Source organism: Pseudomonas sp. NFPP12, assembly GCF_900103205.1.
In the GTDB taxonomy this organism is placed as follows: domain Bacteria; phylum Pseudomonadota; class Gammaproteobacteria; order Pseudomonadales; family Pseudomonadaceae; genus Aquipseudomonas; species Aquipseudomonas protegens.
In genome coordinates this window covers 336,359-448,081 of sequence record NZ_FMWW01000003.1, presented here as the reverse complement: position 1 = coordinate 448,081, position 111,723 = coordinate 336,359, and the positions used below count along the sequence as shown (strand labels likewise).

The 111,723-nt window shown below is 61.9% G+C and carries 109 protein-coding genes and 1 pseudogene (2 of these 110 only partly in view); 80 read left to right on the top strand and 30 right to left on the bottom strand.

What is annotated here, in order from left to right:
• Nucleotides 1-3,054, top strand: partial view of an efflux RND transporter permease subunit gene (locus BLS75_RS14885; protein WP_011059506.1) — the 3' portion only. 3 nt of this gene lie to the left of the window's left edge; only the last 3,054 of its 3,057 coding nucleotides appear in the window; the start codon falls outside the window, past its left edge; the stop codon is at nucleotides 3,052-3,054.
• A gap of 122 nt (nucleotides 3,055-3,176) precedes the next feature.
• Here the strand turns inward: BLS75_RS14885 and BLS75_RS14880 are convergent, their stop codons facing one another.
• Genes BLS75_RS14880 through plsB form a run of 3 tightly spaced genes read right to left on the bottom strand, consistent with a single transcriptional unit; the run spans nucleotide 3,177 to nucleotide 6,845 of the window.
• Complete coding sequence (locus BLS75_RS14880; protein ID WP_011059507.1) at nucleotides 3,177-3,866, bottom strand: DUF4197 domain-containing protein; 690 nt, start codon at nucleotides 3,864-3,866, stop codon at nucleotides 3,177-3,179.
• Nucleotides 3,867-3,890: 24 nt separating this feature from the next.
• Entirely contained in the window at nucleotides 3,891-4,289 is a 399-nt protein-coding gene (locus BLS75_RS14875) for a YbaY family lipoprotein (RefSeq protein ID WP_011059508.1), read from the bottom strand.
• Nucleotides 4,290-4,340: 51 nt separating this feature from the next.
• Nucleotides 4,341-6,845 (bottom strand): glycerol-3-phosphate 1-O-acyltransferase PlsB, encoded by a 2,505-nt coding sequence (gene plsB / locus BLS75_RS14870; RefSeq protein WP_011059509.1) that lies wholly within the window; start codon nucleotides 6,843-6,845, stop codon nucleotides 4,341-4,343.
• A 247-nt stretch (nucleotides 6,846-7,092) separates the two neighbouring features.
• On the opposite strand from plsB, the gene BLS75_RS14865 reads away from it, so the two are divergent.
• Complete coding sequence (locus BLS75_RS14865) at nucleotides 7,093-7,302, top strand: cold-shock protein (protein WP_011059510.1); 210 nt, start codon at nucleotides 7,093-7,095, stop codon at nucleotides 7,300-7,302.
• Nucleotides 7,303-7,405: 103 nt separating this feature from the next.
• On the opposite strand, the gene BLS75_RS14860 is transcribed toward BLS75_RS14865, so the two are convergent.
• From BLS75_RS14860 to BLS75_RS14845, 4 genes are all read right to left on the bottom strand, one after another.
• A complete protein-coding gene (locus BLS75_RS14860) occupies nucleotides 7,406-7,783 on the bottom strand; it encodes a hypothetical protein (protein WP_011059511.1) in 378 nt (125 codons plus the stop codon).
• An 85-nt stretch (nucleotides 7,784-7,868) separates the two neighbouring features.
• The gene (locus BLS75_RS14855; RefSeq protein WP_072451176.1) at nucleotides 7,869-8,678 is read right to left on the bottom strand and encodes a putative RNA methyltransferase; all 810 of its coding nucleotides are present in this window, start codon (nucleotides 8,676-8,678) and stop codon (nucleotides 7,869-7,871) included.
• On the bottom strand, nucleotides 8,678-9,829 hold the full coding sequence (gene dapE / locus BLS75_RS14850) for a succinyl-diaminopimelate desuccinylase (RefSeq protein WP_065364553.1): 1,152 nt from the start codon (nucleotides 9,827-9,829) through the stop codon (nucleotides 8,678-8,680). Before dapE ends, BLS75_RS14855 begins: the two co-directional genes overlap by 1 nt.
• A gap of 185 nt (nucleotides 9,830-10,014) precedes the next feature.
• Nucleotides 10,015-12,606 (bottom strand): glycosyltransferase, encoded by a 2,592-nt coding sequence (locus BLS75_RS14845; protein WP_072451175.1) that lies wholly within the window; start codon nucleotides 12,604-12,606, stop codon nucleotides 10,015-10,017.
• Nucleotides 12,607-12,823: 217 nt separating this feature from the next.
• On the opposite strand from BLS75_RS14845, the gene tcdA reads away from it, so the two are divergent.
• Entirely contained in the window at nucleotides 12,824-13,639 is an 816-nt protein-coding gene (gene tcdA / locus BLS75_RS14840) for a tRNA cyclic N6-threonylcarbamoyladenosine(37) synthase TcdA (protein WP_011059515.1), read from the top strand.
• A gap of 82 nt (nucleotides 13,640-13,721) precedes the next feature.
• Here the strand turns inward: tcdA and BLS75_RS14835 are convergent, their stop codons facing one another.
• The 4 genes from BLS75_RS14835 to BLS75_RS14820 all read right to left on the bottom strand — a co-directional run bounded on the left by BLS75_RS14835 (nucleotide 13,722) and on the right by BLS75_RS14820 (nucleotide 16,841).
• Complete coding sequence (locus BLS75_RS14835; protein WP_072451173.1) at nucleotides 13,722-14,132, bottom strand: SufE family protein; 411 nt, start codon at nucleotides 14,130-14,132, stop codon at nucleotides 13,722-13,724.
• Nucleotides 14,129-15,334, bottom strand: coding sequence for an aminotransferase class V-fold PLP-dependent enzyme (locus BLS75_RS14830; protein WP_072451172.1), 1,206 nt, complete (start codon nucleotides 15,332-15,334; stop codon nucleotides 14,129-14,131). Before BLS75_RS14830 ends, BLS75_RS14835 begins: the two co-directional genes overlap by 4 nt.
• Nucleotides 15,335-15,410: 76 nt before the next feature.
• On the bottom strand, nucleotides 15,411-16,445 hold the full coding sequence (gene dapD / locus BLS75_RS14825) for a 2,3,4,5-tetrahydropyridine-2,6-dicarboxylate N-succinyltransferase (protein WP_011059518.1): 1,035 nt from the start codon (nucleotides 16,443-16,445) through the stop codon (nucleotides 15,411-15,413).
• 33 nt (nucleotides 16,446-16,478) lie between these two features.
• Complete coding sequence (locus tag BLS75_RS14820) at nucleotides 16,479-16,841, bottom strand: ArsC family reductase (RefSeq protein ID WP_011059519.1); 363 nt, start codon at nucleotides 16,839-16,841, stop codon at nucleotides 16,479-16,481.
• A gap of 237 nt (nucleotides 16,842-17,078) precedes the next feature.
• On the opposite strand from BLS75_RS14820, the gene BLS75_RS14815 reads away from it, so the two are divergent.
• The gene (locus tag BLS75_RS14815; protein WP_015634329.1) at nucleotides 17,079-18,725 is read left to right on the top strand and encodes a Na+/H+ antiporter; all 1,647 of its coding nucleotides are present in this window, start codon (nucleotides 17,079-17,081) and stop codon (nucleotides 18,723-18,725) included.
• A 55-nt stretch (nucleotides 18,726-18,780) separates the two neighbouring features.
• Here the strand turns inward: BLS75_RS14815 and dapC are convergent, their stop codons facing one another.
• The 3 genes from dapC to map are packed head-to-tail and all read right to left on the bottom strand — an operon-like array spanning nucleotide 18,781 to nucleotide 23,552.
• A complete protein-coding gene (gene dapC, locus BLS75_RS14810) occupies nucleotides 18,781-19,980 on the bottom strand; it encodes a succinyldiaminopimelate transaminase (RefSeq protein ID WP_072451171.1) in 1,200 nt (399 codons plus the stop codon).
• A gap of 38 nt (nucleotides 19,981-20,018) precedes the next feature.
• Nucleotides 20,019-22,721, bottom strand: coding sequence for a [protein-PII] uridylyltransferase (locus BLS75_RS14805; RefSeq protein WP_011059522.1), 2,703 nt, complete (start codon nucleotides 22,719-22,721; stop codon nucleotides 20,019-20,021).
• A 48-nt stretch (nucleotides 22,722-22,769) separates the two neighbouring features.
• Nucleotides 22,770-23,552, bottom strand: a complete 783-nt coding sequence (gene map, locus BLS75_RS14800) for a type I methionyl aminopeptidase (protein WP_011059523.1) — start codon at nucleotides 23,550-23,552, stop codon at nucleotides 22,770-22,772.
• A gap of 407 nt (nucleotides 23,553-23,959) precedes the next feature.
• Between map and rpsB the strand changes: the two genes are divergently transcribed.
• From rpsB to ispD, 23 genes are all read left to right on the top strand, one after another.
• Entirely contained in the window at nucleotides 23,960-24,697 is a 738-nt protein-coding gene (gene rpsB, locus BLS75_RS14795; RefSeq protein ID WP_011059524.1) for a 30S ribosomal protein S2, read from the top strand.
• Nucleotides 24,698-24,900: 203 nt separating this feature from the next.
• Complete coding sequence (gene tsf, locus BLS75_RS14790) at nucleotides 24,901-25,767, top strand: translation elongation factor Ts (RefSeq protein ID WP_011059525.1); 867 nt, start codon at nucleotides 24,901-24,903, stop codon at nucleotides 25,765-25,767.
• A 209-nt stretch (nucleotides 25,768-25,976) separates the two neighbouring features.
• Complete coding sequence (pyrH, locus tag BLS75_RS14785; protein ID WP_011059526.1) at nucleotides 25,977-26,720, top strand: UMP kinase; 744 nt, start codon at nucleotides 25,977-25,979, stop codon at nucleotides 26,718-26,720.
• Complete coding sequence (frr, locus tag BLS75_RS14780) at nucleotides 26,717-27,274, top strand: ribosome recycling factor (protein ID WP_011059527.1); 558 nt, start codon at nucleotides 26,717-26,719, stop codon at nucleotides 27,272-27,274. Before pyrH ends, frr begins: the two co-directional genes overlap by 4 nt.
• A gap of 15 nt (nucleotides 27,275-27,289) precedes the next feature.
• Complete coding sequence (uppS, locus tag BLS75_RS14775) at nucleotides 27,290-28,045, top strand: polyprenyl diphosphate synthase (RefSeq protein WP_011059528.1); 756 nt, start codon at nucleotides 27,290-27,292, stop codon at nucleotides 28,043-28,045.
• Nucleotides 28,045-28,851: a phosphatidate cytidylyltransferase gene (locus tag BLS75_RS14770; RefSeq protein WP_011059529.1), complete on the top strand. Its 807-nt coding sequence runs from the start codon at nucleotides 28,045-28,047 to the stop codon at nucleotides 28,849-28,851. The genes uppS and BLS75_RS14770 overlap by 1 nt, the downstream gene beginning before the upstream one ends.
• A complete protein-coding gene (gene ispC, locus BLS75_RS14765; RefSeq protein ID WP_072451170.1) occupies nucleotides 28,848-30,038 on the top strand; it encodes a 1-deoxy-D-xylulose-5-phosphate reductoisomerase in 1,191 nt (396 codons plus the stop codon). The genes BLS75_RS14770 and ispC overlap by 4 nt, the downstream gene beginning before the upstream one ends.
• A 49-nt stretch (nucleotides 30,039-30,087) precedes the next feature.
• Entirely contained in the window at nucleotides 30,088-31,440 is a 1,353-nt protein-coding gene (gene rseP / locus BLS75_RS14760; RefSeq protein WP_072451169.1) for a sigma E protease regulator RseP, read from the top strand.
• Between the two features lie 74 nt (nucleotides 31,441-31,514).
• Nucleotides 31,515-33,905 (top strand): outer membrane protein assembly factor BamA, encoded by a 2,391-nt coding sequence (gene bamA / locus BLS75_RS14755; RefSeq protein ID WP_072451168.1) that lies wholly within the window; start codon nucleotides 31,515-31,517, stop codon nucleotides 33,903-33,905.
• 45 nt (nucleotides 33,906-33,950) lie between these two features.
• Nucleotides 33,951-34,454 carry an OmpH/Skp family outer membrane protein gene (locus tag BLS75_RS14750; protein ID WP_011059533.1) on the top strand — a complete coding sequence of 168 codons (504 nt, stop codon included), beginning with the start codon at nucleotides 33,951-33,953 and terminating at the stop codon, nucleotides 34,452-34,454.
• Nucleotides 34,455-34,457: 3 nt separating this feature from the next.
• Nucleotides 34,458-35,513, top strand: coding sequence for a UDP-3-O-(3-hydroxymyristoyl)glucosamine N-acyltransferase (gene lpxD, locus BLS75_RS14745; protein WP_072451167.1), 1,056 nt, complete (start codon nucleotides 34,458-34,460; stop codon nucleotides 35,511-35,513).
• A 109-nt stretch (nucleotides 35,514-35,622) separates the two neighbouring features.
• Nucleotides 35,623-36,063 (top strand): 3-hydroxyacyl-ACP dehydratase FabZ, encoded by a 441-nt coding sequence (gene fabZ / locus BLS75_RS14740; protein WP_007924058.1) that lies wholly within the window; start codon nucleotides 35,623-35,625, stop codon nucleotides 36,061-36,063.
• The gene (gene lpxA, locus BLS75_RS14735) at nucleotides 36,060-36,836 is read left to right on the top strand and encodes an acyl-ACP--UDP-N-acetylglucosamine O-acyltransferase (RefSeq protein ID WP_072451166.1); all 777 of its coding nucleotides are present in this window, start codon (nucleotides 36,060-36,062) and stop codon (nucleotides 36,834-36,836) included. The genes fabZ and lpxA overlap by 4 nt, the downstream gene beginning before the upstream one ends.
• Nucleotides 36,836-37,963 (top strand): lipid-A-disaccharide synthase, encoded by a 1,128-nt coding sequence (gene lpxB / locus BLS75_RS14730; protein ID WP_176876754.1) that lies wholly within the window; start codon nucleotides 36,836-36,838, stop codon nucleotides 37,961-37,963. The genes lpxA and lpxB overlap by 1 nt, the downstream gene beginning before the upstream one ends.
• Nucleotides 37,964-37,980: 17 nt before the next feature.
• Entirely contained in the window at nucleotides 37,981-38,613 is a 633-nt protein-coding gene (rnhB, locus tag BLS75_RS14725) for a ribonuclease HII (protein ID WP_072451164.1), read from the top strand.
• A 69-nt stretch (nucleotides 38,614-38,682) separates the two neighbouring features.
• Nucleotides 38,683-42,204 (top strand): DNA polymerase III subunit alpha, encoded by a 3,522-nt coding sequence (gene dnaE / locus BLS75_RS14720; RefSeq protein WP_053149264.1) that lies wholly within the window; start codon nucleotides 38,683-38,685, stop codon nucleotides 42,202-42,204.
• Nucleotides 42,205-42,343: 139 nt separating this feature from the next.
• Nucleotides 42,344-43,291: an acetyl-CoA carboxylase carboxyltransferase subunit alpha gene (locus BLS75_RS14715; protein ID WP_011059539.1), complete on the top strand. Its 948-nt coding sequence runs from the start codon at nucleotides 42,344-42,346 to the stop codon at nucleotides 43,289-43,291.
• A 133-nt stretch (nucleotides 43,292-43,424) separates the two neighbouring features.
• Nucleotides 43,425-44,741, top strand: coding sequence for a tRNA lysidine(34) synthetase TilS (gene tilS, locus BLS75_RS14710; protein ID WP_072451163.1), 1,317 nt, complete (start codon nucleotides 43,425-43,427; stop codon nucleotides 44,739-44,741).
• A 274-nt stretch (nucleotides 44,742-45,015) separates the two neighbouring features.
• Nucleotides 45,016-46,647 carry a CTP synthase gene (locus tag BLS75_RS14705; protein WP_011059541.1) on the top strand — a complete coding sequence of 544 codons (1,632 nt, stop codon included), beginning with the start codon at nucleotides 45,016-45,018 and terminating at the stop codon, nucleotides 46,645-46,647.
• A 5-nt stretch (nucleotides 46,648-46,652) separates the two neighbouring features.
• Nucleotides 46,653-47,498, top strand: a complete 846-nt coding sequence (gene kdsA / locus BLS75_RS14700; protein ID WP_011059542.1) for a 3-deoxy-8-phosphooctulonate synthase — start codon at nucleotides 46,653-46,655, stop codon at nucleotides 47,496-47,498.
• Between the two features lie 155 nt (nucleotides 47,499-47,653).
• Complete coding sequence (eno, locus tag BLS75_RS14695; protein WP_011059543.1) at nucleotides 47,654-48,943, top strand: phosphopyruvate hydratase; 1,290 nt, start codon at nucleotides 47,654-47,656, stop codon at nucleotides 48,941-48,943.
• Nucleotides 48,944-49,115: 172 nt separating this feature from the next.
• Nucleotides 49,116-49,394 (top strand): cell division protein FtsB, encoded by a 279-nt coding sequence (gene ftsB, locus BLS75_RS14690; RefSeq protein ID WP_011059544.1) that lies wholly within the window; start codon nucleotides 49,116-49,118, stop codon nucleotides 49,392-49,394.
• A complete protein-coding gene (gene ispD / locus BLS75_RS14685) occupies nucleotides 49,391-50,098 on the top strand; it encodes a 2-C-methyl-D-erythritol 4-phosphate cytidylyltransferase (RefSeq protein ID WP_019093200.1) in 708 nt (235 codons plus the stop codon). The genes ftsB and ispD overlap by 4 nt, the downstream gene beginning before the upstream one ends.
• A 117-nt stretch (nucleotides 50,099-50,215) precedes the next feature.
• On the opposite strand, the gene BLS75_RS14680 is transcribed toward ispD, so the two are convergent.
• A complete protein-coding gene (locus BLS75_RS14680) occupies nucleotides 50,216-51,115 on the bottom strand; it encodes a LysR substrate-binding domain-containing protein (protein ID WP_011059546.1) in 900 nt (299 codons plus the stop codon).
• A 104-nt stretch (nucleotides 51,116-51,219) separates the two neighbouring features.
• Here BLS75_RS14680 and BLS75_RS14675 point away from each other — a divergent pair, with 104 nt between their 5' ends.
• The 8 genes from BLS75_RS14675 to rpoS all read left to right on the top strand — a co-directional run bounded on the left by BLS75_RS14675 (nucleotide 51,220) and on the right by rpoS (nucleotide 58,446).
• Nucleotides 51,220-52,332, top strand: coding sequence for an S-(hydroxymethyl)glutathione dehydrogenase/class III alcohol dehydrogenase (locus BLS75_RS14675; protein WP_011059547.1), 1,113 nt, complete (start codon nucleotides 51,220-51,222; stop codon nucleotides 52,330-52,332).
• Nucleotides 52,333-52,418: 86 nt separating this feature from the next.
• Nucleotides 52,419-53,264, top strand: a complete 846-nt coding sequence (fghA, locus tag BLS75_RS14670) for an S-formylglutathione hydrolase (protein ID WP_041116226.1) — start codon at nucleotides 52,419-52,421, stop codon at nucleotides 53,262-53,264.
• A 52-nt stretch (nucleotides 53,265-53,316) separates the two neighbouring features.
• A complete protein-coding gene (ispF, locus tag BLS75_RS14665; protein ID WP_011059549.1) occupies nucleotides 53,317-53,790 on the top strand; it encodes a 2-C-methyl-D-erythritol 2,4-cyclodiphosphate synthase in 474 nt (157 codons plus the stop codon).
• A complete protein-coding gene (gene truD, locus BLS75_RS14660; protein WP_072451162.1) occupies nucleotides 53,787-54,845 on the top strand; it encodes a tRNA pseudouridine(13) synthase TruD in 1,059 nt (352 codons plus the stop codon). Before ispF ends, truD begins: the two co-directional genes overlap by 4 nt.
• Entirely contained in the window at nucleotides 54,833-55,582 is a 750-nt protein-coding gene (gene surE / locus BLS75_RS14655) for a 5'/3'-nucleotidase SurE (RefSeq protein WP_011059551.1), read from the top strand. Before truD ends, surE begins: the two co-directional genes overlap by 13 nt.
• Nucleotides 55,583-55,623: 41 nt before the next feature.
• On the top strand, nucleotides 55,624-56,259 hold the full coding sequence (locus tag BLS75_RS14650) for a protein-L-isoaspartate(D-aspartate) O-methyltransferase (RefSeq protein ID WP_169892832.1): 636 nt from the start codon (nucleotides 55,624-55,626) through the stop codon (nucleotides 56,257-56,259).
• Nucleotides 56,260-56,471: 212 nt separating this feature from the next.
• Nucleotides 56,472-57,332 carry a peptidoglycan DD-metalloendopeptidase family protein gene (locus tag BLS75_RS14645; RefSeq protein ID WP_072451161.1) on the top strand — a complete coding sequence of 287 codons (861 nt, stop codon included), beginning with the start codon at nucleotides 56,472-56,474 and terminating at the stop codon, nucleotides 57,330-57,332.
• Between the two features lie 106 nt (nucleotides 57,333-57,438).
• Nucleotides 57,439-58,446: an RNA polymerase sigma factor RpoS gene (gene rpoS, locus BLS75_RS14640; protein ID WP_072451160.1), complete on the top strand. Its 1,008-nt coding sequence runs from the start codon at nucleotides 57,439-57,441 to the stop codon at nucleotides 58,444-58,446.
• A gap of 511 nt (nucleotides 58,447-58,957) precedes the next feature.
• Here rpoS and fdxA read toward each other — a convergent pair.
• Both fdxA and mutS read right to left on the bottom strand, forming a co-directional pair.
• Complete coding sequence (gene fdxA, locus BLS75_RS14635; RefSeq protein WP_007908827.1) at nucleotides 58,958-59,281, bottom strand: ferredoxin FdxA; 324 nt, start codon at nucleotides 59,279-59,281, stop codon at nucleotides 58,958-58,960.
• Between the two features lie 143 nt (nucleotides 59,282-59,424).
• On the bottom strand, nucleotides 59,425-62,004 hold the full coding sequence (mutS, locus tag BLS75_RS14630; protein WP_072451159.1) for a DNA mismatch repair protein MutS: 2,580 nt from the start codon (nucleotides 62,002-62,004) through the stop codon (nucleotides 59,425-59,427).
• 23 nt (nucleotides 62,005-62,027) lie between these two features.
• On the opposite strand from mutS, the gene BLS75_RS32405 reads away from it, so the two are divergent.
• From BLS75_RS32405 to recX, 39 genes are all read left to right on the top strand, one after another.
• Nucleotides 62,028-62,249, top strand: a complete 222-nt coding sequence (locus BLS75_RS32405) for a hypothetical protein (protein WP_176707074.1) — start codon at nucleotides 62,028-62,030, stop codon at nucleotides 62,247-62,249.
• Nucleotides 62,191-62,937 (top strand): LexA family transcriptional regulator, encoded by a 747-nt coding sequence (locus BLS75_RS14625; protein ID WP_072451158.1) that lies wholly within the window; start codon nucleotides 62,191-62,193, stop codon nucleotides 62,935-62,937. The genes BLS75_RS32405 and BLS75_RS14625 overlap by 59 nt, the downstream gene beginning before the upstream one ends.
• A gap of 517 nt (nucleotides 62,938-63,454) precedes the next feature.
• Nucleotides 63,455-63,805 (top strand): phage holin family protein, encoded by a 351-nt coding sequence (locus BLS75_RS14620; RefSeq protein ID WP_011059558.1) that lies wholly within the window; start codon nucleotides 63,455-63,457, stop codon nucleotides 63,803-63,805.
• Between the two features lie 87 nt (nucleotides 63,806-63,892).
• On the top strand, nucleotides 63,893-64,414 hold the full coding sequence (locus BLS75_RS14615; RefSeq protein WP_072451157.1) for a hypothetical protein: 522 nt from the start codon (nucleotides 63,893-63,895) through the stop codon (nucleotides 64,412-64,414).
• Nucleotides 64,411-65,001: a phage baseplate assembly protein V gene (locus tag BLS75_RS14610; protein WP_041751979.1), complete on the top strand. Its 591-nt coding sequence runs from the start codon at nucleotides 64,411-64,413 to the stop codon at nucleotides 64,999-65,001. Before BLS75_RS14615 ends, BLS75_RS14610 begins: the two co-directional genes overlap by 4 nt.
• A gap of 92 nt (nucleotides 65,002-65,093) precedes the next feature.
• Entirely contained in the window at nucleotides 65,094-65,297 is a 204-nt protein-coding gene (locus BLS75_RS14605) for a hypothetical protein (RefSeq protein WP_072451156.1), read from the top strand.
• A 4-nt stretch (nucleotides 65,298-65,301) separates the two neighbouring features.
• On the top strand, nucleotides 65,302-65,628 hold the full coding sequence (locus BLS75_RS14600) for a GPW/gp25 family protein (RefSeq protein ID WP_015634349.1): 327 nt from the start codon (nucleotides 65,302-65,304) through the stop codon (nucleotides 65,626-65,628).
• Complete coding sequence (locus BLS75_RS14595; RefSeq protein ID WP_053156560.1) at nucleotides 65,625-66,506, top strand: baseplate assembly protein; 882 nt, start codon at nucleotides 65,625-65,627, stop codon at nucleotides 66,504-66,506. The genes BLS75_RS14600 and BLS75_RS14595 overlap by 4 nt, the downstream gene beginning before the upstream one ends.
• A 1-nt stretch (nucleotide 66,507) precedes the next feature.
• Nucleotides 66,508-67,113: a phage tail protein I gene (locus tag BLS75_RS14590; protein WP_019093190.1), complete on the top strand. Its 606-nt coding sequence runs from the start codon at nucleotides 66,508-66,510 to the stop codon at nucleotides 67,111-67,113.
• Nucleotides 67,110-69,056 carry a phage tail-collar fiber domain-containing protein gene (locus BLS75_RS14585; RefSeq protein ID WP_176876747.1) on the top strand — a complete coding sequence of 649 codons (1,947 nt, stop codon included), beginning with the start codon at nucleotides 67,110-67,112 and terminating at the stop codon, nucleotides 69,054-69,056. The genes BLS75_RS14590 and BLS75_RS14585 overlap by 4 nt, the downstream gene beginning before the upstream one ends.
• A 16-nt stretch (nucleotides 69,057-69,072) precedes the next feature.
• Nucleotides 69,073-69,501, top strand: coding sequence for a phage tail assembly chaperone (locus BLS75_RS14580; protein ID WP_072451155.1), 429 nt, complete (start codon nucleotides 69,073-69,075; stop codon nucleotides 69,499-69,501).
• 101 nt (nucleotides 69,502-69,602) lie between these two features.
• Nucleotides 69,603-70,769: a phage tail sheath subtilisin-like domain-containing protein gene (locus BLS75_RS14575; RefSeq protein ID WP_072451154.1), complete on the top strand. Its 1,167-nt coding sequence runs from the start codon at nucleotides 69,603-69,605 to the stop codon at nucleotides 70,767-70,769.
• A 12-nt stretch (nucleotides 70,770-70,781) separates the two neighbouring features.
• Nucleotides 70,782-71,291: a phage major tail tube protein gene (locus tag BLS75_RS14570; protein ID WP_015634355.1), complete on the top strand. Its 510-nt coding sequence runs from the start codon at nucleotides 70,782-70,784 to the stop codon at nucleotides 71,289-71,291.
• Between the two features lie 13 nt (nucleotides 71,292-71,304).
• On the top strand, nucleotides 71,305-71,610 hold the full coding sequence (locus tag BLS75_RS14565) for a phage tail assembly protein (protein ID WP_053156568.1): 306 nt from the start codon (nucleotides 71,305-71,307) through the stop codon (nucleotides 71,608-71,610).
• Nucleotides 71,611-71,751: 141 nt separating this feature from the next.
• Nucleotides 71,752-74,298 (top strand): phage tail tape measure protein, encoded by a 2,547-nt coding sequence (locus BLS75_RS14560; protein ID WP_072451153.1) that lies wholly within the window; start codon nucleotides 71,752-71,754, stop codon nucleotides 74,296-74,298.
• Nucleotides 74,299-74,307: 9 nt separating this feature from the next.
• Nucleotides 74,308-75,153, top strand: coding sequence for a phage tail protein (locus tag BLS75_RS14555; protein ID WP_072451152.1), 846 nt, complete (start codon nucleotides 74,308-74,310; stop codon nucleotides 75,151-75,153).
• Nucleotides 75,128-75,334 (top strand): tail protein X, encoded by a 207-nt coding sequence (locus BLS75_RS14550; protein WP_072451151.1) that lies wholly within the window; start codon nucleotides 75,128-75,130, stop codon nucleotides 75,332-75,334. The genes BLS75_RS14555 and BLS75_RS14550 overlap by 26 nt, the downstream gene beginning before the upstream one ends.
• Before the next feature lie 61 nt (nucleotides 75,335-75,395).
• Entirely contained in the window at nucleotides 75,396-76,433 is a 1,038-nt protein-coding gene (locus tag BLS75_RS14545; RefSeq protein ID WP_072451150.1) for a phage late control D family protein, read from the top strand.
• Between the two features lie 49 nt (nucleotides 76,434-76,482).
• A complete protein-coding gene (locus BLS75_RS14540; RefSeq protein ID WP_072451149.1) occupies nucleotides 76,483-77,619 on the top strand; it encodes a glycosyl hydrolase family 18 protein in 1,137 nt (378 codons plus the stop codon).
• Nucleotides 77,620-77,776: 157 nt separating this feature from the next.
• The gene (locus BLS75_RS14535; RefSeq protein ID WP_072451148.1) at nucleotides 77,777-78,358 is read left to right on the top strand and encodes a phage tail terminator protein; all 582 of its coding nucleotides are present in this window, start codon (nucleotides 77,777-77,779) and stop codon (nucleotides 78,356-78,358) included.
• Nucleotides 78,355-78,537, top strand: a complete 183-nt coding sequence (locus BLS75_RS14530) for a DUF2635 domain-containing protein (RefSeq protein WP_011059562.1) — start codon at nucleotides 78,355-78,357, stop codon at nucleotides 78,535-78,537. Before BLS75_RS14535 ends, BLS75_RS14530 begins: the two co-directional genes overlap by 4 nt.
• Nucleotides 78,537-80,033, top strand: coding sequence for a phage tail sheath subtilisin-like domain-containing protein (locus tag BLS75_RS14525; protein WP_072451147.1), 1,497 nt, complete (start codon nucleotides 78,537-78,539; stop codon nucleotides 80,031-80,033). Before BLS75_RS14530 ends, BLS75_RS14525 begins: the two co-directional genes overlap by 1 nt.
• Nucleotides 80,034-80,099: 66 nt before the next feature.
• The gene (locus tag BLS75_RS14520; protein ID WP_011059564.1) at nucleotides 80,100-80,447 is read left to right on the top strand and encodes a phage tail tube protein; all 348 of its coding nucleotides are present in this window, start codon (nucleotides 80,100-80,102) and stop codon (nucleotides 80,445-80,447) included.
• The gene (locus tag BLS75_RS14515; RefSeq protein WP_011059565.1) at nucleotides 80,444-80,740 is read left to right on the top strand and encodes a phage tail assembly protein; all 297 of its coding nucleotides are present in this window, start codon (nucleotides 80,444-80,446) and stop codon (nucleotides 80,738-80,740) included. The genes BLS75_RS14520 and BLS75_RS14515 overlap by 4 nt, the downstream gene beginning before the upstream one ends.
• A 130-nt stretch (nucleotides 80,741-80,870) precedes the next feature.
• Complete coding sequence (locus BLS75_RS14510) at nucleotides 80,871-82,406, top strand: phage tail tape measure protein (RefSeq protein WP_072451146.1); 1,536 nt, start codon at nucleotides 80,871-80,873, stop codon at nucleotides 82,404-82,406.
• Complete coding sequence (locus tag BLS75_RS14505; RefSeq protein WP_072451145.1) at nucleotides 82,396-83,640, top strand: DNA circularization protein; 1,245 nt, start codon at nucleotides 82,396-82,398, stop codon at nucleotides 83,638-83,640. Before BLS75_RS14510 ends, BLS75_RS14505 begins: the two co-directional genes overlap by 11 nt.
• Nucleotides 83,641-83,643: 3 nt before the next feature.
• A complete protein-coding gene (locus BLS75_RS14500) occupies nucleotides 83,644-84,684 on the top strand; it encodes a phage baseplate assembly protein (protein ID WP_072451144.1) in 1,041 nt (346 codons plus the stop codon).
• A gap of 109 nt (nucleotides 84,685-84,793) precedes the next feature.
• Complete coding sequence (locus BLS75_RS14495) at nucleotides 84,794-85,300, top strand: phage baseplate assembly protein V (RefSeq protein WP_011059569.1); 507 nt, start codon at nucleotides 84,794-84,796, stop codon at nucleotides 85,298-85,300.
• Between the two features lie 2 nt (nucleotides 85,301-85,302).
• The gene (locus BLS75_RS14490) at nucleotides 85,303-85,701 is read left to right on the top strand and encodes a phage GP46 family protein (RefSeq protein WP_011059570.1); all 399 of its coding nucleotides are present in this window, start codon (nucleotides 85,303-85,305) and stop codon (nucleotides 85,699-85,701) included.
• On the top strand, nucleotides 85,691-86,731 hold the full coding sequence (locus BLS75_RS14485; RefSeq protein WP_072451143.1) for a baseplate J/gp47 family protein: 1,041 nt from the start codon (nucleotides 85,691-85,693) through the stop codon (nucleotides 86,729-86,731). The genes BLS75_RS14490 and BLS75_RS14485 overlap by 11 nt, the downstream gene beginning before the upstream one ends.
• Nucleotides 86,719-87,318, top strand: a complete 600-nt coding sequence (locus tag BLS75_RS14480) for a YmfQ family protein (protein ID WP_072451142.1) — start codon at nucleotides 86,719-86,721, stop codon at nucleotides 87,316-87,318. Before BLS75_RS14485 ends, BLS75_RS14480 begins: the two co-directional genes overlap by 13 nt.
• A 15-nt stretch (nucleotides 87,319-87,333) precedes the next feature.
• Nucleotides 87,334-88,959 carry a phage tail protein gene (locus tag BLS75_RS14475; protein WP_072451358.1) on the top strand — a complete coding sequence of 542 codons (1,626 nt, stop codon included), beginning with the start codon at nucleotides 87,334-87,336 and terminating at the stop codon, nucleotides 88,957-88,959.
• Nucleotides 88,956-89,321 carry a phage tail assembly chaperone gene (locus BLS75_RS14470; RefSeq protein WP_083533707.1) on the top strand — a complete coding sequence of 122 codons (366 nt, stop codon included), beginning with the start codon at nucleotides 88,956-88,958 and terminating at the stop codon, nucleotides 89,319-89,321. The genes BLS75_RS14475 and BLS75_RS14470 overlap by 4 nt, the downstream gene beginning before the upstream one ends.
• Nucleotides 89,322-89,371: 50 nt before the next feature.
• Complete coding sequence (locus tag BLS75_RS14465; protein WP_072451141.1) at nucleotides 89,372-89,935, top strand: glycoside hydrolase family 19 protein; 564 nt, start codon at nucleotides 89,372-89,374, stop codon at nucleotides 89,933-89,935.
• 75 nt (nucleotides 89,936-90,010) lie between these two features.
• On the top strand, nucleotides 90,011-90,526 hold the full coding sequence (locus tag BLS75_RS14460; protein WP_072451140.1) for a hypothetical protein: 516 nt from the start codon (nucleotides 90,011-90,013) through the stop codon (nucleotides 90,524-90,526).
• Nucleotides 90,527-90,795: 269 nt separating this feature from the next.
• Nucleotides 90,796-91,437 (top strand): hypothetical protein, encoded by a 642-nt coding sequence (locus BLS75_RS14455; protein ID WP_072451139.1) that lies wholly within the window; start codon nucleotides 90,796-90,798, stop codon nucleotides 91,435-91,437.
• 169 nt (nucleotides 91,438-91,606) lie between these two features.
• Complete coding sequence (locus tag BLS75_RS14450; RefSeq protein ID WP_011059578.1) at nucleotides 91,607-92,107, top strand: CinA family protein; 501 nt, start codon at nucleotides 91,607-91,609, stop codon at nucleotides 92,105-92,107.
• Nucleotides 92,108-92,190: 83 nt separating this feature from the next.
• Nucleotides 92,191-93,243, top strand: a complete 1,053-nt coding sequence (gene recA, locus BLS75_RS14445) for a recombinase RecA (protein WP_011059579.1) — start codon at nucleotides 92,191-92,193, stop codon at nucleotides 93,241-93,243.
• Between the two features lie 8 nt (nucleotides 93,244-93,251).
• Complete coding sequence (recX, locus tag BLS75_RS14440; RefSeq protein ID WP_041116266.1) at nucleotides 93,252-93,719, top strand: recombination regulator RecX; 468 nt, start codon at nucleotides 93,252-93,254, stop codon at nucleotides 93,717-93,719.
• A 40-nt stretch (nucleotides 93,720-93,759) separates the two neighbouring features.
• Here the strand turns inward: recX and BLS75_RS14435 are convergent, their stop codons facing one another.
• Nucleotides 93,760-94,878: an LOG family protein gene (locus tag BLS75_RS14435; protein ID WP_072451138.1), complete on the bottom strand. Its 1,119-nt coding sequence runs from the start codon at nucleotides 94,876-94,878 to the stop codon at nucleotides 93,760-93,762.
• A 443-nt stretch (nucleotides 94,879-95,321) separates the two neighbouring features.
• On the opposite strand from BLS75_RS14435, the gene BLS75_RS14430 reads away from it, so the two are divergent.
• Nucleotides 95,322-95,516 (top strand): hypothetical protein, encoded by a 195-nt coding sequence (locus BLS75_RS14430; protein WP_011059582.1) that lies wholly within the window; start codon nucleotides 95,322-95,324, stop codon nucleotides 95,514-95,516.
• On the opposite strand, the gene BLS75_RS14425 is transcribed toward BLS75_RS14430, so the two are convergent.
• Nucleotides 95,517-95,942 (bottom strand): quorum-sensing-regulated virulence factor family protein, encoded by a 426-nt coding sequence (locus BLS75_RS14425; RefSeq protein ID WP_011059583.1) that lies wholly within the window; start codon nucleotides 95,940-95,942, stop codon nucleotides 95,517-95,519.
• Nucleotides 95,943-96,133: 191 nt separating this feature from the next.
• On the opposite strand from BLS75_RS14425, the gene BLS75_RS14420 reads away from it, so the two are divergent.
• Nucleotides 96,134-96,844 carry a tRNA-uridine aminocarboxypropyltransferase gene (locus tag BLS75_RS14420; RefSeq protein WP_072451137.1) on the top strand — a complete coding sequence of 237 codons (711 nt, stop codon included), beginning with the start codon at nucleotides 96,134-96,136 and terminating at the stop codon, nucleotides 96,842-96,844.
• Here BLS75_RS14420 and BLS75_RS14415 read toward each other — a convergent pair.
• Nucleotides 96,828-97,733: a DMT family transporter gene (locus BLS75_RS14415; RefSeq protein WP_072451136.1), complete on the bottom strand. Its 906-nt coding sequence runs from the start codon at nucleotides 97,731-97,733 to the stop codon at nucleotides 96,828-96,830. The two genes, BLS75_RS14420 and BLS75_RS14415, sit on opposite strands and share 17 nt — an antisense overlap.
• A 238-nt stretch (nucleotides 97,734-97,971) precedes the next feature.
• Here BLS75_RS14415 and erdR point away from each other — a divergent pair, with 238 nt between their 5' ends.
• Nucleotides 97,972-98,622 (top strand): response regulator transcription factor ErdR, encoded by a 651-nt coding sequence (gene erdR, locus BLS75_RS14410; RefSeq protein WP_011059586.1) that lies wholly within the window; start codon nucleotides 97,972-97,974, stop codon nucleotides 98,620-98,622.
• A 75-nt stretch (nucleotides 98,623-98,697) separates the two neighbouring features.
• Entirely contained in the window at nucleotides 98,698-99,060 is a 363-nt protein-coding gene (locus BLS75_RS14405; protein WP_011059587.1) for a diacylglycerol kinase, read from the top strand.
• A 1-nt stretch (nucleotide 99,061) separates the two neighbouring features.
• On the opposite strand, the gene BLS75_RS14400 is transcribed toward BLS75_RS14405, so the two are convergent.
• The gene (locus tag BLS75_RS14400) at nucleotides 99,062-99,988 is read right to left on the bottom strand and encodes a LysR family transcriptional regulator (protein ID WP_011059588.1); all 927 of its coding nucleotides are present in this window, start codon (nucleotides 99,986-99,988) and stop codon (nucleotides 99,062-99,064) included.
• Nucleotides 99,989-100,107: 119 nt separating this feature from the next.
• On the opposite strand from BLS75_RS14400, the gene fpr reads away from it, so the two are divergent.
• Nucleotides 100,108-100,887, top strand: a complete 780-nt coding sequence (gene fpr, locus BLS75_RS14395; protein WP_003198368.1) for a ferredoxin-NADP reductase — start codon at nucleotides 100,108-100,110, stop codon at nucleotides 100,885-100,887.
• Between the two features lie 122 nt (nucleotides 100,888-101,009).
• Here fpr and tsaA read toward each other — a convergent pair whose 3' ends face one another.
• The 6 genes from tsaA to rimO all read right to left on the bottom strand — a co-directional run bounded on the left by tsaA (nucleotide 101,010) and on the right by rimO (nucleotide 105,968).
• Complete coding sequence (tsaA, locus tag BLS75_RS14390) at nucleotides 101,010-101,705, bottom strand: tRNA (N6-threonylcarbamoyladenosine(37)-N6)-methyltransferase TrmO (protein WP_072451135.1); 696 nt, start codon at nucleotides 101,703-101,705, stop codon at nucleotides 101,010-101,012.
• A 118-nt stretch (nucleotides 101,706-101,823) separates the two neighbouring features.
• Nucleotides 101,824-102,594 (bottom strand): SDR family oxidoreductase, encoded by a 771-nt coding sequence (locus tag BLS75_RS14385; protein WP_072451134.1) that lies wholly within the window; start codon nucleotides 102,592-102,594, stop codon nucleotides 101,824-101,826.
• Nucleotides 102,595-102,721: 127 nt separating this feature from the next.
• Nucleotides 102,722-103,183 carry a YehS family protein gene (locus BLS75_RS14380; protein WP_072451133.1) on the bottom strand — a complete coding sequence of 154 codons (462 nt, stop codon included), beginning with the start codon at nucleotides 103,181-103,183 and terminating at the stop codon, nucleotides 102,722-102,724.
• Between the two features lie 66 nt (nucleotides 103,184-103,249).
• Entirely contained in the window at nucleotides 103,250-103,960 is a 711-nt protein-coding gene (locus tag BLS75_RS14375; protein WP_072451132.1) for an rRNA pseudouridine synthase, read from the bottom strand.
• 82 nt (nucleotides 103,961-104,042) lie between these two features.
• Complete coding sequence (locus BLS75_RS14370) at nucleotides 104,043-104,516, bottom strand: GNAT family N-acetyltransferase (RefSeq protein WP_015634381.1); 474 nt, start codon at nucleotides 104,514-104,516, stop codon at nucleotides 104,043-104,045.
• A 114-nt stretch (nucleotides 104,517-104,630) separates the two neighbouring features.
• Nucleotides 104,631-105,968: a 30S ribosomal protein S12 methylthiotransferase RimO gene (gene rimO / locus BLS75_RS14365; protein WP_047284184.1), complete on the bottom strand. Its 1,338-nt coding sequence runs from the start codon at nucleotides 105,966-105,968 to the stop codon at nucleotides 104,631-104,633.
• 321 nt (nucleotides 105,969-106,289) lie between these two features.
• Between rimO and BLS75_RS14360 the strand changes: the two genes are divergently transcribed.
• Nucleotides 106,290-108,191, top strand: a complete 1,902-nt coding sequence (locus tag BLS75_RS14360) for a potassium transporter Kup (protein WP_072451131.1) — start codon at nucleotides 106,290-106,292, stop codon at nucleotides 108,189-108,191.
• 167 nt (nucleotides 108,192-108,358) lie between these two features.
• Here BLS75_RS14360 and BLS75_RS14355 read toward each other — a convergent pair.
• The 3 genes and pseudogenes from BLS75_RS14355 to mprF form a co-directional block, all read right to left on the bottom strand.
• Nucleotides 108,359-108,505 (bottom strand): annotated as a pseudogene (locus tag BLS75_RS14355) (DUF3077 domain-containing protein); the annotation flags it as partial.
• 107 nt (nucleotides 108,506-108,612) lie between these two features.
• Nucleotides 108,613-109,911 (bottom strand): virulence factor family protein, encoded by a 1,299-nt coding sequence (locus BLS75_RS14350; protein WP_072451129.1) that lies wholly within the window; start codon nucleotides 109,909-109,911, stop codon nucleotides 108,613-108,615.
• Nucleotides 109,911-111,723, bottom strand: partial view of a bifunctional lysylphosphatidylglycerol flippase/synthetase MprF gene (mprF, locus tag BLS75_RS14345; RefSeq protein ID WP_239690668.1) — the 3' portion only. The gene runs 824 nt beyond the window's last position; only the last 1,813 of its 2,637 coding nucleotides appear in the window; its start codon lies beyond the right edge, outside the window; it ends in the stop codon at nucleotides 109,911-109,913. The genes BLS75_RS14350 and mprF overlap by 1 nt, the downstream gene beginning before the upstream one ends.

Sequence of the window (111,723 nt, the reverse complement as noted above, 5' to 3'; positions counted from 1 at the left end):
GGTTTCAACCTTTCCGCCTGGGCGTTGCGCAATCGCCAGATCGTTCTGTTCCTGATGCTGCTGCTGGCCATTGTCGGTGCGCTGTCCTACACCAAGCTGGGGCAGAGCGAGGATCCGCCTTTCACCTTCAAGGCCATGGTGATCCGCACCAACTGGCCCGGGGCCACGGCCCAGGAAGTCTCGCGCCAGGTCACCGAGCGCATTGAAAAGAAGCTGATGGAGACTGGCGAGTACGACCGCATCGTGTCCTTCTCGCGGCCGGGGGAGTCCCAGGTGACCTTCATCGCCCGGGACTCGATGCACTCCAACGAGGTTCCCGAGCTGTGGTACCAGGTACGCAAGAAGATCAGCGATATCCGGCAGACCCTGCCGCCCGGTATCCAGGGGCCGTTCTTCAACGATGAGTTCGGCACCACCTTCGGCAATATCTATGCGTTGACCGGGCAGGGCTTCGACTACGCGGTACTCAAGGACTACGCCGACCGCATCCAGATCCAGCTGCAACGGGTCAAGGACGTGGGCAAGGTCGACCTGCTGGGCCTGCAGGACGAGAAAATCTGGATCGAGCTGTCCAACGTCAAGCTGGCGACCCTGGGCCTGCCCCTGGCGGCGGTGCAACAGGCCCTGGAAGAACAGAACGCAGTGTCCACCGCTGGGTTCTTCGAGACCCCGAGCGAGCGGGTGCAACTACGGGTGTCGGGCAATTTCCAGACCGTTGAGCAGATCCGCAATTTCCCGATCCGCGTCGCCGGTCGTACCTTTCGCATCGGTGATGTGGCGGACGTGCGTCGTGGTTTCAACGATCCGCCCGCGCCGCGCATGCGCTTCATGGGTGAAGACGCCATCGGCCTGGCAGTGGCGATGAAGGAGGGGGGTGACATCCTGGTGCTGGGCAAGGCCCTGGAAGGCGAGTTCTCGCGCCTGCAGAAAAGCCTGCCGGCGGGGATGGAACTGCGCAAGGTATCCGACCAGCCGGCGGCGGTGAAGACTGGGGTTGGCGAGTTCGTCCGGGTGCTGGCCGAGGCCCTGATCATCGTGCTGCTGGTGAGTTTCTTCTCCCTGGGAGTGCGGACCGGGATGGTGGTGGCCCTGGCGATTCCCCTGGTGCTGGCGATGACCTTCGCCACCATGTACTACCTGGGGATCGGCCTGCACAAGATTTCCCTGGGGGCGCTGGTGCTGGCCCTGGGCTTGCTGGTGGACGACGCGATCATTGCGGTAGAGATGATGGCGATCAAGATGGAGCAGGGCTTCGACCGGATCAAGGCCGCCAGCTTCGCCTGGACCAGCACCGCCTTCCCCATGCTCACCGGCACCCTGATCACTGCGGCGGGCTTCCTGCCGATCGCCACGGCCCAGTCCGGCACGGGCGAATACACCCGTTCGATCTTCCAGGTGGTGACCATTGCCCTGGTGGCCTCGTGGATTGCAGCTGTGGTGTTCGTGCCGTACCTGGGGGAAAAACTGCTGCCGGACCTGGCGAAGATCCACGCCGCCAAGCACGGCGCCGAATCCAATCCCCACGGTACACCCTTCTACCAGCGGGTCCGGCGGGTAGTGGGCTGGTGCGTGGAGCGGCGCAAGACGGTGATCGTCCTGACCATCCTGCTGTTCGTCGGCTCGGTGATGCTGTTCCGTTTCGTTCCCCAGCAGTTCTTCCCGGCCTCGGGTCGCCTGGAGCTGATGGTCGACCTGAAGCTGGCGGAAGGCGCGTCCCTGAGCAACACCGCCGATGAGGTCAAGCGCCTGGAAGCCCTGCTCAAGGAGCATGCGGGCATCGACAACTACGTGGCCTACGTGGGCACCGGTTCGCCGCGGTTCTACCTGCCGCTGGACCAGCAACTGCCGGCCACCAGCTTTGCCCAGTTCGTGGTGCTGGCCAAGAGCATCGAGGAGCGTGAAGAGCTGCGCGGCTGGTTGATCGAAACCCTCAACGAGCAGTTCCCGGCGCTGCGCTCGCGGGTCACGCGCCTGGAGAATGGGCCGCCCGTGGGCTACCCGGTGCAGTTCCGGGTCACCGGCGAGCACATCGAGGAAGTCCGCGCCCTGGCGCGCAAGGTAGCGGCCAAGGTGCGAGAGAACCCCCATGTGGTCAACGTGCACCTGGACTGGGAAGAGCCCAGCAAGGTGGTCTACCTGAACATCGACCAGGACCGGGCCCGGGCCTTGGGAGTGAGCACCGCCAACCTGTCGAAATTCCTCCAGAGTTCGCTGATCGGCTCCACCGTCAGCCAGTACCGGGAAGACAACGAGCTGATCGAGATCCTGCTGCGGGGCACCCGCGAGGAACGCACCGAGCTGTCGTTGCTGCCGAGCCTGGCGGTGCCTACCGAGAATGGCCAGAGCGTGTCCCTGTCCCAGGTGGCAACCCTGGAGTACGGCTTCGAAGAAGGGGTGATCTGGCACCGCAACCGCCTGCCCAACGTCACCGTGCGCGCCGACATCTACGGCAAGGAGCAGCCGGCGACCCTGGTGCAGCAGATCCTGCCGACCCTGGAGCCGGTTCGCGCCGAGCTGCCCGACGGTTACCTGCTGGAAGTGGGTGGCACGGTCGAGGACTCGACCCGGGGCCAGAACTCGGTGAAGGCCGGCGTGCCGCTGTTCATCGTGGTGGTGCTGACCTTGCTGATGATCCAGCTGCGCAGTTTCTCGCGCACGGCCATGGTGTTCCTCACGGCGCCCCTGGGATTGATCGGGGTCACCTTGTTCCTGCTGGTGTTCCGCCAGCCCTTCGGCTTCGTGGCCATGCTCGGCACCATTGCCCTGTCGGGGATGATCATGCGCAACTCGGTGATCCTGGTGGACCAGATCGAGCAGGACATCAAGGCGGGGCACAAGCCCTGGGATGCGATCATCGAAGCCACGGTGCGGCGTTTCCGGCCCATCGTGCTGACCGCCCTGGCGGCAGTGCTGGCGATGATCCCTCTGTCGCGCAGTGTGTTCTTCGGGCCGATGGCAGTGGCCATCATGGGTGGGCTGATCGTGGCGACGGCGCTGACCCTGTTGTTCCTGCCGGCGCTGTATGCGGCCTGGTTCAGGGTCAAGAAAACCTAGGAACCGGTATGCGGGAATACATCCTGTAGGAGCCGGCTTGCCGGCGAAGAGGCCCTTGGGGCAGACGCTTGTCCTGGCGAGGTCTTCGCCAGCAAGCTGGCTCCTACAGGTAGCGGGGAGGCTTACAGGGTGCCGAAGACTTTCTTGGCCAGGCTGGTGGCGGCTGCCGCCGGGTTCTGGCGAATGGTTTCTTCCTGCTTGCCGATCATTTCGAACAGGCCATTGAGGGCTTGTTCGGTCACGTAACTCTCGATGTTGGCGCTCTTGGCATCCAGCACGCCGAGCGTCGCAGCCTGGCCGGCGAAGGAGTTGTACTGCTTGGCCAGGCCGACCTGGTCAGTGGCCTGCTTGACGATCGGCAGGAACTTGGCGCGGATCTGCTCGCGGCTGCTCTTGTCCAGGTATTGGGTGGCGGAGTCCTTGCCGCCGGCAAGAATGCCCTTGGCGTCAGCCACGGTCATCTTCTTCACGGCATCCACCAACAGGGCCTGGGCTTGCGGGACAGCGGCCTCGGCAGCCTTGTTCATGCTGGTTTCAAGCTGATCGACCTGGTCGCCCATGCCGAACTGTTTCATTTTTTTCGCGACCTTGCCCAGATTGCCCGGCAGCTCGATGCGCACCTCGGGGTTGTTGCTGAAACCACCTGGGGTGCCCAGCTGTTTGACAGCGATCTGCGCACCCTGGGTCAGGGCATCTTTCAGGCCACCGCTGGCGTCACCCTGGGACAGGTCGCTCAGGGACAGGGCCAGGGCGCTGGCGGAGATCAACAGGCCAGCGCACAGGCTGGTGAAACGAAGCGAAGTACGGAGCATGGCGGCTTCCTTGTGCAATAAGAATTAACGAACAGCGTCGACCCGCAGCTTCAAGGGCTGCGGGTCGCTGCCGTCGAGTTTAACGGCGTTGTTTTCGGTGGTGATGAAGACTAGCTGGCCAGCCACTTCAATCCGCGCGCTGACCGAATAGCGGTGGCCGGGCTTGACCTGGGCCGGGTCGTAGCTGAGGTGAAAGGGCAGCGGCACCTGGCCCTTGACCGGACCGCTCTGCTCGGCCAGGACCACGGCAGGGGCATCGGCCAGTGACACGTCCTGCAGGCTCACGCTCAGGGTGGCGGCCGGAGGCAGGGCGATGCGCTGCAAGTAGAAGACTTCGCCGTCGAGGCTGGCCTTGGCAGCGGGATTCATGGACTGGCAAGCGCCGAGCAGCGCGGTGGCGGCCAGCAGGCTGAGCTTTTTCATCGCGGATCTCCGTATCGAGGGCGCCGCAGCTGCTCCGGCGCTCGTAAGAATCTAGTCGTTTTGCGCAGGTGCCGCGAGCTGGTCGGCGGCGTCTTCGCTGCGGTGCAGGGCGACCTGGCGGATCGACAGGCGAATTTCTGCCGGCAGCACGCGCTTGGCGGCACCTTCGGCCAGCTCCCCCAGCGCTTCGTGGTAGCTCAGCTTGCCAGCTTCGTCGCGGCGCAGCACACCCTGGTCCAGCAGGGTCTGGATAAAGTGGCGGAACAGGCTCTTGTCGAAGAACTCCGGGGCATTGAGGCCATGCAGGATCGACAGGCGCTGGGCCATGACCGTGCACAGGTCTTCCAGCTCCTCGGCGCTGATGCTGTTCTGGCCGCTGTTGAGCAACAAGGAAATGGCCATGTAGAAGCGTTGCAGGGTCTGGGCAATGCTCTTGGACAGCAGGGTCAGCAGGACGAAATGCCGCGAGCTCGGGGCCGGACGCTGGTACAGGTCCTTCTCGAAGCGCAGCAGGCCCTGTTCGACAAAGGCCTCCAGCCACTGGTCCACCACCGCGTCCAGCTCATCCAGCGGCCAGCGGATGAACAGCTCCGATTGCAGGTAGGGATAGAGCGCGCGGGTATAGCGCAGGATCTGTTCGCGGCTCATGCGCGACGAGCTCTGGAAGAAGCTCGCCAGCAACGCCGGCAGGGCGAAGATGTGCAGCACGTTGTTGCGGTAGTAGGTCATCAGGACGGCGTTCTGCTCGTCCAGGTAGAGGATCTTGCCCAGGGCGTCGCTCTGTTCGGCCAGCAGGTCCATGTCCTTGACGTGCTGGATCAGAGCCCGGCCGTCGCCTTCGGGCAAGGTGGTGTGGGGCGAGTAGGGAACGCGACGCAGCAGTGCCAGGTACAGGTCCAGGACCCGCGCCATGGCGCGGTCGTCCAGGGCCAGGCGGGTGGTGGAAAGCAGGGCCAGGGCCACCAGGTTCACCGGGTTGATCGCCGCGGCTTCGTTGAGGTGCTGGGCCACCCGCTCGCCGAGACGGTTGGTGGTTTCATTGAGCCAGGCCGGGCGGTACTGCGGGCCCAGCTCCTGGGTCCGCCAGTCCGGCTGTTCCTGGTCGAGGAACTCCGCCAGCTTGATCGGTTCGCCGAAGTTCACTGCCACCTGGCCGAAGCGCTGCTTGAGGGCGCCGATGACCTTGAAGATGTCGAAGATCGACTCTTTCTTCTTGCTCGCGCCGCGCAGCTCGCCCAGGTAGGTCCGGCCTTCCAGCACCCTTTCATAGCCGATGTACACCGGCACGAAGACGATGGGCATGCGCGAGGAGCGCAGGAAGCTGCGCAGGGTGATTGCCAGCATCCCGGTCTTGGGTTGCAGCATGCGCCCGGTGCGCGAACGGCCGCCCTCGACGAAGTACTCCACCGGGAAACCCTTGGTGAACAAGGTGTGCAGGTATTCGTTGAACACCGAGGTGTAGAGCGGGTTGCCCTTGAAGGTGCGGCGCATGAAGAAGGCCCCGCCGCGACGCAGCAGGCCGCCGATCACCGGCATGTTGAGGTTGATCCCGGCGGCGATGTGCGGCGGGGTCAGGCCGTTGCGAAACAGCAGGTAGGACAGCAGCAGGTAGTCGATATGGCTGCGGTGGCAGGGCACGTAGATCACTTCGTGGCCCTGGGCGATCTTCTGCACGCCTTCGAGGTGGTTGACCTTGATCCCGTCGTAGATCTTGTTCCAGAACCAGCTCAGCACCACTTCCAGGAAGCGGATCGCGGTGTAGGTGTAGTCCGAGGCGATCTCGTTGCCGTAGCGCAGGGCCTGGGCCTTGGCTTTTTCCGGGGAAATCTTTTCGCGCTCGGCCTCGTCGAGGATCGCCTGTTTCACCAGGGGCTGGTTGAGCAGGCCCTTGACCAGGTTGCGCCGGTGGGAAATGTCCGGGCCGATGACCGCAGCCTTGAGGTTGCGAAAGTGCACCCGCAGGATGCGCTGGGCCATGCGCACGGTGCGCTCGTGGCCCTTGTTGTGCTCGATCAGCTCGCGCAGGTTGATCGGTGCGGAGAACTGCACCCGGGTCTTGCGTCCCAGGATCATGATGCTCAGCAGCCGGCGCAGGCGCCCGGTGACCGCCCAGCTGTCGGCGAACAGCAGCTTCCACGGGCTCGATTCGCTGTCCGGCGACTGGCCCCAGAACACGCTGACCGGAATGATCTGTGCATCTTCGGCGGCATTCTGGGTCAGGGCGCTGACCAGCCGGGTCAGGGTCGGTGGCGCGCCGCGCTTGTCCTGGCGGCCAAGCCAGTCGGGCTCCGGGGTCAGGTAGAAGAAGGCCGCCGGTTCCAGCAGGTTGCCCACCGACACCGGCAGTACCGGACGTGGCAGCCCGGCCTTGGTGCATTCGGTATCGACCACGGCGAGATCGGTCAGGGACGGGTTTTGCAGGACGTAGAACACCGGTCGGCTGCGGTCGAGGTCGAGGGTGAAGGACGACTGGTTGATGGTTTCCGAGCGGACCCAGAGGTACAGCAGTCGGCGCAAGGTGCCAAACACAAGACGGCGGATCGGGGAGCGGGTCATACGGCTTCTGCGTGAGTGAGTAGAAAACCGAGCAACTGCTCGGGGCCGGTAGTGTGCCGGATTCGCCGAAAATCGGCAAAAAAGCGCCGAAACAAGATTGAGTTGAGAGTTTTTACGCCTGTCATATACTCGGCCGACTCTCCCGCGGTCGTATCGCTTCCACTCATAGAGAGGCTGGCTGGGGGAAAGTTCTCAGGGTTTGGTTGCAGTGCGCCAATCCAATAATAAAAAAATGAGGTATGGATTCATGACTACTCGTGAGACAGGCAACGTTAAGTGGTTCAACGACGCCAAGGGCTACGGTTTTATCCAGCGTGAAGGCGGGGCGGACGTATTTGTCCACTACCGGGCAATCCGTGGCGAAGGCCACCGCTCCCTGACCGAAGGCCAGCAGGTGGAATACGCTGTGGTCGAAGGCCAGAAAGGTCTGCAAGCCGAAGACGTCGTCGGCCTGTAACCCACCCTGTAGGAGCTGGCTTGCCAGCGAAGGCGCCCGTCTATCGAACGCAAGTCTTGAAGGCCTCTTCGCCGGCAAGCCGGCTCCTACGGGTATGCACTGTTCAGGCAGTGCGCCAGGTAATCTCTTCTTCACCGTCGGCGCTGATGCGAATCCAGCGATCGGCGGACTCTTCACCCTCTTCCTCGACCCAGCTGCCCGGTGCGCAGCGCACCTCCACATTCAGCGCGGCAAAGGCGGCGCGGGCGCAGGCGATGTCGTCATCCCACGGGGTCTGGTCGCTTTCCAGGTACAGGCTGTTCCACTTGCCCACGGCCTTGGGCAGCCAGGTCACGGGCACCTGGCCTGCGGTGCATTTGTAGGTCTGGCCTTTTTGTACCCAGTCGCTGCACGGGCCAAGCACGGCGCCCAGCCAGGCGGCGATGGCCTTGTAGTCGACGTCGGCGTCTTTCAGGTAAATCTCGATATCGGGCTGGCGCATGGATGTCCTCATTGCCGGTCTGAAAAATCCATTCGCGGATTTCTTCGGCCGCGAGCACAGGCTCGGGGCCTTGGGTTTTAGTGGGTTATTGCAGCACGAAGTAATCGTAGCGCATCGATACGCTGACCTCGAAAGGCTCGGCCTGCTCGATCACCGCGGCACGGCGCTCGGCGCTGGCGCGCCAGCCATGTGGCGTCATGGCCAGCAGGTTGGCGCGGTCTTGCGGGCGTTCCAGGTGCAGCTTGAACTCCAGGGTTTCGCTGTGGGCCAGGGCCATGCCTTCGGGTACCAGGGCCAGGTGCTTGTCGTCGGTGTATTCGCGCACTTCGTCGTACAGGCGTTCGCGCAGTTCCATCAGGTGGCCGCTGGTGGGACCTACCTTCATCAGGCCGCCGCCGGGGCTGAGCAGGCGCTTGGCCTCCCGCCAGTCGAGGGGGCTGAAGACGCTGGCCAGGAACTGGCAGCTAGCGTCCGCCAGGGGGATGCGCGCCATGCTGGCGACCATCCAGGTCAGTTGCGGGGCACGACGGCAGGCGCGCTTCACCGCCTCCCGGGAAATATCCAGGGCGTAGCCATCGGCAGCGGGCAGGGCCTGGGCCAGTTGCGCGGTGTAGTAACCCTCGCCACAGCCGATGTCGACCCAGCGCTGGGGCGCGCGTTCTGCCGCCAGCTCCGCCAGGCGCCGGGCCACCGGGGCGTAGTGCCCGGCGTTGAGAAAGTCGCGGCGGGCCTCGACCATGGCCTGGTTGTCGCCCGGGTCACGGCTGTTCTTGTGCTGCACCGGCAGCAGGTTCAGGTAGCCCTGGCGTGCCCGGTCGAAACGATGCCCGGCCGGGCAGACCACGCCGTTGTCCACGGCGTTCAGCGGGGCACTGCAGAGAGGACAGGCAAGCATCAGGCTAGCAACTTGATCAGGGTCTGGTAGTAGATTTCGGTCAGCACATCGAGGTCGCTGGCCAGTACCCGCTCGTTGACCTGATGGATGGTGGCGTTGACCGGGCCCAGCTCCACTACCTGGGTGCCCAGGGTGGCGATGAAGCGCCCGTCGGAGGTGCCGCCACTGGTGGAGGCCTTGGTGTCGCGCCCGGTGACCTGCTTGATGCTGGCCGATACCGCGTCCAGCAGGGCGCCGGGTTCGGTGAGGAACGGCAGGCCGGACAGGGCCCACTCCACATGCCAGTCCAGGCCGTGCTTGTCGAGGATGGCCGCGACCCGCTGCTGCAGGCCTTCCACCGTGGATTCGGTGGAGAAGCGGAAGTTGAACAGCGCGGTCAGTTCACCGGGAATCACGTTGGTGGCGCCGGTCCCGGAATTGAGGTTGGAGATCTGGAAACTGGTGGGTGGGAAGAAGGCGTTGCCGTCGTCCCAGTGCTCCGCCGCCAGCTCCGCCAGGGCCGCGGCCGCCAGGTGGATCGGGTTCTTCGCCAGGTGCGGATAGGCCACGTGGCCCTGCACCCCGCGCACGGTGAGCTTGGCGCCGAGGGAGCCGCGGCGGCCGTTCTTGACCACGTCGCCCACCAGGCTGGTGCTCGAAGGCTCACCGACGATGCACCAGTCCAGGCGCTCCTTGCGTGCCGCCAGGCGCTCCACCACGGCCTTGGTGCCATGGTGCGCTGGGCCTTCTTCGTCGCTGGTGATGAGGAAGGCTACCGAGCCCTTGTGGTCCGGGTAGTCGGTGACGAAACGCTCAGCGGCCACCAGCATGGCCGCCAGGCTGCCCTTCATGTCCGCTGCGCCACGGCCGCAGAGCATGCCGTGCTCGTCGATCAGAGCGTCGAACGGGTCGTTCTGCCAGGCCTGGACCGGGCCGGTAGGCACCACGTCGGTGTGGCCGGCAAAACACAGCACCGGGCCTTCATGCTGGCCATGGCTGGCCCAGAAGTTGTCCACGTCCTCGATGCGCATCGGTTCCAGCTTGAAGCCGGCATCCCCCAGGCGCTGCATCATCAGCTTCTGGCAGTCGGCGTCGATCGGCGTCACCGAGGGGCGACGGATCAGATCACAGGCAAGTTGCAGGGTCGGCGAAAGCTCGGCATGGGCCGTCATGGGTAACTCCGGTGCAAGGCATTGTGCAGGAGCCGGCGGGGCGGCGAGGGCGGTTTAATCGATACACCGCGTTGCTTGGTTCGCTGGCAAGCCAGCTCCTGCAGGGTTGGGCGAGGCGCGCAAAATGGCGGATATCTTAAAGCAAAACGGCGGCCAGAGGCCGCCGTTTAGTGCTTTGGATCGATTTAGGCTGTTGGAGCCGGCTGGCTTTCTTCCGCCGGTTTTGGCAGCGACGAAAGGAAGGCCATGACCAGCGCTGCCACGTAAGGCAAAGACTGCACCAGGAGCATGGTCACCCAGAAGCGCATGTCGTTGCTCGGCAGGCCCTGCACCAGGAAGATCCCCAGCGCCGCGCCCCACAACAGCAGCATGATGAACAGCTCTTCCCGGGCTTCCGAGATCGCCACCCAGAAGCCGTGATTGTCGGCGTTCTTCGGGGTGCGGAAGAACGGAATGCTGCTGGTGAAGAAGCCGTACAGCACCGCCTTGGCGATGGTGTGGGACAAGGCCAGGCCCGCCAGGGCCGCGCAGAACGCGTCCTTGAGGTTGACCCCCACCGCACGGCGGTAGAGGAAGATGATCTTGCCCACCTTGAACACGAACAGCGCCAACGGCGGGATGGCGAAGATCAGCAGCGGCGGGTCGACCCGTTGCGGCACGATGATCATCGCCGCCGACCACAGCAGGGCGCCGACGGTGAAGAAGATGTTCATGCCGTCCGCTACCCACGGCAGCCAGCCCGCGAGGAAGTGGTAGCGCTGGCCACGGGTCAGCTCGGTGTTCTTGCCGCGCAGCAGGCTGGCGGTGTGGCGCTTGATGATCTGGATCGCGCCATAGGCCCAGCGGAAACGCTGCTTCTTGAAGTCGATGAAGGTGTCGGGCATCAGGCCCTTGCCGTAGCTTTCGTGGTGGTACGCCGCCGACAGGCCTTTCTCGAACACCCGCAGGCCCAGCTCGGCGTCTTCGCAGATGCACCAGTCTGCCCAGCCCAGCTCTTCGAGCACTGTGCGCCGGGTCATGGTCATGGTGCCGTGCTGGATGATCGCGTCACGGTCGTTGCGGGTGACCATGCCGATATGGAAGAAGCCTTTGTATTCCGCGTAGCAGAGCTTCTTGAAGGTGCTTTCGTTCTGGTCGCGATAGTCCTGGGGCGACTGCACGATGGCGATCTTCGGATCGGCGAAGTGCGGCACCATGTGCTTGAGCCAGTTGCGGTCGACGCAGTAGTCGGAGTCGATCACCGCGATCACTTCGGCATCCTTGGCGGTGTGCGGCAACAGATAGTTCAGCGCACCGCCCTTGAAGCCGGCCAGGGGCGCGACGTGGAAGAACTTGAAGCGCGGGCCGAGGGTCTCGCAATAGGCCTGCACCGGTTCCCAGACCGCCGGGTCCTTGGTGTTGTTGTCGATGATCAGGACTTCGAAGTCCGGGTAATCGAGGTTGGCCAGGGCATTGAGGGTCTGTTTGACCATCTCCGGCGGCTCGTTGTAGCAGGGCACGTGGATCGAGACTTTCGGCCGGTAGTTGGAGTCGCCCTCCACCGGCAGGAATTCGCGCCGGCGCTTGTGGATCCACACGGCTTCGGCCAGTTCATGGGCCTCGGTCAGCAGCACGATGAACACCCCCAGCGCGCCGAGGGCCAGGAGGAAGCCCACCGTCAGGCTGAACCAGGTGCTGTATTGCTGGCTGTAGTCGTAGCCGATCCACACCAGCACCGAACCGCAGAGGAACGCGATAAAGGTCAGGAAGGTCCGGCCGCGCTGGCGCAGGGCCGAGCCGTCGATCATCAGCAGGGTCAGCGACAGCAGCGCCAGCACCACCGAGCCGATGGCCAGCACGCGCCATTGCGGGATGGCCACCACCGGGCCTTCGAAGTTGAATTTCTGCTGGCGCGCGGCGTTGAACACGCCCCAGTAGGCGCCCACCGAACCTTCGTCGCTGGCCTTCCACGGCTGGTCGAAGGCTTCGATGACAAAGTAGTTGTAGCCCTGGCGGTTGAGCTTGTTGACCAGGGTACGCAGGTAGATCGCCTGGTCCGCCGGGCTGGCGTCGGCGCCACCGCGCATGCGGCCGTTGCTCGGCCAGCCGACCTCGGACAGCAGCAGCGGTTTTTTCGGGAACATCTTCTTCAGGTCCCGGGCGCGGTCGAGGACGAACTGCTCGGCCTTGTCCACCGGGATGAACTCCCAGTAGGGCAGGATGTGCGCGGCGATCAGGTCGACGTGCTTGGCCAGCCCCGGGTTTTCCTCCCAGACGTGCCATTGCTCCGAGGTGGTGACCGGAACTTTTACCGCGGCCCGCACCCGGTCGAGAATCACCGACAGTTGGTCGGCGGTGATTTCCTTGCGGAAGATCGCCTCGTTACCCACCACCACCCGCACGACGCTGCGGGAGGTATTGGCCAGTTCGATGGCGCGCATGATTTCCCGCTCGTTGCGCTCCAGGTCCGGGCTGATCCAGATCCCCAGGGTCACGCGCAGGCCGAACTCTTCCGCGAGCCTCGGGATGTCTTCCAGGCTGCCGTCCACCGAATAGGTACGGATGTTGTCGGTCAGCTTGCTCATGATCTCCAGGTCGCGACGCATTTCATCGTCGGACGGGTACTGGTCTTTCTGCGGGAACTGGCCCTGCTGGAAAGGCGAGTAGGAAAAACCGGAGATCTGTTCCGGCCAGTCGGGGGCCGAGACCGGGCGATTGATCAGCGCCCAGAAACCGGTGAACAGCGCGGCAATGGCCAGCACTATCACCAGGTTGAGTCCAAATTTACGCGATGACATAGCTATTTCGGGTTCCAAAAGGTGTGGAACGAGGGAAGGGTTGGCAGGCGCCAAACGGCGGGCATCCTACACCGGCCCTCAACTGAGCGTACAGCGCACAGAGGAAAGCCAGACCTTGGGCACTGTATTCGGGTTTAAGTTCTTTACTTGTAGCTTCAAGGTTAAAACTTGTCGCGTTGAGGCCCTATAATGCGCGCCGGTTTTTTAGGTGATGGTCATGAGTACAGAAGATCCACGGTTTGCCGGCGTCGCCCGTTTGTATGGCATTGAAGGCCTGGAGCGGCTGCGGGCGGCCCATGTGGCGATCGTCGGAGTCGGCGGGGTCGGTTCCTGGGCGGCGGAAGCCATCGCCCGTTGCGGGGTGGGCGAGATCTCGCTGTTCGACCTCGATGACGTTTGCGTCAGCAACAGCAACCGCCAGTTGCACGCGCTGGACAGCACTGTGGGCAAGCCCAAGGTCGAGGTCATGGCCGAACGCCTGCGGGGCATCAATCCGGACTGCAAGGTGCACGCGGTGGCGGACTTCGTCACCCGCGAGACCATGGCCGAGTACATCACCCCAGACATCGATTGCGTGATCGACTGCATCGACAGCGTCAATGCCAAGGCGGCGCTGATTGCCTGGTGCAAGCGACGCAAGATCCAGATCATCACCACCGGCGGCGCGGGGGGGCAGATCGACCCGACGCTGATCCAGGTCTGCGACCTGAACCGTACCTTCAATGACCCGTTGGCCTCCAAGGTGCGTTCCACCCTGCGCCGCGACTACGGTTTCTCGCGCACCGTAACCCGGCACTACAGCGTGCCTTGCGTGTTTTCCACCGAACAGCTGCGTTATCCGAAGCCGGACGGCAGCATCTGCCTGCAGAAGAGTTTTGTCGGCGATGGCGTCAAGCTCGACTGTGCCGGCGGCTTTGGCGCGGTGATGATGGTGACCGCGACCTTCGGCATGGTGGCGGCGACCAAGGCGGTGGACAAGATTGTCGCCGGCGTGCGCCGCCCGTCGGAGCGCAGCAAGCCCGCCGCCCCGTAGGAGCTGGCTTGCCAGCGAAGAGGGCCGCGAGGAGGGTGCAAGGCTTATGGCCCTGTTCGCCAGTAAGCTGGCTCCTACGGAGTTACGGGGCGCAGGCCAGTTCGCTCATGCGTTGCAAGACGGCGTTCAGGCCATTGCTGCGCGAAGGCGAGAGTTGGCGCGACAGGCCCAACTGGTTGAACCAGTCGGCCAGGTCCACTTCCCGCAACTGCTGTGCCGTCAGGCCATTGACCCGCGCCAGGAGCAGGGCCACCAGCCCGCGAATCAGCCGCGCGTCGCTGGCCGCGGCAAACTGCCAATGACCGTTTTCCAGGGCCGCCACCAGCCAGACCTGGCTTTCACAGCCGTGTACCCGGTTGGCCTCGACCTGGTCGGCCTCGCTCAGGGGCGGCAGGCGCTCGCCCCATTGCATCAGCAGGCGCGCCCGCTGTTCCCAGCCGGCAGCCGCCTGGAATATCTCCAGGGCGGCGACGGCATCCGCCGGCAGGCTCATCGCAGCAGCTCCAGGGCCTGATCCAGGGCTTCGAAGAAACGCTCCAGGTCCTCGGAATCGTTGTACAGCGCCAATGACACGCGAATCGCTCCGGCCAACCCCAGGCTCTTCATCAGCGGCATGGCGCAGTGATGCCCGGCGCGTACGGCAATGCCTTGTTCGGTCAGCAGGTGCGCCAGGTCGGCGTTGTGCACCCCATCCACGACAAAACTGACCAGGGCCACTTGCGGCGAGCCCAGCAGGCGGATGCCATTGCGCGCCTGCAAGCCGTGCAGCAGGTAGGCGTGCAGCGCTGCTTCATGGTCGGCCAGTGCTTGCTGATCCAGGCCGGCGAGATAATCCAGGGTGGCACCCAGGCCGATGACCCCGGCAATCGGCGGCGTACCGGCCTCGAACCCCAGGGGGGCGGGGCGGAAGCTGGCGTGCTGGTAATCGGCGTCCTGGACCATTTCACCGCCGAACTGCCAGTGGCGCAGGCCCTTGAGTGCTGCATGACGGCCAAACAGCACGCCGACCCCATCCGGGCCGTACAGCTTATGGCTGGAGAACACATAGAAGTCGCAGCCCAGGGCCTGCACATCGTGGCGGCCATGAACCACGCCCTGGGCGCCGTCGATCACCGTCAGTGCGCCCTGGGCCCTGGCCATGGCCAGCAGTGGGGTCAAGGGTTGCCAGGCGCCAAGCACGTTGGACAGCTGGCTCACCGCCAGCAAACGGGTGCGCGGGCCGATCAAGCGGCTTGCCGCGTCGACGTCGATCAGACCGTCCGGGTCCAGGGGCAGGACCAGCAGCTTGAGACCGCGACGTTGGGCCAGTTGCTGCCAGGGCAGCAGGTTGGCGTGGTGCTCCAGGGCGCTGATGACGATTTCATCGCCCGGGGAAAATTGGTGCTCCAGGCCGTAGGCCAGAAGATTCAGCGCGGAGGTCGCGCCGTGGGTGAAGACGATCTGCCCACTGTCACCGGCATTCAGCCATTGGCCGACCTTGCTGCGGCTGTCTTCGAACGCTTGGGTGGCGTGGGCGCCGGGCAGGTGTTGCGCACGATGAACGTTGGCGGCGCCGTTGGCATAGTAGTGCGCCAGGGCGTCCAGCATTGCTTGGGGTTTTTGCGTGGTGGCGGCGTTGTCCAGGTACGTCTGGTCCTGGCGATGCAGGGCGGCGATGGCCGGGAAGTCGGCGCGCCAGGGGGAGGCTACAAGCATGGTGGCAGAACTCGTTTGAACAGGCCGGGCGCCGATGATAAGCGCCTGGCCGGTTCCAGTGAAACCGAATCGCTGCTTAGTTGTGAGCGTGCAGCGCTTCGTTCAGCTCGATGGCCGACTTGTGGGTCTTGCACTCCACGGCGCCGGTCTCCGAGTTGCGACGGAACAGCAGGTCCGGCTGGCCGGCCAGTTCCCGGGCCTTGAGCACTTTGACCAGTTGGTTGTTCTCGTCCAGCAGCGCCACCTTGGTGCCGGCGGTCACGTACAGGCCCGACTCCACGGTATTGCGGTCGCCCAGCGGGATGCCGATACCGGCGTTGGCGCCGATCAGGCAGCCTTCGCCGACCTTGATCACGATGTTGCCGCCACCCGACAGGGTGCCCATGGTGGAGCAGCCGCCGCCCAGGTCCGACCCCTTGCCGACGAACACGCCTGCGGAAACCCGGCCTTCGATCATGCCCGGGCCTTCGGTGCCGGCGTTGAAGTTGACGAAACCTTCGTGCATCACGGTGGTGCCTTCGCCGATGTAGGCGCCCAGGCGGATCCGCGCACTGTCAGCGATACGCACGCCGCTCGGCACCACGTAGTCGGTCATTTTCGGGAATTTGTCCACTGAGAACACTTCCAGCAGCTCGCCGCGCAGGCGGGCTTCCAGTTGACGCTCGGCCAGCTCGCCGAGGTCGATGGCGCCCTGGCTGGTCCAGGCCACGTTCGGCAGCAGCGGGAACACGCCGGCCAGGCTCAGGCCGTGCGGCTTGACCAGGCGGTGGGACAGCAGGTGCAGCTTCAGGTAGGCCTCTGGAGTGGAGGTCAGCTGGGCATCTTCGGCCAGCAGGGTCGCTACTAGCGGTTTGTGGCTTTCGGCCAGGCGGGTCAGCAGGGCGGCCTGGGTGGCGTCGATGCTTTTCAGTGCGTCGGCCATTTGCGCGGCCTGGGCGGTGGTGAAGGTGATGGCCTGGTTGCCTTCGCTGTAGCCGAGAATCGGCGCTACGGCAGCGACGATTTCAGCCGCAGGCTGGAGCAGGGGCGATGCGTAAAACACTTCCAGCCAAGCGCCTTGACGGTTCTGGGTGCCGACACCGAATGCCAGGCTGAACAGGGTAGTGGACATGCAGTTACCTCTTGCGAAATTGATTGAGCAGGCTTACTTGAGCGCCGCTGCGTAAAGGTCTGGCTTGAAGCCAATCAGGGTCTTGTCTCCGAGATCGAGCACCGGGCGCTTGATCATCGAAGGTTGCGCGAGCATCAGTTCAACGGCTTTCGCCTGGTCGAGATCGGCTTTGCTTTCGTCATCGAGTTTGCGAAAGGTCGTGCCCGCGCGGTTCAACACCACCTGCCAGCCGTGCTCGTCGCACCACTGATTCAGGTGCTCACGGTCAATGCCGGAGGTTTTGTAATCATGGAAGTCATAGCTGACAGCGTGTTCATCGAGCCAGGTGCGCGCCTTTTTCATGGTGTCACAGGCTTTGATGCCGAAAAGGTGCAACGTTTTGCTTGAAGCGGTCAAGGAATTGCCCCCTTTGGAGATGCTGGAGATGAAAGGTCACGGATTATGCCACGACCGCGCCGATTCGGCGTCGGCTGCTGCGGGGCTTTGTCGCATTGTGTTTCCACGCCCGGGCGCCGTTGCGACTTTTGTGCAGCGGCGTAAACGCAGCTTAAGCGGCTAATATGGCACTTCTGCGGTGAATTCCTGCCGCCGTTGTGTGTCTGCTTTGAAGTTTCAGATCGGGAAGCCCGCTTTATGCAAACCGCCTATACCGTCCTCATCCTGCTGATGCTGGTGAGCCTCTCGCGTCTTGTCGGACGGGTGATTCCACTGCCGCTGCCCCTGGTGCAGATTGCCGCCGGCGCCTTGCTGGCCTGGCCGACCCTGGGGTTGCACGTGGCCCTGGACCCGGAGCTGTTTCTCTTCCTGTTCTTGCCGCCGCTGTTGTTTTCCGATGGCTGGCGCATGCCCAAGCGCGAGTTCTGGCGCCTGCGCGGGCCGATCCTGACCCTGGCAGTAGGGCTGGTGCTGTTCACCGTGGTGGGCGCCGGCTACTTCATCCATTGGCTGCTGCCGAGCATTCCGTTGCCGGTGGCCTTTGCCCTGGCCGCCGTGCTTTCGCCCACCGACGCCGTGGCGGTATCGGCGATTTCCCAGAACCGCTTGCCCACGCCCCTGATGCACATGCTCCAGGGGGAGGCGCTGATGAATGACGCCTCGGGCCTGGTGACCTTCAAGTTCGCCCTGGCAGCGGCGGTGACCGGGGTGTTCTCCCTGGCCAACGCCAGCCTGACCTTCGTCCTGGTGGCGGTGGGCGGCCTGGCGGTCGGGGTGGCACTGAGCTGGCTGGTGGGGCGCCTGCGGGCCTGGATGATCGCCCGAGGCTGGGATGACCCGGCGACCCACGTGGTGTTCATGCTGCTTTTGCCGTTCGCCGCCTATGTGCTGGCCGAGCGCCTGGGGGCCTCGGGCATTCTCTCGGCGGTGGCGGCGGGGATGATGCAGAGCTGGCTCGACCTGCTGCCGCGCCAGACCAGCACCCGGCTGCTCAATCGCAGCGTCTGGTCACTGCTGGAGTTCGCCTTCAACGGCCTGATCTTCCTGCTCCTGGGGTTGCAGCTGCCGGACATCATCAAGGCCGTGGTCAGTCACGAGACCTCGCTGTGGCCGACCCTGTTCTACCGTTGCCTGGATGTGGTGGCGATTTTCCTGGTGCTGCTGGTGTTGCGTTTCATCTGGGTGCAGAGCATCTGGCGCCTGTCCGGCCTGCTGCGGCGCTGGCGCGGCAAGGGCGAATTGACCCTGGTGCCGACCGCCCGTTCCTGCTGGTTGCTGACCGTGGGTGGAGTGCGCGGGGCGGTAACCCTGGCCGGTGTGATGTCGGTACCGTTGTTTCTCGGTGCCGGCGAAGCCTTTCCGGAGCGCGACCTGCTGATCTTCATTGCTGCCGGGGTGATCCTGCTGTCCCTGGTGGCGGCCTGCATTGCCCTGCCGCTGCTGCTGCGCGGCATTGTGAAGAGCCCTGACGACAAGCGCCGTGGGGAAGTGCGGGATGCCTGGCGCAAGACTGCCGAAGCGGCGATCCATGCCCTGGAAGCCGAAGAAGTGGCTGACACCGGTGAGACCCCGGATGCCGCCCAGGCGGCCCTGGCCACCGAGCTCAAGGGGCGCTTGATGGCCGAGTACCGGCATCAGTTGGAGGTCTACAACGATTCCGCCGAGGCCCAGGCCCTGGCGTTCCAGATGGACTTGCTGGAGCGGCGCCTGCGGATCAAGGCCCTGCGAGCGCAACGGCTGGAGCTGTATCGGCTGAGCCGCCAGCATCAGATTGGCGACGATGTGCTACGCGAAGTACTGGCCGACCTGGATATGAGCGAGGCCAATCTGGGGCAGGTGAAGTGAGGCGTTCGCCGGCAGTCGGCTCCTGCTGTGGGAGCCGGCTTGCCGGCGAAAGGCCTCAAGCGCGACGCAGCACGAAATCGCGAATCCGTTCCGCGGCTTCCACGCATTCCGCCAGCGGCGCTACCAGCGCCATGCGTACCCGGCCGGCGCCCGGGTTGGTGCCGTCCACATCCCGCGACAGGTAGGAGCCCGGAACCACGGTCACATGCTCCTGTTCGAACAGGTCGCGGCAGAAGGCTGCGTCATCCCCGGCCACGTTCGGCCACAGGTAGAAGCTGCCGTCCGGGCGCTGCACATCCATCACGGGCGCAAGGATCGCCAGCACCGCGTCGAATTTCTCCCGGTACAAGGCGCGGTTGGCGCGCACGTGCACTTCGTCGTTCCAGGCGGCGACGCTGGCCAGTTGGGTCTGCACCGGCATGGCGCAGCCGTGGTAGGTGCGGTACAGCAGGAAGCCCTTGAGAATCTCGGCATCACCGGCGACGAAGCCCGAGCGCAGGCCCGGCAGGTTGGAGCGCTTGGACAGGCTGTGGAACACCACGCAGTGCTTGAAGTCCTTGCGGCCCAGTTCGACGCAGGCGCTGAGCAGGCCCGGCGGCGGTGTCTGTTCGTCGAAGTACAGCTCGCTGTAGCACTCGTCGGCGGCGATCACGAAGTCGTGCTCGTCGGCCAGTGCGATCAGCTTCTTCAGGGTGTCCAGCGGGATCAGCGCGCCGGTGGGGTTGCCCGGCGAGCACAGGAAGAGGATCTGGCAGCGCTGCCAGATCTCCACCGGCACGGCGTCGAAGTCCGGGTTGAAGCCGTTTTCGTCGAGGCACGGCAGGTAGTGCGGCTTGGCCCCGGCGAGGAAGGCTGCGCCTTCGTAGATCTGATAGAAGGGGTTGGGGCTGACTACCAGGGCGTCTTCGCCGCGGTTGACCACGGTCTGGGTGAAGGCGAACAGCGCTTCGCGGGTGCCGTTGACCGGCAGTACATTGCGCGCCGGGTCGAGCCAGAGCGCGGGCACGCCAAAGCGCCGTTCGCACCAGCCGGCGATGGCGTCGCGCAGGGCCGGGATGCCAAGGGTGGTGGGGTAGACCGCCATCTGATCGAGGTTGCTGGCCAGGGCTTCGGCGACAAAGCTTGGCGAGCGGTGCTTGGGTTCGCCGATGGACAGGGCGATGGCGCGCTTGTCCGGGTTGGGCGTCACGGTGCCGAGCAAGGCGCGCAGCTTTTCGAACGGGTAGGGCTGCAACTGGTTCAGAGCGTTGTTCATGGAGGCGGTATCTCACTCAAAGCGGTGGTTCGGACCCGTCAGATGCTCAGGCGGGTCATTTCGATAGTCGGTTCGTGGCTGACGCTCAACTGCTCGACGATCGCATCCTGCAAGCGGCTGCACAGCTGGGGGTCGGACAGGGGCTGGTTGTGCGCATCGGTGATGAAGAACACGTCTTCCACGCGCTCGCCCAGGGTGGCGATCTTGGCGTTCTGCAGCGACAGGTCGAACTCCAGGAAGATCTTGCCGATCCGCGCCAGCAAACCCGGGCGATCCGGGGCGCTGAGTTCCAGCACGGTCACCGGGCGTTGGGCGTCGTTGTGGATAGTCACCTCGGGGGCGAAGGCAAAATGCTTGAGCTGGCGCGGCACCCGGCGCTGGATGATGGTCGGGTAGTCGTCGGGGTTGCGCAGGGCGTCGGTCAGGCCCTTGCGGATCTGCTCGACTCGCTGCGGGTTGTTGCCGATGGATTCGCCGTCATTGTCCAGGACTATGTAAGTGTCGAGGGTGAACTGGCTGCTGGAGGTGATGATGCGCGCGTCATGGATGTTCAGGTTGAGCTGGTCCATGGCGGCCACGGTCACCGCGAAGAAGTCGTGCTGGTCCGGGGCGTAGATGAAGATCTGGGTGCCGCCCTCGAACTCGCGCTGGGTGATTTCCTTGATCAGCACCAGCGGCCCGCCGTCGGCCGGCTGCTGGAGGATCGCGTCGCTGTGCCAGGCCACGTCGCCGGCGGTGTGGCGCAGGAAGTAGTCGTCCCCCAGTTGCGACCAGAGTTGTTCCACTTCGTCCGGGTCGGTGCCGTTGCGCACCAGAATGTCCAGGGCGGCGCTCTGGGTCTGGCGGATCTGCTCTTCGCGGTCCACCGGGTTTTCCAGGCCGCGGCGCAGGGCTCGCTTGGTCTCGGTGTAGAGCTGGCGCAACAGGCTGGCGCGCCAGGAGTTCCACAGCGTCGGGTTGGTGGCGTAGATATCGGCGACGGTCAGTACGTAGAGGTAGTCGAGGCGGGTCTGGTCGACCACGATCTGTGCGAAATCGTGAATCACCTGCGGGTCGGACAAGTCCTTGCGCTGAGCCGTGGTGGACATCACCAGGTGGTTCTGCACCAGCCAGACGATCAGCCGGGTATCCCACTGCGGCAACTGATGGCGCACGCAGAAGGCTTCGGCATCCACGGCGCCGATTTCCGAGTGGTCGCCATGACGGCCCTTGCCGATGTCGTGGTACAGACCGGCCAGGTAGATCAGCTCGGGCTTGGGCAGCTTGCCCATGAGCTTGCTGGCCAGCGGGAATTTCTCGGAGATCGGCGTGTACTGCATTTTGCGCAGGTGCTTGATCAGGTTCAGCGTGTGGGCGTCCACGGTATAGATGTGGAACAGGTCGTGCTGCATCTGCCCGACGATGAAGCCGAACTCCGGCAGGTAGCGTCCGAGAATGCCGTAGCGGTTCATCCGTCGCAGGTTGCGGTGGATGCCGATTTCGCACTTGAACAGCTCGATGAACAGGCTGGTGTTGCGGATATCGTGGCGGAAGTCGTCATCGATCAGGTGCCGGTGTTCGCGCAGCAGGCGGATGGTGTCGGCGCGCACGCCCTTGATTTCCGGGTGCTGGGCCATCAGCACGAAGATCTCCAGCATGGCGAACGGCGTGCGCTTGAACACGTTGTCGTTGATCGCCTCGATGTAGCCGTCGTGCAGTTGGAAGCGCGCATTGATCGGCTGTGGCGGTGCCTCGTCCTCGGGGGCGAGGATCACCTCCTCGAAGTGCTGGATGATCAGGTCGCTCAACTGGGCGATGCTCATCACCACCCGGTAGTACTGCTGCATGAAGCTTTCGATGCTCTGTTTCGCATCTTCGCCCTCGAAGCCCAGCAGGGTGGCGATGGAACGCTGGTGGTCGAGCAGCAGGCGGTCCTCGGCGCGCCCCGCGAGCATGTGCAGCGCGTAGCGGACCTTCCACAGGAACTCCTGGGACGAGGCCAGGAGCGCGTTTTCGCTTTCCACCAGGAAGCCTTCGCCGGCCAGGGCCCGCAGGTTCAGGGTGCCGTACTGGCGGCGCGCGACCCAGAGGATGGTCTGGATGTCCCGCAACCCACCCGGCGAGCCTTTGACGTTGGGCTCCAGGTTGTATTCGGTGTCGTTGTACTTGTGATGGCGGGCCTTCTGCTCGGCCCGCTTGGCCAGGAAGAAATCCTTGCTCGGCCACATGTGCTCGGTGCTGGTCACTTGCAGCATGCGCTGGCGCAGGTGCTCGGGGCCGGCAATGGTGCGGCTTTCCATCAGGTTGGTGATCACCGTCAGGTCGGCCCGCGCCTGTTCGGCGCATTCGTCCACCGAGCGCACGCTTTGCCCGACTTCCAGGCCAATGTCCCAGAGCAGGGTAAGAAAGCGTTCGATGGAGTCGCGGAAAATTTCGTGGTCGGCGCTGTCCAGGAGGATCAGCAGGTCGATGTCGGAATAGGGGTGCAGCTCGCCGCGACCGTAGCCGCCGACCGCCACCAGGGCGATGTCGGCGTCTTCGCTCCAGCTGAACTGGTCCCAGGCCTTTTGCAGGATGTTATCGATGAACCAGGCGCGGTCTTCGATCAGCCGGCGGATCTCCCGCCCACTGCGAAAGCGCGTATCGAGCACTTCCCGTGCCTGGCGGATGGCCTTCTTGAAGGCGGCGATAGGGCTGGCCTTCAGGGCCAGTTCCGCCTGGAACTGGCCGCGGTCGAAGAGTTCGGGGTCCACCTGCGGCATCGATTGGCTTTCCTTTCTATCTATAAGGTCGGGACGCAGCGTTGTGGATCAGGCAGATACCCGGGCGATGGTGTCATCGCTGCGCAGGGTGAAGATCTCGTAGCCGGTCTCGGTCACCAGCAGGGTGTGTTCCCACTGCGCGGAGAGCTTGCGGTCCTTGGTGATGGCGGTCCAGCCGTCGCCCAGGACCTTGGTGTCGGCCTTGCCCTGGTTGATCATCGGCTCGATGGTGAAGGTCATGCCGGCCTTGAGTTCCATGCCGGTACCGGCACGGCCGTAGTGCAGGATCTGCGGCTCTTCGTGGAACACCTTGCCGATGCCGTGGCCGCAGAACTCGCGAACCACCGAGAAACCGTTCTTTTCCGCGTGCTTCTGGATCACTTCGCCGATGTCGCCCAGGCGGCAGCCCGGTTTCACCAGTTCAATGGCCTTGTACATGCATTCCTGGGTGATCTGCGACAGGCGCTCGGCCCAGACCGGCACGGTGCCGACGTGGAACATGCGGCTGGTGTCGCCGTGGTAGCCGTCCTTGATGACGGTCACATCGATGTTCAGGGTGTCGCCATCCTTCAGCGGCTTCTCGTTGGGAATGCCGTGGCACACCACGTGGTTGATCGAGGTGCAGATGGATTTGGGGAAGCCCTTGTAGTTCAGCGGGGCAGGGATCGCACCCTGCACATTGACGATGTAGTCATGGCAGATGCGGTCCAGTTCTTCGGTGGTGACACCGGGTTTGACATGCTCGGCAATCATTTCCAGCACGTCGGCGGCCAGTTTGCCGGCGACACGCATTTTGGCGATGTCCTCGGGAGTTTTGAGGGTGACGGTCATACAGGCTCTCTTGACGCCCAGGGGCGCGATAAACACGGAAATGGCTCGAAAACCCGCATGCGCAAGGCTTGGCCTACGATGGGCCAGCAAGGTTTTCAAAAGCCGCAAAGGTGCGATTCTAACAGAGGCTCAGCGCAAATCTGAGGTTCTGCTGGCGCTTCTCTCTATACAATGGTGCATTCTGGACCGATTCCAAGAGGCGGGCAAAATGCCTGCGGATCGCCGAGTGTGAATCCGGGTTCCGTTTTTGCCCTTGCTGTGGTATAAAATGCGCCGCTTTCCGGGGATGCCCCGAAAAGCTCAAACCCACACACGTGTCGACACGATGACCTGGGTGCCCTCAGCACAAGCTGTTGGTTGGTCATTGGGATACGTGGAGGCCTAACCCGACTTATTAAGGAACTATCATGTCCCAAGTCAACATGCGCGATATGCTGAAGGCCGGTGTGCACTTCGGTCACCAAACCCGTTACTGGAATCCGAAAATGGGCAAGTACATTTTCGGCGCGCGCAACAAGATCCACATCATCAACCTTGAAAAAACCCTGCCAATGTTCAACGAAGCTCTGACTTTCGTAGAGCGTCTGGCCCAGGGCAAAAACAAGATTCTGTTCGTCGGCACCAAGCGTTCCGCTGGCAAGATCGTTGCTGAAGAAGCAGCACGTTGCGGTTCGCCGTACGTCGATCACCGCTGGTTGGGCGGCATGCTGACCAACTACAAAACCATCCGTGCTTCCATCAAGCGTCTGCGTGACCTTGAAGTGCAAGCAGAAGACGGCACTTTCGCCAAGCTGACCAAGAAAGAGGCGCTGATGCGCACTCGCGATCTGGAAAAGCTGGATCGTTCCCTGGGTGGTATCAAGGACATGGGCGGCCTGCCTGACGCACTGTTCGTGATCGACGTTGACCACGAGCGCATCGCGATCACCGAAGCCAACAAGCTGGGCATCCCGGTCATCGGCGTTGTCGATACCAACAGCAGCCCGGAAGGCGTTGACTACATCATCCCAGGCAACGATGACGCCATTCGCGCCATCCAGCTGTACATGGGTTCGATGGCTGACGCTGTGATCCGTGGTCGCAACAACGTTGCTGGCGGCACCGAAGTGTTCGAAGAAGCTGCAGCACCGGCGGCTGAAGCCTGAGTAACTGACGCGTAGCGTTGACTCAGCACGCAAAAAGGGGGCTTGGCCCCCTTTTTGCCAACTCGAAAATCATTTCGTCGTCGCGCCCCGACAGTTTCTGTAATGCGGGGCTGTTATGAAGTGGTTTCGGGGCAATGCCCAAGAATTGAGCGCCCGTTCGATCGGGTGGAATGGTTGAAAACCTATCCAAGAGGATTTTGAAAATGGCAGAGATTACTGCAGCGTTGGTCAAAGAACTGCGCGAGCGTACCGGCGAAGGCATGATGGACTGCAAAAAGGCCTTGACCAAGGCCGGCGGCGACATCGAAAAAGCCATTGATGACATGCGTGCTTCCGGCGCCATCAAGGCTGCCAAGAAAGCAGGCAACGTTGCTGCTGAAGGCGCTATCGCCATCAAGGACGACGGTAAAGCCGCTGTCCTGCTGGAAGTCAACTCGCAGACCGACTTCCTGGCTCTGCAGGACGATTTCAAGGCATTCGTTGCCGCTAGCGTGGAAAAGGCTTTCGCTGACAAGCTGACTGACGCCGCTCCGCTGATCGAAGCTCAAGAAGCTGCCCGCCTGATCCTGGTTGGCAAGACTGGCGAGAACGTCAACATCCGTCGTCTGGCTCGCGTTGAAGGCGACGTGGTCGGCACCTACCTGCACGGCAACAAGATCGGTGTTGCGGTTGTTCTGAAAGGCGGTTCCGTTGAACTGGCCAAAGACATCGCCATGCACGTAGCGGCCAGCAACCCTGAGTTCCTGCTGCCATCGCAAGTTTCGGCTGAAGCGATCGAGCGTGAAAAGGCTGTGTTCCTGCAGCTGAACGAAGACAAGATGAAAGGCAAGCCAGCCGAAATCGTTGAAAAAATGATCGCTGGTCGTATCAGCAAGTTCCTGGCCGAAGCCAGCCTGGTTGAGCAAGCTTTCGTCAAGGACCCAGAAATCACCGTAGGTGCTCTGGCCAAGAAAGGCGGCGCTGAAATCGTTTCCTTCACCCGTTTCGCGGTAGGTGAAGGCATCGAGAAGAAAGAAGACAACTTCGCCGAAGAAGTTGCTGCACAACTGGCTGCTGCCAAGCAACAGTAAGACGGTTTTTTCAACTGTCGCCCAGAAGAGGCTGCCCGCTCACGCGCGCAGCCTCTTTTCAAATGGGCAGGGTAATTTAGTTGTTTATCCTCGGAACCGCCTTACAAAGTCGTGTTCTGATGGCGCTGTGACAGCGTCAAGCTAGAGTGAACGCAGGCTGTAAACAGCCCGCAAAGAATTTTTTAAATACGCCGCAGGAGAGATTCGCAATGGCTCAGCAGGGCAGTGGTTATCAAGCTCGCTATAAACGCATTCTACTCAAGCTTAGCGGCGAGGCCCTGATGGGCTCGGAAGAGTTCGGGATCGATCCCAAGGTGCTGGATCGCATGGCGCTGGAAGTCGGCCAACTGGTTGGTATCGGCGTCCAGGTAGGCTTGGTGATCGGTGGTGGCAACCTGTTCCGCGGCGCTGCATTGAGCGCGGCCGGGATGGATCGGGTCACGGGCGACCACATGGGCATGCTGGCCACTGTGATGAACGCCCTGGCCATGCGTGATGCACTGGAACGTGCGAATATCTCGGCCATCGTGATGTCGGCTATTTCCATGGTCGGCGTGACCGATCACTATGACCGTCGCAAGGCGATGCGCCACCTGAACTCCAAAGAGGTGGTGATCTTCGCGGCCGGTACCGGCAACCCGTTCTTCACCACCGACTCCGCAGCCTGCCTGCGTGCTATCGAGATCGATGCCGACGTGGTGCTCAAGGCAACCAAGGTCGATGGTGTTTACACTGCAGACCCGTTCAAGGACCCGCATGCCGAGAAGTTCGATCATCTGACTTACGATGAAGTGCTGGATCGCAAGCTGGGAGTGATGGACCTGACGGCAATCTGCCTGTGCCGCGACCACAAGATGCCGCTGCGGGTATTTAACATGAACAAGCCCGGCGCCCTGCTGAATATCGTGCATGGTGGCGCTGAAGGAACCCTGATCGAGGAAGGCGAGCAATGATCAACGAAATCAAGAAAGACGCTCAAGAGCGCATGAAGAAATCCCTGGAGTCCCTGGCCCATGCATTCGGCCAGATTCGCACCGGCAAGGCTCACCCCAGCATCCTGGGCAGTGTGATGGTGCCTTACTACGGTACCGACACACCGTTGAGTGGCGTTGCCAACGTTACCGTGAAGGACTCCCAGACCCTGCAGGTAGTGCCGTTCGAGCGCAATATGCTCGGAGCCATCGACAAGGCCATCGGCAGTGCCGGTCTTAACCTCAATCCGACCAACCTGGGTGAGCTGCTGCTGATCAAGATGGCACCGCTGACCGAGGAAACCCGCAAGGGCTTCACCAAGCAGGCGCGTGCTGCCGCCGAGGATGCACGGGTTGCAGTGCGCAACATTCGCCGCGATGCCCTGGGTGAGTTGAAGAAGCTGACCAAGGACAAGGAAATCAGCGAAGACGAAGAACGCCGTGGTAGCGCCGAAATCGATAAGCTGATCAAGGACTTTGAAGCTCAGATCGCCAAGGCGACTGAGGAAAAAGAAAAGGACTTGATGGCCGTATAAGGGTCAGGCGTTTTCATGGAAAAGACCAAGCAGTCCGTGTTGTCCTCGGTGCCTCGTCATGTGGCAATCATCATGGACGGTAATAACCGCTGGGCAAAAAAACGCTTTATGCCGGGTGTCGCCGGGCATAAGGCGGGTGTCGATGCGGTACGTGCAGTGATCGAAGTGTGCGCTGAGGCCAAGGTCGAGGTGCTGACCCTGTTTGCCTTTTCCAGTGAAAACTGGCAGCGCCCGGCTGACGAAGTCAGTGCCTTGATGGATCTGTTCTTCAAGGCCCTGCGTCGTGAAGCCAAGCGCCTCAACGAGAACAACATCAGCCTTCGGATCATTGGCGATCGTTCGCGCTTCCATCCCGAGTTGCAGGCGGCGATGCGCGAAGCGGAGGCCATTACCGCGGGCAGTGATCGTTTCATCCTGCAGATCGCCGCCAACTATGGCGGCCAGTGGGATATCGCTCAGGCCGCCCAGCGCCTGGCGCGCGAGGTCCAGGCCGGGCATCTGCGGCCTGAGGACATCACTCCGGGCCTGCTGCAGACCTGCCTGGCGACCGGCGACCTGCCGCTGCCGGACCTGTGCATCCGGACCGGTGGCGAGCATCGCATCAGCAATTTTCTGTTGTGGCAGCTGGCCTATGCCGAGCTGTATTTCTCCGACCTGTTCTGGCCGGACTTCAAACACGAAGCCATGCGTAACGCATTGGCCGATTACGCATCTCGCCAGCGACGCTTCGGTAAGACGAGCGAGCAGGTCGAGGCTGGAGCCCGGGTTTAATGCTTAAACAACGAATCATTACTGCGCTGATCCTGCTGCCGATCGCCTTGTGCGGGTTCTTCCTGCTCGAAGGCTCGGGGTTCGCCCTGTTCATCGGTCTGGTGGTAAGCCTCGGTGCCTGGGAGTGGGCGCGTCTGGCGGGCTTCGAGGCGCAGCCGGCTCGGGTGGCCTTCGCCGTGGTGGTGGCGGCGCTGTTGTTCCTGATGCATCTGGTTCCGGGTGTTGCGCCCTGGGTGCTGGGTGCTGCGGTGTTGTGGTGGGCGCTGGCGACCTACCTGGTGCTGACCTATCCGCGTTCCAGCGAGCAGTGGTCCGGTGCCGCACCCAAGTTGTTGATCGGCCTGCTGATCCTGCTGCCGGCCTGGCAAGGGCTGGTGTTCATCAAGCAACTGCCACTGGGCAATTGGTTGATCATGGCGGTGATGGTGCTGGTGTGGGGCGCGGATATCGGTGCCTACTTCTCCGGCAAGGCCTTCGGCAAGCGCAAGCTGGCGCCCCAGGTAAGCCCGGGCAAGAGCTGGGAGGGCGTGTACGGCGGCCTGGCGTTGAGCCTGGTGATCACCGCGGTGGTAGGGCTGGTGCGTGACTGGACCCTAGGGCAGATGATCCTGGGGCTGCTGGGTGCAGCGATCGTTGTATTTATTTCGGTGGTCGGCGACCTGACCGAGAGCATGTTCAAGCGCCAGTCGGGTATCAAGGACAGTAGCAACCTGCTGCCCGGTCATGGTGGGGTGCTGGACCGCATCGACAGCCTGACTGCGGCCATTCCGGTGTTTGCCGTACTGTTGTGGATGGCTGCGCTGTGACTGCTGTACAGCAGATCACGGTTCTGGGGGCTACCGGCTCTATCGGTCTGAGCACCCTGGATGTGATTGCCCGTCATCCGGATCGTTATCAAGTGTTTGCCCTGACGGGCTTCACGCGTCTGGCCGAGCTGCTGGCGTTGTGCGTAAAGCATGAGCCCCGTTTTGCGGTGGTGCCCGAGGCCGCGGCCGCCAGCCGCCTTCAGCAAGATTTGCGCGCCGCCGGCCAGGCTACCCAGGTGCTGGTGGGGGAGCAGGGGTTGTGCGAGGTGGCCTCGGCTCCGGAAGTCGATGCCGTGATGGCGGCGATTGTCGGTGCGGCGGGGTTGCGCCCGACTCTGGCGGCGGTTGAGGCTGGCAAGAAGATCCTGTTGGCCAACAAGGAAGCGCTGGTGATGTCTGGCGCGCTGTTCATGCAGGCAGTGGGCAAGAGTGGTTCCGTGCTGTTGCCTATCGACAGTGAACACAATGCGATCTTTCAATGCATGCCCGCGGATTTTTCCCGCGGGCTGAGTCGGGTCGGTGTGCGACGTATTCTTCTGACGGCTTCGGGCGGTCCTTTCCGTCAGACGCCTCTGGAAGAGCTTGAGCATGTTTCCCCCGAACAGGCCTGTGCCCATCCGAACTGGTCCATGGGGCGCAAGATCTCCGTGGACTCGGCAAGCATGATGAACAAGGGGCTGGAACTGATCGAGGCCTGCTGGCTATTTGATGCCAGGCCTTCCCAGGTCGAAGTGGTGGTGCACCCGCAAAGCGTGATCCACTCGCTGGTGGATTACGTCGACGGTTCGGTCCTGGCGCAGTTGGGTAATCCGGATATGCGCACCCCGATCGCCAATGCCCTGGCCTGGCCGGAGCGCATTGATTCCGGTGTAGCGCCGTTGGATCTGTTCGCCATTGCTCGCCTGGATTTCCAGGCACCCGACGAGCAGCGGTTCCCTTGTCTGCGCCTGGCGCGGCAAGCTGCCGAGGCGGGTAACAGCGCCCCGGCCATGCTGAATGCGGCCAATGAGGTGGCGGTATCGGCGTTTCTCGAGCGGCGCATCCGCTACCCGGAGATCGCGAGTATCATCGATGAGGTTTTAACCCGTGAGCCTGTGGTCGCAGTCAATGAACTCGACGCAGTGTTTGCGGCAGACGCCAGGGCTCGAGTCCTGGCGCAACAATGGTTGCAGCGTAACGGGCGATAGGGTTCGCGACCGGGGCGAGTGGCGGCGAATAGGATTGCGGAGAAAGTAGATGAGCGCGCTCTATATGATTGTCGGCACCCTGGTGGCCCTGGGTGTGCTGGTCACCTTCCATGAATTCGGTCACTTCTGGGTCGCACGTCGCTGTGGCGTCAAGGTTCTGCGCTTCTCCGTGGGCTTTGGCATGCCCTTGCTGCGCTGGCATGATCGGCGCGGCACCGAGTTCGTCATCGCCGCTATCCCGCTGGGCGGCTACGTGAAGATGCTGGATGAGCGTGAAGGCGAGGTAGCTGCCGAGGAGCTCGATCAGTCCTTCAACCGCAAGTCGGTTCGCCAGCGTATCGCGATTGTCGCTGCCGGTCCGATTGCCAACTTCCTCCTCGCACTGGTGTTTTTCTGGGCCCTGGCGATACTGGGCAGCCAGCAGGTGCGGCCGGTCATCGGTGATGTAGAGGCTGGCAGTATTGCTGCCAAGGCCGGGCTCAGTGCTGGTCAGGAAATCGTCGCCATCGACGGCGAGCCGACTACCGGCTGGGCGGCCGTGAACCTGCAACTGGTGCGGCGCCTGGGTGAAAGCGGTGCGCTGCAGGTGCTGGTGCGTGAACAGGGCGCCACTGTGGATTCGCCACGTCAGCTGGAATTGGATAAATGGTTGAAAGGGGCTGATGAGCCGGATCCGATTCGCTCCCTGGGCATTCGTCCGTGGCGTCCGGCCCTGCCGCCGGTGCTGGCTGAACTTGACCCCAAGGGCCCGGCCCAGGCCGCTGGCCTGAAGACCGGCGATCGTCTGTTGGCCCTTGATGGTCAGCCCCTCAATGACTGGCAGCAAGTGGTGGATTGGGTCCGTGTGCACCCTGATACGAAAATTGTGCTGCATGTCGAGCGCGATGATGCTCAAATCGACGTCCCCGTGACCTTGGCCAGCCGCGGCGAAAGCAAAGCGCCAAATGGCTACCTGGGGGCCGGGGTGAAAGCGGTGGATTGGCCGCCGCAGATGCTTCGCGAGGTCAGCTACGGGCCCTTGGAGGCGATTGGTGAAGGGGCCCGACGGACCTGGACCATGAGCGTTCTGACCCTCGAATCGCTGAAGAAAATGTTGTTCGGCGAGCTCTCGGTAAAAAACTTGAGTGGACCGATAACCATTGCTAAAGTGGCGGGCGCTTCTGCCCAGTCGGGCATTGCTGATTTCTTGAATTTCCTTGCTTATCTGAGTATTAGCCTGGGTGTTCTGAATTTGTTGCCCATCCCGGTACTGGATGGGGGGCATTTGCTGTTTTATCTGATCGAGTGGGCGCGTGGTCGTCCCTTGTCGGATCGGGTGCAAGGTTGGGGGATACAGATCGGTATCAGCTTGGTGGTCGGAGTCATGTTGCTTGCTCTGGTCAACGATCTGGGTCGTCTGTAACGCTTCGCTGAATTGCGAATCTGCCGCATTTTGCGGCAGTTTGTTTATTGCCAGTTGGAATAAGAAAGGACTTCATGAAACGTCTGCTGCTAACTGCGGTTCTCACCGTATTGATGATCGCCGAAGTTCACGCCGAGTCCTTCACTATCTCCGATATCCGCGTCAACGGCCTCCAGCGCGTTTCCGCGGGTAGCGTCTTTGGTGCCTTGCCGTTGAACGTCGGCGAGCAGGCGGACGACCGTCGCCTGGTGGAATCCACTCGTGCGCTGTTCAAAACCGGTTTCTTTCAAGACATCCAGCTGGGCCGCGATGGCAACGTCCTGGTCATCACGGTAGTCGAACGTCCGTCGGTTGCCAGTATCGAGATCGAAGGCAACAAGGCGATCTCTACTGAAGACCTGATGAAAGGGCTCAAGCAGTCCGGTCTGGCGGAAGGTGAAATCTTCCAGCGCGCGACCCTCGAAGGCGTGCGCAACGAGCTGCAGCGTCAATATGTCGCTCAGGGTCGTTACTCGGCCAGCGTTGAAACCGAAGTCGTGCCGCAGCCACGTAACCGGGTTGGCCTGAAGGTCAAGATCAACGAAGGCACAGTCGCAGCCATCCAGCACATCAACGTGGTAGGCAACACCGTCTTCCCTGATGAAGACCTGATCGGCCTGTTCGAACTCAAGACCACCAACTGGCTGTCGTTCTTCAAGAACGACGACAAGTACGCCCGTGAAAAACTCTCCGGTGACCTGGAGCGCCTGCGTTCCTACTACCTGGACCGCGGCTATATCAACATGGATATCGCCTCGACCCAGGTGTCCATCACCCCGGACAAGAAGCATGTCTACATCACCGTCAACGTCAACGAAGGCGAGAAGTACAGCGTTCGTGACGTGAAGCTCAGCGGTGACCTGAAAGTCCCTGAAGACCAGGTCAAGGCGCTGCTGCTGGTGGAGAAGGGCCAGGTGTTCTCGCGCAAGCTGATGACCACCACTTCCGAACTCATCACTCGCCGCCTGGGCAACGAGGGTTATACCTTCGCCAACGTCAACGGCGTGCCTCAGCCTCACGATGAAGACCACACCGTGGACATCACTTTTGTGGTGGACCCGGGCAAGCGTGCCTACGTCAACCGTATCAACTTCCGTGGCAACACCAAGTCCGAGGACGAAGTGCTGCGTCGCGAGATGCGCCAGATGGAAGGCGGCTGGGCTTCGACCTACCTGATCGATCAATCCAAGACCCGTCTTGAGCGCCTGGGCTTCTTCAAGGAAGTCAACGTCGAGACTCCGGCCGTGCCGGGTGTGGATGACCAGGTAGACGTGAACTACGCAGTTGAAGAACAAGCATCCGGTTCGATCACCGCCAGCGTCGGCTTTGCCCAGAGCGCGGGCCTGATCCTCGGTGGTTCGATCACCCAGAACAACTTCCTGGGTACCGGTAACAAGGTCAGCATCGGCCTGACCCGCAGCGAATACCAGAGCCGCTACAACTTCGGCTACGTAGACCCCTACTGGACCGCCGATGGCGTGAGCCTGGGCTACAACGCCTTCTATCGCACCACTGACTACAAAGACCTCGACGTCGACGTGGCCAGCTATGCGGTGGACAGCCTGGGTGCCGGCGTCAGCGTGGGCTACCCGATCAGCGAGACTTCGCGTCTGACCTTCGGTCTGACCGCGCAGCAGGACAAGATCAAGACCGGCCTGTACACCGTCGACGAAATCTTCGACTTCGTGAACAAGCAGGGCGACAGCTACCTGAACTTCAAGGCCTCGGCCGGCTGGTCCGAGTCGACCCTGAACAAAGGCGTATTGGCTACCCGCGGCCACTCGCAAAGCCTGGTGCTGGAAACCACTACCCCGGGCAGCGACCTGTCGTTCTTCAAGCTCGACTACCGTGGCCAGTTGTTCACGCCGTTGAGTGAGAATTACACCATGCGCTTCCATACCGAGCTGGGTTATGGCGACGGCTTCGGTGATACCAAGGGCTTGCCGTTCTACGAGAACTACTATGCTGGTGGCTTCAACTCGGTACGTGGCTTCAAGGACAGCACTCTGGGCCCACGCAGTACTCCTAGTCGTGGTGTTGGTGTAACCGGTAACGTCGGTACGGCTGCCGACCCGGACCAGGATCCACTGCCATTCGGCGGTAACGTATTGATCCAGGGTGGTGCCGAGTTGCTGTTCCCGTTGCCCTTCGTCAAGGATCAGCGCTCGCTGCGTACCTCCTTGTTCTGGGATGTGGGTAACGTCTTCAACTCTCGCTGTGAAAGCACGTCCAACACCATTGCGGCGTCGAACGTGAAAACGCAGTGCAACGATATCAGCTTGAGCAATCTGGCCAGTTCGGTTGGTGTCGGTGTGACTTGGGTCACCGCTCTGGGTCCATTGAGCTTCGCCCTGGCGATGCCGATCAAGAAACCGGATGACGCTGAAACCCAGGTGTTCCAATTCTCTCTCGGTCAGACTTTCTAACAGCCTGATCCAAGATAACGACAATGGATTTTGTAGGAGTGCATCGTGCGTAAGTTGACTCAATTGGTTCTCCTGGCCACCGTTCTGGTCGCGAGCCCGGCATTTGCCGAAATGAAAATCGCCGTCCTGAACTACCAGATGGCCCTGCTGGAATCTGACGCAGCCAAGAAGTACGCCGTGGATGCCGAGAAAAAGTTCGGCCCGCAGTTGACCAAGCTGAAGACTCTGGAAAGCAGCGCCAAAGGCATCCAGGACCGTCTGGTGGCCGGTGGCGACAAGATGCAGCAGGGCGAGCGTGAACGCCTGGAACTCGAGTTCAAGCAAAAGGCCCGTGACTTCCAGTTCCAGTCCAAGGAGCTGAACGAAGCCAAAGCCGTTGCCGACCGCGAGATGCTCAAGCAGCTGAAGCCGAAGCTGGACAGCGCTGTGGAAGAAGTCATCAAGAAAGGCGGTTTCGACCTGGTCTTCGAGCGTGGCGCAGTGATTGATGTCAAACCTCAGTACGACATCACTCGCCAGGTTATCGAGCGTATGAATCAGCTGAAGTAAGCCATGACCGCGACCATAAAGCTCGGCCAGTTGGCCGAGTTCCTCGGCGCCACCTTGAGTGGCGACGGGGAGAAAGAAATCACTGGGCTAGCCACCTTGCAGGAGGCTGGCCCAGCTCAGTTGAGCTTTTTGGCAAATCCCCAGTACCGCAAGTACCTGGTGGACTGCCAGGCCGGCGCGGTGCTGTTGAAGGCCGCGGATGCCGAAGCCTATGCCGGTGATGCACTGGTAGTGGCCGATCCCTACCTGGCCTATGCGCGCATTTCCCATTTGTTCGATCCCAAGCCAAAGGCACAGGCAGGTGTTCATCCTTCTGCGGTGATTGCCGCTGATGCGCAGGTAGATCCTGCGGCCAGCATTGGCCCCTTTGCCGTGATCGAGAGCGGTGCGCGGATTGCTGCAGGTGTGACCATCGGCGCTCACTGCTTTATCGGTGCCCGCTGCGAAATCGGCGAAGGTGGCTGGTTGGCACCACGGGTGACCCTGTACCACGACGTGCGTATCGGCAAGGGTGTGGTCATTCAGTCAGGTGCTGTGCTGGGTGGTGAAGGCTTTGGTTTTGCCAATGAAAAAGGCGTCTGGCAGAAAATCGCCCAGATTGGCGGCGTGACCATCGGTGACGATGTGGAAATCGGCGTCAACACGGCGATCGACCGCGGTGCCCTGGCCGATACCGTCATTGGCAATGGCGTGAAGCTGGACAACCAGATCCAGATCGCCCACAACGTCCAGGTCGGTGATCACACCGCCATGGCTGCTTGTGTAGGGATCTCCGGCAGTACCAAGATCGGCAAGCACTGTATGCTCGCCGGTGGCGTGGGCCTGGTTGGGCATATCGATATTTGCGACAACGTATTCCTCACCGGGATGACCATGGTGACCCACTCGATTACCGAGCCGGGCGCCTACTCTTCCGGTACGGCCATGCAGCCTGCTGCCGAGTGGCGCAAGAGCGCGGCACGCATCCGCCAGCTGGATGACCTTGCTCGACGCTTGCGTCAGTTGGAAAAGCGCGTTGGGGACGTGACCCCCGGCGGCAATGCTTCATCTGATGGCTGATACCATTTCCATATCAAGTGTGCACAGCCGCTAGACTGCCTCCTTGATTTGCTAGAGGAGCGTGCGTTAGTCGCGCGCTCCCACTCTTTACTACAGGCTTCCCCCCGAAATGATGGACATCAACGAGATTCGCGAATACTTGCCTCACCGTTACCCTTTCCTGTTGGTGGATCGGGTAGTGGACCTGGATGTTGAAGGCAAGTGCATTCGTGCCTACAAGAATGTCAGCATCAATGAACCGTTCTTCAATGGTCACTTCCCTGCGCACCCGATCATGCCGGGCGTGCTGATCATCGAGGCCATGGCTCAGGCTGCGGGCATTCTCGGTTTCAAGATGCTCGACGTGAAGCCCGCCGACGGCACCCTCTATTACTTCGTCGGTTCCGACAAGCTGCGCTTCCGCCAGCCGGTGCTGCCGGGCGACCAGTTGATCCTTGAAGCCAAGTTCATCAGCTGCAAGCGCCAGATCTGGAAGTTCGAATGCCAGGCTTCGGTCGACGGCAAGCCGGTGTGCTCTGCCGAGATCATCTGTGCGGAACGCAAACTATGAGTTTGATTGACCCTCGCGCAATCATCGATCCGACGGCCGTCTTGGCCGACGACGTTGAGGTTGGCCCGTGGTCGATCATCGGCGCTGGTGTGGAAATCGGCGAGGGTACAGTGATCGGGCCCCATGTGATTCTCAAGGGCCCTACCCGGATCGGTAAGCACAACCGCATCTACCAGTTTTCGTCGGTAGGTGAGGACACGCCTGATCTGAAATACAAGGGCGAGGAAACCCGCCTGGTGATCGGTGACCACAACGTGATCCGCGAAGGCGTGACCATTCACCGTGGCACTGTGCAGGATCGTTCCGAAACCACTCTGGGTGATCACAACCTGGTCATGGCCTATGCCCACATCGGCCATGACAGCGTTATCGGCAACCACTGCATCCTGGTCAACAACACCGCCTTGGCCGGCCATGTGCATGTGGATGACTGGGCGATTCTCTCCGGTTTCACCCTGGTGCATCAGTATTGCCATATCGGCGCCCACAGCTTTTCCGGCATGGGCACCGCCATCGGCAAGGACGTGCCGGCATTCGTCACCGTATTCGGCAACCCCGCCGAAGCCCGCAGCATGAACTTCGAAGGCATGCGCCGTCGCGGCTTCAGCGAAGATGCGATCCACGCGCTGCGTCGTGCCTACAAGACGGTCTATCGCCAGGGGCTGACGGTTGATCAGGCCTTGGCTGAGCTGGCCGAGCCGGCTGCACAGTTCCCTGAAGTCGCGGTATTTCGTGACTCGATCCAGTCCTCGACTCGCGGCATCACCCGTTAATCATGAGCACTCTGCGTATTGCGCTGGTGGCTGGCGAAGCCTCCGGCGACATTCTCGGCGCCGGTTTGATGCGAGCTCTCAAGGCTCAGCACCCGGCCGTCGAATTCATAGGGGTCGGTGGTCCGCTGATGGAGGCCGAAGGCCTTGTTTCCTACTTCCCCATGGAGCGCCTGGCGGTCATGGGGCTGGTAGAGGTGCTTGGGCGCCTGCGTGAGCTTCTGGCTCGACGCAAGAAGCTGATCCAGACCCTGATTGCTGAAAAGCCGGATGTGTTTATCGGTATCGATGCCCCGGATTTCACCCTGAATATCGAACTCAAGTTGCGTCAGGCCGGGATCAAGACCGTGCACTACGTCAGCCCTTCGGTCTGGGCCTGGCGGCAGAAGCGGGTGCTGAAGATCCGCGAAGGCTGCGACCTGATGCTGACCCTGTTCCCCTTCGAAGCGCGCTTCTATGAAGAGAAGGGGGTACCGGTGAAGTTCGTCGGTCACTCTCTGGCCGATGCCATTCCGCTGCAGGCCGACCGAGCCGCTGCACGCGCGGAGCTGGGGTTGCCAGAAGGGCCGTTGGTGGCCTTGATGCCCGGTAGTCGCGGTGGCGAAGTAGGGCGCCTGGGCGCCTTGTTCCTCGATGCCGCTCAGCGCCTGCGGGCCATGCGCCCCGGTGTGCGTTTCATCATGCCTTGCGCGAGCCCGGAGCGGCGGGTCCAGCTGGAGCAGTTGCTGGCCAATCGTGATCTGCCACTGACGTTGCTCGATGGCCAGTCCCACAAGGCCCTGGCTGCCTGCGATGCGGTGTTGATCGCCTCCGGTACCGCAACCCTGGAAGCCTTGCTCTACAAGCGCCCGATGGTCGTGGCTTATCGCCTGGCGCCGCTGACCTTCTGGATTCTCAAGCGCATGGTCAAGAGCCCGTACATTTCCCTGCCGAACCTGCTGGCCCAGCGCCTCCTGGTGCCTGAGCTGCTGCAGGACGATGCCACGGCCGATGCTCTGGCCCAGACTTTGTCGCCGCTGATAGAAGGTGGTGAAGAGCAGACTCGCGGCTTTGACGAGATCCACCGAACCTTGCGTCGCGACGCATCCAACCAGGCCGCGCAAGCGGTGCTTGGGCTGATCGGTAAATGACTGTGAGTAACCCGAAAATGCAAATGGGCCTGGATTTCACCCTGGTGGCGGACGCCGAGGACCTGGTGGCCGGGGTCGATGAGGTCGGCCGTGGCCCTTTGTGTGGTGCAGTGGTCACCGCGGCAGTGATTCTCGACCCGCAGCGGCCGATTCTCGGCCTCAACGACTCGAAGAAGCTCACCGAAGCCCGGCGCGAGAAGCTGTTCGACGAAATCTGCGAGAAAGCCCTGAGCTGGTGCATCGCCCGGGCTGAGGTCGAGGAAATCGACGAGCTGAATATCCTCCATGCCACCATGTTGGCCATGCAGCGCGCGGTGGAGGGGCTGAGTGTGACCCCGAAGCTGGCGATGATCGATGGCAACCGTTGCCCGAAGCTGGCGATGCCGGCTGAAGCGGTGGTCAAGGGCGATAGCAAGGTTCCGGCGATTGCCGCGGCATCGATCCTGGCCAAGGTCAGCCGTGACCGAGAAATGGCCGCTTTCGAGCTGATCTATCCGGGATATGGCATCGGTGGCCACAAGGGCTACCCGACCCCGGTGCATCTGGAAGCCCTGGCCCGCCTGGGGCCGACACCGATTCACCGGCGCTCTTTCGCTCCGGTGCGGCAAGCCTACGAAGCCCGCGAGGCGCTGGGCGAGATTCAGTCCTGAGGCTGATGTTTTAGTCGAGGCCCGGTACAATCCGGGCCTTGTTGTTTTCGCGCTTATTACAGGATCACTATGCCGGCTTCATTCGTTCACCTGCGCCTGCACACTGAATATTCCCTGGTCGACGGTCTGGTGCGGATCAAGCCGCTGGTCAAGGCGCTGGCCGGCATGGGCATGCCGGCGGTGGCGGTCACCGACCAGAACAACATGTGTTCCCTGGTCAAGTTCTATAAAACAAGCATGGGTGCGGGGATCAAGCCTATCTGCGGCGCCGACCTGTGGCTGTCGAACAAGGACCCGGATAACCCTCTGAGCCGCATCAGCCTGCTGGTGATGAACGCCGTGGGTTATCGCAACCTGACCGAGCTGATTTCCCGCGGCTTCATCGATGGCCAGCGCAACGGCCAGATCATCATCGAGCGGGAGTGGGTGGCGGAGGCCGCGGAAGGCTTGATCATGCTCTCGGCGGCCAAGGAGGGCGAGATCGGCATGGCCCTGATCGCCGGCGATCTCGAGGTTGCCGAGACCCTGGCCCGGGAGTGGATGGCCGTATTCCCCGAGCGCTTCTACCTGGAAGTGCAGCGTACCAACCGCCCCAACGACGAAGAGCAATTGCACGCTGCGGTGGCCCTGGCCGACAAGATCGGCGCGCCGCTGGTGGCTACCAACGACGTGCGTTTCATCAAGCAGGAAGACTTCGAAGCCCACGAAACCCGGGTTTGCATCGGTGAAGGCCGGGCCCTGGACGATCCGCGCCGCTCAAAGAACTACAGCGACCAGCAGTACCTGAAAAGCGCCGAGGAAATGGCCGAGCTGTTCAGTGACCTGCCCGAGGCGCTGGAAAACACTGTCGAGATCGCCAAGCGCTGCAACATCGAGGTCAAGCTGGGCAAGCACTTCTTGCCTGACTACCCGATTCCCGATGGCATGACCATCGATGAGTATTTTCGCAAGGTTTCCTTCGACGGCCTGGAAGAGCGCCTCAGCGTGCTGCTGCCCAAGGACACCACCGAGGACTACGAGGCCAAGCGTCAGGTCTATGTCGACCGGTTGAATTTCGAACTGGATATCATCATCCAGATGGGTTTCCCGGGTTACTTCCTGATCGTTATGGACTTTATCCAGTGGGCCAAGAGCAACGGCGTACCGGTTGGCCCGGGCCGGGGGTCCGGTGCCGGCTCCCTGGTGGCCTATGTGCAGAAGATCACTGACCTCGATCCGCTGGAATACGACCTGCTGTTCGAACGTTTCCTTAACCCGGAACGGGTCTCCATGCCCGACTTCGACGTCGACTTCTGCATGGACGGTCGCGACCGGGTGATCGACTACGTGGCCGAGAAATACGGCCGCAACGCGGTGAGCCAGATCATCACCTTCGGTTCCATGGCGGCCAAGGCGGTGGTGCGTGACGTGGCGCGGGTGCAGGGCAAGTCTTACGGCCTGGCCGACCGTCTGTCGAAGATGATCCCCTTCGAAGTCGGCATGACCCTGGAAAAAGCCTACGAGCAAGAGGAGATCCTGCGGGACTTCATCAAGGTCGATGAAGAGGCGGCGGAAATCTGGGAGATGGCGCGCAAGCTCGAGGGCGTGGTGCGTAACGTCGGTAAACACGCCGGTGGCGTGGTGATCGCGCCCACCAAGCTCACCGACTTCTCGCCGATCTACTGCGACGAAGAAGGCGGCGGCCTGGTGACCCAGTTCGACAAGGATGACGTCGAGGCTGCTGGCCTGGTGAAGTTCGACTTCCTCGGTCTGCGGACCCTGACCATCATCGACTGGGCACTGAAAACCATTAACCGCGACCGCGCCAAGGTCGGCGAGGAACCGCTGGATATCGCCTTTATCCCGCTGGACGACAAGCCGACCTACAGCCTGTTGCAGAAAGCTGAAACCACCGCGGTGTTCCAGCTTGAATCCCGGGGCATGAAGGAGCTGATCAAGAAGCTCAAGCCCGACTGCCTGGAAGACCTGATCGCACTGGTGGCCCTGTTCCGTCCGGGGCCGCTGCAATCGGGCATGGTGGATGACTTCATCAACCGCAAGCACGGCCGCGCCGAGCTGGCCTACCCGCACCCGGACTATCAGTACGACGGCCTGCAGCCGGTATTGGCGCCGACCTACGGCATCATCCTGTACCAGGAACAGGTGATGCAGATCGCCCAGGTCATGGCCGGCTACACCCTGGGCGGTGCGGACATGCTGCGTCGAGCCATGGGTAAGAAAAAGCCCGAGGAGATGGCCAAGCAGCGGGGCGGCTTCATTGAAGGTTGCGCCAGCAACAACATCGATGCAGACCTGGCGGGCAACATCTTCGACCTGGTGGAAAAGTTCGCCGGCTACGGCTTCAACAAATCCCACTCCGCCGCCTACGGCCTGGTGTCGTACCAGACCGCCTGGCTCAAGGCGCATTACCCGGCGCCGTTCATGGCGGCGGTACTCTCCGCGGATATGCACAACACCGACAAGGTCGTGACCTTGATCGAGGAAGTGCGGATCATGAAGTTGCGCCTTGACGCGCCGGACGTGAACACCTCCGAGTTCAAGTTCACGGTGAACGACGAAGGTCGCATCGTCTACGGCCTGGGGGCGATCAAGGGCGTCGGCGAGGGGCCGGTGGAAGCCATCACCGAAGCCCGCGAGGAAGGCCCTTTCAAGGATCTGTTCGATTTCTGCGCCAGGGTCGACCTCAAGCGCATCAACAAGCGGACCCTGGACGGCTTGATTCGAAGCGGCGCCCTGGACCGCCTGGGGCCGCACTTCTTCGATGAGCCCAAGGCCTACCAGGCCAATATCGACCAGAACCGCGCGGTGCTGCTGGCGGCCATGGAAGAAGCGATCAAGGCCGCGGAGCAGACCGCCCGTACCCACGACAGTGGCCACGCCGACCTGTTCGGCGGGGTCTTCGTCGATGAGGATGCAGATGTCTACGCCAACCATCGCAAGGCCAAGGAACTGACCCTCAAGGAACGCCTGAAAGGCGAGAAAGATACCCTGGGGCTGTACCTGACCGGACACCCGATCGACGAATACGAAGGCGAGATCCGTCGTTTCGCCCGCCAGCGCATCATCGACCTGAAGCCGGCCCGGGATACCCAGACCGTGGCCGGCATGATCATCGCCCTGCGGGTGATGAAGAACAAAAAGGGCGACAAGATGGGCTTCATCACCCTCGACGACCGCTCGGGGCGGATCGAGGCCTCGCTGTTTGCCGACGCGTTCCATTCGGCGCAGTCGCTGCTGCAGACCGACGCCATGGTGGTGGTGGAGGGCGAGGTCAGCAACGACGACTTCTCCGGCGGCCTGCGCCTGCGGGTCAAGCGGGTGATGAGCATGGAGGATGCGCGGACCAACCTGGCGGAAAGCCTGCGCCTGAAGATCCACAGCGATGCCCTGAAGGGCGATCAGCTACGCTGGCTGGGTGATCTGTTCAAGCGCCATCGCGGCGCATGCCCGATCACCATGGAGTACACCCGGGATGACGCCAAGGCCCTGCTGCAGTTTGGCGAGAACTGGCGGATCGATCCGGCGGACAGCTTGATTCAAGCCCTGCGTGACCAGTTCGGGCGAGACAACGTCTTCCTCCAATACCGTTGACGGTGAGGTGCCATCATTGCGCCTCATCGCCACTTGAATTTTTAATCTCGACCTCAACGCGTCCGTCCCTTAAGGTAGGGCGCGAATAGACAACCGGCCGGCCCAAGCTCCCTTGGACGTCGAGCCCAGACGGACGCCTATGAACCCGAATTTTCTTGATTTCGAACAGCCGATCGCCGACCTGCAAGCCAAGATCGAAGAGTTGCGCTTGGTCGGTAATGACAATTCGCTGAATATCGGCGATGAGATTTCCCGCCTGCAGGACAAGAGCAACACCCTGACCGAGGACATCTTCGGCAAGCTCACCAGCTGGCAGATCGCACGTCTGGCGCGGCACCCGCGTCGCCCGTACACCCTGGACTACATCCAGCACATCTTCACCGAGTTCGACGAGCTGCATGGCGATCGCCACTTCTCTGACGACGCCGCCATCGTAGGCGGCGTTGCTCGCCTGGACGAGCAGCCGGTGATGATCATCGGGCACCAGAAAGGCCGTGAAGTACGCGAAAAGGTCCGCCGCAACTTCGGCATGCCGCGTCCGGAAGGCTACCGCAAGGCCTGCCGCCTGATGGAGATGGCCGAGCGCTTCAAGATGCCGATCCTGACCTTCATCGACACACCCGGCGCCTATCCGGGCATCGATGCTGAAGAGCGCAACCAGAGCGAGGCCATTGCCTGGAACCTGCGGGTCATGGCGCGCCTGAAGACCCCGATCATCGCCACCGTGATTGGTGAGGGTGGTTCCGGCGGTGCCTTGGCCATCGGTGTCTGTGACCAGTTGAACATGCTGCAGTACTCCACCTACGCGGTGATCTCGCCGGAAGGCTGTGCCTCGATCCTGTGGAAAACCTCGGAAAAGGCTGCCGATGCCGCCGAAGCCATGGGCATTACCGCCGAGCGCCTCAAAGGCCTGGGGATTGTCGACAAGGTCATCGGCGAGCCATTGGGCGGTGCCCATCGGGATCCGGCTGCCGCAGCGGCCTCGATCCGTGCCGAGCTCAGCACGCAGCTGGCCATGCTCAAGGAAATGGACAACGACACCTTGCTGGCCCGTCGCTATGACCGCCTGATGAGCTACGGTCTCTGATCGAGCACTGCCTCCCCTTGTAGGGGCACGCTCGTTCGCGACCCAGGCGCCGCCATCGATTCGATGGCGGCGTTGTTGCTTATGCGGGCAAGCAGTACGCCACCCGGCCGCTCCTACAGGTCTTGAACACGTCATGAACGCTCTCTCCGCCAATTTACTGCACAGCCTCGCGCCCTGGCGCGACTCCAGGAGTTGGCGCGTGGCTTTCTCCGGTGGCCTGGATTCCACCGTCCTGTTGCATCTGCTCGCCGATCTGGCGCAGCACCATCGTCTTCCTCCACTTTCGGCTGTGCATATCCATCATGGACTTCAGGCTGCGGCCGACGCCTGGCCGGAGCATTGTCAGGCCTTCTGTGATGCGCTGGGGGTGCCGCTGCAGGTGCTTCGCGTCCAGGTGCCAGCGGGTGCCAGCCTGGAGCGCGCCGCCCGCGAGGCACGCTATGGCGCTTTCGCACGGCTCACGGCGAGCACTGAAGTGCTGCTGACGGCGCAGCATCGTGACGACCAGGCGGAAACGCTGCTGTTCCGCCTGCTGCGCGGTGCCGGAGTCAGGGGCTTGTCGGCAATGCCGTCAGCGCGGCCGTTGGGTGACGGGCACCTGCTGCGACCCTTGCTTGATGTGTCACGTGCCGAACTGCAGTGCTACGCCGCGGAGCATCAGTTGAGCTGGGTCGAGGACCCAACCAACGCCGATCATCAGTATTCGCGCAATTACCTGCGCCACCAGGTCATGCCGGCGATTACCGCGCGCTGGCCCCAGGCGGCACTCAGCATGAGCCGCAGTGCCGCGCACTTGAATGAAGCCCAGGGCCTGCTCGATGAGCTGGCGATCATGGACCTGGATGCAGCCCGCGGTGCTAGCGTCTGGCCCTGGCTGGATCTGCCCTCACTGGCCCTGGCACCTTTGCAGTCTTTGTCGGGCGCGCGCCAACGCAATGCCTTGAGCCATTGGTTGAGCCGGTTTGGCCGCCTGCCGGATACCGATCACTGGCGCGGCTGGGACAGCCTGCGAGATGCGGGTGCCGCAGGGCGACCGGTGTGGCGTTTGGCCGATGGCGAGTTGCATCGTGCGGCAGGGCGAGTCTGGTGGCTGTCCGGCATCTGGCTGCAGCCGGTCGACGGACGGTTGCAGTGGCTCGATCCGCAAAAGCCCTTGCTTCTGCCGGGCAACGGTCAGGTGTCGTTCCCTGGGCCAGTGCCGACCGGATCGCTGCATATCCGCTATCGCCAGGGGGGCGAGATCATGCACCTGGCCGGCCGCGGCCATCGGGACTTGAAGCGTTTGCTCAATGAAAGCGGGTTGCCGGGTTTCGTCCGTGGCAGATTGCCGCTGCTGTATCAGGACGACCGCTTGCTCGCGGTGGCGAACCTGCCGGCACTTGCGACAAACCCCCAGGGTGGCTGGCCATTGCAATGGCTGCCACCAACCAGCGATCAAGGTTTGAGCTGAAAGGGGCTTTCCGGTAGACTACGCTCCCTTCTTGATACAACTTCTGTGGATTCGCCTGAATTGCAGGAGTTGCCGATTACCAAGCAGTCTTTGCTGGGCGATTCCAAAAAATGTGTAGCGAGCAACCTACCGGTGTTTTTGCATCCGGTCTGTCACCACGCGGCGGTTTTTTTGAAAGGTGCACTGTGATTAATGCAGGTGATCGGGGGCTTCGGCCTTCCTTCGCTTTCCCCGGCGGCACTGACCGCTTTAACGCAGACTTCTAGGGTTTTTCATGACGCGCTACATATTCGTCACGGGCGGTGTTGTTTCTTCATTGGGGAAAGGCATTGCCTCGGCTTCATTGGCGGCCATCCTGGAGGCGCGGGGGCTTAAGGTCACCATGCTCAAGCTGGACCCGTACATCAACGTCGACCCGGGCACCATGAGCCCGTTCCAGCACGGTGAAGTGTTCGTCACCCACGACGGCGCCGAGACCGACCTGGACCTGGGCCACTACGAGCGGTTCATCCGCACGACCATGACCCAGAACAACAACTTCACCACCGGCCGCGTGTACGAGCACGTGCTGCGCAAGGAGCGCCGTGGTGATTATCTGGGTGCCACCATCCAGGTGATTCCGCACATCACCGACGAGATCAAGCGTCGCATCATCAAGGGCGCCGGCGATGCCGACGTGGCCCTGGTGGAAATTGGCGGTACCGTGGGTGACATCGAGTCGCAACCGTTCCTCGAAGCCATCCGTCAACTGCGTGTGGAAGTCGGTTCCAAGCGCGCGATGCTGATGCACCTGACGCTGGTTCCGTACATCGCCACCGCTGGCGAGACCAAGACCAAGCCGACCCAGCACTCGGTAAAAGAGCTGCGTTCGATCGGCTTGCAACCGGACGTGCTGATCTGCCGCTCCGACCATCCGGTGGATGTGTCGTCGCGCCGCAAGATCGCGCTGTTCACCAACGTTGAAGAGCGTGCGGTGATCTCCCTGGAAGACGTCGACACCATCTACAAGATCCCGGCCGTGCTGCACGCCCAGGGCCTGGACGATTTCGTCGTCGAGCGTTTCGGCCTGCAGTGCAACGGTGCTGACCTGTCCGAGTGGGAAAAAGTGGTGGACGCCAAGCTCAACCCAGAGCACGAAGTCACCATCGCCATGGTCGGCAAGTACATGGAACTGCTGGACGCCTACAAGTCGCTGATCGAAGCGATGAGTCATGCCGGCATTACCAACCGTACCAAGGTCAACCTGCGCTACATCGATTCCGAAGACATCGAGAACCAGGGCACCGCGCTGCTGGAAGGCGTCGACGCGATCCTGGTTCCAGGCGGTTTCGGCCTGCGTGGTGTGGAAGGCAAGATCACCGCGGTGCAATACGCTCGCGAGAACAAGGTGCCGTACCTGGGTATCTGCCTGGGCATGCAAGTGGCGGTCATCGAGTTCGCCCGTAATGTCATGGGCTGGAAAGACGCCAACTCCACCGAGTTCGATCGCACCAGCGGCCATCCGGTCGTCGGCCTGATCACCGAGTGGGAAGACGCCACCGGTGCCGTTGAAGTACGTACCGAAGCTTCCGACCTGGGCGGCACCATGCGTCTGGGCGCTCAGGAATGCTTGCTGGAAGCGGGCTCCAAGGTCCACGACTGCTACGCCAAGGACGTGATCATCGAGCGTCACCGTCACCGCTACGAAGTGAACAACAAGCTGCTGCCGCAACTGATCGAAGCTGGCCTGAAGATCTCCGGTCGCTCGGGTGACGGCGCGCTGGTTGAAGTGGTCGAGGCCCAGGATCATCCATGGTTCGTCGCTTGCCAGTTCCACCCCGAGTTCACCTCGACTCCCCGTGACGGCCACCCACTGTTCAGCGGTTTCGTCAAAGCAGCATTGGCTCAACACCAGAAGAAGGCGTGACCCTGATGGCGCAGAAGATCATCCGCGTAGGCAACATCGAGATCGCCAACGACAAGCCGATGGTGCTGTTCGGCGGCATGAACGTGCTGGAAAGCCGCGACATGGCGATGCAGGTCTGTGAAGAATACGTGCGGGTCACCGAGAAGCTCGGTATCCCCTACGTGTTCAAGGCCAGTTTCGACAAGGCCAACCGTTCGTCGGTGACCTCCTACCGTGGCCCGGGCCTGGAAGAAGGCATGCGGATTTTCGAAGACGTGAAGCAGGCCTTTGGCGTGCCGATCATCACCGACGTCCACGAGCCGGCCCAGGCTGCCGTGGTCGCCGAAGTCTGCGACATCATCCAGCTGCCGGCCTTCCTTTCGCGGCAGACCGACCTGGTGGTGGCCATGGCCAAGACCGGCGCGGTGATCAACATCAAGAAAGCCCAGTTCCTCGCACCCCAGGAAATGAAACACATCCTGAGCAAGTGCGAAGAGGCGGGCAACGATCAGTTGATCCTCTGCGAGCGCGGTTCCAGCTTCGGCTACAACAACCTGGTCGTGGACATGCTCGGCTTCGGCATCATGAAGCAGTTCGAATACCCGGTGTTCTTCGATGTGACCCACGCCCTGCAGATGCCGGGTGGTCGCGCCGACTCCGCTGGCGGTCGCCGGGCCCAGGTCACCGACCTGGCCAAGGCCGGCATGAGCCAGTCTCTTGCCGGGCTGTTCCTCGAAGCCCATCCGGATCCGGACAACGCCAAGTGCGACGGTCCTTGCGCCCTGCGCCTGGACAAGCTCGAGCCGTTCCTGGCCCAGCTCAAGGCCCTGGACGAGCTGGTCAAGAGTTTTCCGACGGTAGAAACCGCGTAAAACCGATTTCTCCGGTAAAGTACCGCACGATTATTGCTCAGGCCCCCGGGCCTGAGCCTTATCGTCTGCAAGACTGCCCGCTTTCCCCGCCTTGCCGACGGTAAAAGATTTCCTACAGCTGCGTCGTTTTCGTCAACTTTGGAGTGTTTACAACAATGGCAAAAATCGTCGACATCAAAGGTCGTGAAGTTCTCGACTCCCGTGGCAACCCCACTGTCGAAGCGGACGTGCTTCTCGACAACGGCATCATCGGCAGTGCATGCGCGCCGTCCGGTGCTTCCACCGGCTCGCGCGAAGCGCTGGAGCTGCGTGATGGCGACAAGAGCCGTTACCTGGGCAAGGGCGTGCTCAAGGCGGTAGCCAACATCAACGGTCCGATCCGCGACCTGCTGCTGGGTAAGGACCCGATTGATCAGAAGGCCCTGGATCAGGCCATGATCAAGCTCGACGGTACCGAGAACAAGGCCACCCTGGGCGCCAACGCGATCCTCGCCGTGTCCCTGGCTGCTGCCAAGGCCGCCGCTCAGGACCAGGACCTGCCGCTGTACGCCCACATCGCCAACCTCAATGGCACTCCGGGCGTCTACTCGATGCCGGTACCGATGATGAACATCATCAACGGTGGCGAGCACGCCGATAACAACGTCGACATCCAGGAGTTCATGGTGCAGCCGGTTGGCGCCAAGTCCTTCTCGGAAGGCCTGCGCATGGGCACCGAAATCTTCCATCACCTCAAAGCCGTGCTGAAGGCCCGTGGCCTGAACACCGCGGTGGGTGACGAAGGCGGTTTTGCACCGAACCTGGCTTCCAACGAAGACGCTCTGAAAGTGATCTCCGAAGCCGTGGCCAACGCCGGTTACACCCTGGGTACCGACGTGACCCTGGCCCTGGACTGCGCTGCCAGCGAATTCTATGAAGATGGCAAGTACAACCTGTCCGGCGAAGGCCAGGTGTTCACCGCCGAAGGTTTTGCCGAGTACCTCAAAGGCCTGACCCAGCGCTACCCGATCATCTCCATCGAAGACGGCCTGGACGAGTCCGACTGGGCCGGCTGGAAAATCCTTACCGACAAGATCGGCGAGAAGGTTCAACTGGTCGGCGACGACCTGTTCGTGACCAACACCAAGATCCTGAAAGAAGGCATCGACAAGAAGATCGCCAACTCGATCCTGATCAAGTTCAACCAGATCGGCACCCTGACCGAAACCCTGGAAGCCATCCAGATGGCCAAGGCTGCCGGCTACACTGCGGTGATCTCCCACCGTTCCGGTGAAACCGAAGATTCGACCATCGCCGACCTGGCCGTGGGTACCTCGGCTGGCCAGATCAAGACCGGCTCCCTGTGCCGTTCCGACCGCGTTTCCAAGTACAACCAATTGCTGCGTATCGAAGAGCAATTGAACGGCAAGGCCAAGTACAACGGTCGCGGTGAGTTTCGCGGCTAAGCAGGAGATGGTAAAAAGACACCGGATTGTGTCGGGAAAATCGCTACAGCGAGTTTTTTGCCACTAATCTGATGCCTTAAGAGCACAAGCCTGGGTCTTCCAGGCTTCGTGCTATCAGTAGGTCCGAAGTTGTTGGCATGGCTGTCTTTTTTCACTGGATACCCGATATTCGATGCGCAGTCCCAATTGGTTGTTCCTGGTCTTGCTCTTGCTGCTGGCTGGCTTGCAGTACCGCCTGTGGGTGGGGAACGGCAGCTTGGCCCAGGTTGCTGACCTGACTCAGCAGATTGCCGACCAGCACGCTGAAAACGAGCGTTTGCTGGAACGAAATCGCGTACTCGATGCGGAAGTCATGGAGCTGAAAAAAGGCATGGAGACCGTGGAAGAACGGGCTCGCCATGAGTTGGGTATGGTCAAGGAGGGTGAAACCCTCTACCAGTTGGCCCAATGAGCGACGTATTGCCGGCCTTCTGGGCCGTGATTCCTGCCGCGGGCGTTGGTGCCCGCATGGCCGCGGACCGCCCCAAGCAGTACCTGCAACTGGGTGGACGCACAATTCTTGAACACAGCCTGGGCTGCTTTCTCGACCACCCCGGCCTCAAGGGGCTGGTGGTCAGCCTGGCGGTTGATGATCCTTACTGGCCGGCCCTGGCTTGCGCCCATGATTCGCGGATCCAGCGGGTCGAAGGTGGTGCTGAGCGTTCCGGCTCGGTGCTCAATGCCTTGCTCCATCTGCACGCCCAGGGCGCTGCCGATGACGACTGGGTGCTGGTTCACGATGCCGCCCGGCCCAATCTTTCCCGGGATGACCTGGACAAACTGCTGGGTGAGTTGGTGGATGACCCGGTGGGGGGGCTGCTCGCAGTTCCGGCCCGGGACACCCTGAAACGTGTGGACAAGCACGGCCGAGTGCTGGAAACCGTTGACCGCAGTTTGATCTGGCAAGCCTACACACCGCAGATGTTCCGCCTCGGGGCCCTGCATCGTGCCCTGGCCGACAGCCTGGTGGCCGATGTGGCGATTACCGATGAAGCTTCGGCGATGGAATGGGCCGGCCAGGCGCCGCGCCTGATCGAAGGCCGCTCGGATAACCTCAAGGTCACCCGTCCCGAAGACCTGGAATGGTTGCGCCAGCGCTGGTCCAACCGCCGCTGACTGCTGGCTTGCGCTGCACCTTGTAGCTGCTGGTGCAGGCTGCGAACGACTCGGAAGGAGGCGCCGCTCTTGAGGCCCTGAAGGCCCTGCGGGCCTTGTCACAGCCTGCGGCAGCAGCTACAGGTCGCGGTACTCCGGGCGCTGCGCCAGCCCTTGTTTCAGATAATCCACCAGCTTGCGCACTTTCGGTGACAGGTGCCGTTGCTGCGGGTACAGCGCCCAGACTGCGGTGTTGGGCGGTTGGTGAGCTTCCAGCAAGGAAATCAGCGTACCGTTCTGCAGGTGCTCCAGGACGTAGTAGTCCGGCAACTGGCACAGCCCTACCCCTTGCAAGGCCGCATCCAGCACCGCCTGTCCGCTGTTGCAGCGCCAATTACCCTGCACCCGTTGCGAAAATTCGCGCCCATCCAGTTCCAATTGCCAGATATCCGAGCTGCCGATCAGGCAGTTGTGCCGGCTCAACTCTGAGAGGCTGTGTGGGCGTCCATAACGTTCCAGGTAGGAGGGCGAGGCGCATAGGTACATGCGGCGTGGGGCCAGGCGAGTGGCGACCAGGCGCGAGTCCTGCAGGCGCCCAAGGCGAATCGCAAGGTCCAGCCCTTCATGCACCAGATCCAGGGGGCGGTTGCTGAGCTCTATATCCACCCGCAACTGCGGGTAAAGGCTCATGAACCGGGTAACCAGTGGCACGATAAAGCGCTCGCCGTAGGCCACTGCACAGGTCATGCGCAGCATGCCCTTGGGCTCGCTGGTCAGGTCGCCTACGGCCCGCAGGGCCTCCTCGCGACCGTCCTGCAGACGTTGGCAATGCTGGAGAAAGGTCTGCCCGGCCTCAGTCAGGGTCACCCGGCGGGTACTGCGATACAGCAGGCGAGTCTGCAAGCGTTCCTCAAGCCGTGCCACCTGACGGCTGATATGGGACGAAGAGACCCCCAGGCGCTCGGCGGCAGCGGTGAACTGGCTGCATTCGGCGACCGCGACAAATTCGTCGATACCTTCCCAACGGTTGTCATTCATTGATTATCCCCATACAGCAATAATGTTTTGCTTTTGCCTGGATTATTCATCGCATTGCGCTGTTTTACACTCTGTGCCTCGTTTTTATTCGCTGGAGAGTCAGGATGATCAAGTCACGTGCTGCCGTAGCCTTCGAGGCCAAGAAGCCGCTGGAAATCGTCGAAGTGGATGTCGCCATGCCCAAGGCGGGCGAGGTGCTGCTACGGGTCGTCGCCTCCGGCGTCTGCCACACCGACGCCTACACGCTGTCTGGTGCCGACCCTGAAGGCATCTTCCCGGCGATCCTCGGTCATGAAGGCGGTGCGGTGGTTGAGGCGGTGGGCGAGGGCGTGACCTCGGTGGCTGTGGGTGACCATGTGATCCCGCTGTACACCCCGGAATGCGGCAAGTGCAAATTCTGCCTGTCGGGCAAGACCAACCTCTGTCAGGCCATTCGCGCCACCCAGGGCAAGGGTCTGATGCCTGATGGCACCACGCGTTTTTCCTACAAGGGTCAGCCGATTTTCCACTACATGGGTACCTCGACCTTTTCCGAGTACACCGTGCTCCCGGAAATCTCCGTGGCCAAGATTCCCAAGGAAGCGCCGCTGGAAAAGGTCTGCCTGCTGGGGTGCGGCGTGACCACCGGGATCGGAGCAGTGATCAACACCGCCAAGGTCAAGGCCGGTGATACCGTGGCCATCTTCGGCCTGGGCGGCATTGGCCTGTCGGCGGTCATCGGTGCGGTCAAGGCCAAGGCCGGGCGTATCATCGCCATCGATATCAACCCGGCCAAGTTCGAGATCGCCAAGCAACTGGGCGCCACCGACTGCGTCAATCCGAAGGATTTCGACCGTCCGATTCAGGAGGTCATTGTCGACATGACTGATGGCGGCGTGGATTTCTCCTTCGAGTGCATCGGCAATGTGCAACTGATGCGTGCGGCCCTGGAGTGCTGCCACAAGGGCTGGGGCGAATCGGTAATCATCGGCGTGGCCGGTGCCGGCCAGGAAATCTCCACCCGTCCCTTCCAATTGGTGACCGGTCGGGTATGGCGTGGCTCAGCCTTTGGTGGCGTGCGCGGGCGCAGCGAGCTGCCAAGCTACGTGGAAATGTCCCAGACCGGCGAGATCCCCCTGGATACCTTCATCACCCACACCATGGGCCTGGAAGATATCAACAAGGCGTTCGACCTGATGCACGAAGGCAAGAGCATTCGCTCCGTCATTCACTTCTAAGAGCAGCGGCAAGCGGCAAGCCACAGGCGCCAAGCGGGAGTTCCGCTTGCGGCCCATGGCTTGCGGCGTGCCGCTGGAGGTCTGCCATGAGTCTGGAAAACCTTTCCTGCCAGAAAAGCTTCGGCGGCTGGCATAAACGCTACAAGCATCATTCCCGGGTGCTGGGCTGTGACATGGTGTTCGCCGTGTATTTGCCGCCCCAGGCCGAGCAGGGCGGCAAGCTGCCGGTGCTTTACTGGTTGTCCGGCCTGACCTGTACCGACGAGAACTTCATGCACAAGGCCGGGGCTCAACGCATGGCTGCCGAGCTGGGCTTGATCATCGTCGCTCCGGATACCAGCCCGCGTGGCCCCGGCGTGCCCGGTGACCCGGACGGTGCCTGGGATTTCGGTCTGGGTGCCGGGTTCTACCTGAACGCGACGCAGGAGCCCTGGGCCCAGCATTACCGGATGCACGATTATGTGGTGAACGAGCTGCCGGAGCTGGTGGAGGCGCATTTTCCCGCTTCGCACAAGCGTGGGATCAGCGGGCACTCCATGGGCGGTCACGGGGCATTGGTGTGCGCGCTGCGTAATCCGGGGCGCTATCAGTCGGTTTCGGCCTTCGCTCCCATCAGCAACCCGATGGATTGCCCCTGGGGGCAGAAGGCGTTTTCCCGTTACTTGGGGGAGGAGCGCTCACGCTGGCGCGAGTGGGATGCCAGCGTGCTGATCGCCGAGGCCACCGAGAAGCTGCCGTTGCTGGTGGATCAGGGGGATCGTGACGACTTCCTCGCCGGCCAGCTCAAGCCTGAGGTCCTGCAGCAAGCGGCAAAGAATGCCGGGCATGAGCTGACGTTGCGGATGCAGCCGGGGTACGACCACAGCTACTTCTTTATCGCCAGTTTCATAGACGACCACTTGCAGCACCATGCACGTGCTCTTAACGCCTAATACCTGCCAAAGCAGGTAGAATCACGCCCTGACTTTTTCGGGGCGTTTTTTTATGCGTATTGGCCACGGCTACGATGTGCACCGTTTCGCTGAGGGCGACTTCATCACGTTGGGGGGGGTGCGTATTGCCCACCATTTCGGGCTGCTCGCGCACTCCGATGGTGATGTGCTGTTACACGCACTCAGTGATGCCCTTCTGGGCGCTGCCGCGCTGGGTGATATCGGCAAGCACTTTCCGGACACCGACCCGCAGTTCAAGGGCGCCGACAGCCGTGTCCTGCTGCGTCATGTTGTCGCGCTGATTCATGCCAAGGGCTGGAAGATCGGCAACGTCGACAACACCATCGTCGCCCAGGCACCGAAAATGGCACCTCACATTGAAACCATGCGGGCCTTGATTGCCGAGGACCTGCAGGTCGAGCTGGACCAGGTGAACGTGAAGGCAACCACCACCGAAAAACTCGGCTTTGTCGGCCGCGAGGAAGGCATCGCCGTGCATTCCGTGGCCTTGTTGCAACGCCCATGAATGAACTGCAATTGTTGGGCCCGCGGGCCTATGGCGATGCCCTGGGCAGCGCCGTACTCAAGGCCACTGCCGAAGACTTCCAGGTTGATGAAGTACTCGATATCCCGCTGAGCGGGGAAGGCGAGCATCTGTGGCTGTGGGTGGAAAAACGCGGCTTGAACACCGAGGAAGCGGCGCGGCGGATCGCCAAGGCGGCGGGGGTGTCGTTGCGCACCGTCAGCTATGCCGGGCTCAAGGATCGCCAGGCGCTGACTCGCCAGTGGTTCAGTGTGCAACTGCCGGGCAAGGCCGATCCGGATCTTGGCGCAGCGGAAAATCACACTCTGAAGATCCTCGAGGCCACCCGCCACAAGCGCAAATTGCAGCGTGGGGCCCATGCCGCCAATGGCTTTACCCTGCGCCTGACAGAGCTCAAGGCGGATCAGGCAGCCCTCGATGAGCGCCTGAAGAGAATTGCCGCTCAAGGTATTCCCAACTATTTCGGCGCCCAGCGCTTCGGCCACGACGGTGGCAACCTGGTGGACGCCCGTAGCTGGGCTGCCCGCCAGGCGCTGCCGGAGCAGCGCAATGTACGTTCGCGCCTGTTGTCTACCGCCCGCAGCTACCTGTTCAACCAGGCGCTGGCAGCGCGAGTGGCGGACGGCACTTGGCAGCAGGCGCAAGTGGGCGACTTGCTGGCATTTACCGACAGCCGCAGCTTTTTCATGGCCGGCCCGGATGAATGCACGGATCCGCGCCTGGCAATTCTTGACTTGCATCCCACAGGCCCGTTGTGGGGCGAAGGCGAGTCTCCGGCGGGTGGTGCGGTTCATGAACTTGAACAGCAGATGGCCGACCGCGAGGTGGCACTGTGCGAATGGCTGATAAAAGCCGGCATGAGCCATGAACGACGCATCCTGCGGCTGCCCATTGGCGGTTTGACGTGGCATTATCCCGAGCCTGATATTCTGCAACTGGAATTCGTCCTCCCGGCCGGATGTTTCGCCACCGCCTTGGTGCGTGAACTCGTCGATCTGGTGCCGGTGGGGCAGACGGACAGCTCATGCGCATTCTGATTTCTAACGATGATGGGGTAACTGCACCCGGTATCGCGGCGTTGCACGCTGCGCTGGCGGATTACGCCGAGTGCGTGGTTATCGCTCCGGATCAAGACAAAAGCGGCGCCAGCAGCTCGCTGACGCTCGACCGTCCGTTGCATCCGCATACCCTTGGCAACGGCTTTATCAGCATCAATGGCACCCCCACCGACTGTGTTCACCTGGGGCTCAACGGCCTGCTGGAGCATGACCCGGACATGGTGGTGTCGGGCATCAACCTGGGGGCCAACCTCGGTGATGACGTGCTGTACTCCGGGACGGTCGCCGCTGCATTGGAAGGGCGCTTCCTGCAACGCCCTGCGATCGCCTTTTCGCTGGTCTCGCGCCAGGTGGAGAACCTTGCGACCGCAGCCTATTTCGCGCGCAAGCTGGTGCAAGCCCAGGGCTTGCTGGATTTACCACCACGGACGGTGTTGAACGTGAATATTCCCAACCTGCCGCTTGATCATATTCGGGGCATCCAGCTGACCCGCCTGGGCCATCGCGCCCGTGCTGCGGCACCGATGAAGGTGGTCGACCCCCGCGGCAAGGCGGGTTACTGGATCGCTGCCGCCGGCGACGCCGAGGATGGCGGGCCCGGTACCGACTTTCATGCAGTGATGCAGGGCTACGTGTCTGTCACGCCGCTGCAGCTGGATCGCACCTTCAATGACGCGTTCAGGAGTCTGGATGGCTGGTTGGAGGGGCTGCGCTGATGGCTCGCGAGCAAGACGATCTGCTGCGGCGGGGAATCGGCATGACTTCCCAGCGTACCCGCGAACGCCTGATCCAGCGCCTGTATGACGAGGGGCTGTCCAACCCTCAGGTACTGGAAGTGATTCGGCGCACACCGCGGCATCTGTTTGTCGATGAGGCCCTGGCCCATCGTGCCTATGAAGACACGGCGCTGCCGATCGGCCACAACCAGACCATCTCCCAGCCTTATATGGTGGCCCGCATGAGCGAGCTGCTGCTGGCGGCCGGGCCGCTGGACAAGGTACTGGAGATCGGTACCGGCTCGGGCTACCAGACGGCGGTGTTGTCGCAGCTGGTGGAACGGGTGTTTTCGGTGGAGCGGATCAAGGTCCTGCAAGACCGGGCCAAGGAGCGCCTGCAGGAATTGAACCTGCGCAACGTCGTGTTTCGCTGGGGCGACGGCTGGGAAGGCTGGCCGGCGCTGGCGCCCTATAACGGCATCATCGTCACTGCCGTCGCCACCGATATTCCCCAGGCCCTGCTCGATCAACTCGCGCCTGGCGGGCGCCTGGTGATTCCGGTGGGGGCAGGGGAGGTGCAGCAGTTGATGCTGATCATCCGTGAAGAACAGGGCTTTGCCCGGCACGTCCTGGGGGCGGTGCGTTTTGTGCCGTTGCTCAATGGTCCCCTGGCCTGAAGGCATTTATCAGGCTGGGGTGAATTCTGTCTGGCGGGCTGTGTCTTAGTGCCGTATCGATCGTCAATGAGTGATACGACGGTCAGAGGCAGGTTCTTGTGGCTGTCCTTGTGCTGGGCCAGCGGTAAAGCGCCTGTGTCCAGTTATACTTGCGTCACTTCACGCCTGAGTCAGGCAATCTATATCGTCAACCACCACAAAGGGAGCGGCGGGTGAGTCTCACAGTCATTGCGCAGCGTATAGGTACAACAAGCTTTCAGCGACTGATGATTGGCCTTGCCTTGAGTTCCTTGTTGGTCGGCTGCTCCAGCACCAAATCCAGCAGCGTGGGGGTGGTCGAGCGCAGTAACACTGTTGCGCCGCAGCGTCCTACGGTGACCACCGGGCAGTACGCGGTGCGTCGCGGAGACACCTTGTTTTCCATTGCCTTCCGCTATGGCTGGGACTACAAGGCGCTGGCCGCTCGCAACAACATCGCCGAGCCTTATACCATCCATCCCGGGCAGGTCATTCGCTTTGACGGCCGCACTGGCACTACGCCGGCGACGGTTGTTACCAGCACCCAGTCCAGTGCCTCTTCCTCCAGCAAGACCACGGTCATTCGTCGCCCGGCAGGCACCACGACAACGCCTGCAACTGCGACCACCACCAGCCCTGCGAGCAAGCCGGCGCCTGCTCCGGCTACCCCCGCGGGCCCCGCTCCTACGGGTTGGGGATGGCCTTCGAACGGTGTTCTGATTGGGAAATTTTCTTCAAACGGTAGTTTGAATAAAGGCATTGATATCGCCGGAGATTTGGGACAGCCTGTTTTAGCTGCGTCTGATGGGACGGTGGTTTACGCCGGGAGTGGCTTAAGGGGCTACGGCGAATTAGTCATCATCAAACACAACGAAACCTACGTCAGTGCTTACGGCCACAACCGCGAGCTATTGGTTCGGGAGGGACAGCAGGTCAAAGTCGGACAGACAATTGCCGAGATGGGATCAACTGGTACAGACCGGGTGAAACTGCACTTTGAGATTCGCCGACAAGGTAAACCTGTAGATCCGCTGCAATTCCTGCCACGTCGTTGATCCGTTACCAGCCTGTTCCGCTCACGTAGAGGGAACAGGCTCCAGCGTTGCCAGGGATAAAGGCGCCGCTTGAGCCTGAGGTCGAACTCACCAAAGGACTATAACAATGGCTCTCAGTAAAGAAGTGCCGGAGTTTGACATCGACGATGAGGTTCTCCTTATGGAGAGCAGCATCGATATGGATTCGATGTCGAATAATGAGGGGGAAACTCCACCTTCCGTTCGCACCAAATCCAAAAGCTCCGCTTCATTAAAGCAACACAAATACATTGATTACACGCGTGCACTCGATGCGACGCAGCTGTACCTCAATGAAATCGGTTTTTCTCCATTGCTCTCCCCCGAAGAGGAAGTGCACTTTGCGCGGTTGTCGCAAAGTGGTGATCCGGCCGGGCGCAAGCGCATGATTGAAAGCAACTTGCGGCTGGTGGTGAAAATCGCCCGGCGCTATGTCAATCGTGGCCTGTCGCTGCTGGACCTGATCGAAGAGGGCAACCTCGGGCTGATCCGAGCGGTGGAGAAGTTCGATCCGGAACGCGGCTTCCGCTTCTCGACCTATGCCACCTGGTGGATTCGTCAGACCATCGAGCGGGCTATCATGAATCAGACCCGGACCATCCGGTTGCCGATCCATGTGGTCAAAGAACTCAACGTCTACTTGCGCGCCGCCCGTGAGTTGACGCAAAAACTCGATCATGAACCCTCCCCCGAAGAAATCGCCAATCTGCTGGAGAAGCCGGTGGCCGAAGTCAAACGCATGCTCGGCCTGAACGAGCGGGTTTCTTCGGTTGATGTCTCCTTGGGCCCGGATTCGGACAAGACCCTGCTGGATACCCTGACCGACGACCGTCCGACAGATCCTTGTGAGTTGTTGCAGGACGACGATTTGTCACAAAGTATCGATCAGTGGCTTTCCGAATTGACCGAGAAGCAGCGTGAAGTGGTGGTTCGACGCTTCGGTCTGCGAGGACACGAGAGCAGCACCCTTGAGGATGTGGGCCTGGAGATCGGTCTGACCCGTGAACGGGTTCGGCAGATCCAGGTTGAAGGGCTCAAGCGCCTTCGGGAGATTCTCGAGAAGAATGGATTGTCCAGTGAGTCGCTGTTTCAGTAGCTACTGGATCGATTCACAAGAGCCCCGATCGACTCGGGGCTTTTTATTGCATGCAGGTTGTGATTTTGAATGGGCCATTGCCAGAGAAGTTGGCTTAACTCTCAACCGTCATGTAAGCCAAAGATTACTTTTTCGTACGCATTCGGTTCTCGGCTACTTCTGCGTTGTCTAGTTTTTCGTAGGCTGTTTTTTATATTGTTGATTTATATGATATTTTTTATGAATGGCTATGAGTTTCGACAAAGTTTCACACGAATAGTGCGATTGCTCTTGCCGGGGAACTCTCTAATATCAACCCTGTGTCGACGGATAGACACAGCCATCAAGGACGATGGTCAGGACATCGCAGGAAGCGATTCATCAGGACGATGAAAAGGAACACAGGGACTAGGGAAAAATGTGGGCGGGTCATACCGCCCCTTTTTTCGTCTATCGAAAAGTCCCGCCGGCATTTCCTTGCCCCAGAAACGCAAAAAGGCCCGCAAGGGGCCTTTTGGGAACGCAACTGCAATCAGCGTTCGAGATCCTTGATCTTGCCTTTGACGCCATCCCACTCTTCGGCATCTGGCAACGATTCTTTCTTTTCAGTGATGTTCGGCCAGATCTCTGCCAGCTCGACGTTCAACTGAATGAATTCTTGCATCTCTTCCGGGACTTCATCCTCGGAGAAAATCGCTACAGCGGGGCATTCAGGCTCACACAGTGCGCAATCAATGCACTCATCCGGGTGAATCACCAGGAAGTTCGGGCCTTCGTAAAAGCAGTCCACCGGACAGACTTCTACGCAGTCGGTGTACTTGCACTTGATGCAGTTGTCGGTGACGACGAAGGTCATTTCTAATTCTCTCCTCAGGCGGCGGCAGCGGAGCCCCTACATGACGGGGTCGCCAGGTTTGGGAGCGATAGTCTGCGCAACCAGGCTAATAGTCCGCAGCATCCCAAACCGCGCGAGATTCTAACAGCTTGAAGGCGTTCGCGTTAGATGCGTGTCTTCAATGTATAGAGCATTTCCAGCGCTCGGCGTGGCGTCATGTCATCCAGATCCAGCTTGGCCAGGTCGTCGAGCACCGGGTGCGGCAGGCTGGCGAACATGTCGCTTTGTTGCGGAACCGAGGGTTTGCCCGGTGCCTGAGGCGCCACTTCATGGGGCAAGCTGGTGGTTTCCAGGCGGCTCAAGTGCTCCCGGGCGCGGGTGATGACCGCGCTGGGAACCCCGGCCAGCTGGGCTACCGCCAGCCCATAGCTCTGGCTGGCTGGGCCTGGAAGTACATGGTGCAGGAACACAATGCGCTCATTGTGCTCGGTGGCATTGAGGTGCACGTTGGCCACCAGCGGCTCGCTTTCCGGCAGTACCGTCAGTTCGAAATAGTGGGTGGCGAACAGGGTATAGGCGCGCAGGTGGGCGAGACGTTCTGCCGCAGCCCAGGCCAGGGAAAGTCCGTCAAAGGTGCTGGTACCGCGTCCCACTTCGTCCATCAGCACCAGGCTGCGTTCCGTTGCGTTGTGCAGGATGTTCGCGGTTTCGCTCATTTCCACCATGAAGGTCGAACGGCCGCCGGCCAGGTCGTCGCTGGAGCCGATACGGGTGAAGATCCGGTCCACCAGGGACAGCTCGCAGCTCGCCGCCGGGACGAAGCTGCCGATATGGGCCAGTAGCACGATCAGGGCCGTCTGGCGCATATAGGTGGATTTACCGCCCATGTTCGGGCCGGTGATCACCAGCATCCGCGTGTTGTCGTCCAGGCTCAGGTCGTTGGCCACGAACGGCGTGGTCAACACTTGCTCCACCACCGGGTGACGACCCTGGGTGATGCGCATGCAAGGCTCGCTGACAAAACGTGGGCAGTTGAGGTCCAGGTTCAAGGCGCGCTCGGCCAGGTTGCTCAACACGTCCAGCTCAGCCAGGGCACCAGCGGTATCCTGCAACGGCGGCAAATGGCTGATCAGGGTTTCCAGCAGCGCGTCGTAGAGCATCTTCTCCCGGGCCAGGGCACGGCTCTTGGCCGATAGCGCCTTGTCTTCGAACTCCTTGAGTTCCGGAGTGATGAAGCGCTCGGCGCCTTTCAATGTCTGGCGGCGAATGTAGTCCGCCGGGGCCTGTTCGGCCTGCTTGCTTGGCAGCTCGATGAAATAGCCATGGATACGGTTGTAGCCGACCTTGAGGTTGGCCAAGCCGGTACGGGCTTTCTCGCGGGCTTCCAGGTCAATCAGGAACTGTCCGGCGTTCTCGCTCAGCGACTGCAGCTCGTCGAGCTCGGCGTCGTAGCCGGTCTTGAGTACACCGCCGTCACGGATCACCGCCGGCGGATTGTCGATGATGGCCTTGGCCAGCAGAGCGGCCAGTTCCGGGTAGGTGCTGGTGCTGGCGGCCAGCTGATTGAGGTGAGTGGCCTCCAGCTCGGTCATGGCTTCTTGCAGTTCCGGCAGTGCGGCCAGGGCATCACGTAGACGGGCCAAGTCCCGCGGACGGGCATTGCGCAGGCCGATCCTCGCCAGAATACGCTCGATATCGCCGATTTCCTTCAACTGCGGTTGCAACCGTTCGAAACGGTAGCCGTCCAGCAGGCAAGTAATAGAGGACTGGCGCGCTTCCAGGACCTTGAGGTCGCGCAGCGGGCGGTTCAGCCAGCGGGTCAGCAAACGGCTGCCCATGGCGGTCTGGCAGCGATCGACCACCGATTGCAGGGTGTTGTCGCGCCCGCCCGCCAGGTTGGTGTCCAGTTCCAGGTTGCGACGGCTGGCGCCGTCCAGCACCACGGTGTCATCCAGGCGCTCATGACGCAGGCTGCGCAGGTGGGGCAGAGCGGTACGCTGGGTTTCCTTGGCATAGCTGAGCAGGCAACCGGCGGCGCCGATGGCCAGGGTCAGGGTTTCGCAGCCAAAGCCCTTGAGGTCCTGGGTAGAGAACTGCTGGCAGAGGCTCTTGTGCGCCGAGTCCCGCTCGAAATCCCAGGGGGCACGGCGTCGCACACCGCGGCGTTTTTCCGCCGGCAAGCCTTGTGGCCAGTCATCGGGGATCAGCAGCTCCACTGGATTGATGCGTTCCAACTCGGCCAGCAAATTCTCCCAGCCCTTGATTTCCAGGACGCTGAAGTTGCCGCTGGTGATGTCCAGCACCGCCAGGCCGAACAGACGCTCGTCGCCCAGCACGGCGGCGATCAGGTTGTCGCGGCGCTCATCCAGCAGAGCCTCGTCACTCACGGTGCCTGGCGTGATGATACGCACCACCTGGCGTTCCACCGGGCCCTTGCTGGTCGCCGGGTCCCCCACCTGTTCGCAGATCACCACCGACTCGCCGAGCTTTACCAGCTTGGCCAGGTAGCCCTCGGCGGCGTGGTAAGGAATACCGCACATGGGAATCGCCTGGCCGGCCGACTGCCCGCGCGCCGTCAGGGTGATGTCCAGCAGCTTGGCGGCCTTCTTCGCGTCTTCATAGAAGATCTCGTAGAAGTCGCCCATGCGGTAGAACATCAACTGATCAGGGTGCTGGTTCTTCAGGCGCCAGTACTGCTGCATCATCGGCGTGTGGGAGGACAGATCGGAGGTATTTTTACTCATTGGTATTCAGGCGGATTCGTTGAATGGGTGAAGCAAAGGAGCGCTGGGCTCGGCTTTTTGCAGATGGCGGCAAGGTTACCATGGGTGCCCCGGCCTCGCAGGCACCAAGGCGTTCCTGTGGTTGTCCGGTAAATGCATTACATATATGCAAATCAGCATTTGTCATTGCGCAAAAGATCAAGCAATATGCGTTCTATGCAAATACGCAACGTTTCTACCGTCTTAAGAGAGCTGCTGGATCGTGATGGAATCTCCCCCACGGAGCTTCACCGTCGCACCGGTGTGCCTCAATCCACCCTCTCGCGGATTCTCAGCGGGAAGATCGTCGATCCTTCGGATAAGCACATCTCGCGGATCGCCGAATACTTCCAGGTGAGCACCGACCAGTTGCGTGGGCGCGTTGATATCGCGCCTACCCGGGCTGCTGCGCCCCGTGACGAGATTCATTCGGAACTCAAGGACATAAGCCTGTGGGACGACGATACCCCTGTCGATGACGACGAGGTGTCGGTTCCCTTTCTGCGCGAGGTTGAATTGGCTGCTGGATCAGGAAGATTCGTCATCGAGGAAAGCGAACGCGCCAGCCTGCGCTTCGGCAAGCGCAGCCTGCGGCACAACGGCGTGCAGTTCGACCAGGCCAAGTGCGTCACGGTGCGTGGCAACAGCATGTTGCCGGTGCTGCGGGACGGCGCCACGGTGGGCGTCAATGCCGGTAAATGCGCAATTGGCGACATCGTTGATGGCGACCTCTACGCGATCAACCACAACGGCCAGTTGCGGGTGAAGCAGCTGTATCGCCTACCTACAGGGATCCGCCTGCGCAGCTTCAACCGCGATGAACATCCGGATGAGGACTACAGCTTCCAGGAGATCCAGGAAGAGCAGATCAGCATCCTCGGTCACGTCTTCTGGTGGGGCATGTACGCCCGCTAAGCCAGCCCTCTTGCACAAAGCCCGCCCTTGAGCGGGCTTTTTTTTGCCCGCGAAAAATCCCCAGCCCTTTGTTTATGCGCCTCCCATGCATTTCAGCAAATCTTGCGCATAAATAAATGCATTTACGCATTGACCGCATATGCATAAATGCATAATATGAGCCTCAAGCCGCGCAACAGCGGCTGCAAAGACGCTCTTTAGTGGCAAAGCAAAGGCAGCGATGAACCGGCCTCGACGGTTCAGAGGGTTGGCAACTGGCCCGGGTGTGCAGCGTAAAGCACCAGAAGCAGTTATCCGGCGGACAGGGTCGCGGTCGGAGGAACAATTTGAATGGGTCCGTACCGCACCAGCAGTGCCGAAAGACCAAGGTTTGCATTACTGAAAAGCCCGGGCGACCGGGCTTTTTGGAATGCCTGCCTAATGTGGGCCACCAACAGACAGGGACCCTTTGAAACATCGTTATCAGCCTTCTATCAACCGGCCATTTCGCTGGCCTCAATCCGCACGGGAGACGTGAATGACAAACGAGCAACAAGCGTTGCTGGACATGCCGATCTGGCTGGTCATCGTCCTGGCCCTGGTCGGTGGCGTTTCCGGCGAAATGTGGCGCGCCGACAAGGAGGGCGCCCGTGGCTGGTCGCTGCTGCGGCGCCTGGCACTGCGCTCCGGAGCCTGCGTGGTCTGCGGGGTCTCGGCGATCATGCTGCTGTATGCCGCCGGCGTGTCGATCTGGACCGCCTGCGCCTTCGGTTGCCTGACCGCCATGGCCGGCGCCGACGTCGCCATCGGCCTTTATGAGCGCTGGGCGGCCAAGCGAATCGGGGTATGCGAACCGCCTTCCCGGGATTCCCATTCGGACCAGCCTTGACTCACCGGGCGGCTACCGCCCTCAACACGGTCGTGCGCCCCGGCTTTCGCCGCCGGGGCCGTCTCGGCCTGATTCTGGAAGCAGACAATGAGCGTACTGACGCAGCTACCCGAGGCCATCACGTCCACGATCAAGACGGCCATGCCGCATCTGCACAAGGTCGAGGCATTTCCCGAGACCGTTGATGGCTCCGCCGAGACAGCGATCTACTTTGCAATCACCGGCATGGACCCGGGAGCTGATCCGGGCGACGGCCGTAGTTGCCTGCGGGCGACCTTCGAGGCCCGGGTGCGGGTTGACCCGAGCCTTGCGCAAGCCTCCTTGCAGGCGGTTGTTCTGGCAGCGCAGCTCATGGACCTGCTGCGTTGCCAGTACTGGAATCTTGATTCTGTCGATAGTGCGAAGGCGGTGTGGGCCAAACCAGCCGGCACGGCCGTGGATTCGGCGCCGAAAACCGAGTGGACCGTGCAATGGCAGCAGTCCATCTACCTGGGCCAGGAACAATGGCCCTGGCCCGATCACCCCCCGGGAACACTGGTATTGGGTTTCAGCCCCGACACCGGCCCCGGTCACGAGGGGCACTATCAGGCGCCGGAGCAGATGTCGTGAATTACGTCACCGCAACTCACGACCGAATGCTTTCTGGCCTGATCCTGCCTTGCGCTGTGGTCGGCGTGGACCTTGCCGCGGGCAGACTGCGGGTATCCGATGGCGCGGGCTGGACCAGCGCCTGGGTTCGCTGGCACAGCCAGGCCGCCGGCAAGGCCCGGCACTGGCGGGCGCCGAGCCTGGGGGAGCAGGGCGTACTGATCAGCCCCAGTGGCGAGCCGGCGCAGGGCACCTTCGTTCCCGGCCTGTATGGCGATGCCGGTGCCCAGCCGGATAACCGCGAGCACGTCGAGGTCTGGCGCTTCGATGATGGCGGCTCGCTGGTCTACGACTGGCAGGCCAAGAGCTACAGCATCTCCCTGCCCAGCGGCACGGTGACGATTCAGGTCGGCACCAGTTCGGTCTTGGTGACGGACAGCAGCATTACCGGCAACGCCGACAGCATCACCCTGACGGGGGCAATCACCTTGAATGGCGAGGTGCAAATCAACGGTGCGAGCTTGAAGCACAACGGGGTGAATGTCGGCTCGACCCACATCCACCCAGCCGTGATGCCCGGCCCCGGAGCAACCGCTCCACCGCAGTGACGCCTTGGCGATCAACGCCGGCCACCCAACCTACAACCCCGATAAACCCGATCAATCTGCCGAATGCGGATTTTTTGTACCCGGAGAAAAGCATGGCAATCCCGAAAAAAAAGGCCGGCCGCACGGCCACCAGTGGCGCTGCGGTCTTTCGCGACACCCTCTACACCTCGCGCATTCTGATCCTGGCGGATGGCCGCGCGCTGTCGGTGGCCCAGGGCGAGGTATCGGTACCGGTCAGCGACACCCTCGCCCGAGACTACCTGGAGCAGCACCCGGACTTTCAGTTGCAGGAGTAACACGATGATCGGAATGGATCGCCGTACCGGCTTGCCGCTGTCCGGCATCGAGCATTTGCGGCAGTCCATCGAGGACATCCTGACCACGCCCTTGGGCAGCCGGCGGATGCTTCCTGAATACGGCAGCAACCTGCGCCGTTATGTCGACTTGCCGGTGACCGGTGGCTGGAAAAGCGCGGTTCAGGCAGAAGTCGCCCGGGCGCTGTTGCGCTGGGAGCCCCGCTTGAAGCTGGAGCGGGTAAAGGTTGTAGCGGTGGTGGAGGGCCAGGTCAGTTTCCAACTGACGGGCCGCTACCTGGGTAATGACGCGGTTTTGGAGGTGACGGCATGAGCATGCTGGATTTATCGGCACTGCCGGCGCCGCAGGTGCTGGAAACCCTGGATTTTGAAGCGCTGTATCAGGGCAAGCTGGCGACCTTTCGCCGCTATATGGGCGACAACTGGACGGCCAATCTGGAAAGCGATCCGGTCACCAAGCAACTGGAGCTGTCGGCCTACGGCGACATGCTGTTGCGGGCCCGGGTCAACGATGCGGCCAAGGCGCTGCTGCTGGCCCATGCCCAAGGCACGGACCTGGATCAGTTGGCCGCCAACGTCAACCTGCAGCGCCTGGTGATCCAGGCCGGTGACCCGCAAGCGGTACCGCCTGTGGCGCAGGTCAAGGAAGCCGACGACGCACTGCGTGAGCGTGTCCAACTGGCCTATGAAGGCCTGACCACCGCCGGGCCGCGCAACAGCTACATCCTGCATGCCCGCAATGCCTCGGCCCGGGTGGCGGACGCCGAGGCCGAAAGCCCGTCACCGGCCTGCGTCACGGTTACGGTGCTGAGCCTGGAAGGTGACGGCGCAGCGGCGCCGGAACTGCTGGCGACGGTCGCCGCGGCCCTCAATGATGAGGACGTGCGACCGCTAGGCGATCGGGTCACGGTGAACAGCGCCCAGATACTGCCGTATCGCATCGACGCGGTGCTGCACATGAAAGGGCCGGGCCCGGAAAGCGATGCCGCCCTGGCAGAGGCCGAGCGCAAGCTGGCCGCCTGGGTCAACCCACGCCGGCGCCTGGGCATCGAGGTGGCGCGTTCAGCCATAGATGCCCAGCTGCATGTGGCCGGCGTGGCCCGGGTTGAACTGCGGGGTTGGCAGGACATAGTCCCGAGCAAGGCCCAGGCCGCGTATTGCACCGGCTACAGCGTGACCTTGGGGAGCTGATATGACCAGCCTGCTGCCAAGCAACAGCACACTCTTGGAACGCGCCCTGGAGGCGACCAACAGCAGCGACACCGCCACCATGTTGCGCACCCTGTACAACCCCTCGACCTGCCCGGTGCACCTGCTGCCACAGCTGGCCTGGGCCTGGTCGGTGGATCGCTGGGACCCGCGCTGGAGCGAGACGGTCAAGCGCAATGCCATTCGCGCCTCGTTCTTCATCCATGCCCGCAAGGGCACCATCGGCGCTTTGCGCCGTGTGGTGGAACCGCTGGGCTACCTGATTGAAGTGGTCGAGTGGTGGCAGATGGCCCCCCAAGGCGAGCCAGCCACCTTTGCCCTGAAAGTCGGGGTGCTGGATACCGGCATCACCGAACAGATGTACCAGGAACTGACCCGGCTGATCGATGACGCCAGGCCGGTGAGCCGGCACATGACGGGCCTTGCCATCAGCCTGGAAACCTCCGGTGTCATCGGTTACGGCGCTTATGTGGACCAGGGTGAAGTACTCGACGTTTACCCCCCGACCCCTCGCGATATTGAAGTGATCGGCCGTTACGGCCAGGTCATGTGCATTGATGAAACAGACACCCTGGATGTGTACTCATGATCGATTCCAACAGTCAGTTCTTCGCCATCCTCACTGCGGTGGGCGAGGCGAAACAGGCCAACGCCACTGCCCTGGGCACGCCCTGGACCTTCAAGGAAATGGCGATCGGCGATGCCAACGGCACCGACCCCATCCCGAACAGAACCCAGACCAAGCTGATCAACGAATGGCGACGTGCCCCGGTCAATCAGGTGCGTACTGATCCGGCCAACCCCAACATCATCATCACCGAACAGGTGATTCCGCCTGATGTCGGCGGGCGCTGGATCCGTGAAATCGGCCTGCTCGACGCCGACGGCGACCTGGTGGCGGTGGCCAACTGCGCACCGAGCTTCAAGCCCCTGCTGGCCCAGGGTACCGGCAAGACCCAGGTCATCCGCATGAACTTCATCGTCGCCAACACTGCGCAGATCGTGTTGAAGATCGACCCGGCAGTGGTGCTGGCCACCCGCGAGTATGTCGACAATGCGGTGATCGAGGCCCTGGCCAAGCTGGACTTCAAGCACTCGGCGCTGGTGGCCACCACCGCCAACATCGTCTTGAGCGGGATTCAGACCATCGACGGCGTGCTGCTCCCGTCCGATGCCCGGGTGCTGGTGAAAAACCAGACCCAGGCCAAGGACAACGGGCTGTATGTCGTGTCGTCGACGGGCGTCTGGACCCGTGCCCAGGATGCGGATACCAGCCTGGAGGTCACCCCCGGGCTGTTCGTCAGCATCGAGAAGGGCACGGTCAACGGCGACAGCGTCTGGCAGTTGGTCACCGACGGGCCGATTGTTCTCGGCACCACGCCGCTGACCTTCGAGATGGCGACGGGGCGAACCGGTATCAGCGCGGGCTCCTATGCCAATGTCACGGTCGACAAGTACGGCCGCGTGATCGCAGGTACGAACCCGACCACTCTGGCCGGGCATGGCATCACCGACACTTACACCAAGGCTGAGATCGAGTCGATTGTGGCGCAAGCGTCGTCGTTGCCGGTTGGCTCGATAGTGGCATTTCCCAAGTCGAGCGTGCCGCCGGGGTTCCTTGAGATCGATGGCAGTGTGCAGAGCGTTGCGACCTATCCCGACCTGGCGGTGTACCTGGGGACGGCCTTCAACAAGGGCAATGAGGGTGCCGGTAACTTCCGCCTGCCTGAGTCTCGGGGCGAGTTCCTGCGTGGATGGGACCATGGGCGAGGCATGGACCCAGGTCGGGGGTGTGGCACTGCGCAAGAGGATGCCCTGCAAAATATCATTGCGGGGTTGAACGCTAACCCTTCAGCGGCATATCAGTTTTTGGGTGAAGGGGTAACGGCGTCCGGTGCATTTGCGTTGACTGAGCGCATCAGCAATTCGTTTGCTGACGGTGCTGTTTCAGATAGACAAGGGAGTTCATTGACTTTCGATGCCAGCCGAGTTGCCCGCACGTCAAACGAAACCCGCCCGCACAACCTTGCGGTCATGTGGTGCATCAAGGCCTGGAATGCGCCGAACAATCAGGGAAATATTGATATCGCCGCACTGGCTCCGCTGGCGAGTCAGGCCACTGAAACCAACCAAGGCACATTGAAAGTCGCAAGCGATGCCCAGATGTTGGACGGTAGCAACGACAAGGTAGTGGTCACTCCGAAGACGCTTCGTAAGGGCTTTGCGATAAACCTGGCTCAAAATGGTTATATCGCTTTTCCATCTTGGCTCGGTGGCTTGATCATCCAATGGGCCACCGGGGTCGGTGTTGCAACTGAAGGGGCCCAGACTATTGCATATCCCATGGCCTTTCCGAATGAAGTTTTCTTCCGTGTTGTATCGACTCACGCTGCCTCGGCTTCTGCCTACGCGAACAGCGCTTATCAAACAATCGGTATTCCTGGGCTGACCTCCAGCGAGGTCTACCTGCAGGCATATGCAAACTCCGATTCGACACTGATCTACCCGAAGCTGGTTGCGATCGGGCGATGAGAGGCAGAGGTACTCAATGAAACGTTTTTACAGCCCAAGTACGCAGACAACTTATCTATATGGATTTCATGCATCGATACCCGAGGATGCGGTAGAGATGTCCGAAGCTCTTTATCAGTCGGTAATCGGTAATCCAGCCATTGGAAAGGTTCGTGCTCACGATGAGCATGGGGTGCCCTACCTGGTCGATGCTCCTTTACTGGTTACTGATCTTTCTATGCGAGAGCGGGCATGGCGTGATACTGAGCTTTCATCCGTCAAGTGGTTGCGCGAACGGCAACGTGATCAACTTGAGATCGAAGCCCCGACGAGCATTGATGGGAAGCAGTTCAAGGAACTGCTGGTTTACATGCAGTCCTTGCGCGACTGGCCCCAATCCCCGGACTTCCCACAAACCGAAAATCGCCCAGTAGCCCCATCCTGGATCGCCGAACAAACCCAATAAACGCCCCGCACCGTCGGGGCGTTTTCTTTCCCGCTTCCCACTAATCAATCATCCCTACGAGCCCCCTTCACCCGGGGCTTTTTCATGTCTGGAGTTTATCCATGAGTGGTTTTTTCCACGGCGTTACTGTCACCAACGTCGACACCGGCGCACGCACCATCTCGCTGCCCACGTCTTCGATCATCGGCCTGGTGGATACCTTCACCGAAGGCCCTGACTTCAGCGCCAAGGCCAACGACCTGCTGCTGATCACCAACGAGCGTGAGGCTATCGCGGCCTGGGGCCCGGATGCGGCCATCACCAAGGCCTGCCAGGCCATCTACCAGCGGGCCAAGGCGGTGATCGTCGCTTGCGGCGTGGCCAAGGTGGCGGATGCGGCCGAGCAGACCTCGGCGATCATCGGCGGGGTGCTGGCCGACGGCAAGCGTACCGGCCTGCAAGCCTTGCTGGATGGCAAGAGCCGTTTCAACGCCCAGCCGCGATTGCTGGTGACCCCCAAGCACAGCTCGACCCAGGCGGTCGGTACTGCGCTGGTGGCCCTGGCCGACAAGCTGCGTGGCCTGGCGATCATCGATGGCCCCAACAGCACCGACGAAGCGGCCATGGCGTATGCCAAGCACTTCGGCGCCAAGCGCACCTACATGGTCGACCCGGGCATTCAGTACTGGGACAACGGCGCCAGCGCCACCGTCGATGCGCCGGCTTCGGCCTGGGTCGCGGGCCTGTTTGCCTGGACCGACAACGAGTACGGCTTCTGGGCCTCGCCGTCGAACAAGGAGTTTGTCGGCATCACCGGCACTGCGCGTGCCATCGAGTTCCTGGACGGCGATGAAACCTGCCGCGCCAACCTGCTGAACAACGCCAACATCACCACCATCATTCGTGATGAAGGTTTCCGCCTGTGGGGCAACCGCACGCTCTCCAGCGATCCGAAGTGGGCCTTTGTCACCCGGGTACGGACCATGGACATCGTCATGGACGCGATCCTCTACGGCCACAAATGGGCAGTGGACCGCTCGATCACCGCGACCTACGTCAAGGACGTCACCGAGGGCCTGCAGGCGTTCATGCGTGATCTGAAGAACCAGGGCGCGATCATCAATTTCGAGGTCTACGCCGACGCCGAACTCAACACTGCCAGCCAGCTGGAGCAGGGCAAGGTGTACTGGAACATCCGCTTCACCGACGTGCCACCGGCCGAAAACCCCAACTTCCGCGTCGAGGTCACCAACCAGTGGCTGACCGAAGTCCTCGAACACACCGCTTAAGGAGCAGCAGCAATGGCAATGATTCCCGAAACCCTGGCGAACATGAACCTGTTCGTCGATGGCATCAGCTTTCAAGGCGACGTGCCGAGCCTGACCCTGCCCAAGTTGACCCTCAAGACCGAGGAGCATCGGGTCGGCGGCATGGATGTGCCGGTGGAGCTGGACATGGGCATGGAGAAGCAGGAAGCCGGCTTCACCACCACCGGCGTGCGCCGCGAGTCGCTGAAGATGTTCGGCCTGGCCGATGGCAGCGGTTTCAACGGCGTGTTCCGTGGCGCCTTCAAGGGCCTCAAGGGCAAGGTCACGCCGGTGATCGTGACCCTGCGCGGCTTGCTCAAGGAAGTCGACATGGGCGATTGGAAATCCGGCGACAAGGCCGAGGTCAAGCACAACGTGGCCCTGACCTACTACAAGCTGGAAGTCGATGGTCGCTTGATCTACGAGATCGATGCCCTGGGCATGAAGCGCGTGATCAACGGCGTCGACCAACTGGCCGCGCAACGTTCTGCCCTGGGCCTGTAAGGAAACCACCAGCATGACTCAAGCAATCAACAAGACCCCGGCGTGGATGACCCTGAGCGCGGAAAACGTCGTGATCAGCCTCAGCAAGCCGGTGGAGATGAACGGCGTGGTCTGCGACAAGGTCACCTTGCGCGCCCCCACCGTGCGTGATGTGCGTGCGGCCAACTCCGGGGCTGCCGGCGATGATGAACAGCGCGAACTGATGCTGTTCGCCAGCCTGGCGCAAATCAGTGCCAAGGATCTGGAGGGCATGGCGCTCAAGGACTATCAGCGCCTGCAGGCCGGCTATTTTCGCCTGGTGCAAGACGACGAGCTTTGACCCTGCGGTGATGAAGATGGCGGCGAAGCGGCTCGCCAGCGAGCTGCATTTCGCCGCCGAGGAAATCATGACCATGAGGTTTTCCGACATGGTCTGGTGGCTCACGGATTGAGCCCGTCACCCAAGGAGCAGGAGAAGCAGATGGCGAACAAGCTGGAATCAGGGCTGGTGGTGGTGGGTACCGCCCTCAGTTCGACGTGGGACGCCGCCTTCAAGACGGTGGAAGGCCGGATCAAGCAACTGGAGCAGCAGGGCAGCAAGGCCCGGGTACTGGAAAAGACCATTGGCCAGACCCTGCGCCTGCAGGATGAATGGAAAAAGGCCCATGACACCGGTGCTGCATCTGCCGCCGGGCTGTTGCGCCGGTTGGAACAGAGCCGTGATGGCCTGCGCCAGCAAGGTGTGCAGGTACATAAACTGCGTCAGGAATATCAGGCGCTGGGTAAGGTGGCCCGGGGCTCCGCTCTGCAGGCCCGGGGGCACCAGCAGATCGACCAGGGCAAGGCCGACTTCAAGGCGGCGTATGGCTTGGCCAAGGACGGGGTCGGCAAGCTGGCCATTCCGGTCAAGATCAATGCCGACTATCAGGCGCTGATCCGTGACATCGCTATCAAGGCCGGTGTGGCCAATCAACCTCAGGAAGCGCAGCTGAGCCGCAGCGTCGTTCAGACTTCACGGAATACGGGAATGGCCCGCAACGAGGTGGCGGCTCTGGTGGGGCAGATGACTGCCAAGGGCATGTCGCTGGACAAGGCGCAAGGTTACGCGGGGCTTGCGGCCAGGTTCGCGGTGGGGCAGGGCGCGGGTATCGAAGATACGTCGAACCTGATGCGGGCCCTTGAGCTGAAGGCCGGGATCAGCGACCCCAAGGTCATGGAGCAGGCCCTGGAGGCCATCGCCTTGCAGGGGCAGGCGGGCAATTTCGAGGCCGCCGACATGGCGCGCTTGCTCCCGGCGCTGCTCGAGAGCGCGAGCGGGGAGGGGCTCACCGGCATGGATGCGGTGAGCCAGCTGGGCTCGATGCTGCAAGTGCAGATGAACACCGCGGGCGGTGCTGATCAGGCCGCCGGTCAACTGCAGAACTGGATCGAGAAAATCGGTTCCAGTGAGGCGGTCAAGGCTTACGAAGATGCCGGCATTGATTATCAGGCGTCGCTGAACACCGGTATCCAGAAGGGTATGTCGAGCCTGGAGGCGAGCTTTGCCCTGGCCATGCGCTATGTCAGGGCCATCGACCCGGCCAAGGCCGCGAAGATGGCCGAGGCCCAGGCGCAGATCAGCAAGGAAACCGATCCGGCGAAGGCCAAGTCCATGCTCGAGGCTCTGGAGGAGTCCCTGCGTACCGGTGACCTGTTCACCGATATGCAGATCAAGGCGGCCTTGCTGGCTCACACCCAGGGCCGGCAGCAATACGAGCAACTGAAGAAGGACTCGTTGAGTGCTTCGGGGGTTATCGACAAGAACCTGGCTGAGCGTCGGCAAGCCTCCGCCCAGCTGTGGAAGGAAACCGCGCAGGCGGTCGACGGTGGCATGCTTGCCGTGGGGAAGGCCCTGCAACCGGCCACGGATCTGGTGGCCCAAAGCATCACGCTGGTGGTCGGCAAGCTGACCGAACTGGCGGAGAAGGCACCCTCATTGGTACTGGGGGTTACTGCCCTGGGCGCCGCTTATGTCGCGGTGAAAAAGCTGATGGCTGTCTACACCATTGGCAAGGGCCTGCTGAATGTCGCTCGAGGTTCACTGCAGGTTGGCCGCAAAATGGCGAAGCGCTCCTCTGGTGGCACTGCGAGCGGTATCGACTGTTGTGCGCCCATGCTCGATTGCGGCCCGGACAAAAAACGCCGCAAGGGCCGTGGCGGGCGCAAGACGCCCAGGCGCGAGCCTCGTTCGAGGGGCATGGGCAGCAAAGGCTTCAAGAGCCCTTTGACGCCCAGCGGCCTGGAGAGAGTGGCCAGAGGGGCTGCCACCTCTGGTGCCGTAATGAAAGGCGCCGGTTCCCTGGCCAAGGGAGTCGCGCCCTTGCTCAAGGGCGGTGCGATCCTTTCGGTGCTCGGTGCAGGCTTCCAGGTGGCGGACACTTACCTGAATGCCCAGACCCAGGATGAAAAAGCCGAAGGCTACGGCGAGGCGGCGGGCAATCTTGCCGGTGCCGCCGCGGGTGCAGCAGCAGGGGCGGCCATTGGCTCCGTGGTGCCGGTGATCGGCACGGTGATTGGCGGGCTGGTGGGCGGCGCCCTGGGTGCCTGGGGCGGTTCGGCCGCCGGTGGCGCCTTGGGTAAAAAGCTGTTCGGCTCCGACGAGTCGCTCAAGCACTTGCCCGCAGCCGGTCCGCTGATGATGCGCAACGCCGGACAGAACATCCCGCCGGTCATGGGCGATATCGCCAAATCCTTCCAGAAAGGCCAGACGCCCCCGCTGATGGGGCAGGCGGCGCGCTCGATGCTCAGCCCATCGTCGTCTGCTGCGGCGCCGGCCACGATCACCGCGCCGGAGTCGCTCAAACCCCAGGTACCTCCAGTCATCGAGCAGCAGTTCAGCTTCGCGCCCTACTTGTCGATCTCGGTCCAGGGTGATGTGCGCGACCCCGCGCAACTGGCCCGGGAACTGGAACCCCACCTGCGCTGGCAGTTCGACGAGTTCAGCCGCCAGGCTGCCGCTCGCCAGCTGTTCGACGCGGCACACGTTTAAGGAGATCCCATGGCTTACATGGAACAGCTGCAATCGGGGCTGGGTTCCCTGGTGGCGGCAGCGGAAGCGGGGCGGCGCAGTGCCGATGAAATGCTCGGGCCCATGAACGGCGCCATCAGCGACATCAGCGGCGCCGCCCTGGAGCTTGAAAGCCTGCCCGTTGTCGGGCCGGCGCTGGGCGCCAAACTGCAACGCACGATGCGCAGTATCGGTGCGGCGCAGTCGGTGGTGGGGGAAGTCGCGGCCAAGTACAGCCAGGCAGTGACCGTGGCCGGGCAGATGCAGCAGCATCTTGGCGCCTTGCAGGAACAGGTGGCCAAGGCCGGCGCGGCGATCAATCGGATCGGCGGGCAGATCAGTCCTTCCCTGGGCAACATCTTCCCGACCGCCGCATTTGCCGAACAGACCACACCGGCGGCCGAGGCGGTGAAGCCCTTCGCGCACCTGTTGATCCTGCAACCGCTCGGGGCGGGCGCCCTGCCTTACTACTTCAACGTCGATACCGCAGCCTTCGAGGCGCTGCGCCGGCAGAGCGGATTCCGCTGGGCCGGTCAGGAGCGCCTGAGCCGCAGTGTCGCCCAGCAGGCGGTGGGCCAGGGTGAAGAGCGGATCTCTCTCAAAGGCACGGTGTTTCCCGGGTTCAAGGGCGGCCTGGGGCAGTTGCAGACCTTGCGCAGCATCGGGCGGCGCTTGCAGCCGCTAAGCCTGACCACCGGCTACGGCGAAGTGCTGGGCACCTGGTGCCTGACCAGCATCGAGGAAGATCAGAGCCACCTGCTGGCCGGCGGTATCCCGCGCAAACAAGGTTTTTCATTGGAGTTCGTAAGCTATGGCGACGACTTGCAGAACGTCTGACGGGGATCTGCTCGATACCTTGTGTTACCAGTATTACGGCCACCTCAACGGCTGTGTCGAAGCGGTGCTGGACGCCAACCAGGGGTTGGCCGACGAGGTACAGCCGTTTCGCGCCGGGCTGCTGATCCGGTTGCCGGAGCTGCCGGCCCGGGCCGAGGCCATGGTCCAGCTATGGGATTGAGCCCCAACCCCTTTACCCAACCCCGTCGAGCACGGGGTTGGCTTTTTCTGGAGTACGGCACATGACCCCAGCGTTTCGCATCGTCGCCGATGGCCGGGACATCACCGCGCAGATCAACGACCGCTTGCTGAGCCTGCGCACCACGGACAAGCCCGGCCTGGAGTCGGATGAATTCGAGCTGCGCATCGATGACCGCGACGGCGCCGTGGCGCTGCCCCGGCGCGGCGCGAGCATTGAAGTGTTCCTCGGTTACGCCGGCCAGGAGCTGACTCGCCTGGGGCGCTACACCGTGGACGAAGTGGTGGTGAACGGGCCGCCCGATACGCTCGAGATCCGTGGCAAGGCCAGCGACATGCGCGGCAGTGGCAAGACCACCCGCAGCGGCAGTTGGGAGAACGTTGCGCTGCAGCTCATCGTCCGTGACCTGGCGGCGCGCAATGGATGGCAGCCGGTCTGCCCGCTCGTCATCAAGGTGCCGCGCATCGATCAGCTCAACGAGTCGGATTTCAACTTCATCACCCGCCTGGCCCGGCAATACGACTGCACCGCCAAGGTGGCCGAAGGCAAGCTGCTGGTGTTGCCCCGCCAGGCCGGGCAGAGCGCCAGCGGCAAGGCCCTGGGGGTTGTCACCCTCGGGCGTGGCGATGTCAGCCGCTACCAGTTCCGCCTGAGTGACGGCAGCACCCACAAGGCAGTGCAGACCCGGCACCAGGATCCCAGGAGCGGAAAGCTGCGGGTCATCGACCTGGGTAACGATGGTTCGCCGGATGATTCGCCCGCCGTGCACACCGACCGCCACCTCTACCCGAACCAGTCTGCCGCCGAGCAGGCCGCCAAGGCGCGCCTGGCGGCCTTCAACCGCAGCACCGCCAGCCTGCGCCTGGACCTTGCGGGGCGCACCGATCTGTTCGCCGAGCGAATGATCAATGCCCAGGGCTTCAAGGCCGGGCTCGACGGTGACTATCTGGTGGACTCGGTCGAACAGTTGTTCACCCAGGCCGGATGGACGACCACGGTCCAGTGCAACGGCGGTAAGCAAGGCAAGGCCAAGGGCAAGCCGCCCCAGGCCCGCAACTCCCTCAGGGTCGAGCAGCTTTGAGCCTTGATCCCATTCCCACTGACGGGGCAACCCGCCCACAGGAGTATTCATGAAACCAGGCATCACCCTGGCGATCCGGCATTTTCTCCGGACCTTGATCGCCGGTTGCAGCTTGCTGCTGGCCGCTGCCGCCCATGCGGCACCCTTTGTCCTGGCCTATACCGACGGCCAGGTCGAAGCGTCCTACAGCAATCTGCAGGCGTTCCACCGCAACCTGTCCGCCGTCGGCCTGGGCAGCACCTACGGCCTGACCGTCACCGGCAAGCTGCATCAGGACGGCATGAACGAAACCACGCAGAACATCATCCGCTTTGCCAAGAGCCAATCCCTGCCGCTGTTCCCGACTGTTTCCGACTACAACGAAGGCATCGGCGCCTTCGACCCGGCTATTTCCCATTCCATCCTCAACGACCGGGCCTTGAGCGCCGGCACCGTCAAACAGTTGGTCAAGCTGGCCAAAGAGGGCGGATTCGCCGGCATCAACCTGGACTTCGAGAAGGTCGAACCCAGGAATCGCGCCGCGTTTTGCGCCTTCGTCAAAACCCTGGGCAACGCCCTGCATGCCGGCAACAAGAAGCTGATCATCAGCATCCCGCCCAAGCTCAGCGACACCGAGCCTGAGTACCTGCAGGGCTACGACTACAAGGCTCTGGGCGCGGCGGTGGACTACTTCCAGGTGATGACCTACGACCAGGTCGGGCCGGGCTGGAGCAGCGGCGGCTTTCACAATGAAGCCTGGCCCGGCCCCGAATCGGGCTTCGACTGGCAGCAGGCGCTGCTCAGTTACGCCGTTTCCCGAGTCCCGGCGAGCAAGGTCCTGGCAGGGCTGCCCGCATACGGCCAGGACTACAGCATCGGCAACCGGGTGCACTGGTCGGCCTATCAGGAAATCATTGCCGAGCACCGGGCAGCCACTCACCGGGATGCCGCTTCTGCGACGCCTTATGCCACCTGGGGCCCGGTCAAGAGCTTCGCCGATGGCGTGGAATGGACCCCGGAACGAGCGCAACCCGTGCTCTGGTACGACGATGCCGCCAGCATCAAGACCAAGACCGCCCTGGTGACCAGATTGGGCCTGGGCGGCACCAGCGTCTGGGCCATGGGCTATGAAAATGCCGAGTTCTGGGCCGCGCTGCAGTCAGGGCTCAAGGCCAGCAATGAGCTCTTGCCGACCGGGCGGGAGTGACTGGCCGGATGGGCTCTGGAGCTGGCTGCCACAGGTTCTGCAGCACGCCTGGGGCCATGATTCCAGAGCGCTTTTGCGAAACCCGTCTCGACGGGTTTTTTCATGCCCGGCAGAAACAAGCCTCACCGCAGCCTCATCCCGTTCCAGGAGCCTTGTCATGAACCTTTCGGCTGTTCTCGATCAGCTACAAGCACAGTGCCCGAGCTTTACCGGGCGCATCATTGTCGGCACCCATGCCGATTCTGCCTCAGGCGTTGGTGCGCCAATGCCAGTCGCCTATCTGGCGCCCAGCAACGATCTGGCCGGTGCCAGCGCCGGGCAGAACATCATTCGCCAGACCATTCGCGACCGCTTCGAGGTGGTCCTGGCGCTTGGCGCCGCCGAGCCTGCAAAAGCGCTGAATCCGCTGCACGACCTACGCGCCGAACTCTGGCGCGCCCTGGTCGGTTTCAAACCCGGCGCCGAGTACAACCCGATCCAATACGACGGCGGTGAACTGGTGTCGTTCGACACCACCCGCCTGCTCTACCGCCTGCGCTTCTTCGCCGAGTTCCAGCTGGGGCGCAATCTGCCCGGCCAGCCGGCGGAAACCTGGCATGAGCGTGAACTCGACGGCTTGCCGTCCTTGACCGGGGTCACGGTGCGGGTCGATGCCATCGATCCGGCGGACCCCAATCTGCAACGCCCAGGGCCCGATGGGCGCCTGGAGCTGACTTTTTCAGGAGAGCTGAAGCAATGAGCAAACGCATCACCGTGCTGCCGGTCGCCGGCCGCGCCGTACCGGACCCGGAAGCAGGCGATCTGCTGCCCGCTTCCGGCCGTGAAGTGTCGGACAGCGCCTGGTGGCGCCGGCGTCTGGCCGATGGCGATATCACTAGCAAAGCCGTGAAAGCGGCGAAATCTCAAGGAGCCAAATAATGGCGATCGGTTTCAGCAATATCCCGGCGGACATCCGTGTGCCGCTGTTCTACGCCGAGATGGACAATTCGGCGGCCAATAGCGCGTCCTCGGCCATGCGTCGTCTGATCGTCGCCCAGGTCAACGACAACCAGGCTGGCGACGATCTCGGCAAACTGGTGCTGGTGTCCAGCGTGGCCCTGGCCAGGAGCATCGGCGGCCAGGGCTCGATGCTCGCTTCGATGTACGAAACCTGGCGCAAGACCGACCCGGTGGGCGAGATCTGGTGCCTGCCGCTGCACAGCACCGAGGGCAGCGTGGCCAAGGCCGAGCTGAAGATCAGCGGTAGCGCCGGCGCCGCCGGCCTGCTCAATCTGTACGTCGGTGGGGTGCGGGTGCAAGCCTCCATCGTCAGCGGCGCCAGTGCCGCACAAGCGGCCAGCGCCCTGGCCTTGAAGGTCAACGCTGCAGTAGATCTGCCGGTGACCGCCACCGCGGCCGAGGGCACTGTGACCCTGAACGCCAAGTGGACCGGCGACAGCGGCAACGACATCAGCCTGCAACTCAATCGCCTGGGCAAGAGCAATGGCGAAGAAACCCCGGCGGGCCTGACCCTGGTGCTGGGCAAGATGGCCGGCGGCACCGGTGTGCCGGATCAGGTCGCGGCGCTGGCCGCCCTGGGCGACGAGCCGTTCGAGTTCATCTGCATGCCCTGGACCGATACCGCCAGCTTGAATGCCTGGCAAGCGGTGATGGACGACAACACCGGCCGCTGGTCCTGGGCCAAGCAGCTGTTCGGCCATGTCTACAGCGCCAAGCGCGGCACCGTCGGCACCCTGGTGGCGGCCGGCCAGGCACGCAACGACCAGCACATCACCATCCAGGCCCTGGAAACCGGCGTGCCCCAGCCGGTGTGGGTCCAGGCCGCCGCCCTGGCGGCGCGGACTTCGGTGTTCATCTCCGCCGATGCCAGCCGTCCGACCCAGAGCGGCAGCCTGCCGGGCGTAGACCCGGCACCGGCCAGCGAGCGCTTCACCCTCACCGAGCGCCAGTCGCTGCTGAGCTACGGCATCGCCACCGCCTACTACGAAGGCGGCTACATGCGCATTCAGCGGGCGATCACCACCTACCAGAAGAACGCCTACGGCCAGGCCGACAACTCCTACCTGGACAGCGAAACCATGCACCAGTCGGCGTTCATCGTGCGCCGCCTGCAAAGCGTGATCACCAGCAAATACGGGCGCCACAAGCTGGCTGCCGACGGCACTCGTTTCGGCGCCGGCCAGCCGATCGTTACCCCGAGCACCATTCGCGGTGAGCTGATTGCCCAGTACGCCAAGCTGGAGCTGGAGGGCCATGTGGAGAACGCCGAGCTGTTCGCCGAGCACCTGATCGTCGAACGCGATGTGCAGGACCCGAGCCGGGTCAACGTGCTGTTTCCGCCGGACTACATCAACGGCCTGCGGGTATTCGCGCTGCTCAACCAATTCCGCCTGCAGTACGACGCGGCGGCCTGAGCCGGACCTGCATCGCTGCGCTTTTTCAGCCCGCCTTGAGCGGGCTTATTTTTTGGGAGAAACAACATGGGTCAACTGATAGCGGGCACCTGCTACGTCAAAGTGGACGGCGCTCAACTGACCATCAGCGGCGGCTGCGAAGCACCACTGATGGCCGTCAAGCGGGAAACCGTGGTTCCGGGCTTCTACAAGGAAACCGACCTCACGCCGTCGTTCAAAGTCACCGCGCTGCACACCCCGGACTTTCCGCTCAAGCAACTGATCGAAGGCGTCGACATGACCGTCACCTGCGAGTTCGCCAACGGCAAGGTCTACGTACTGGCCGGTGCCTACCTGGTGGACGAGCCTATTGCCAAGGGCGACGACGCCAGCATCGAGCTGAACTTCGAAGGGCAGAAGGGGACCTGGCAATGAGCAACACGGTGAAGCTGCAGGTGCCCATCGAGGCCCACGGCGAGCCCCTGGCCGAACTCAGCCTGCGCCGCCCGACGGTGCAGGAAGTGCGAGCGATCAAGGCGCTGCCGTACAAGATCGACAAGAGCGAAGAGGTCAGCCTCGACATGGACGTCGCGGCCAAATACATCGCGGTCTGCGCCGGCATTCCACCGTCCTCGGTGAACCAGCTCGACCTGGTGGACCTCAACGCCCTGAGCTGGGCGGTGGCGAGTTTTTTCATGAGTGCGGCATCGCAGCCATCGCCGACCTGATCGCTGTCGCCTATGACCTGGCCTGGTTCTGGAAGGTTGACCCCGAACAGATGATGGCCAGGCCACTGGATGTGCTCCGCGAATCCCTGGAGCACGCGCAACGGATCAATGCGATGCAGCAGGTGCAGTGATGGCGTATCGAAAAAGAAACAAGACCAAGGGCCGGCGGCCCAAGCAGACAAGACAGGCCAAACCGGCAGCACCTGTGCAGCAGGTCAAAGCCGAAACTGAGGTGGTCAAGCCTGCTGTGGCCGAGAGCGCAAGCAAGGCCGTCGACCCGGAGCTCACCGGCATTCGCCAAGTGGTGGGCAAGTTCAGGAAAAGCCTGGAAGAAAGTGGCCTAGGAAATCTCGATCTTTCAGGATTGTTTTCTGGGCAGGGCCTATTGACCCCCTTTGTTGCGGGCATGCAGTCGGCGATCAAGGCGCAGAACATCCAGGCTGTAACGGCCGCCGCAGTCAGGGGGGAGGTAAGTCCGGAGAACGAGCTGGGCAATACCGCGCTAAACCTCAAGCACTTTGATGAGGCAGTGGAAAGAATCACCCTCAATGTGGGGGTTGCACTGTTGCCGGCCATCAACAGCATTGTCACGGGGCTTCAGCCCGTACTGACATCGGTCGGTCAATTTGTCGCTGATAACCCCGGGTTGGTGGAAGGGCTCGCGGCCGCCGCAATCGCTTTTACAGTGGCAGCTTCGGCGGCCACGGTCTTTGCTGCACTGTCCTCGCCTATAGGTTTGGCGATGCTGGCGATTGCTGCGGTAGCCGGTGTGGTGGTGGCCAATTGGAAGCCGGTTTCGCGGTTTTTCATCCAGCTGTGGGGGAAGATTTCACCCACGATCATGTCCATGGTCGGTCTTTTCAAGGAGGTGTTCGCCTGGACGCCCATTGGGCAATTGATTGCCAACTGGGGGCCGGTTAGCGCTTATCTGAGCGCCCTCTGGCAAGACTTTAGCGCCGGTACCGGGCGGGTGTACCAGGCGTTGAATCTGCTCTTCAACATGAGCGGGTTTGGGTTGCTGATCAGAAACCTGGAGCCCATCAGAGAGGCTGTCCAGGTGATTTTTCGCAGCCTGCGAGAGGTTTTCGAGTGGAGCCCGCTTGGCTTGATAAGCAGTAACTGGCAACCCGTGGTAGGCCTGTTTGCAGCGATCTGGGATCTGATCTGGGCGTTGTCGATCACGGCAAAGAACAACGTTGCCAGTCTGTTCAGTTGGTCACCCGGTGAGGGGATGAGAAAGGACCTCGACGGTTTGATCCAGTGGTTCTCTTCGTTTCGTGAGCGGCTGGAAAAGGTCCTGGAGCCAATCCGCGAAAAGCTCCGAGCGACCTTTGGCAATTTGCTTGTCAGTGTCACCGGGAGCATCAATTCGCTGACCGAGAGTGTGGTGGAGCACAACAACTCGGCAAACCGGGGTGAGGACTCGCTGACCGATACACCTTCTCCGCTGCTGACCCCGGGCAATTTGCCGCAAAGCTCCAGTTCGCTGCTGCAACAGGCTGCGGCCAACAATCGCACTCGGCTTGAAGGCGGGCTGCTGCTGCGCTTTGAGAACGCACCTCCCGGCCTGCGCGCCGAACAGGCCACGACCAATCAACCAGGCTTGAACGTGGCTTCGACCCTGGGCTATCGCTCACTTTCCCTAGGAGGTTCCCATGGCGGATAACTGGCGTGATCGTTTGTTGCCCGCATCCTTTCGCGGCGTGCCCTTCTGGGTCGACCAGGCGAAAACCCCGGTGGGGCAAAAAGGCCAGTTGCATGAGTACCCGCAGCGCGACCAGCCGTTTTTCGAGGGCCTTGGCCAGCAGGCGAAAGTCCATGACCTGACGGCCTTCATCGTCGGCGCCGATTGCCTGGAGCAGCGCGACAGGCTGCTCAAGGCCCTGGAGGAGGGCAGCGGCGAGCTGGTGCATCCGTGGCTTGGACGGATGCAGGTCAAGGTCGGCGAGTGCGAGATGACCCAGAGCCGCCAGGACGGCGGCCTGGTGACCTTCAGCCTGAAGTTCTACCCGGACCAGCCGCTGCGCTTTCCTTCGGCGGTGGTCAACACCCAGCAGCAGGTGCTGGTGGCCAGCGATACCTTGCTGGGCTCGGCGGTGCTGCGGTTCGAGTTCGCCACCAACCTGATCAAGCAGGCGCGGATCGGCGTGGATTCGCTGCGCAAGGGATTGACCGAGGTGTACGCGGTCATCGAACACGAGTTCAAGCCGCTGATCGAGTTCTATGGCGACCTCAACACCCTGGTCAAGGCGGTCAAGGAAATACCCAAGGAGCTGAGCACGGAGTTCAAGGGGTTGCTGGAGGATGTACGCGGGCTCAAGGATTTTGCCCGCACCGGCTATCGGCAGATGCTCTCCGATATTTCCCAGCAGGTGGAGGCGGCCAGGCGCATCGATGCGCCCAAGCTGACCACCGGCAAGGACACCACCGCGGCGGCCGAGGCGGTAGCGAACCTGGTCCAGGATGCGTTGCTGGTGCAGATCGCCCGGTTGGTGTCGGCCTTGCCGGTGGCCACCCCGGTGGTCAAGCTCCAGAGCACGCCGCCCCTGGCGCAGCAGGCCAGCCAGCCGGTGCAGCGCCTGGAGGTGCCGGTGGCCGACGATGTACTGGCCCTGCGTGACCAGCTCAACGAAGTGATCTGGCAAGCCGCGCTCAAGGCCGACCCGATGCATTACCAGGCGCTCAACACCCTGCGCCAGCAACTGCAGGGCCACCTCAATGCAGTGGCTTCGTCCGGGGTACGGCTGGTCAGTCTCAGCCCCAAAAGCAGCATGCCGGCGCTGGTCCTGGCTTATGAGCGGTTTGCCGATGCGACGCGGGTCGGTGAAGTGGTACAGCGCAACCGGGTGGCCCATCCGGGCTTCCTGCCGCCGGCCGATCTGCAGATTGCGCGGGAGTGACCCATGGACGAATTGGCAAATATCGTCACCCTGACGGTGGACGGGCTCGACTACAGCGGCTGGAAAAGCGTGGAGATCACGGCGGACCTGGAGCGCCAGTTTCGCACCTTCAGCCTCAACATCACCTGGCAATGGCCGGGGCAGGACAGGCAGGTGCGGATCCGCCCGGGCGCCCGCTGCCAGGTGCGCATCGGCTGCGACCTGGTGCTCACCGGGCATGTCTACAAGGCGCCGGTCAGTTATGACGGCAGGCAGATCAACCTGAGCATCCAGGGCAGCTCCCTGACCCAGGATCTGGTGGATTGCGCGGCCATCAACCGGCCGAGCCAGTGGCGCCAGCAGGATGTGCTGAGCATCGTCCGCGCCCTGGCCGGCTCTTACGGGGTGGGGGTGCGCAGCGAGATTGCACCCACCAGCAAGTTGCACACCCACAGCATTGTGCCGGGGGAGACGGTGTTTGCCTCCATCGACCGCTTGTTGACCTTGTACCGGGTGTTCTCCAGCGATGACGCCGACGGCGACCTGCTGCTGGCGGCACCGGGCAGCGGCGGGCGCGCCAGCGATGCCCTGGAGCTGGGCAAGAACATTCTTTCGGCCAATGCAGCGATGGATTTTTCCGCGGTGTTTTCCGAGTACCGGGTGATCGGCCAGCACAAGGGCAGCGACCAGAGCAGCGGTGTCGCGGTCTGCGAGGTGTCCGGCCAGGCCAGCGATGCCCGGGCTTCGCGCAAACGGGTGACGGTGATCAACGAGGCGGCGCAACTGAGTGCGGAACTGGCTCAGCAGCGGGCTGACTGGGAGTGCGGCACCCGCACCGGCAAGGCGCTGACCACCACCTATCAGGTGCAGGGCTGGCGCCAGAGCAATGGTGATTTGTGGCGACACAACACGTTGGTGCGGGTCATCGACCCGGTGCTGGGTTTCGACCAGGACATGCTGATCTCCAAGGTCACCTGGTCGCTGTCCGACCAGGGCTCCATCACCACCTTGCAGGTGGCGCCGCCGCAGACCTTCGATGCCAACCCGACACCCGCAAAAAACTGAAACCTGCGCCCAACCGCAGGAGCCGGCTGGCCGGCGAAGGCACCCGGCACGAAACCGCGCAATCCCTGTTCGCCGGCAAGCCGGCTCTTATCCCCCCAAGGAACCCAGCATGAGCCTACTGACACGCCTGTTGGCGCGGGGCACCGTGGTGCTCGCCCATTCGGCCAACAAATTGCAATCGCTGCAAATGCGCCTCACCGCCGGCGAGGTCAACGACGACATGGAGCATTTCGAGCCTTACGGTTTTACCAGCAACCCCCTGGCCGGCGCCGAGGGCATCGCCACCTTCCTCGGCGGCGATCGCTCCCATGGAGTGGTGCTGGTGGTGGCCGACCGGCGCTATCGCCTCAAGGCCCTGGCCGCCGGTGAAGTGGCGATCTACACCGACGAGGGCGACAAGATTCACTTCAAGCGCGGGCGGGTCATCGACATCGACACTGCCACCTTGAATATCCGCGCCAGCAGCGGCGTCATCATCGACAGCCCGACCCTGAGCATGAGCGGCAAGATCGTCTCCCAGGGCGATCAGGTCGCCGCCGGCATCAGCCAGATCAACCACGTCCACAGCGGCGTGCAACCCGGCCCGGGGCAGACCGGCGCGCCGGTGGGAGGTTAAGCATGTTCGCCACTTATGACCTGAAGAACGCCCTGACCCGGGCTGTGGAAATCAGCCTGTTCACCTGGCGCCGCGCCGCCGATGACGACGCCCTGGATGACGATCAGCGCTACGGCTGGTGGGGCGACAGTTTTCCCAGCGTGGCCGACGACCGTATCGGCTCGCGGCTGTGGCTGTTGCGCCGGGTCAAGCTGAGCCGGCAGACCCAGCTCGATGCCGAGTTCTATGCCCGCGAGGCCCTGCAGTGGCTGATCGACGATGGCCACTGCAACGCCGTGGAGATCATGACCGAGCGCCTCGATGCCCAGCGCCTGAACCTGCGCACGGTGCTGATCCTGGCCGACGGCGAGCGCCTGGACATCAACCCCATTCACAGTTGGCAGGTGACCTATGCCGTTTGAAACGCCTTCGCTGCCGGTGCTGATTCAGCGCACCCAAAGCGACCTGGCCAGCGATTCGCTGCGCCAGTCCGATGCCCAAGTGCTGGCCCACACCCTGAGCGGTGCCGCCTTTGGCCTGTATGGCTACCTGGATTGGATCGCCGAGCAGATCCTTCCGGACAAGGCCGATGAGTCGACCCTGGAGCGCATCGCCGCGCTGCGCCTGAACCAGCCGCGCAAGACCGCCCAGGCGGCCAGTGGCAGCGTCAGTTTCAACGCGGCAGCTGGTGCCGTGCTGGATCTCGGCACCCTGTTGCAAAGCAGCGACGGTCGCAGCTACACAGTGACCGCCGCGCGCACCACCAGCGCAGGCCTCAACAGCACCACGATCCAGGCCGTCGACGGCGGTACCCTGGGCAATGCCGATGCCGGCCTGGAGCTGACCGCGGTGCAGCCGGTGCAGGGCATCAGCAACTCGTTCACCGTCCTGGCCCCGGGCCTGAGCGGTGGCGTGGCCCGGGAAAGCCTCGAATCCCTGCGCTCGCGGGTGATCCGTTCCTATCGGATCATTCCCCATGGCGGCTCGGCGGACGACTACGAAACCTGGGCCATGGAGTGCCCGGGCATCACCCGTGCATGGTGCCGACGCAACTACCTGGGGCCAGGCACGGTGGGCCTGTTCGTCATGCGTGACGACGACCTGCAGTCGATTCCCAATGCCGAGCAGCTGGCGCGGGTTCTGGCCTATATCGAGCCCTTGCGCCCGGTAACCGCCGAAGTGCATGTGCTGGCGCCAGTGATACAGCCGGTGATCTACCAGGTGCGCCTGACCCCCGACACCAGTGCGGTGCGGGCCGCGGTCGAGGACCAACTGCGCGACCTGCACAGCCGCGAGGCCGGCCTGGGAGAAACCCTGCTCCTGAGCCACATCCGCGAGGCCATCAGCAGCGCCACCGGTGAACAGGATCACCGCCTGCTGGCGCCGCTGGCCGATGTGCCGGCAAGCAGCAACCAACTGCTGGTATTTGGAGGTTGCCAATGGCTGCAATAAGAAGCGCCGCCCAGTACCAGCGCCACCTGCGCAGCCTGCTACCCAGCGGCCCGGCGTGGGACCCGGAACGGGTGCCGGAGCTTGAACGGGTGTTGCAGGGCATCTCCCAGGAGCTGGCGCGCATCGACGCCCGGGCCGTGGACCTGCAAAACGAAATGGACCCGGCCAGCGTCAGCGAACTGGTGACGGATTGGGAAAAGGTCATGGATCTGCCCGACCCCTGCCTGGGCCTGACCCCGCTGTTCGAAGACCGGCGCCTGGCCGTGCGCCGTCGTCTGTTGGCGGTGGGCAGCCAGCGCGCCGCCTACTTCGTCGAAATCGCCCGCAGCCAGGGCTACCCCAATGCCAGCGTCACCGAACTGAGCACCCCACGCATGGGCCGCTCACGTTTTGGTCACGCCCATTTCGGCACCTGGCGGGCGAATTTCATGTGGACCCTCAATACCGGCGGCCGCCTGCAACTGGGCCGGCGCTTCGGCGCGAGCTATTGGGGCGAACGTTTTGGCATGAACCCGGGCAGCGCCCTGGAATGCCTGATCCATCGCAGTACACCGGCGCATACCCAGGTGTACATCAACTATGAATAGAGAGGATTGGACAACGTGGACTATCCGAAAAGTGTGCCAAGTGTTGGGTTGGTAAATGGGAAGTTTGTCGACGAGAACCCGGTGACTGGGCAAGTCGGCTCACTGATTTCCTCGGAATGGGGAAACGCGGTTACCGACGAATTGCTCAATGTGATTCGTGCGGGTGGGAAGGAGCCGGCCGAGGCCGAGCATGATCAGTTGCTGGCGGCGATCAAGGCGATCGTTCGGGATTCAATTCCACCGGAGAAAATCCGCACCACCTTGGCCGAGTACGGGATTACCGATGCTTACACCAAGTCGGTGACCTACACCAAGGCGGAGATCGAGGCACTGTTGAAAAACATGTCGGCCTTGCCGGTGGGGGCCATGGTGCCGTTTCCCAAGGGGACGGTGCCGGCTGGGTTCCTGGAGGTGGATGGCAGTGTGCAGAGTGCTGCGACCTATCCGGATCTGGCGGCTTATCTGGGGACTACGTTCAATACGGGTGGGGAAGGAGCGGGTAAATTCCGCTTGCCTGAGTCACGAGGGGAGTTTCTGCGGGGTTGGGATCATGGGCGGGGCGTTGATTCTGGACGCGTTCTGGGCAGTTACCAAATCGATCAGATGCAAGGGCACATACACGAATATCGTTTCAGAATGGGTGTAACCGCATCAGCAGGAATTACATCGACCTCAGTTGCATGCTCTCATGCCGGCAGTGGTACTAACCTCGGCTCCTCAGGTGTAACGGACTCGGCTAACCCATTTATGGTTGGAGGAGCCCTGCCTGATGCTGCAAATGGCACACCGCGGACAGGGGGGGAAAACCGACCTCGCAACTTGGTGGTTATGTGGTGTATCAAGGCCTGGAACGCACCCGTCAATCAGGGAAACATCGACATTGCCTCTCTGGCTTTGGAAGTCCAAGAGCAAAAACCAATATCGATTGTAGGTGGGTATAGGAGTCTGTCGCTTTCAGCCTCGGGGGGGGGCGCGCAGGTGAATGTTTCGGCTGACCAGTTGATCGTTGGTGCGGGTGGGCTATTGCGTTCACTGAGTGGGATCAACTTGAGCTTTAGTGGCCTGACTGTGGGAGAAAACGGGATAGATGTCGGCGAGTTGGCCCCATCAACCTGGTATAGCGTTTGGGTGATTTGGAACGGTAACGCTCCGGCTGGCTTGCTCTCGCTGAGTGCAACAGCCCCAAAGTTGCCGGCCGGCTATACGCACAAGGCACGAGTCGGTTGGATTAAAACTGATGCGACGGCGAACAAATATCCGCTGAACTTCATACAGCGCGGGAATCGTTGCAGTTACAGAGTAACGCCCGGCAGCAATGTCCCTGGCAATGTCGTCATTTCGGCTGGAGTGCAGGGGCACATCAGCATTCCGACCTATGTCGCGATTCCAGTAGCGCCATTTGTGCCCCCTACAGCCGTTACCATTCATATGGCGATGACGGGGACCAACAGCACGCAAATGGTTGCTCCCAATGATGGTTATGGTGGGTACACGAGCCTCACAAATCAGCCATTGGTGTTTTATGCAGCATCTCAACACCTTGCGCAGTACCAGCTACAACTGGAAGGCCCGAACATCTATCGCGCCGCTCAGTACGCCGGAGATCGTCTTACTTGTTTGGGATGGGAGGACAGTTTATGAGTTATGCAGTTCGTAATGATGGCCAGGGATGGCGAGCGGTTTCGGGGCCTGACAACGTGGGAAACGATGAGTGGTACTGTATCGGTATTCCCCCTGATCCAGTTCCGTCACCTCTGACAAAAGAAGAGCTGGCTGCTACCGAACGCTCCTATCGTGACCAAGAGCTGGCGCGGGGCGTGTGGCTGCGTGACCGTCACCGTGATCAAACTGAGATCGCGATGGTTACCACGCTTTCTGCTGATCAGTTCATACAGTTGCTCGTGCATATGCAGGCCCTACGAGACTGGCCTCAGTCGGCGGATTTTCCAGATGCCAATTTCCGGCCAGTAGCGCCAACCTGGATGGCTGAACATATCTCATAAACGCCCCGCACCGTCGGGGCGTTTTCTTATCCCATTTACAAACACCGACCATGCCAATCACCGAACAACAACTGCAACAAATCATGCCTAACGCCCGCCGCCAAGCGGGCGTTTTTGTTTCTCCACTCAATACCGCCATGGCTCACCGGCAGATCGATACGCCGAAGCGCCAGGCGGCCTTTCTTGCCCAGATCGGCCACGAATCCGGGCAACTGCTATATGTGCGCGAGCTGGGCAGTGATCAATACCTGAGCAAGTACGACACCGGCACGCTCGCGGCACGCCTGGGCAATACACCGGAGGCTGACGGCGACGGCCAGCGTTATCGCGGGCGTGGGCTGATCCAGATCACCGGGCGCAGCAACTATCGCCAGTGCAGCCTCGGGCTGTTCGGTGATGAGCGCCTGCTGGAGTTGCCGGAACTGCTGGAGCAGCCGCAATGGGCCGCCGAGTCGGCGGCCTGGTTCTGGGAGCGCGGCGGACTCAATGCCCTGGCTGATCGCGATGAGTTCAATAGCATTACCCGCCGCATCAACGGTGGTTTGAACGGCTTGCAGGATCGCCTGCAACTCTGGGCCAGGGCGCGGGCGGTGCTTTGCCTGCCCGTGGTCTGAATTCCCTGCCTGATTGGGGGCTGATGGTCGCGGATCGGCAGGCCCATTTCTTTTACGGATAGCAGGAGTGGCTTGATGAACATCAGCGGTTGGCTGGCCGTAGCCCTGGCGGCTGCGTTGCTTTATGCCCTCGGTTTTGTCGGCGGCGCCGGCAGTGAACGCACTAAACACCAGCGCCTCGACGAGGCTCGGCTGCAGCAATCCTTCGAACAAGGCCAGGCCCTGGGCACGGTCAAGGAGAAGGTGGTGGTCGAGTACGTCGATCGCATCGTCAAGGTCTATCAGGCGGGCGCCACTCTCACCAAAGAGGTTCCTATCTATGTCTCGAAAGCGGCTGATAACGCCTGCGTTGTGCCTGATGGTTTTGTCCGGGTGCACAACGCCGGCGCCGCCAACCTGCCCCTGGCCGCAGGCCCCAGCGTCACTGATGGCGCCGCCTCGGGCCTTGCACTCTCTACCGTCGCCGCCAGCGTCGTCGACAACTACAGCGAATGCCACGCCAATGCCGAGCAATTGAAGGCGTTGCAGCGGTGGGTGCGCGAATCCCAGGCTGTGCTGCGTAGCTCTACGGGGACGTTGCTGCAGCCCTGAGAGCAGGTTGCCGATTCACTCTCCGGCTCCACTGGAGCCGACCGGATTGGGTCGCATCCAGGTGGAAGGGAGGAGTGACAAGGTGACGGCCAGTGATAGCCAGTAAAAGTGCTATCGCGTCAGCGATGCAGGACATTGGCTTATGGCCTCGGGTACTTGGGGATTTATATGAAGTTCGCATTATTTGGCCGTTTCAGGACTGCCGAATGCGCGCGGCTTTGTTTGAAAAATGAGCATGCACGCTCGGAATGAGAACTACTGGAGAAGTTATGCAGAATACTAAAAACATCTTGCTGATGAGCTTGTTTGCACTGATCGGGATTTCCTTCAATGTGAGTGCAGAGACGGCCATGTCGTGGAACCTGGCAAGGGATGTAATGCTGGCCAAGGAAAGTGTCGTGGCGAACTCGCCCTGGACATTCATGCAGAACACATCAGGGGTGAACAAGTCTGAAAACTATACGTTGCTACCTTTCTTCAAGGCGGACGACTGCACTGCTCAACCTGTGACCTGTTGGCAGGACCCGGTATCAGGGGCTCACGTATCGGTCCACTTCAAGACTTATACATTCACTGGAAACGGCAGTTTTGTTATCGCTCCGGGCAATGTGGCGTTTCACCCCGGGAAAAATAGCCAGACGGTTATCCGCTGGAGCAGCCCGGTCGTTGGTGAGGTAAATGTTCTCGGGCGTGTCAACAGCATTCACGACAGCTGTGGCGATGGGGTTGCCTGGTCCCTGAATTTGGATGACTCGGTTCTTCAGTCGGGTAGCTTGGCCAGAGGTACGGGAGCTGTTTTTTCGGTAAGCAAGGTGCCTGTCAGCAAGTTGTCGTCCATCTATTTTGTCCTGGACAAGAAGGCCAATTACTCTTGCGATACCAGCACCATCGACATGCTGATCACCAAGTGACGTGCCTGTTTCAGTGGTTCTGGAGGCCGCGCGTGATTGTCGAAGCTGCGCAAGGGAGATAAACCGGTCCACGAGTACTCAACTCTGATTCCGATCTGACAGCCTGTCACTTGCAAGCCACTTAGCCTGGTGTACGGTAAGCACACGCCAGCCCCATCAGGAGAGGATTGTGAAAGAAATCACCCAGCTTGCCGCTGAACTCGGCAGGCGTTTGCAGGTTCTGAATGCCCACGTCACCACCGCGGAGTCCTGCACCGGGGGAGGCATCGCCGAGGCGATCACGAGGATTCCTGGCAGTTCGGCCTGGTTCGAGGCCGGTTATGTCACCTATTCCAATCGCCAGAAGACCCTGCAATTGAATGTGCCGGCCGATTTGTTCAATTCGGTCGGCGCTGTCAGTCGTGAAGTGGTCGAGGCCATGGTCCGTGGGGCACAGGCCAGGAGTCATGCCCATTTTGCCGTGGCGGTCAGCGGTATCGCCGGGCCGGATGGCGGTTCTGCGCAGAAGCCTGTGGGCACTGTGTGGCTGGCCTGGGGGGCGGGAGAGACCCTGACCACCGAGTGCCGGCACTTTCCGGGAAATCGCGATGAGGTCCGCCGACAAACGGTGAAGGCCGCGCTAGAGGGGTTGCTGCAACATGCTGCGGCAGAAATCGCAAATCAGGGGTAGGCGATCCTCGAACGCTGTGGAATAATACTGGCTACTTATACAGGTGTTGGCCGTCAGGCCTTATTGATTACGTGAGGACTTTAATGGACGACAACAAGAAGAAAGCCTTGGCTGCGGCCCTGGGTCAGATCGAACGTCAATTCGGCAAGGGTGCCGTAATGCGTATGGGCGATCACGACCGTCAGGCGATCCCGGCCATTTCCACCGGCTCTCTGGGTCTGGACATTGCTCTGGGCATTGGCGGTCTGCCAAAAGGCCGTATCGTTGAAATCTACGGCCCTGAGTCTTCCGGTAAAACTACCCTGACTCTGTCGGTTATTGCCCAGGCGCAGAAAGCCGGTGCCACTTGTGCGTTCGTCGATGCCGAGCACGCACTGGATCCGGAATACGCCGGGAAGCTGGGTGTGAATGTTGACGACCTGCTGGTTTCCCAGCCGGACACCGGCGAACAGGCCCTGGAAATCACCGACATGCTGGTGCGTTCCAACGCCGTTGACGTGATCATCGTCGACTCCGTGGCGGCCCTGGTGCCCAAGGCTGAAATCGAAGGTGAAATGGGCGACATGCACGTGGGCCTGCAAGCCCGCCTGATGTCCCAGGCGCTGCGCAAAATCACCGGTAACATCAAGAACGCCAACTGCCTGGTGATCTTCATCAACCAGATCCGCATGAAGATCGGCGTGATGTTCGGTAGCCCGGAAACCACCACCGGTGGTAACGCGCTGAAGTTCTACGCTTCGGTCCGTCTGGACATCCGCCGCACCGGCGCGGTGAAGGAAGGCGACGAAGTGGTGGGCAGCGAAACCCGGGTCAAGATCGTCAAGAACAAGGTGGCTCCACCGTTCCGTCAGGCCGAGTTCCAGATTCTTTACGGCAAGGGCATCTACCTCAACGGTGAAATCATCGATCTGGGCGTGCTTCACGGCTTCCTGGAGAAATCCGGTGCCTGGTACAGCTACCAGGGCAACAAGATCGGTCAGGGCAAGGCCAACTCGGCCAAGTTCCTGCAGGACAACCCGGAAATCGGCAACGCGCTGGAGAAGCAGATCCGTGAAAAACTGCTGACTGCATCGCCAGACGTCAAAGCCAACCCGGTCAAAGAGACCGAAGACGATATGGCCGACGCTGATATCTGATTGATCCAATGACCGCCGTACTCGATACCCTCGTCGCGGTGCGGCGAACCGCAATGGACCTGCTCGCAAGACGCGAGCACGGTCGGGTCGAGCTGACGCGTAAACTGCGTCAGCGCGGCGCCCCTCCTGAAATGATCGAAGCAGCCCTTGACCGTTTGACGGAAGAGGGCCTGCTGTCCGAATCCCGTTATCTCGAAAGCTTTGTTTCCTATCGTGCACGGTCCGGCTACGGGCCCATGCGTATTCGCGAGGAACTGGGCCAGCGCGGCTTGCAGCGCAGCGATATTGATCTTGCGCTGCGCGAGTGCGGTATCGATTGGCAGGAACAATTGCGTGACGTCTGGCAACGCAAGTTTGCCGGGCAGTTTCCTGCAGATGCTCGAGAGCGTGCCAAGCAAGGGCGTTTCCTGAGTTATCGCGGGTATTCCATGGACATGATCAGCCGCTTGTTGAGTGGCCGGGGCATGGACGACTGACGCCGTACCCGCTGCATAATGCAGCGGGCTATGGCTGGGGTCAGTTGGCTTTGCTGGTTTCTCGTGCCCGTTGCGTTGTTTGAGGCTGAGGCCTGGCCCAGTTTTCCGGCAGGTTGATGAAGTCGATTAGCTCGCGCAGGCGACCGTTGTCGCGAGCATTGAAGGCGAATGACAGTCGCGCCAGGTGGCTGAACTGCACTTCGTCGTGTTCCTCCCCGCTGTAGGCATGCTGTTGAAACTGGCCACTCAGGCACAGGTCGGCGAATGCTGTCTGCATCTGCTCCAGCGCCTGCTCATTGAGGTTGTAGTTCATGCGGATGACGAACTGTTGCTTGAGCCAGCGGCTGGAGTGGAAGTTGGCATAGAACTGCTGGATTTCCTGCACCGCTTCTTCAGTGCTGTGCACCAGGCGTACCAGCTTCATGTCACTGGGCAGAATGTAGCGATTGGCTTCCAGTTGGTTGTGGATGAAGTCCAGCGCGCCTTGCCAGAACTGTCCACCCGGCATGTCTAGCAGTACCACGGGTACCAGCGGGCTTTTGCCGGTCTGAATCAGGGTCAGTACTTCCAGAGCTTCATCAAGGGTGCCAAAGCCGCCTGGGCAAAGCACCAGTGCGTCGGCCTCCTTGACGAAGAACAGCTTGCGGGTGAAGAAAAAGTGGAACGACAGCAGGTTCTCCGTACCGCCAACGGTGGGGTTGGCATGCTGCTCGAAAGGCAGGGTGATGTTGAACCCCAAGCTGTGCTCCAGGCCTGCACCATCGTGGGCGGCGGCCATGATGCCCCCGCCGGCCCCGGTAATGACCATCAGATCCGAGCGGGCCAGGGCCGCGCCCAGCTCTCGGGCCATGACGTATAGCGGGTGTTCACTGGGGGTGCGTGCCGAGCCGAAGACCGTCACTTTGCGTCGGCCCTTGAACTGTTCCAGGACGCGGAAGGCGTGCTCCAGTTCGCGCAGGGCTTGCAGGGTTATCTTGGCATTCCAGCGATTGAGGTCATCCTCGGCCATGCGCAGGACGGTGAGCACCATGTCGCGGTAAAGAGGAAGATTCGGGCTGTTGGGGGCTATCTGGTTGAGTTGCGCTTCGACCTGGTTCGTCAGGTCGACACCGTTGCTCTGAAAATGACGACTTAACAGGTCATTCGATTGGTAAGGCATTCAGCTTCTCCTTCTGCACAGAACCTTGCGCACGATCAAGATATTCGAATGTGCCACGACACTGCCTGTGTCGCTGTCTGCTCAGCCCAGCGAATGAGCGAATTTCCGGACCCGATCACAGCTGACAATCGCTGGGCAGTGTTGGGGTCATCCACAGAGGTCCTGCTTTCCTTTATTTGAGAACATTTGCACAGCAAGACGCACAAGGACGGCCTCCTCAACCGTCCGTAAGCCGTTTTGGACATGGCTTGATCATGTGCCCATAAAGTCTTGGCTGGCAACCGCTTGTTCGCGGTTTTCCCCAGGCTGGCACCGCTGGTCAGGAGGGGCGGCAAGGGATGACGGCTCTGATTTACTAAGGTGCAGCGTCTGGCGCAGGAGCAGGGGCCGGAGAGAAGCAAGCGGGTTCTGGGCCATGCAGGACCAGAGCAGGGAGGCAGGGGATGACCATTGTCACGCTGGAGATTGATCCGCAGTTGTATCAGCTGCTGCAAGCCGCTGCCGCTGACCATCAAATAAGCCTGGAGGATGAGTGCCGGCGCCGATTGGCAGCACAGGAACGGCCATCACGATACCTACAGGCCCTGGTCGCCGAACTGCGCGCCGATGATCAGCAGCGGCGCGCCGCTCGTTCGTGATTACTTTTTCTTGGGCGTGCTTTGCGCCGGGCAATCCGACTCCTGAAAGCGCGCCGACGCGACCGGGCGATTGGTGCGGTTTTCAGTGAACTCGTAACGCATGATGGCGCCTTTGGCCATCAGCTTGCGGTAGTTGGGGTTGCGGCAGACGCTTGCCCCAAGTTGCAGGTAGACCGCCTTGGGATTGGCGCGCATCTGCTCGGCATGGCCAGACTGCACGCTGAGGTGGTTGATCAGTTCCTTGCCTTCAACGGTATAGCCCTGGTCGAGAATGTTCTCGTTGATTTCCCGAGGAGTGCCGACGTTGCTTTCCGCAGCGACCTTCTCCAGCATTTTGCCCAGTTCGAATTCTTGCAGGGACGCAGCTTGGGCACCCAGGGGCAGGGCCAGCAGAAGGGCGACGGTAGGAATGGTAAAGCGCAACATGAAACTCTCCTGGTGCAGTGACTGATGCTTCGACCAGCCACTCGACTGTGCGTTCAGTGGCGACGAATTATAGGGGGAGAGGCCGCAGGGCGGTACAGGTTTGAACAGATAGCTCTGATAAACTTGTCCGACTTTTTACCCTCTTGAGTGTTTGTCGTGTTGATTTCTGTTTCTTGCTGGCATGTCCTGCGATGAGTCATGCGGTTTCCCGTCTACGTGATCTGCGGATGGCGCGCGTGGCCAAGCCCTTTTTCGCACGCGGCTCACGGGCTGAACGCTGCCCCCGCTGCCGAGTGATTCCCAGCCATTGCCTGTGTGCCTGGCGACCGAAAGTCGTTGCCCGGTCAGCCATGTGCCTGGTGATGCACGACGTCGAACCGCTCAAGCCGAGCAATACCGGTTGGCTGATTGCCGATGTAATCGGCGACACAACGGCGTTCAGCTGGTCGCGTACTGAGGTCGATCCGCAACTGCTGGCGTTGCTGGCCGACCCGCAGTGGCAGCCTTATATCGTGTTTCCGGGCGAGTTCGTCGCGCCCGAACGGGTGGTCAGAGAAGTCAGGCAGGAGGAGGGCAAGCGGCCGCTGTTCATTCTGCTGGACGCTACCTGGAGCGAGGCGCGCAAGATGTTCCGCAAGAGCCCCTACCTGGAGCACTTGCCGGTTCTCAGCCTGTCCCCGGAGAAGCTCTCGCGCTACAAGCTGCGTCGCTCCAAGCGTGATGACCACTTCTGTACCGCTGAAGTGGCGGCGTTATGCCTGGAGCTGGCCGGCGATGAGCAGGTCAGCCAGGTACTGGATGCCTACCTCGATGTGTTCAGCACCCATTACCTGTCAGCGAAGTTCCAGAAGGCCATCGATCCGGATGACGATGTGCATGCCCGGCTCAAGCCCTTTGTGTAGTCGTGCTGGAATGAGGCTTTTGTGGCCATAGCTGGGCTACCAGCATGCCGCTGAGCATCAGCGCGCAGCCGAAGTAGCCGCGGGCCTGCAGCGACTCATCCAGCAACCAGGCCCCGGCAATGGCGGCAAATACCGCTTCCAGGGACAGAATGATTGCCGCGTGAGAGGCGATTGCGTCCTTTTGGGCAATCACCTGCAAGGTGTAGCCGATACCGACGGCCACCACCCCGCCATAGAGAATGGCCGGCCCGGCGCCGACAATCGCTTCCCAGTGAAGCGGTTCCAGGCACAACGCCAGGATCAGGCTGACCACCGCGCAGGTCGCAAATTGCAGGAACGCCAGGCGAATCGGGTCATGACGGCCGGCGAAAACTCCCACCAGAATCACGTGCCCACCCCAGACGAAGGCGCCAATCAACTGCAGCCAGTCTCCCGAGGCAACGTAGAAGCTGTCGCTGACGCTCAGCAGGAACATGCCCACCACCGCCAGCACGGCGCCGAGCCAGGTACCCAGGCCAGTCCTGTGGCCAATCAGCAGCCCCAGAAGCGGCACTACAATGACATAGAGCCCGGTGATGAAACCTGCATTGGTGACGGTGGTGAACATCAGCCCCACCTGTTGCAGATTGATGCCCAGGGCCAGGGCCAGCCCCATGAGTACGCCGCCCAGTAGCAGCCCACGATTGAGCAAGGGTTCGGGCTGACGATCCGTGGGTGTTTTACGCAGCACCAGCGGCAAGAGGCAGAGTGAGCCGAGGGCGAAGCGCAGGCCGGAATAAAGGAAGGGGCCGATATGATCCATACCGGAAGTTTGTGCGACAAACGCCGAGCCCCAGATCACTGCGGTAATCAGCATCAGGACATCGGCACGCAAGGCTTGGCTGCGCATGATGGCTCTCTTATTAGTTAGCCAGCTAAGATGCCGCAAAGCTTCACGCTTGACCACCCTGGCTTGGCTGGGCATGCTTGGCGCCGATTAGGGCGCCGGCGCTGTTTGAACCACTGTTTTGCTCAGGCTTTTCGCGGCGTTCGTGCTCTTTGGGTGCGGTATTCTGGCGTGCCTCCGTGTTGCTTTGGTGAGGGCTGAATGCATCAGTCCTGCCATGAAAAACAGGATCATTTGAAAAATGGCCACATACGAAATCCTGATTGCCGATGATCACCCGCTTTTTCGCAGTGCGCTGCATCAAGCTGTCACCTTGGGCCTGGGCCCTGATGTGCGTCTGGTGGAAGTGGCAAGCATTGCCGAACTGGAAGTGCGACTCACCGAAAAATCCGACTGGGATCTGGTCCTGCTGGACCTGAACATGCCCGGTGCCTACGGTTTTTCCGGTCTGGTGCTGTTGCGCGGGCAGTACCCGCAAATTCCGGTGGTGATGGTTTCGGCGCAGGAAGAAGCCTCCGTCATGGTGCGCTCCAGAGAGTTCGGCGCCAGCGGTTTCATTCCCAAGTCCAGTTCCCTGGAAGTCATCCAGCAGGCCGTGCGCAGTGTGCTCGACGGTGATGTCTGGTGGCCGCCCCAGGCGTTTGAAGAGGTCAGTGTCTCAGCCGAAGCCAAGGCCGCCAGCGAAGGCCTGGCTAGCCTGACGCCCCAGCAGTTCCGGGTTCTGACCATGGTCTGCGAAGGGTTGCTGAACAAGCAGATTGCCTACGAGCTGAGCGTGTCGGAAGCCACGATCAAGGCCCACGTGACGGCGATCTTCCGCAAGCTCGGGGTGCGTACCCGGACCCAGGCAGCGCTGCTCTTGCAACAACTTGAGTCAATTTCCAGTCATTAACCGGCTGTTTGTTCACGCTTTTTTGACTTTGGTTGAACTAGCTTCCCCACTTCTTTTTCTTCAGTTGCCCAGCTTATGTCGCCTTTCAAAGGTCAAACCGGTCTTAAACGTATCCTTAACGCCGCCGGCTATTCGTTCGATGGCTTGCGCGCGGCGTTCACTGGCGAGGCGGCATTCCGTCAGTTGGTGCTGCTGAATGTGATCCTGATTCCCCTGAGCTTCCTGCTTAATGTCAGCCGGGTCGAGCGTGCGCTGTTGATCGCCGTGTGCCTGCTGGCGTTGATCGTCGAGCTGCTCAATTCGGCGGTGGAAGCGGCCATCGACCGTATCTCCCTGGATCGTCATCCCTTGTCGAAAAATGCCAAGGACATGGGCAGCGCGGCGCAGTTTGTCGCTCTGAGCATGATCACCATCGTCTGGGCAGTGATCCTGATCTGAATCAGGGAATGCTTGGCAGGACGATTTCGTCGCTGCGTTGCACCCCGGCGGTAAAGGCGCGACACAGTTCGAGGAATTCGCGCATGGCCGAGGTCTGGTACTTCTGCTTGTGCCAGATGAAGTAGAACTGCCGGGCCAGGTCCAGGCCCGGGGTTTCCACCGGCACCAGGCTGCCGCGGCGAAACGCATCGCGCAGGGCCAGCCGGGAAATACAGCCAATCCCCAAACCCGACTCCACCGCACGCTTGATGGCTTCGGTGTGCTCCAGCTCCAGGCGGATGTTCAGGGCACTGCGGTGGTGACGCATGGCCTGGTCAAAGGTCAGGCGCGTCCCGGAACCCTGTTCGCGAAGGATCCAGGCTTCATGGGTCAGTTCTTCCATGGTGGCGTGGCCGCGCTTGGCCAGTGGATGCTGGGGCGCGCAGAACACCACCAGTTCATCTTCGACCCAGGTCTGGACTTCGATATCCGGATGGCTGCAGTCGCCCTCGATTAGACCCAGATCAATTTCGTAGTGGGCCACCTGTTGCACGATATGCGCAGTGTTCTGCACATGGAGCTTCACCTGGCTCTCCGGATGCACCTGCATGAAGCTGCCGATCAACAGGGTGGCCAGGTAGTTGCCGATGGTCAGGGTCGCACCCACCGAAAGCGAGCCGAACCCGGACTTGCCGTTGAGCAGGTCTTCGATCTCCTTGGCCTGGTCCAGCAGGGCCACTGCCTGTGGCAGCAGCTGTTTGCCCAGGGCATTGAGGCTCAGGCGCTTGCCCGCGCGATCGAACAGCTGGCAACTGGATTGGCGCTCGAGTTCGGTGATCGAGGTGCTGGCGGCCGATTGCGACAGGGACAGCAGCCCCGCAGCACGAGAAACGCTCTCTTGCTGGGCGACGGCGACGAAGACTTGCAGTTGACGGAGAGTAAATCGCATATCGATATAACCGATAACCCTTATCTTAATAATCCAGTTAACAGATATTGTCGCCGCCATTAGAATGCTGTGCAATTGCGCTCATGGTCAGCGCAGGCAATTTCTAGGAGCCCCCGTACATGAGCAACATGAACCACGAGCGTGTCCTCAGTGTTCATCACTGGAATGACACTCTGTTCAGCTTCAAGTGCACCCGCGATCCGGGTCTGCGCTTCGAGAACGGTCAGTTCGTGATGATCGGCCTGCAACAGCCTAATGGCCGTCCGCTTATGCGTGCCTACTCCATTGCCAGCCCGAACTGGGAAGAGCATCTCGAATTCTTCAGCATCAAGGTTCCAGACGGTCCGTTGACTTCCCAGTTGCAGCATCTGAAGGAAGGCGACGAGATCATCATCAGCAAGAAGCCAACCGGTACCCTGGTACTGGATGACTTGAAGCCCGGCAAACACCTGTACCTGCTCAGCACCGGCACCGGCCTGGCGCCGTTCATGAGCGTGATCCAGGATCCGGAAACCTACGAGCGTTTCGAAAAAGTGATCCTGTGCCACGGCGTACGCTACGTCAACGAAGTCGCCTACCGCGAGTTCATCACCGAGCACCTGCCGCAGAACGAGTTCTTCGGCGAAGCTTTGCGTGAAAAGCTGATCTACTACCCCACCGTGACCCGCGAGCCGTTCGAGAACGAAGGCCGCCTGACCGACCTGATGCGCAGCGGCAAGCTGTTCCGCGACATCGGCCTGCCGCCGATCAACCCGCAGGACGACCGCGCCATGCTGTGCGGCAGCCCGAGCATGCTGGATGAAACCAGCGAAGTGCTCAACAGTTTCGGCCTGACCGTTTCGCCGCGCATGCGCGAGCCGGGTGACTACCTGATCGAGCGTGCATTCGTCGAAAAGTAGGAGCGAGCGTGCTCGCGAAGACCGCCCAGGCAGCGCATTGGTGCTGACTGGGCGGATTCTCCCGGACACAGAAAAGCCCGCGTTGCCTGGAAAGGCAGCGCGGGCTTTTTCGTTTCCGGGGTTCAGCCCGCCGGGACCACTTCCAACACCCGGATCAGCCCTGGCTCGGGGTAATGCCAGCGCACATCCAAGTCCCAGAACTGGGCGCCGTACTCACGCTCGGTCGTGGGCACCTGGTAGGCCGGACGCGGATCCTGAGCCAGGCACTGCTCGATCAGCTCCACCAGGGGCTCCTGCAGACGCTGAGCGTGGATCTGAGCCTGTTGCAGGGCATTGTCCTGCCACTGCACCGGAATAATCTGCGGCGCGGCGCTGGCGATCTCATTGCTCGCCGTGGCAATGATGTCGGCGTAGGGCACGTAGGGCTTGATATCGAGGATCGGTGTACCGTCCAGCAGGTCGATGCCGGAGATCCACAGGCGGTTGGCCTCGACCTTGTCCAGCTTGACCACCGACTGGCCGATGCCATTGGGGCGATGGGTGGCGCGGGTGGCGAAGACCCCCATGGACTTGTTGCCCCCCAGGCGCGGCGGGCGCACCTTGAGTCGCGGCTTGTCTTCCAGTGCCTGGTGAAACAGGAACAGCAGCCAGACGTGGCTGACCTGCTCCAGCCCTTGCACCGCGTCGCCCTGGTCGAAAGGCGCCACCAGTTCCAGCACCCCGCGCGCGGCCGGAGCCAGTTGCGGTTGGCGCGGGATGGCGAACTTCTCCTTGAAGCAGGAGCGCACGAAGCCGATGGGGGAAACGCTGTAGGTCATGTTCTGGGGTCGAGGCTGTAAGGGGGAGGGCATGATAACCCGTTCGCTGGCAAGCCAGCTCCTACAACACCCGCGCCACCTGTAGGAGCCGGCTTGCCGGCGAATTGCACAACATCAATCAGAGACTGAAGCCGCCATCCAGAGGAATGATGTTGCCGGTCATGTAGGCCCCCGCAGTGCTTGCCAGGCTGATGGCCAGCGCGGCCATTTCCTCTTCCCGGCCCCAGCGTTTCATTGGGATCAGCGCCACGTCTTCGGCCAGGGCCTGTTCATCGTTACCGATGTGCTGGGTCATCTTGCTGGGAAAACGTCCCGGCGCGATGACATTGACGTTGATGTGCTGGCTCACCAGCTCCCGGGCGAGGATCCGCGACATCTGGTGCAGCGCCGCCTTGCTCGGGCCATAGGCGTAGGCCTGTTCGCCGAAGGAGCTGATTCCGGCCACCGAGCCGATATTGATGATGCGCGCCGGATGGGCCGCCGAGCCAGCACGGCGCAGCAGCGGCAGCAACTGCTGGATACAGCTGAACACCGAGGTCACGTTCAATTGCATGACCTTTTCCCAACCCTTGGCCGGGTAGCTTTCCAGTGGCGCGCCCCAAGTCGTGCCGGCGTTGTTCACCAGGAGGTCCAGGGAGTCGAGTTGCTGGCCCAAAGTGGCGGCAAGCTGCTGCACGCCTTCCTCATTGGCCAGGTTGGCGGCCAGCCCCCGGCACTCTCCGAATGCGGCCAGTTCCTCGGCGACCTGCTGGCAGGCGTCGGAATCACGGGCGCAGATATACACCCGGGCACCGGCTTCGACAAAGGCCTTGGCAATCATCTTGCCGATACCACGGGTGCCGCCGGTCACCAGGGCGGTGCGGCCTTGCAGGGAGAAATAGGGATGCATGGGAAGTCCTGAGCAGATAGGTGTGTGCCTACCCTAGTCTTCAGGCGCTTGCCGGGGAGCCACTATTGCCTGGGGCAATAGCGGCTCATCAGGGCCGCTGAGAATGTACTGCGGCCGCGCAAGGGGTTCAGCCACGTACGCGCAGGGTCAGGCCCTTGAGAAAGTTGCGCAGCAGCTGGTCGCCGCACGGGCGGTAGTTGGTGTGGCCGAACTTGCGGAACAGCGCGCTCAGCTCCGGCTTGGACACCGGGAAGTCGGCCGCCTTGAGCACGGCGTGAATGTCGTCTTCCTTGAGTTCGAAGGCCACTCGCAGCTTCTTCAGAATGATGTTGTTGGTGACCGGCAGTTCGATCGGCAGCGGGGGACGGCTTTCGTCCTTGCCGCGCTTGAAGATCACCAGGCCATCGAGGAAGTGCGCCATGACTTCGTCCGGGCAATGCACAAAACCTTCTTCCTCATCCTTCTTCAGGTAGCTGACGACATCGTCCAGGCTGACCTTGAAGCCGGTGAGCTTGATGATCTCGACGACCTTCTTGTCGCTGATGTCGAGCATGTAGCGCACGCTGCGCAGTACATCGTTATGAATCATGGTTACAGTCCTGATCAATGCGCGTGGAGCGCCGCGCAAGGGCACGGCGTCTGAATGGGGGCGGCTTTAGAACTTCTCTTTGGCCGACAGGTAGCGCCACTGGCCCAGCGGCACCTTGCCGATGGACACGCCGCCGACTCGTATGCGGCGGATGGCGACGACCTTGAGGCCGACGGCCTGGCAAAACAGCGCAATCACGCCCGGCTGCGGGTTCTTCATGGCGAAGCGCAGGCGGTTCTCGTTCTGCCAGCTGGCTTTTACCGGTGGCAGCTCGCGGCCTTTGTAGGTCAGGCCGTGGTTCAGGCGGTTGAGCCCGTGGTCGATCATCTCGCCTTCGACCTCGACCACGTATTCCTGCTCGATCTTGGCCGCGTCGGCAGTCAGCTTGCGCAGCACTTTCCAGTCTTGGGTGAACACCAGCAGGCCGCTGGCCTTGGGCTGCAGGTCATTGCTGGCGGTCAGGCGCAGGAAATGCCCGCGCAATGGACGTTTGCCGTAGCGGTGTTCTTCGGACAGGCTGTCGGCGCCAATGGACTGCATGGCGCTGTCCAGGTCCTGGCCAGCGGGCACGTTGAGCAGGATGGTCACAGGCTCCGGCGCAGTGGCCTTGGCCTCGGGGGCCAGAGCGACGGTTTGCGCGCCGACCTTGAACTGCGGTTCGTCGATGACTTCGCCGTCTACGGTGACCCAGCCGCCCTCGATGAACAGCTCAGCCTCCCGGCGGGAGCAGCCGACCAGTTCGATGAGGCGTTTGGAGAGACGAATCGGGTCAGTCATGACAGGGGCCGTAACAAAAGAGGGCAGCTATTGTACCTGCCTGGCGCCGGTTAATCGCGGGTCCATTTGCCGGCTGTGGCTTTTAGCCGCGCCGGGCCTGCAGTTGTGCCTGTTTCAGGCGCATGTGCAGCAGCGGGTAGGGCTGGCCCATGCCGTCCTGCTCCGAGCGCCCGACCACTTCGAAGCCTTGCCTGAAGTAGAAGCCCAGGGCTTGGGGGTTCTGCTCGTTGACGTCCAACTGCTGGGCATTGAGGTGTTCCACCGCGTACTGCAGCAGCTGGCGGCCCAGGCCTCGGCCCCGGTGGGCCGGGTCGATGAAGAGCATTTCCACCTTGCCCGCCGCGACCCCGGCAAAGCCGGTGATGCGTTGGCGTGCATCGCGGGTGCAGATCAGCATCACTGCGTCCAGGTAGCGGGTCAGCACCAGTTTGCGCAGCAACTCTATATAGCTGTCCGGGAGAAAGTCGTGGGTGGCACGCACCGAAGCTTCCCAGACCTGGGTCAGTTCCGGGTAATCGCTGAGTTTGGGTGTATGCACGACCGAGTGTTGGCGCATGCCGCCTGCCCCTGAGATAGGCCGCAGTGATTGCAGGCCTGGCAGAGCAAACGATAGACCGAAAAAAGCCCCGCATCTCGTGGCGAGAGCGGGGCTTGGCAGTTTTTTTACGCCTTACAGGGTTTCGGCCCAGAGGTCGTATTCGTCGGCGTCGGTCACCCGGCACCAGACCTTGTCACCCGGCTTCAGGTCGCCCGCACCGTCGATGAACACGTTGCCGTCGATTTCCGGGGCATCGAAGAAGCAGCGGCCTACGGCGCCATTCTCGTCGACTTCATCGATCAGCACTTCGATCTCTTTGCCGATGCGCTGTTGCAGGCGTGCCGAGCTGATTTCCTGCTGGTGCGCCATGAAGCGCTCCCAACGGTCCTGCTTGACCTCGTCCGGGACCACTTCCAGGTCCAGGTCGTTGGCCGGAGCGCCTTCCACCGGCGAGTACTGGAAGCAGCCGACGCGGTCCAGTTGGGCTTCGGTCAGCCAGTTCAGCAGGTACTGGAAGTCTTCCTCGGTTTCGCCCGGGAAGCCGACGATAAAGGTCGAACGGATGATCAGCTCGGGGCAGATCTCGCGCCAGGCCTTGATTCGCGCCAGGGTCTTGTCTTCGAAGGCCGGGCGCTTCATGGCCTTGAGCACTTTCGGGCTGGCGTGCTGGAACGGGATGTCCAGGTACGGCAGGATCTTGCCGGCGGCCATCAGCGGAATCAGCTCGTCCACGTGCGGGTAGGGGTAGACGTAGTGCAGGCGAACCCATACGCCCAGGGTGCTCAGGGCTTCGCAGAGCTCGGTCATGCGGGTCTTCACCGGCGCGCCGTTCCAGAAGCCGGTGCGGTACTTGACGTCGACGCCATAGGCGCTGGTGTCCTGGGAGATCACCAGCAGTTCCTTGACCCCGGACTTGACCAGGCGCTGCGCCTCGTCGAGCACATCGCCCACCGGGCGGCTGACCAGCTTGCCGCGCATCGACGGGATGATGCAGAAGCTGCAGCTGTGGTTGCAGCCTTCGGAAATCTTCAGGTAGGCGTAGTGCCGCGGGGTCAGCTTGATGCCTTGCGGCGGCACCAGGTCGATCAGCGGGTTGTGGTCCTGTTTCGGTGGCACCACTTCGTGCACGGCGTTGACCACCTGCTCGTACTGTTGCGGGCCGGTGACCGCCAGCACGCTAGGGTGCACGTCACGGATATTGCCTTCTTCCACGCCCATGCAGCCGGTGACGATGACCTTGCCGTTTTCCTTGATGGCTTCGCCGATCACTTCCAGGGATTCGGCCTTGGCCGAGTCGATGAAACCGCAGGTGTTGACCACCACGACGTCGGCGTCCTGGTAGGTGGAGACCACGTCATAGCCTTCCATGCGCAGTTGAGTGAGGATGCGCTCGGAGTCGACCAGAGCTTTTGGGCAACCCAGGGATACGAAGCCGACTTTCGGGTTGGCCGGCGCGGAGGGGGTGGACATGTCTAACCTCGGTATTGGGTGTCGAGCCACTTGGGGGGCAAGTGCGACGGTTGGGCGCTGGCTGCGCCTCTGATCAAAAAGTGCGCAATTCTAGCGATGGTCGAAGCGCTTGACCAGCTTTATGCGGGGGGAATACGACGAGCGCTGGACTATGCTTCGTCCCGTTATGCCCGGTTGTTTTCATACGGTGTTAGTTGGTGCCTTAGTGGTAATAAGAATCTGCAAATTACATGGCAAACTGCGCAACTTAAGAGAATAGCGCTTGTATAACCTTGCGCTTTCTATATAAGAAGCCCCGGTCTTGAGTAGTAGGAGTCATTGATGGGTCAGGCAAGTAGTCAGGCGGCGAGTGGCGAGCACTCCGGGGGCAAGCCTCTGGGGATGCTGGTGGCGGCGGTCGGGGTGGTGTATGGCGATATCGGCACCAGTCCGCTCTACACCCTCAAGGAGGTGTTTGCCGGCCATTATGGGGTTCAGGTCAATCACGACGGGGTGTTTGGCATCCTGGCCCTGATTTTCTGGTCGTTGGTCTGGGTCGTCTCGATCAAGTACGTGCTGTTCGTCCTGCGGGCCGACAACCAGGGCGAGGGCGGCATCATGGCCCTGACCGCGCTGGCCAGGCGGGCTTCCGGTTCCTATCCGCGCTTGCGTTCGATGCTAGTGATTCTGGGCCTGATCGGGGCGGCGCTGTTCTATGGCGACAGCATGATCACCCCGGCGATTTCCGTGCTGTCGGCGGTAGAGGGCCTGGAGCTGGCATTCAGCGGCCTGGAACACTGGGTGGTGCCAATGGCGCTGGTGGTACTGGTGGCCTTGTTCCTGATCCAGAAACACGGCACTGATCGCATCGGCAAGCTGTTTGGCCCGGTGATGGTGGCCTGGTTCTTGGTTCTGGGCGGGCTGGGGGTCAATGGCATTCTCCAGCACCCCGAGGTGTTGCAGGCGTTGAACCCGATGTGGGGCGTGCGCTTCTTCATTGTCCATCCGGGCATGGGGGTCGCCATCCTCGGGGCGGTGGTTCTGGCATTGACCGGTGCCGAAGCCTTGTACGCCGACATGGGGCACTTTGGGCGCAAGCCCATTGCCCGGGCCTGGTTTGCCCTGGTGTTGCCGGCGCTGGTGCTGAACTACTTCGGCCAGGGCGCGCTGCTGCTGGAAAACCCTGAAGCCGCCCGCAACCCCTTCTACCTGCTGGCGCCGAGCTGGGCCTTGATTCCGCTGGTGGTGCTGGCCACCCTGGCCACAGTGATCGCGTCCCAGGCGGTGATTTCCGGGGCTTTCTCCCTGACTCGCCAAGCGATCCAGTTGGGTTACATCCCGCGGATGCACATTCAGCACACTTCCAGCGCCGAGCAGGGGCAGATCTACATCGGCGCGGTGAACTGGGCGCTGATGGTGGGTGTGATCCTGCTGGTGCTCGGTTTCGAGTCCTCCGGTGCCCTGGCTTCGGCCTACGGCGTGGCGGTGACCGGGACCATGCTGATTACCAGCATCCTGGTGTCGGCGGTGATCCTGCTGCTGTGGAAGTGGCCGCCGATGCTGGTGGTGCCGCTCCTGGTGGGTTTCCTGCTGGTGGACGGGCTGTTCTTCGCCGCCAACGTGCCGAAGATCTTCCAGGGCGGCGCCTTCCCGGTACTGGCGGGGATCGTGCTATTCATCCTCATGACCACCTGGAAGCGCGGCAAGGAATTGCTGGTGGACCGCCTGGACGAAGGCGGCCTGCCACTGCCAATCTTTATCGGCAGCATCCGCGTACAGCCGCCACATCGGGTGCAGGGCACCGCCGTGTTCCTCACCGCCCGTCCAGACGCCGTGCCCCACGCCTTGCTGCACAACCTGCTGCATAACCAGGTGCTGCACGAACAAGTGGTGCTGTTGACGGTGGTCTACGAGGATATTCCGCGGGTGCCGGCACAGCGGCGCTTCGAGGTGGACTCCTACGGCGAAGGTTTCTTCCGGGTGATCCTGCACTTCGGTTTCACTGACGAGCCAGACGTGCCGGAGGCCCTGAAACTGTGCCACCTGGACGAGCTGGACTTCAGTCCCATGCGCACCACCTACTTTCTCAGTCGTGAAACCGTGATCGCCTCCAAGCTGGTGGGCATGGCCCGCTGGCGCGAAGCGCTGTTCGCCTTCATGTTGAAGAACGCCAACGGCAACCTGCGCTTCTTCAAGCTGCCGGTGAACCGGGTGATCGAACTGGGTACCCAGGTCGAGATGTAATCCTGACCAGACAAAAGCCCCCGTTGCCTTGCGGTAGCGGGGGCTTTTTCGTTTCACGGCCCTGTAGGAGCGAGCTTGCTCGCGATGACGGACCGGCCATCGACATCGATGCTAATGACAGGACGGTTTCTCCCGGAGCCCACCGGCCCCGAGATCGCCCTTGGTCGTTACGCGGCTAGCGCCTGCATCCCATCGTCCACCACCGCCTTGCCCATGGCGCTCAGGTAGTGCGCGGCCCAGGCGTGACGATCGCTGTCCTTGCTGTAGGCGGCGTCCTTGGCAAAGGCCTTGGCCAGGGGCGGCAGGTCGGAGGCTCCCCACAAACCTAACCCGTCCCCAATCAGCGAGGGCGTTTAGACCGTCGATGTAAAAAAGCCCCCGCAACCTGAGGCTGCGGGGGCTTTGTCGGGCGAGGCTCGGCTCACTCTTGAGCGGTGGCCTGATCCTTGGCCTGGCGCTTCTCGATGGCATCCACCAGGCGCTTGGCCAGTGCCGGGTAGTTCTCATCGAAGTGATGGCCCCCTGGCAGCTTCATGGCTTCACCGACGGCGGTCTTGTCGGTGCAACCGCTTTCGTCGACTTCTTCCTCACCGTAGATGCACACCACCTTGGCCGCTGGCAGCTTGGCCATTTCCGGGCCGGTGGCGGCTTCCTTGCCGGCGTTGCCCAGCCAGCCTTCGACTTCGATCTCGAAGCTGCCGGTGCGTGCGAAGGCCAGCAGGATAATGGCGTCGACACGCTGCTGCTCGGCTTCCGGCAGGCGGTTGTAGATGGCAGGCAGCACGTCGGCGCCGAAGGAGTAGCCGGTCAGCACGAAGCGCTTGGTGCCCCATTTCTGCCGGTAGTGCTGCATCAGCTCGGTGAGGTCGATGGCGCTCTGTTCCGGGGTTTTGTGCTGCCAGTAGTAGCGCAGGGTGTCGATGCCCACCACCGGGTAGCCGATCTTGGCCATCTCGCCGGCCACGTCGCGGTCCAGGTCGCGCCAGCCGCCGTCGCCGGAGAGGAACAGGGTCACGGTGTCCTTGGCCTGGCCGGCCGGCACTTCCACCACGGGGATGCTCAGGCCGCCGTTTTCCGAACCCACCAGCAGCTTGCGCAGCTCATTGTTCAGCACTTGCGGCAGGTGAATGTCGTAGTCGCTGATGCTGGTGGTGGCGTTGGGGGTGTCGCGGACGAAACCGGCGCTTTCATCGTCGGGGTTGTCGTTCCAGGCCACCAGCCAATGGCCGTGGGCCAGGGTCTTGGGCAAGGGATCGGTGCAGCCGGGGGCCGGGTTGATGGTGAAGCCCACCGACACAGCCTGGGCCTTGTCGTCGTTCTGAGTTGCGATCCAGCGCCAGGCCAGGGCTGCGCCCGGGCCGATGCCGCTGACCAGGGTGGCCGGGCCGGCGAGTTGCGGCAGGGCGTTCTGCAGGGCTTGTTCCTGCAGCTTGCAGTCGTCCTTGGGCAGGACCACCTGGACGATCTGCGCCGCGCCGCTGCGGCTCAGGGCCAGCAGTTGCTTGTCGGTCAGGGTCGCGTCAGGCAGCACTGCCACCACTACCCGGGCCTTGGCCTGGGTACCTGGGGTCACCCGGGTCAGGGTCGAGCCGTCGGCCTGAGTCAGTTGTTCCAGGGTCGGTTCGGGAGCGGGGCGGTTCCACCACCAGTAGCCGCCACCTGCAATCAGAGCCAGCACCACCAGGGTCGCCAGCAGGTACCGCCAAGAGCGTTGAATCATTAGCGTTTCACCAATCCAGTCAAGCCGCCCGCGATCAGGGCGGCAGTGTCGGCCAATGCGACCAGCGGGTCCAGCCCTGCCGGCACGGCCATGTAACGGGGTTCCCAGTCAGGCTGGAACTTGTCTTTGAAACGGCGCAGGCCCTGGAAGTTGTACAGCTGTTCGCCACGGCGGAACACCATCGAGCCCAGGCGCTGGGTCAGCGGTGCGCCACGCCGTGGTTGCAGGCCAGACAACGGCACCATCCCCAGGCTGAAGCGGGCATATCCATGATTTTTATAATGCTGGATCAGGCCGACCATCATGAACTCCATGGTCAGCTTCGGCGCGTCCGGGTGCGCGCGCATCAGGTCGAGGCTGGCCAGGTCGTGGCTGTAGGTCTCGAGCAGGTTGGCGAAGGCCACCGGGCGCCCTTCAAAACGAATGATGGCGATGCGGAAGTGCTTGAGGTAGTCGTCGCTGAAGCGGCCCAGGGAGAAGCCTTTCTCCCGGACATTCTTGCCGGTCAGCCAGGCGTCGGAGATCACTTTCAGCTCGTCCATCGGTGCTTGGCCCGGCTCGTGGATCTCCAGCGACAGGCCGTCGCGGGTGCCACGGTTCCAGGTGTAGCGCAGGTCCTTCATCTCCTTGCCCTTGGCTTCAAGATCAAAGCGCTGCAAGTCGACCCGGGCTTCTTCGCCGAGCTTGATCGCGGTCAGGCCGATGTCCATGTAGTAGGGCAGGTTCTCCGCCCGTACCTGGTAGAACACCGGGCGCGCGTGGTGCACGTCGCACAGGTCGCGGAACTGCCAGATCATTTCCGCGCGTTGCTGGGTCGGGCCGATGGGGTCGTACAGCGCCACCAGGCTGCGGCCGCGGCGGGCGTACATGAGGAAGGCGTCGTCGTTGGGGTGGAACAGCAGCGCCTTGTCGCCGGTCAGGGCCAGGCCGCCATCGGGTTGGGACGAGGCCATGAGGATTTTCGCAGCTTTGTCCAGCTCCTCGCTGGTGGGCAGGTGGATTACCGGGCGCGCGGTGCGCAGCAGCCAGGTCAGGGACACCACCAGCAGCAGCACCGCGGCGCCCAGCAGCGAGCGCAGGCCACGGGGGGCGTCGGCGTCGAGAGTGAACTGCCACCACAGCTGATGGCTGTAGGGCACGTCCTGATAGGCGAACAGCAGCAGCCAGATGGAAGCCCCCAGCACGCAGACGCTGGCCACCAGGTACAGCGGCGAGAACGGCAGTTCGGTGAGGCGGCTGGGGCGATAGAACGAGCGGCGGAACACGGCCAGCAGGCTGGCGGTGAGGGTCATCAGGCAGGCTTCTTCCCAGTCAAAACCCTTGAGCAGGGAGAGCAGGGCACCCACCAGCAAGAGAATGGTGGTCAGCATCCAGGCCGCCGACAGGCGCCGGCGCAGGCCCTGGGCCAGCAGCAGGCAGAGTACGCCGATCAGGCTGGCTCCGAAGTGCGAGGCATCCACCAGGCGATGGGGAATCAGGAAGCCGATGTGTTGCAGACGGGTATCGATTTCCGGGGTGGCGCCGGAAAACAGCAGTACCACACCGGAGAGGAACACCAGCACCGCGAGGATCGGAGCGGCCAGGCCGGATGCCACCCGCAGCGATTGCCGGGTCTGGAACAGGCGCTGGGCTTCGTTGATCAGCAGCAGGACGCAGGCCACCAGCATCGGCAGCACCACGTAGATCAATCGGTACAACAGCAGTGCCGCAGCCAGGGGCGCGGCACCGAGCTTGTCGGCGAAGGCCGCCAGCAGGATGGCTTCGAACACCCCGACGCCACCGGGCACGTGGCTGAGTACCCCGGCCGCCAGG

Excerpts from the sequence above, each read along its gene's own strand:
- tsaA (WP_072451135.1), bottom strand. The coding sequence starts at position 101,705 with ATGACCTACAGCGTTTCCCCCATCGGCTTCGTGCGCTCCTGCTTCAAG.
- BLS75_RS14480 (WP_072451142.1), top strand. The coding sequence starts at position 86,719 with ATGGCTGCAATAAGAAGCGCCGCCCAGTACCAGCGCCACCTGCGCAGC.
- BLS75_RS14415 (WP_072451136.1), bottom strand. The coding sequence starts at position 97,733 with ATGCGCAGCCAAGCCTTGCGTGCCGATGTCCTGATGCTGATTACCGCA.
- BLS75_RS14595 (WP_053156560.1), top strand. The coding sequence starts at position 65,625 with ATGAGCATGCTGGATTTATCGGCACTGCCGGCGCCGCAGGTGCTGGAA.
- tcdA (WP_011059515.1), top strand. The coding sequence starts at position 12,824 with ATGAGTACAGAAGATCCACGGTTTGCCGGCGTCGCCCGTTTGTATGGC.
- frr (WP_011059527.1), top strand. The coding sequence starts at position 26,717 with ATGATCAACGAAATCAAGAAAGACGCTCAAGAGCGCATGAAGAAATCC.
- BLS75_RS14435 (WP_072451138.1), bottom strand. The coding sequence starts at position 94,878 with ATGCCTTACCAATCGAATGACCTGTTAAGTCGTCATTTTCAGAGCAAC.
- BLS75_RS14675 (WP_011059547.1), top strand. The coding sequence starts at position 51,220 with ATGATCAAGTCACGTGCTGCCGTAGCCTTCGAGGCCAAGAAGCCGCTG.
- BLS75_RS14860 (WP_011059511.1), bottom strand. The coding sequence starts at position 7,783 with ATGCGCCAGCCCGATATCGAGATTTACCTGAAAGACGCCGACGTCGAC.
- BLS75_RS14530 (WP_011059562.1), top strand. The coding sequence starts at position 78,355 with ATGAGCAAACGCATCACCGTGCTGCCGGTCGCCGGCCGCGCCGTACCG.
- fghA (WP_041116226.1), top strand. The coding sequence starts at position 52,419 with ATGAGTCTGGAAAACCTTTCCTGCCAGAAAAGCTTCGGCGGCTGGCAT.
- BLS75_RS14570 (WP_015634355.1), top strand. The coding sequence starts at position 70,782 with ATGGCAATGATTCCCGAAACCCTGGCGAACATGAACCTGTTCGTCGAT.
- fpr (WP_003198368.1), top strand. The coding sequence starts at position 100,108 with ATGAGCAACATGAACCACGAGCGTGTCCTCAGTGTTCATCACTGGAAT.
- BLS75_RS14385 (WP_072451134.1), bottom strand. The coding sequence starts at position 102,594 with ATGCATCCCTATTTCTCCCTGCAAGGCCGCACCGCCCTGGTGACCGGC.
- uppS (WP_011059528.1), top strand. The coding sequence starts at position 27,290 with ATGGAAAAGACCAAGCAGTCCGTGTTGTCCTCGGTGCCTCGTCATGTG.
- rpoS (WP_072451160.1), top strand. The coding sequence starts at position 57,439 with ATGGCTCTCAGTAAAGAAGTGCCGGAGTTTGACATCGACGATGAGGTT.
- BLS75_RS14400 (WP_011059588.1), bottom strand. The coding sequence starts at position 99,988 with ATGCGATTTACTCTCCGTCAACTGCAAGTCTTCGTCGCCGTCGCCCAG.
- BLS75_RS32405 (WP_176707074.1), top strand. The coding sequence starts at position 62,028 with ATGGGTGAAGCAAAGGAGCGCTGGGCTCGGCTTTTTGCAGATGGCGGC.
- BLS75_RS14490 (WP_011059570.1), top strand. The coding sequence starts at position 85,303 with ATGTTCGCCACTTATGACCTGAAGAACGCCCTGACCCGGGCTGTGGAA.
- BLS75_RS14350 (WP_072451129.1), bottom strand. The coding sequence starts at position 109,911 with ATGATTCAACGCTCTTGGCGGTACCTGCTGGCGACCCTGGTGGTGCTG.
- BLS75_RS14605 (WP_072451156.1), top strand. The coding sequence starts at position 65,094 with ATGGCAATCCCGAAAAAAAAGGCCGGCCGCACGGCCACCAGTGGCGCT.
- BLS75_RS14500 (WP_072451144.1), top strand. The coding sequence starts at position 83,644 with ATGGACGAATTGGCAAATATCGTCACCCTGACGGTGGACGGGCTCGAC.
- BLS75_RS14470 (WP_083533707.1), top strand. The coding sequence starts at position 88,956 with ATGAGTTATGCAGTTCGTAATGATGGCCAGGGATGGCGAGCGGTTTCG.
- ispD (WP_019093200.1), top strand. The coding sequence starts at position 49,391 with ATGAGCGACGTATTGCCGGCCTTCTGGGCCGTGATTCCTGCCGCGGGC.
- eno (WP_011059543.1), top strand. The coding sequence starts at position 47,654 with ATGGCAAAAATCGTCGACATCAAAGGTCGTGAAGTTCTCGACTCCCGT.
- dapE (WP_065364553.1), bottom strand. The coding sequence starts at position 9,829 with ATGACGGCCCATGCCGAGCTTTCGCCGACCCTGCAACTTGCCTGTGAT.
- BLS75_RS14465 (WP_072451141.1), top strand. The coding sequence starts at position 89,372 with ATGCCAATCACCGAACAACAACTGCAACAAATCATGCCTAACGCCCGC.
- fabZ (WP_007924058.1), top strand. The coding sequence starts at position 35,623 with ATGATGGACATCAACGAGATTCGCGAATACTTGCCTCACCGTTACCCT.
- BLS75_RS14715 (WP_011059539.1), top strand. The coding sequence starts at position 42,344 with ATGAACCCGAATTTTCTTGATTTCGAACAGCCGATCGCCGACCTGCAA.
- BLS75_RS14370 (WP_015634381.1), bottom strand. The coding sequence starts at position 104,516 with ATGCGCCAACACTCGGTCGTGCATACACCCAAACTCAGCGATTACCCG.
- BLS75_RS14615 (WP_072451157.1), top strand. The coding sequence starts at position 63,893 with ATGAGCGTACTGACGCAGCTACCCGAGGCCATCACGTCCACGATCAAG.
- BLS75_RS14430 (WP_011059582.1), top strand. The coding sequence starts at position 95,322 with ATGACCATTGTCACGCTGGAGATTGATCCGCAGTTGTATCAGCTGCTG.
- BLS75_RS14405 (WP_011059587.1), top strand. The coding sequence starts at position 98,698 with ATGTCGCCTTTCAAAGGTCAAACCGGTCTTAAACGTATCCTTAACGCC.
- BLS75_RS14545 (WP_072451150.1), top strand. The coding sequence starts at position 75,396 with ATGACCCCAGCGTTTCGCATCGTCGCCGATGGCCGGGACATCACCGCG.
- BLS75_RS14705 (WP_011059541.1), top strand. The coding sequence starts at position 45,016 with ATGACGCGCTACATATTCGTCACGGGCGGTGTTGTTTCTTCATTGGGG.
- map (WP_011059523.1), bottom strand. The coding sequence starts at position 23,552 with ATGACCGTCACCCTCAAAACTCCCGAGGACATCGCCAAAATGCGTGTC.
- recA (WP_011059579.1), top strand. The coding sequence starts at position 92,191 with ATGGACGACAACAAGAAGAAAGCCTTGGCTGCGGCCCTGGGTCAGATC.
- BLS75_RS14420 (WP_072451137.1), top strand. The coding sequence starts at position 96,134 with ATGAGTCATGCGGTTTCCCGTCTACGTGATCTGCGGATGGCGCGCGTG.
- rnhB (WP_072451164.1), top strand. The coding sequence starts at position 37,981 with ATGCAAATGGGCCTGGATTTCACCCTGGTGGCGGACGCCGAGGACCTG.
- BLS75_RS14510 (WP_072451146.1), top strand. The coding sequence starts at position 80,871 with ATGGCGTATCGAAAAAGAAACAAGACCAAGGGCCGGCGGCCCAAGCAG.
- BLS75_RS14360 (WP_072451131.1), top strand. The coding sequence starts at position 106,290 with ATGGGTCAGGCAAGTAGTCAGGCGGCGAGTGGCGAGCACTCCGGGGGC.
- tilS (WP_072451163.1), top strand. The coding sequence starts at position 43,425 with ATGAACGCTCTCTCCGCCAATTTACTGCACAGCCTCGCGCCCTGGCGC.
- dnaE (WP_053149264.1), top strand. The coding sequence starts at position 38,683 with ATGCCGGCTTCATTCGTTCACCTGCGCCTGCACACTGAATATTCCCTG.
- BLS75_RS14495 (WP_011059569.1), top strand. The coding sequence starts at position 84,794 with ATGAGCCTACTGACACGCCTGTTGGCGCGGGGCACCGTGGTGCTCGCC.
- BLS75_RS14375 (WP_072451132.1), bottom strand. The coding sequence starts at position 103,960 with ATGACTGACCCGATTCGTCTCTCCAAACGCCTCATCGAACTGGTCGGC.
- lpxA (WP_072451166.1), top strand. The coding sequence starts at position 36,060 with ATGAGTTTGATTGACCCTCGCGCAATCATCGATCCGACGGCCGTCTTG.
- BLS75_RS14565 (WP_053156568.1), top strand. The coding sequence starts at position 71,305 with ATGACTCAAGCAATCAACAAGACCCCGGCGTGGATGACCCTGAGCGCG.
- BLS75_RS14580 (WP_072451155.1), top strand. The coding sequence starts at position 69,073 with ATGAAACGTTTTTACAGCCCAAGTACGCAGACAACTTATCTATATGGA.
- BLS75_RS14380 (WP_072451133.1), bottom strand. The coding sequence starts at position 103,183 with ATGATTCATAACGATGTACTGCGCAGCGTGCGCTACATGCTCGACATC.
- BLS75_RS14835 (WP_072451173.1), bottom strand. The coding sequence starts at position 14,132 with ATGAGCCTGCCGGCGGATGCCGTCGCCGCCCTGGAGATATTCCAGGCG.
- BLS75_RS14520 (WP_011059564.1), top strand. The coding sequence starts at position 80,100 with ATGGGTCAACTGATAGCGGGCACCTGCTACGTCAAAGTGGACGGCGCT.
- BLS75_RS14620 (WP_011059558.1), top strand. The coding sequence starts at position 63,455 with ATGACAAACGAGCAACAAGCGTTGCTGGACATGCCGATCTGGCTGGTC.
- recX (WP_041116266.1), top strand. The coding sequence starts at position 93,252 with ATGACCGCCGTACTCGATACCCTCGTCGCGGTGCGGCGAACCGCAATG.
- rimO (WP_047284184.1), bottom strand. The coding sequence starts at position 105,968 with ATGTCCACCCCCTCCGCGCCGGCCAACCCGAAAGTCGGCTTCGTATCC.
- BLS75_RS14590 (WP_019093190.1), top strand. The coding sequence starts at position 66,508 with ATGACCAGCCTGCTGCCAAGCAACAGCACACTCTTGGAACGCGCCCTG.
- fdxA (WP_007908827.1), bottom strand. The coding sequence starts at position 59,281 with ATGACCTTCGTCGTCACCGACAACTGCATCAAGTGCAAGTACACCGAC.
- dapD (WP_011059518.1), bottom strand. The coding sequence starts at position 16,445 with ATGTCCACTACCCTGTTCAGCCTGGCATTCGGTGTCGGCACCCAGAAC.
- BLS75_RS14460 (WP_072451140.1), top strand. The coding sequence starts at position 90,011 with ATGAACATCAGCGGTTGGCTGGCCGTAGCCCTGGCGGCTGCGTTGCTT.
- rseP (WP_072451169.1), top strand. The coding sequence starts at position 30,088 with ATGAGCGCGCTCTATATGATTGTCGGCACCCTGGTGGCCCTGGGTGTG.
- BLS75_RS14865 (WP_011059510.1), top strand. The coding sequence starts at position 7,093 with ATGACTACTCGTGAGACAGGCAACGTTAAGTGGTTCAACGACGCCAAG.
- BLS75_RS14515 (WP_011059565.1), top strand. The coding sequence starts at position 80,444 with ATGAGCAACACGGTGAAGCTGCAGGTGCCCATCGAGGCCCACGGCGAG.
- truD (WP_072451162.1), top strand. The coding sequence starts at position 53,787 with ATGAATGAACTGCAATTGTTGGGCCCGCGGGCCTATGGCGATGCCCTG.
- bamA (WP_072451168.1), top strand. The coding sequence starts at position 31,515 with ATGAAACGTCTGCTGCTAACTGCGGTTCTCACCGTATTGATGATCGCC.
- BLS75_RS14550 (WP_072451151.1), top strand. The coding sequence starts at position 75,128 with ATGGCGACGACTTGCAGAACGTCTGACGGGGATCTGCTCGATACCTTG.
- BLS75_RS14425 (WP_011059583.1), bottom strand. The coding sequence starts at position 95,942 with ATGTTGCGCTTTACCATTCCTACCGTCGCCCTTCTGCTGGCCCTGCCC.
- surE (WP_011059551.1), top strand. The coding sequence starts at position 54,833 with ATGCGCATTCTGATTTCTAACGATGATGGGGTAACTGCACCCGGTATC.
- BLS75_RS14845 (WP_072451175.1), bottom strand. The coding sequence starts at position 12,606 with ATGTCATCGCGTAAATTTGGACTCAACCTGGTGATAGTGCTGGCCATT.
- lpxD (WP_072451167.1), top strand. The coding sequence starts at position 34,458 with ATGACCGCGACCATAAAGCTCGGCCAGTTGGCCGAGTTCCTCGGCGCC.
- BLS75_RS14600 (WP_015634349.1), top strand. The coding sequence starts at position 65,302 with ATGATCGGAATGGATCGCCGTACCGGCTTGCCGCTGTCCGGCATCGAG.
- mutS (WP_072451159.1), bottom strand. The coding sequence starts at position 62,004 with ATGAGTAAAAATACCTCCGATCTGTCCTCCCACACGCCGATGATGCAG.
- BLS75_RS14875 (WP_011059508.1), bottom strand. The coding sequence starts at position 4,289 with ATGAAAAAGCTCAGCCTGCTGGCCGCCACCGCGCTGCTCGGCGCTTGC.
- BLS75_RS14815 (WP_015634329.1), top strand. The coding sequence starts at position 17,079 with ATGCAAACCGCCTATACCGTCCTCATCCTGCTGATGCTGGTGAGCCTC.
- BLS75_RS14650 (WP_169892832.1), top strand. The coding sequence starts at position 55,624 with ATGACTTCCCAGCGTACCCGCGAACGCCTGATCCAGCGCCTGTATGAC.
- ispF (WP_011059549.1), top strand. The coding sequence starts at position 53,317 with ATGCGTATTGGCCACGGCTACGATGTGCACCGTTTCGCTGAGGGCGAC.
- BLS75_RS14625 (WP_072451158.1), top strand. The coding sequence starts at position 62,191 with ATGCGTTCTATGCAAATACGCAACGTTTCTACCGTCTTAAGAGAGCTG.
- erdR (WP_011059586.1), top strand. The coding sequence starts at position 97,972 with ATGGCCACATACGAAATCCTGATTGCCGATGATCACCCGCTTTTTCGC.
- BLS75_RS14485 (WP_072451143.1), top strand. The coding sequence starts at position 85,691 with ATGCCGTTTGAAACGCCTTCGCTGCCGGTGCTGATTCAGCGCACCCAA.
- BLS75_RS14770 (WP_011059529.1), top strand. The coding sequence starts at position 28,045 with ATGCTTAAACAACGAATCATTACTGCGCTGATCCTGCTGCCGATCGCC.
- rpsB (WP_011059524.1), top strand. The coding sequence starts at position 23,960 with ATGTCCCAAGTCAACATGCGCGATATGCTGAAGGCCGGTGTGCACTTC.
- dapC (WP_072451171.1), bottom strand. The coding sequence starts at position 19,980 with ATGAACAACGCTCTGAACCAGTTGCAGCCCTACCCGTTCGAAAAGCTG.
- BLS75_RS14575 (WP_072451154.1), top strand. The coding sequence starts at position 69,603 with ATGAGTGGTTTTTTCCACGGCGTTACTGTCACCAACGTCGACACCGGC.
- plsB (WP_011059509.1), bottom strand. The coding sequence starts at position 6,845 with ATGACCCGCTCCCCGATCCGCCGTCTTGTGTTTGGCACCTTGCGCCGA.
- BLS75_RS14680 (WP_011059546.1), bottom strand. The coding sequence starts at position 51,115 with ATGAATGACAACCGTTGGGAAGGTATCGACGAATTTGTCGCGGTCGCC.
- BLS75_RS14555 (WP_072451152.1), top strand. The coding sequence starts at position 74,308 with ATGGCTTACATGGAACAGCTGCAATCGGGGCTGGGTTCCCTGGTGGCG.
- BLS75_RS14855 (WP_072451176.1), bottom strand. The coding sequence starts at position 8,678 with ATGCTTGCCTGTCCTCTCTGCAGTGCCCCGCTGAACGCCGTGGACAAC.
- tsf (WP_011059525.1), top strand. The coding sequence starts at position 24,901 with ATGGCAGAGATTACTGCAGCGTTGGTCAAAGAACTGCGCGAGCGTACC.
- BLS75_RS14830 (WP_072451172.1), bottom strand. The coding sequence starts at position 15,334 with ATGCTTGTAGCCTCCCCCTGGCGCGCCGACTTCCCGGCCATCGCCGCC.
- ftsB (WP_011059544.1), top strand. The coding sequence starts at position 49,116 with ATGCGCAGTCCCAATTGGTTGTTCCTGGTCTTGCTCTTGCTGCTGGCT.
- BLS75_RS14805 (WP_011059522.1), bottom strand. The coding sequence starts at position 22,721 with ATGCCGCAGGTGGACCCCGAACTCTTCGACCGCGGCCAGTTCCAGGCG.
- BLS75_RS14455 (WP_072451139.1), top strand. The coding sequence starts at position 90,796 with ATGCAGAATACTAAAAACATCTTGCTGATGAGCTTGTTTGCACTGATC.
- BLS75_RS14535 (WP_072451148.1), top strand. The coding sequence starts at position 77,777 with ATGAACCTTTCGGCTGTTCTCGATCAGCTACAAGCACAGTGCCCGAGC.
- BLS75_RS14560 (WP_072451153.1), top strand. The coding sequence starts at position 71,752 with ATGGCGAACAAGCTGGAATCAGGGCTGGTGGTGGTGGGTACCGCCCTC.
- pyrH (WP_011059526.1), top strand. The coding sequence starts at position 25,977 with ATGGCTCAGCAGGGCAGTGGTTATCAAGCTCGCTATAAACGCATTCTA.
- BLS75_RS14585 (WP_176876747.1), top strand. The coding sequence starts at position 67,110 with ATGATCGATTCCAACAGTCAGTTCTTCGCCATCCTCACTGCGGTGGGC.
- BLS75_RS14880 (WP_011059507.1), bottom strand. The coding sequence starts at position 3,866 with ATGCTCCGTACTTCGCTTCGTTTCACCAGCCTGTGCGCTGGCCTGTTG.
- BLS75_RS14505 (WP_072451145.1), top strand. The coding sequence starts at position 82,396 with ATGGCGGATAACTGGCGTGATCGTTTGTTGCCCGCATCCTTTCGCGGC.
- BLS75_RS14540 (WP_072451149.1), top strand. The coding sequence starts at position 76,483 with ATGAAACCAGGCATCACCCTGGCGATCCGGCATTTTCTCCGGACCTTG.
- BLS75_RS14525 (WP_072451147.1), top strand. The coding sequence starts at position 78,537 with ATGGCGATCGGTTTCAGCAATATCCCGGCGGACATCCGTGTGCCGCTG.
- kdsA (WP_011059542.1), top strand. The coding sequence starts at position 46,653 with ATGGCGCAGAAGATCATCCGCGTAGGCAACATCGAGATCGCCAACGAC.